Origin of the sequence: Vibrio astriarenae, from assembly GCF_010587385.1 — a bacterium.
Lineage (GTDB): Bacteria > Pseudomonadota > Gammaproteobacteria > Enterobacterales > Vibrionaceae > Vibrio > Vibrio astriarenae.
In genome coordinates this window covers 2,536,886-2,652,228 of the sequence record NZ_CP047475.1, presented here as the reverse complement: position 1 = coordinate 2,652,228, position 115,343 = coordinate 2,536,886, and the positions used below count along the sequence as shown (strand labels likewise).

The following is a 115,343-nucleotide window of genomic DNA, read 5'->3' as shown; positions in this document are numbered from 1 at the left end:
TTGGAGCGCTGAACTGAGCGAGCTGTTTCAAGTATGGATGAGTAACCGAAGTAAGGTTGTCTTGTAACTCAGGCAGCTGTTGCAGCGCTTGGCGTAAGCGAGCCAGATCTCGCGGGCGGGCACTGCGCAGCGCCAGGCGTGCAAGAATACGCTCGATATCACCAATCTGTTTTAAAACCGGTTGTAGATCGGCAAACAGGGCGTTGTCTTTAATTTCAGTAATGGCGTCAAGACGCTGATTGAGAGTATCGAGTGTGCGCATAGGCTGGTGTAGCCAGCGCTTGAGCATACGGCTACCCATTGGAGTGGCGGTGTGGTCGAGCACTTCTGCCAGCGTATTATCTGTACTGCCAGACAGACTTTGTGTGATTTCAAGGTTACGACGTGTTGCGGCATCCATGATCACGCTGTGATCTTGGCGATCGAGCGTGAGTGAGCGAATGTGAGGCAGTGCAGTACGCTGTGTATCTTTAACGTACTGGATAAGACAGCCCGCAGCGCATAAGCCAAGTTCGGCATTCTCAACACCAAAACCGACCAAATCGCGCGTACCAAACTGTTGATTGAGCTGCTGGCGAGCAGTCTCTAACTCAAACTCCCAAACCGGACGACGACGATTACCATTGCGACCTGTCATAATGTTCACAGGCTCAAAGTCTTCAGGGAACAGGAGCTCACGAGGTAAAGTGCGCTGTAGCTCAGCGATCATCGCCTCTTCATTTTCTGGCTCAATCAGCTGGAAGCGACCTGATGTCACATCGAGTGTCGCATAACCAAATTTACCGTTGTGGTGATAGATAGCTGCTATCAGGTTATCAATACGCTCAGAAAGGAGTGCTTCATCAGTGACCGTTCCCGGAGTGACAATGCGAACAACCTTGCGTTCAACCGGCCCTTTGCTGGTGGCTGGGTCGCCAATTTGCTCACAAATCGCCACAGATTCGCCCAGTTGAACCAGTTTTGCCAAATAGCCCTCTACAGCATGAAACGGGACACCCGCCATAGGGATTGGTTCGCCTGCGGATGAACCACGTTTAGTCAGTGAAATATCAAGCAGCTGTGAGGCTCGTTTTGCATCATCATAGAAAAGCTCATAAAAATCCCCCATACGATAAAACAGTAGAATGTCAGGATTCTCAGCCTTCAGTTTTAGATACTGTTGCATCATCGGAGTATGTTTTTGTTGTGCTTTCACTACGCTCGCCTTTGGTTCCAATTTCTAGCCGCTTAGGATACGTTAAACACATACAGGCGAAAAGGTGGAATGGAGTTTTAATTGATGGATAAATTAGCGACCTTGAGTACGCAACTTGGAGAACGTTTGCAAGCAAGCCAAAACATCATGGTAACAGCGGAGTCATGCACTGGTGGCGGTGTCGCAACGGCGATTACCGATATCGCAGGCAGCTCAGCTTGGTTTGATCGTGCTTTTATCACCTACAGCAATGAAGCCAAAGTCGAGATGCTAGGCGTTAAAGAGCAAACGCTAGAAACCTATGGCGCGGTGAGTGAAGAAACGGTGGCAGAGATGGCACAAGGGGCTCTTAATCACTCCAATGGAACGATTTCCGTATCAATTAGTGGTATCGCAGGTCCGAGCGGCGGTAGCCCTGAAAAGCCTGTCGGGATGGTGTGCTTTGGGTTTATTAGCCAGTGTGGCTGGCGCTTAATTGAGACGTGTTATTTCGATGGTGATCGTACTCAAGTTCGCCAGCAAGCGGTGGAGCATGTGTTAACAAGGGTTTATCACTATCTGGATCACACACAAGCCAATCGCTAGAAAAAATTTCTTATACAGGTATGGACACTGTATGAATCAACAGTATAATAACCAGCAAATAAAACGAAGTTAAAAACAACTTTGTCGAACTAATATCGTACTCATCATCGTGGATGAGTTTTTGGAGAAAGAGATGGACGAGAACAAACAGAAAGCGCTCGCCGCTGCGCTAGGTCAGATTGAAAAGCAATTCGGTAAAGGCTCTATTATGCGCCTTGGTGACAACCGCGCAATGGACGTTGAAACGATTTCTACTGGCTCACTGTCTTTGGACATCGCACTTGGTGCTGGTGGCCTTCCAATGGGCCGTATCGTTGAGATCTACGGTCCAGAATCATCAGGTAAAACAACACTGACTCTAGAGCTTATCGCTGCCGCGCAGAAAGTGGGTAAAACGTGTGCGTTCGTTGATGCAGAGCACGCTCTTGACCCTATTTATGCACAAAAGCTAGGCGTTGATATTGATGCGCTGTTGGTTTCTCAACCAGACACGGGCGAGCAAGCGTTAGAAATCTGTGATGCGTTGGCACGCTCTGGTGCAATCGATGTTCTTGTTGTCGACTCTGTTGCAGCACTAACTCCAAAAGCTGAAATCGAAGGTGAGATGGGCGACAGCCACATGGGTCTGCAAGCACGTATGCTTTCTCAAGCGATGCGTAAGCTAACAGGTAACCTAAAGCAGTCTAACTGTATGTGTATCTTCATCAACCAAATCCGTATGAAGATTGGTGTGATGTTTGGTAACCCAGAAACAACCACTGGCGGTAATGCACTGAAATTCTACGCTTCTGTTCGCCTTGATATCCGTCGTACGGGCTCTATCAAAGACGGTGACGAAGTTGTGGGTAACGAAACTCGCATCAAAGTGGTTAAGAACAAGATTGCGGCGCCGTTCAAACAAGCTGAAACGCAAATTCTTTACGGCCAAGGCTTTAACCGCGAAGGTGAGCTTATTGACCTAGGCGTTAAGCACAAGCTGATTGAAAAGGCGGGTGCATGGTACAGCTACAACGGTGACAAAATTGGTCAAGGTAAAGCCAACGCAGGTAAGTTCCTACGTGAGAACCCAGAAGCGGCTCAAACGATTGATGCTAAATTGCGCGAAATGCTGCTAACACCAGCACAACCAGAAGCACCTGAAACGGGTGAAATGCCTCAAGAAGAAGAGCTATAATCGCTCATTCTATTTCACAGAGCCTCGCTTATGCGGGGCTTTTGTTTATCTAAGCAATACATCAATAGTTAATATGTATCAACGTTCAAACCCTCCTGCTTTTTCAGCCAAAGATTCCGCCATTCATCTCTTAAGCAGACGTGACCACGGTGAGTTCGAGCTAGCCCAAAAGCTGAAACTGAAAGGTTACTCAGAGGATGAAATCGCTCAATCGATAGCGTTTTGTATCGAACATCGTTATTTAGATGACCTGCGCTATGCCAAAAGCCAAGTTCGACAACACGTTTATAAAGGCCATGGTGCGCGACGTATCTACCAAGAGCTCAAGCAGAAAAGAGTGGCTGAGCATACGATTGAAATCGCACTGGAAGAAGAGGGCACGGATTGGTTTGAGCTAGCAAAAAGCACCGCAGAGAAGAAGTTCAAAGGCAAAAAAGCTCAAGACCAAAAAGAGTACGCTAAACAGGTGCGTTTTCTTCAATATCGCGGCTTTGACTTTGAGCAGATTCAGTATGCACTGGAAGAACTGTGATCCCCCTAGCATCAAAACCCCGCTTGGGTATACAATAGCCAAAATTTTATCTCGACTATTTTCAGGAAGAGCTGCATGTACATGAGCACAGACGAGGTTCGTAACGCGTTCCTTAAGTTCTTTGAAAGCAAAGGACACCAAATCGTAGACAGTTCATCGTTGGTTCCACACAACGATCCAACCCTGCTATTTACTAATGCAGGTATGAACCAATTTAAAGATTGCTTCTTAGGCGCCGAGAAGCGTGCCTACACTCGAGCAACTACGGCTCAGCGTTGTGTACGTGCGGGTGGTAAACACAACGACCTTGAAAACGTTGGTTTCACAGCTCGTCACCACACGTTCTTCGAAATGCTAGGTAACTTCAGCTTCGGTGATTACTTCAAAGAAGACGCAATTGCGTTTGCTTGGGAATTCCTGACTAAGACGCTGGGTCTGCCAGAAGAAAAGCTACTAGTAACCGTTTACGAAACCGATGACGAAGCATTCGACATCTGGAACAAGAAAGTCGGCGTACCAGCTGACAAGATCGTTCGCATTGGCGATAAAGAAGGCGGCAAGAAGTTCGAGTCTGATAACTTCTGGACGATGGGTGACACAGGTCCTTGTGGTCCATGTACTGAAATCTTCTATGATCACGGTGAGCATATCTGGGGCGGCCGTCCTGGCACTCCTGAAGAAGACGGTGACCGCTTCATCGAGATCTGGAACAACGTATTCATGCAGTTCAACCGTCATGCTGATGGCACGATGGAGCCTCTACCTAAGCCTGCTGTTGATACAGGTATGGGTATCGAACGTATCTCTGCAATCATGCAGGGTGTTCACTCAAACTACGAAATCGATGTATTCCAAAAGCTAATCAAAGCAACGGCTGAGGTTGTAGGTCACGACGATCTATCTAACCAGTCTCTACGCGTGATTGCTGACCACATCCGTTCATGTTCATTCCTGATCGCTGATGGTGTTATGCCGTCAAACGAAGGTCGTGGTTACGTTCTACGTCGTATTATTCGTCGTGCCGTTCGTCACGGTAACAAGCTTGGTGCGAAGGGCGTATTCTTCCATAAGCTCGTTGGTGTTCTTGCTGAAGTAATGGGCTCTGCGGCAGACGAGCTCAAGAAGCAGCAAGCAGTGGTTGAAAAAGTACTGCGTATTGAAGAAGAAAACTTTGGCCGCACACTCGAGCGCGGTATGGTTATTCTTAACGAAGCACTAGATGCACTTGAGGGCAAAGAGCTTGACGGTGAAACAGTCTTCAAGCTTTATGATACGTACGGTTTCCCTGCTGACTTAACTAACGATGTTGCACGTGAGCGTGACTTCACCATCGATGAAGCAGGCTTTGAGAAAGCAATGGAAGAGCAGCGTCAACGCGCTCGTGAAGCGGGCCAATTTGGTACTGACTACAACGCCACCATTAAGTCTGGTGTTGATTCTGAGTTCTGTGGCTACACAGGTACTGAAGGCAAGAGCAGCGTTGCAGAAATCTTCGTTGACGGTGACACGGCTGATTCTCTGTCTGCTGGCGACAAAGCGATCATCATCCTCGGTGAAACGCCATTCTACGCAGAATCAGGCGGTCAGTGTGGTGATGCTGGTGTGCTAAAAACGGAATCTGGTGTGTTCAAAGTAGAAGATACTCAAAAGCTAGGTAATGCAATTGCACACCACGGCGTTCTCGCTGAGGGCGTTCTGGCTAAGGGTGACGAAGTAGAAGCAGTTGTGGATGCAGAGCGTCGCGCAGCGATCTCTCTAAACCACTCAGCAACGCACCTACTGCACGCGGCACTGCGTCAAGTATTGGGTGAGCACGTGACGCAGAAAGGCTCTCTTGTTAAGCCTGAAAACCTACGTTTTGACTTCTCTCACCTAGAAGCGGTAACACCTGCAGAGCTGAAAGAAGTTGAGCGCCTGGTTAACGCACAAGTTCGCCGTAACCATAATATCGAAACGAACGTTATGGACATCGAGTCTGCGAAGCAGAAAGGTGCAATGGCACTGTTCGGTGAGAAGTACGATGACGAAGTTCGTGTTCTCTCGATGGGTGATTTCTCGACTGAGCTATGTGGTGGTATCCACGCGCACAACACAGGTGACATTGGTTTATTTAAGATCACATCTGAGGGTGGTATTGCAGCCGGTATTCGTCGTATCGAAGCGGTAACTGCTGATGCAGCGCTTGATGCAGTTGAAGCTGCGCAAGAGAAGATGGAGCAGAAGCTTGCTGACTCTGCTAAGAAAGCAAAATCACTTGAGAAAGAGATTCAACTACTGAAAGACAAGATGGCTGCGGCTGAAAGCGCGAACATCATGGGTAAAGTAGAAGAGATCAATGGAACCAAAGTCCTTGTAGCGGCGCTTGAGGGCGCGGATAACAAGAACCTACGTACTATGGTTGATGATGCCAAGAACCGCGTCGGTAGCGGCGTTATTTTGATTGCGAACGTTGCGAACGACAAAGTGGGTCTGATCGCAGGTGTGACTAAGGATCTGACTGGCCAAGTAAAGGCTGGCGAGCTGGTTAACATGGTGGCACAACAAGTTGGTGGTAAAGGCGGCGGTCGTCCAGATATGGCTCAAGCGGGTGGTACAGACGTATCAGCACTACCAGAAGCACTTCAATCGGTGCGTGGTTGGTTAGAAGAACGTCTATAACGTACTACTTCAATAAAATTTGATTTAATGACTGTAACCAAGTGGTTTTCTTGGCGTATAATCCGCGCCGATAAACCACTTGGTTTTTTTATTTAACTTTATCAAGTCATTAATGGCTAATTTTTAGGCTATTCTTGATTTGGTACGAATGAGACACACTGTCTCGGGAAGGTGAAGACTGGTGAAAAAATCCCTAATCGTGCAAAAGTTTGGCGGCACTTCAATGGGCTCAATCGAGACTATTCATAAAGTGGCTGAACACATCATTAGAGCTAAAAATGGTGGGAGTCGAGTTGTCGTTGTGGTTTCCGCAATGTCTGGTGAAACAAATCGCTTAATGGGTCTAGCTCAACAAGTGGATTGTGTGCCAAACGCTAGAGAACTCGATGTGTTGCTCTCCGCTGGAGAGCAGGTGTCTATGGCACTATTGGCAATGACGTTAAGTAAACTTGGGCATACCGCACGCTCTTTGACTGGCGGCCAAGCAAACATCATTACTGACGGTCAACATAACGATGCCACGATAAAGCATATTGATACCACAAAGATTGAACAGCTTCTTGATGATGAGCACATTGTCATTGTCGCTGGTTTTCAAGGGATCAATGAGAATGGGGATATAACAACACTCGGTCGAGGGGGGTCAGACACTAGTGCAGTTGCTCTAGCGGGAGCCCTCAAGGCCGATGAATGCCAGATCTTTACTGATGTTGATGGCGTGTATAGCTGTGACCCAAGAGTAGTGAAGTCAGCACAACGTCTCGATGTTGTTGATTTCCCTTCAATGGAAGAAATGGCACGTAAAGGAGCAAAGGTGCTACATTTACCTTCAGTGCAAACGGCGTGGGAAAAACAAGTACCGCTCCGAGTACTGTCGACCTTCGATCTTAATCAGGGCAGCCTGATCAAGGGAGAAGAGTGTCAACAGGCTGTTTGTGGTGTCGCGATTCAGCGAGGGCTTACCTTGGTTTCGGTGAACCCGGAGTCAGTGGAAACGATTCGTAAGCACTGCATGATGTTAGGTGTCTCAGTATGGGATGTCGTCAATGGCGCCTCTTTGCTTATCAAAGAGGACTGTTTAGCTAAGTTGCAACAAGTTTGTGAAGATAAGTTGTTGAGCTATCAATGTGTGAGTCTACTTACGATCGTTGGTACTGCGGCTGAACGACTTAGCGATCATACCGCGCAGTTATTGGCTCTACAGGATATTGATGTAGTTCATGTTTCTATGGCTAAACAGTCAATGAGTTTGGTTATGTTACCAGATTGTATCGACAAAGCTGCAAACATACTGCATGATGCTTACATTACAACGGCGGAAGCCATGGATTTTCATCCGAAGAAGGCGTTTCTGGGGTAATAGGCGGTTTACCCGTCGTCAATTTTTGTTAGATAATTAGGCCTTATAGCTAAAGAGATGACTCAAGGAGCATAGAATGCTAATTTTGACTCGCCGTGTTGGCGAAACACTAATGATCGGTGATGAAGTGACTGTGACTGTTTTGGGTGTTAAGGGTAACCAAGTACGTATTGGTGTTAACGCTCCTAAAGAAGTATCTGTTCACCGTGAAGAGATCTACATGCGAATTCAAGCTGAAAAAGGCAATGGCAACGTTGCACCAAGCAGCTACTAATTAGCACAAGAAAAGTCAGCGATATGCTGGCTTTTTTGTTACTTGTGGCACATAAAAGTATAAATTTTGAATGCTTTGGTTAAATAGCCAACGGTTGTTCGATTTTTTCCAATTTTTGCCAAGAAAATGTTTGACTTATTTTTGGTAAATCGTAATATGTGCCTCCGCAAGACGGTGAGGTGGCCGAGAGGCTGAAGGCGCTCCCCTGCTAAGGGAGTATACGGTTTGTAGCCGTATCGAGGGTTCGAATCCCTCCCTCACCGCCATTCTTGCATTGCTTTCTTTTTAGCAAATTGAAACAAACAGCGCGTCCTTAGCTCAGCTGGATAGAGTACCTGGCTACGAACCAGGCGGTCGGAGGTTCGAATCCTCCAGGACGCGCCATATTCTCTTTATGAGTCTATGACTTGTAGAGAATTGACGGTGAGGTGGCCGAGAGGCTGAAGGCGCTCCCCTGCTAAGGGAGTATACGGTTTGTAGCCGTATCGAGGGTTCGAATCCCTCCCTCACCGCCATTTATTGCAAATGGATATTGACCTTGAGTCAATTTTTTTGTTTCAAAAGAAAGTTTATGTGACATAGTTCACACTGCGCGTCCTTAGCTCAGCTGGATAGAGTACCTGGCTACGAACCAGGCGGTCGGAGGTTCGAATCCTCCAGGACGCGCCACTCTTTAGGTCTTAGACCTTGAATTGAATACTAATGTTCGATTCTAAACATAGCGCGTCCTTAGCTCAGCTGGATAGAGTACCTGGCTACGAACCAGGCGGTCGGAGGTTCGAATCCTCCAGGACGCGCCACTTTTTAGGTCATAGACCTTGAATTGAACTACAATGTTCAATGCTAAAAACTTGCGCGTCCTTAGCTCAGCTGGATAGAGTACCTGGCTACGAACCAGGCGGTCGGAGGTTCGAATCCTCCAGGACGCGCCACTCTTTAGGTCACAGACCTTGGATTGAACACTATGTTCGATACTAAACCTTGCGCGTCCTTAGCTCAGCTGGATAGAGTACCTGGCTACGAACCAGGCGGTCGGAGGTTCGAATCCTCCAGGACGCGCCACTCTTTAGGTCATAGACCTTGGATTGAACACTATGTTCGATACTAAACCTTGCGCGTCCTTAGCTCAGCTGGATAGAGTACCTGGCTACGAACCAGGCGGTCGGAGGTTCGAATCCTCCAGGACGCGCCACTCTTTAGGTCATAGACCTTGGATTGAACATTATGTTCGAGACTAAAACCTTGCGCGTCCTTAGCTCAGCTGGATAGAGTACCTGGCTACGAACCAGGCGGTCGGAGGTTCGAATCCTCCAGGACGCGCCACTTTTCAAAACCTCGCTATATGCGAGGTTTTTTTATGCCTGCAATCTACCCATTAATGCGTCTATACACATAAGATACCCTGATTGTGCCCGACAGAGTTTGTAGTATTTCGGTAGCCACTAGCTGAATACTGTGCCACCCATGCTGTCAGTTTTTGTGACTTCACTCGCAAGTCACGTGTCCATTTTTAGAATCCCACTCGCAGTTTTCGTTTGTGCTTTCCTTTAGCCTGTTTATTAGTTAAACAATCGATGGTGATTGCAGGGTAGCGATATTAAACACCAAGTATGTGAAGTGTTTGAGTTTTGAATGTAACTTTTGCAACGAGAGTTAAACGAATTTGACAAAAAAGCACCAATCGAGATAATGCTAGGTTACTCTTATGGGGCAGGATGCTCGGTAAGAGTGCAGCTGTCAGGATGACAAGAAAGGAAGCAACATGACTACTATTGGAAGCCAATTGATCGATGCCGCTACTCTGATGCTTACAGGGATGGCCGTCGTTTTTGTATTTTTAACCATTCTCGTATACCTAGTGAAGTTGATGTCGAAGCTAGTACCGCAAGAGGTACCACCGCAAGCGACCATTCCCACTACGAACGCCCAAACGAATACTATGCCAGCAGTGAGCCCGAATGTGGTGGCTGCGATTTCTGCCGCGGTTCATCAATACCGCACGGCAACAGCGAAATAGATTTCAAGTTTATATTTAAAAGGAGTTAATGAGCATGTCGAAGCCACTTTCGATTACTGACGTGGTGCTGCGTGATGCCCACCAATCGCTATTTGCGACACGTATGCGCTTAGAAGATATGCTGCCAATCGCAGCAGAGCTTGATAAGGTCGGTTACTGGTCTCTTGAGACCTGGGGTGGAGCAACGTTTGATTCGTGCATTCGTTTCCTCGGGGAAGATCCATGGGAGCGCTTGAGAGCACTGAAACAGGCGATGCCAAACACACCGATGCAGATGCTTCTTCGAGGCCAAAACCTACTTGGCTACCGTCATTATGCTGATGATGTTGTTGAGAAGTTTGTTGAACGAGCGCATGCCAATGGTATGGATGTGTTCCGTATTTTTGATGCAATGAATGACGTACGCAACTTCCAAACAGCAGTAAAAGCAGCCGTTGATGTTGGTGCTCATGCACAAGGCACCCTGTCTTACACGACAAGCCCTGTACACAATGCGGATACTTGGGTCGATCTTGCTAAGCGTTTGGAAGACCTTGGTTGCCACTCTTTATGTATTAAAGATATGTCTGGTCTGCTCAAGCCCTATGAAGCCGAAGAGTTAATCACACGTATCAAAGCCTCTTGTGATGTACCTTTAGCGCTTCACAGCCACGCTACAACAGGCCTTTCAACCGCCACTGCTGTTAAAGCGGTTGAAGCCGGTATTGATATTCTCGATACTGCCATCTCTTCTATGAGCTGCACTTATGGTCATACACCAACGGAAACGGTTGTAGCAATGCTGCAAGGCACCGAGCGTGACACTAACCTAAAACTTGACCAGATTGAGCCTATCGCTAGCTACTTCCGTAAAGTTCGCAAAAAGTATGCGAAGTTTGAGGGACAACTTAAGGGCGTTGATTCTCGTATTCTTATTGCTCAAGTGCCGGGCGGTATGCTAACGAACATGGAAGGTCAGCTTAAAGAGCAAGGCGCGGCTGATCGTATCGATGAGGTACTTGAAGAGATCCCTCGTGTCCGTAAAGACTTGGGTTATATTCCACTGGTGACACCAACCTCGCAAATCGTTGGTACTCAGGCGGTCATTAACGTGCTGACTGGCGAGCGTTATAAGAGCATCACCAAAGAGACTGCCGGTGTCTTGAAAGGTGAATACGGTGCAGCTCCGGCAGAAGTGAATGCGAAACTGCAAGCGAAAGTGCTTGATGGCGCAGAAGCGATCACCTGTCGTCCTGCCGATCTTATCGAAGATGAGCTTGACGTACTCACGACTGATTTGCTTGAGAAAGCAAAACAAGACGGTATTTCACTTGCAGAAGATACTGTTGATGATGTGTTGACTTATGCCCTATTCCCACAAGTAGGCTTGAAGTTCCTTAAGAACCGTCGTAACCCAGATGCGTTTGAACCAGTACCGACTGAAGAAGATGCATTACCGACGGCTGCACCTCAAGCACCAGCACAAGGTAGTATTGAGAGCTACAGCGTTAAAGTGGATGGTCAAGTTTATGATGTTGAAGTCGGCCCTCAAGGGCAACTCACTTCGGTTGCTCCAGCATCTGCACAAACGCCAGTAGCGGCGCCTGCAGCTCAACCTGCGGCAGCAAATGCGGAAGCAGTTCCAGCGCCATTGGCGGGTAATATTTTCAAAGTGAATGTCCAAGCTGGCGCTCAGGTTGCTGAAGGTGATGTACTTTTGATCCTTGAAGCGATGAAGATGGAAACCGAGGTTCGCGCAGCGCGCGGTGGTGTGGTGCAGGATCTGCACGTCAAAGAGGGCGATTCAGTTACTGTTGGCGCACCTTTACTTAGCTTGTCGTAAGGGAGAATCATGGAAGGATTAATGATTCTCTGGTCAAGGACAGGGATTGCCAACTTTGAGTTTGGTCAGCTGTGTATGATCTTGGTGGGTTGTACCTTGCTATTTTTAGCGATACGCAAAGGCTTCGAGCCTTTGTTATTGCTACCGATAGGTTTTGGTGCGGTATTAGCCAACATTCCGAATGCTGGGTTTACTGAACCCGGTGGTTTGCTCTATTACGTCTACTATATCGGTATTGAATCGGGTGTATTCCCACTACTGATCTTTATGGGCGTAGGGGCGATGACGGACTTTGGCGCCTTGATTGCCAACCCGAAAACGCTCTGGTTGGGGGCGGCAGCCCAGTTCGGTATTTTTGCGACTCTGTTTGGCGCGATTTTGCTCAACTATGTGCCGGGTATGGAATTTACCATGCAGGATGCCTCATCGATCGCCATTATTGGTGGTGCAGACGGTCCAACCGCGATCTTCTTGGCAAGTAAACTCTCACCCGATCTGCTCGGTGCAATTGCGGTTGCAGCATACAGCTACATGGCGTTAGTGCCAATCATCCAGCCGCCGATCATGAAGGCTTTGACGAATGAAGAAGAGCGTAAGATTAAGATGGCTCAGCTTCGTCATGTGAGTAAGGGTGAAAAGATCTTATTCCCAATGGCGGTGTTGGTCATGACGATCTTGTTCTTGCCTTCGGCAACACCATTGGTAGGCATGTTCTGTCTGGGTAACTTGATGCGTGAAGCTGGTGTGGTGGATCGCTTATCTAAGACGGCGCAAAATGAGCTTATCAATATCGTGACGATCTTCCTTGGCCTAGGGGTTGGCTCAAAGCTTCAAGCTGAGCAGTTCTTGAACCTTGAAACGCTGGGTATTTTGGCGCTTGGTGCTGTTGCCTTTAGTATTGGTACCGCCGCAGGCGTACTGATGGCGAAGCTGATGAATAAGCTCTCCAAAGAAGATATCAACCCACTGATTGGCGCGGCTGGTGTCTCCGCTGTTCCAATGGCTGCGCGTGTCGTGAACAAGGTGGGCTTAGACTCTAACCCACAAAACTTCCTACTGATGCATGCGATGGGTCCGAATGTTGCTGGTGTATTAGGTTCGGCAGTTGCAGCAGGTATTCTTCTTGCCCTAGTTGGTTAACTTAACCAAGTCACAAGTTAGTGAGATAAGTGACGAAATATCAGTAAATTGTCAAAGTTCGTAAACAGCCCATACAGACGGTTAGATTTACGATATATTTCAAGGGGTGCGATGCACCCCTTTGTTTTGCCTACTCTTTGACAGATTAAACTCGCCAATGACTGAATTCTTCTCTACTTTATTCTCAGAGGTCGCTTTATGGTTCTCTGACTCTGCCCTTTGGGTTCTGTTTATCACCGGATTTTTGAGTGCCACTCTACTCCCGGGTGGTTCTGAAGCTGGGCTTATCGCCACGCTCTCCTTGGATATCTATTCTCCTACTTGGATTATTATGGTTGCGACGATAGGCAATACCCTAGGTGGAATGACAAATTATTTGATTGGACTTTGGATTCCAAATCGAACCGAGTCTGAAAAACATGGTCATAAGGCCATAGGTTATTTAAAAAAATATGGATATTGGTCGCTGCTCTTTAGTTGGCTACCAGTAATAGGCGACCCTCTGTGTCTTGCAGCAGGTTGGCTACGAATGAATTTTTGGTTATCCACACTGTTAGTTTTGATAGGCAAAGCAGTACGCTACTGCGTTCTCACCGCTCTCTTTTACGGTTTTTTCTAAGGGGAAACAATGCGAATTTTTAAGAAACGCGCCATCTTGGCGGGTTTGGTTTTTGCCACTGCGCTCATTGGATGCAGTCAAACAGAGAAGGTAGCAGTACCGACCTCTTCTCTTCCGGGTGGAATGACTCTCGTTGAAGAGTCTCGTCCTTCAAAGGATGGTAATGAGGTAAAAATCCCATACGCAAAGTATCAACTGAGTAATGGTTTAACCGTGATCCTCTCTCCGGATAACTCGGATCCGTTAGTGCATGTCGATGTGACTTATCATGTGGGGTCAGCACGTGAAGAGGTAGGAAAGTCGGGCTTTGCGCACTTTTTTGAGCATATGATGTTTCAAGGTAGTCAGCACGTTGGCGATCAGGAGCACTTCCGAATTGTGACAGAAGCGGGTGGTTCGCTGAATGGCACCACTAATCGCGATAGAACGAATTATTATCAAACGGTTCCGTCTAATCAGCTAGAAAAAATCTTGTGGCTTGAGGCTGACCGAATGGGCTTTTTGCTCGAAGCAGTCTCTCAGCGCAAGTTTGAGATCCAACGTGATACCGTCAAAAATGAACGCGCTCAGAATTATGACAATCGCCCATATGGTTTGATTTGGGAGCGTATGGGTGAAGCGCTATACCCAGAAGGTCACCCGTATTCATGGCAAACCATCGGTTATGTTGAAGATTTAGATCGTGTCGATGTGAATGACTTAAAAGCGTTCTTCCTACGCTGGTATGGCCCAAACAACGCTGTGATTACCATCGGTGGCGATATCGATTCTAAAAAAACACTTGAGTGGGTGAACCAGTATTTTGGCTCGATTCCCCAAGGACCAGCAGTTGAGGCGGCACCGAAGCAACCCGTTACTCTAGAAGAGAGTAAGTTTATAACACTCGAAGATCGCATTCAGCAGCCTATGTTGGTCATCGGTTGGCCGACGCAATACCGTGGGTCTGATCAGCAAGTGAGTCTAGATATGCTCGCGAGTGCTTTGGGAAGCGGAGCCAACAGTGAGCTATACCAAAAGCTGGTTAAGACGCGCAAAGCGGTCGACGCCGGTGCATTTCATGACTGTGCTGAACTGGCGTGTACCTTTTATGTGTATGCAATGGGTGCATCTGGTGAGCAAGGGCAACTTGATGAATTGTATCAAGAGGTCATGCAGGTCATGGCGGACTTTGAACAGCAAGGGGTGGCTCACGAGCGCCTAGAGCAGATTACGGGCCAAGCGGAAGCCAGTGCGGTCTTTGCTTTGCAAAGTGTGCGTGGCAAAGTGACTCAACTCGCCTCAAATGAGACCTTCTATAATCAGCCGGATCGAATTCAAACTGAACTCAATAAAATCCGATCGACGACGAAAGAGGACGTTGATCAGGCTTATCAGCGCTTCATTGCTAATAAGCCTTACGTAGCTTTGAGTGTGGTACCTCGTGGTCAAACGGACAAGGCAGTCAAAGAGGCGACGTTCGTGACCCCACCGCGTTCGCTTCCTGAGTACACGAAAGTCGATGAGAACACGCTTGCCTATCGACAGGTGCAGGATAATTTTGACCGCAGTGTGATGCCTGAAGTGTCGGAAGGGGTCTCAGCGCAATTGCCTGAGCTTTACGACTTCTATTTTGACAATGGCATTGAAGTACTCGGCACGGCGAATACAGAGACGCCAACGACGGCTATCCAGCTATATATCCCGGCGGGCGAGCGACAAGTTACGCGTGGCAAAGAGGGCTTGGCAAGCTTGACTGCGTCATTAGTACAAGAGGGCAGCTTAGAGCGAAGCCTTGAAGAGCTAAAAGCGGAATTAGACAAGTTAGGCAGTTCGATTTCAGTATCATCAGCGAGTTATTCGACGATTGTTTCTATCTCTGCGCTCACCGCTAACTTAGAGCCAACACTCGAAATAGTGAAAGAGGTGTTATTTACTCCAGCTCTGGAGCAAGATGATTTTGATCGTCTCAAGCAGCAGATGATGGAAGGGGTAGTCTACCAGCAGCAAAAGCCAACATGGCTTGCTTCTCAGGCAACAAGACAAGTTCTCTATGGCGATTCTATTTTTGCTCGCTCAAACGATGGCACACTCGCATCGATAGAGAGTCTGACCCTGCAAGACGTCGAGGACTTTTATGCTCGACACTACACCCCTCATGGCACGCAAGCGATTGTCGTTTCAGATTTGAGCTCGCGAGAAGTACGTTCACAACTCAGTTTCTTGAGTGAGTGGCAAGGAGAGGCCGCGCCATTGATTCAGCCAGAGGTACTGCCGAAATTAGGGGAGCAAACCATCTACCTAGTGGATAAGCCCAACGCGCCGCAGAGTATTGTTCGCTTTGTTCGACAGGGCCTGCCATTTGATGCAACCGGAGAGGTTTATCGAACGTCACTGGCTAACTTTAACCTCGCTGGTAACTTTAATAGTCGCTTAAACCAAAACCTGCGTGAAGACAAAGGTTATACCTATGGTGCAAGTGGGTATTTTGCGGCTAACCGTGAAGTGGGTGCTGTAGTATTTAATGCCCAAGTGCGAGCAAACACGACGATTCCTTCTTTGGTGGAAATGCAAAAAGAGATGGCGGAGTACAGTGAAAATGGTATGACAGAGCAAGAGCTTGAGTTCATGCGTTTGGCCGTTGGACAGCAAGATGCACTGAAATATGAAACTCCGTCACAGAAAGCCGGTCTTTTGAGTTCTATCTTAATTTATGGATTGGATGAGGATTACCTCAAGCAGCGAAACGATATCGTCAGCACGATATCCAAGCAGGAGCTCAACGACCTAGCGAAGAAGTGGTTTGATCCACAGGAGTACCAGATTATTGTCGTTGGAGACGCTAATGCGTTGAAGCCACAACTAGAAGCACTAAATATTCCCGTAGTCGAGCTTGAAATAGTCCACTAAAATACCAATATACAAAACAAACATGCCTTCTCTATGCAAGTAGAGAAGGCTCATCCCGATTGATGCCCTACAATTTGATGAATGTAGAGGCTCAAATTCAACAATAAGTGATTGTGTTTTGACTAATTTTGTTGCCCGCTTGGAGCGAATCGCCGAGCACACCCAAGTATTCAATGACTACACTCGAGGTGTCGAGCGCGAGACACTGCGTTATCAGGAAGATGGATCTTTAGCACAAAGCTCTCATCCCTCATCACTCGGTTCAGCCTATTCAAATCAGTGGATCACCACAGACTTTGCAGAATCGTTGTTGGAGTTCATTACTCCTGTCAGTCATTCTGTTGATGACTTAATGGCTCAGCTGAAAGATATTCATCACTTCACGCAAACCAAGCTTAATGGTGAGTCGATGTGGCCAATGTCGATGCCATGTTTCGTGTCTGGTGAAGAGAACATTCAGTTGGCGCAATACGGCTCATCCAACTCTGGCCGCATGAAAACGCTCTACCGTGAAGGCTTGAAGCGCCGCTACGGCAGCTTGATGCAAATTATTTCTGGGGTGCACTTTAACTTCTCGTTCCCAGAGAGCTTTTGGGATGCACTGCTTGGCGAGCAGAGTGAGCAAGAGCGCGAAGCAAGTAAGTCGGATGCCTACTTTGGTGTGATTCGCAACTACTACCGTTTTGGCTGGTTGATCCCTTATTTCTTTGGTGCTTCACCTGCGTTGTGCTCTTCATTTATCCAAGGGCGCGAGACGAATTTACCGTTTGAAAACATCGGTGAAACCCTGTTCTTGCCGAATGCCACGTCACTGCGATTGAGCGATCTAGGTTACACCAACAGTGCACAGAGCGTGCTACGAATTGGCTTTAACAGCTTAGATCAATATTTAGATGGCTTGAACAAAGCGATCAAAACACCATCGGAAGAGTTTGCTGAGATTGGCGTTAAAGTGGATGGAGAATACCGTCAGCTTAACAGTAATGTGCTGCAGATAGAGAATGAACTGTATGCGCCTATTCGTCCTAAACGTGTTGCGCGTAGCGGCGAAAAACCATCTGAAGCTCTTGCTCGAGGTGGCGTTGAGTATATCGAGGTTCGTTCACTGGATGTGAATCCGTTCAGTTCAGTGGGGATTACCGAAGATCAAGTGCGCTTCCTCGACTTGTTCCTGACGTGGGCCGCGTTGACTGACTCTGATCCTATGGATGATTGTGAGCTCACTTGCTGGCGTGAAAACTGGAACAAGGTGATTACCGACGGACGCAAGGTCGGTCTTGAGTTGACGATTGGTTGCCAAGGTGAAGTCTTGACCTTACAAGAGTGGGCACAGCGAGTGTTTGGCGAGCTGCGTCAAATAGCGAAGGTGATGGATGAGGCTCAAGGTGGTCAAGAGTACCAAACAGTCTGTGATACATTGTCGCAGTGGATTGAGCAGCCTGAACTCACCATCTCAGGCCAACTGCTTGAAAGAACAAAGCAGGCGGGTGGTATCGGCGCTGTCGGTAAGGAGCTGGGTCAGGCATTTAAACAGAACCATTTAGCTCACAGCTTCCAGTATTACTCACAACAGCAGATGGAAGCAGAAGTCGAACGCTCGATGAGTGCACAAAAGCAAACAGAAGAGCAAGACACCTTGAGTTTTGATGAGTATCTTGAACAGTACTTTGACTACTTAAAATAAGGTTTGGGATGAAACCAACAACTGCGTGTAAGGGACTACTAGCCACCGTAGCCCTTACTGTTTTAGCAGGGTGTGCGACACCACCGCCTTCGAATCAAAATAATATTTGTGAGATCTTTCGCGAGCATTCCAGTTGGTATAAAGATGCAGTGAAGATGGAAGAGGAGTGGGGCACACCAATCAATGTTGCCATGGCGTTCATGAAGCAAGAGAGTAGCTTTCGCCATGATGCGCGGCCACCAAAGAAGTACATTCTTGGCTTTATTCCATGGGGACGATCCAGCACGGCCTATGGGTATGCTCAAGCGCAAGACCCGGCATGGTCTGATTTTCAATCCGCTACCAAGCATGGTGGTTCAAGAACCAATTATGGCGACTCAATGATGTTTATTGGCTGGTACACCAGTGAGACACGCCGCCAGTTAGGCGTATCACTATGGGATCCATACAACCAATATCTCGCCTATCATGAGGGGCGTGGTGGGTATAAGCGCAAAACCTATCAGTCAAAGCCATGGCTGATTAAAGTCGCTCGTAACGTAGAGCAACAAGCCAAAGATTATGGATGGCAACTCAAACAGTGCCGAGATGAATTAGAGAGAAGTCGCCGCTGGTGGTTTTTCTAAACAAACAGACAACAGATTAGTGAGAGAAACAGGATGCCTTTACTAGATAGTTTTACCGTTGACCATACACGCATGAATGCACCAGCTGTTCGTGTTGCGAAAACCATGCAGACGCCAAAGGGCGATACCATTACCGTCTTTGATTTACGCTTTACAGCGCCAAACAAAGATATTCTTTCAGAGAAGGGTATCCACACACTAGAGCATCTTTACGCTGGCTTTATGCGTGACCATCTTAACGGTGAATCCGTAGAGATCATTGATATTTCACCAATGGGTTGTCGTACAGGCTTCTATATGAGCTTGATTGGTACGCCTTCAGAGTCTGATGTCGCTGCGGCTTGGACGGCTTCAATGCAAGATGTATTGAAAGTGGAAAGCCAAAACAAGATCCCTGAGCTGAATGAGTATCAATGTGGTACCGCTGCAATGCACTCTCTTGACGAAGCAAAAGCAATAGCGACAGCCATTTTGGATGCGGGTATTAGTGTGAATAAAAATGATGAGCTCGCTCTGCCAGAGTCGATGCTACAAGAGCTAAAAGTGAACTAGTCAGTTCTGGGACAGTTCTGGGACAGTTCTGGAACAGTTCTAGATGCAAAAAGGGCGTGTCATGGTCTGATGACACGCCCTTTTTTAGTTAGCCGACTATAGCCTAGGGGCTAGGATGCTTTCTTTTGCGTTTTTTGAGGATGGACTTTTACCAACTTAATTTTGTTCTCATCCACTTCAATTATCTCCATCAGCATACCCGCAACGCGAACACTGACTTGGCTTTCTGGGATATCTTCGAGGTGTTCTAGGATAAGGCCATTGAGGGTTCGGGGGCCATCTGTCGGCAGTGCCCACTTGAGTCCTTTATTAATGTCTCGAATGTTTGCGCTACCCTCGATCATAAAGCTGCCGTCTTGTTGCGGAGTGATCTCATCCGACAGGCTAGGTGCGATTGACGTCGTAAACTCACCAACAATCTCTTCAAGGATATCCTCCAGCGTTATCAAACCGACGATATCGCCATACTCATCTACAATTAGGCCAATTCGCTCTTTGTTGCGTTGGAATTTAAGTAACTGAACATTTAGCGGAGTCGCCTCGGGAATGAAGTAGATTTCATCGGCAGAGCGCAGCAGTGTCTCTTTGTTAAACTCATTCTTTTCTAACATCAAACGATAGGCTTGACGCAGGCTAAGCATACCGACGACTTCATCGATTTGGTCGCGATAAAGCACAATGCGACCGTGCGGTGAGTGGGTGAGCTGACGAACAATAGACTTCCAATCGTCATTAATATCGATACCGGTGATTTCGTTACGTGGGATCATCAGATCGTTCACCGTGACGTGCTCTAAATCTAAGATAGAGACCAGCATATCTTGGTGACGGCGTGGAATCATGCTGCCCGCTTCAGCCACTACAGTCCGAAGCTCTTCTGTGCTTAGGTGGTCCTCTACCGTGTGTGAAGCGTTGAAGCCAAGTAGACGAATAAAACCGTTAGTAATGAAGTTAACCAGTATTACTAGCGGAGAGAGTAGCTTCATCAATAGCGATAGCAAAATACTGCTCGCATAAGAAACACGCTCTGGGTGAATGGCTGCCACGGTTTTTGGAGTGACTTCGGCAAAGACCAAAATAACTAAGGTGAGCACACCGGTGGCGATAGCCACACCCACATCACCGTATAAGCGCAGACCAATGACGGTGGCAATCGCAGAGGCAAGAATGTTGACGAGGTTATTACCAATCAAGATGAGACCGATAAGACGATCGGGGCGGCTAAGGAGCTTCTCAACGCGCTTGGCTCCTTTGTGACCTGACTTAGCCAGGTGCCTAAGACGGTAGCGGTTGAGAGACATCATCCCTGTCTCTGAACCTGAAAAATATCCTGATATAACAATTAGGGCGGCGAGTATGGCAAATAAAATGCCAGTCGATATGTCGGCCAATGTGTTAGGTGTCCTTAATTACGGTTTGGTTAATTTATGTCCAACTATTGTCAGAGTGTCAAGTGTAGATTGTCCTGAACTCTAGGTCAGGATGATCTCTCGTACGAAACGACTGCCGAAGTAGGCCAGTGTTAACAGTGCGGCGCCAGCAAGGGCAAACCAAGTGATTTTCTTGCCACGCCAGCCTTTATGGTAGTGGCCCCAGAGTAAAACGACGTAAACAACCCAAGCGATAAACGAGAGCACGGCTTTGTGGGCTTTGCCTTGAGCAAACATGTCATACACGAAGCCATAGCCAGTCATGAGAGTTAAAGTCAGTAGTACTGTGCCGACAGTAATAATTTTGAACAGCTGGCGCTCAACAAGCATCAATGGTGGCAAGTTTGGGTTGATGGCCAAGGCTTTCTTTTTCTTTAGTTTTTGGTCTAACCAAGCAAGCTGAAGCGCGTAGAGAGCACCAATCGTCAGAGTAGAATAGGCGAATAAGGCTAAAGAAATATGAATAAGCAGGCTTGGGGCATGCTCAAGGTGAGTGATGAAGGAGCCAGGCAAAAATGCCGATGCCAACAGATTGATGATGGCAAAACCATAAGCCACTGGAAGCAAGAACCAGACGCGAATTTTGAGCATTGAGAGGCTTAAAACAAAGGTGACAATAAAGCTAATCAGTGAGGCAACGTTGAGTATTCTCAGGTTCTGACCTGATCCAGCAAATATCAAATCACTCAACAACCAGCCGTGAAGCAATAAAGCAGAAACAGCACTGATCAGTACTGCTTTTGAGCGAATCCCTGTTTGATGAATCAGTCCGGGAATGATGGTTGCGATGGCCGCACCATAAAACAGGGCAGCAGCAAGAGCGATTATTTGGTCCATTATTCTAGAGTATTCTCTTAGCGTCTTGGTTAGAACAGTAAGCTTATTTCTTACTTTAATGTCAGTAGTATAACTCGCATCCCTGTTTGGAGCTATCGGCAATCTTGACCATTAATGGGTGATTTCTTCATCGATCAAGTCGCAAGGGTGTGAAGCCGAGGTTGGCTAAGGTATACTCACGGTAATGATCGCACAAAAGCGAAGAGAGAAAGATGTTTGATAATTTAACGGATCGTTTATCCAAGACGCTGAAAAACCTCAGCGGCAAAGGTCGACTGACCGAAGACAATATTAAGGACACCCTGCGCGAAGTGCGCATGGCGTTGCTTGAAGCAGATGTAGCGCTGCCTGTTGTTCGCGACTTCATCAAGCGAGTAAAAGAGGGCGCAGTCGGTGTAGAGGTTTCTAAATCTCTAACGCCAGGTCAAGAGTTCATCAAGATTGTTCAGCGTGAGCTAGAAGCCGTGATGGGGGAGTCGAATGAGGCTCTAAATCTTGCGGCTCAGCCGCCAGCCGTCATTCTTATGGCTGGTCTACAGGGTGCGGGTAAAACCACCAGTGTGGGCAAGCTGTCTAAGCTTCTTAAAGAGCGTGACAAAAAGAAAGTTTTGGTTGTTTCTGCCGACGTTTACCGTCCTGCGGCAATTAAGCAGCTTGAAACTCTAGCGGGTGACATCGGCGTTGATTTCTTCCCGTCGTCTGCAGACCAAAAGCCTATCGATATTGCCAATGCGGCGATCGACCATGCTAAGAAGAAATTCTACGACGTGCTGCTGGTGGATACCGCAGGTCGTCTCGCCGTTGATGAAGAGATGATGGCGGAGATCAAAGATCTTCACCAAGCGATTAACCCTGTTGAGACACTCTTTGTTGTTGATGCTATGACGGGTCAAGATGCGGCGAATACGGCAAAAGCATTTGGTGACACACTGCCACTAACGGGCGTCATCCTAACTAAAGTTGATGGTGATGCACGCGGTGGTGCTGCGTTATCTGTCCGCCACATTACAGGCAAGCCAATTAAATTCTTGGGTGTTGGTGAAAAAACTGACGCGCTAGAGCCGTTTCATCCAGACCGTATCGCGTCTCGAATTCTCGGCATGGGTGATGTTCTGTCGCTGATCGAAGATCTGCAAAAGAACGTTGACCAAGAGAAAGCGGAAAAACTGGCGAAGAAGTTCAAAGAGAAGAAAGGTTTTGACCTAGAAGACTTCCGTGAGCAACTCGGTCAGATGCAAAACATGGGCGGCATGATGGGCATGATGGATAAACTGCCTGGCATGGGTAATTTGCCTGATAACGTCAAAGACCAAGTTGACGACAAGATGTTTAAGCAGATGGAAGCCATCATCAACTCAATGACGATGAAAGAGCGTCAACGTCCAGAACTTATCAAAGGTTCACGCAAAAAGCGTATTGCAGCGGGTTCCGGTACTCAGGTGCAAGACGTCAACAAACTGCTCAAGCAGTTCACTCAGATGCAGAAAATGATGAAGAAGATGCAGAAGGGTGGCATGAAAGGCATGATGCGCAACATGCAAGGCATGATGGGCGGAATGGGTGGCATGGGCGGAGGCGGCGGCTTCAATCCATTCGGTCGCTAATTCAGCCATTAACCTTTCAGCATATTTATTTTCAAGGTGTTAGCTAGGTCACAAACTAAACATTGGTTTTATGTTGGTGAAAAAATAGCTAAACACCTTGCATTGATCTGGAATAAGAGTAAAATTCCGGAGCTTTATTTTGGCACGAGACCCCATACTGTTTTATTTTGAAGCGGTTCTTGGGGTTAATTTTATTTTTGAAAAAGCAAAGAGGACGACATGGTAACCATTCGTTTGGCACGTCACGGCGCTAAGAAGCGTCCATTCTATCAAATCGTAGTTGCGGACAGCCGTAACGCAGCAACTGGCCGTTTCATCGAGAAAGTTGGTTTCTTCAACCCAACTGCTAAAGGTCAAGAAGAAGGTCTACGTCTAGACCTAGATCGTGTTAACCACTGGGTTGGTCAAGGCGCATCTGTATCTGACCGCGTTGCTAAGCTAGTTAAAGACGCTCAAAAAGCGGCTTAATTGAACAGCTTAAAATCGATGGAAGGCAAAGAAACAATGAGCAAGCAAGACGAAAAAATTGTTGTAGGCAAGTTTGGTGCTACCTATGGCATTCGTGGCTGGCTTAAAGTTTTTTCTTTCACAGATGAATCTGAAAGTATTTTCGATTACAGCCCTTGGTTTATTAAACAGAAGGGTGAGTGGGTCGAGTACAAAGTAGAAAGCTGGAAGCGCCATAACAAAGGTATGGTGGCTAAGCTGGAAGGTCTCGATGTACGTGAAGACGCACATCTCATGACGAACTTTGAAATCGCTATTGACCCAGCGGTACTGCCTGAACTGTCAGAAGATGAATTCTACTGGCGTGAATTGTTCGGTATGCAAGTAGTAACCACAAAAGGTTACGACCTAGGTGTCGTTTCAGACATTCTAGAGACTGGCTCGAATGATGTTTTGGTGGTTAAAGCGAATCTGAAAGATGCTTTCGGACAAAAGGAACGACTAATCCCGTTCCTTGAAGAGCAAGTGATCATTAAAGTTGATCGCGAAGCTCAACGGATCGAAGTTGACTGGGATCCTGGATTCTAACTCTAAGTAATAGGGCGATAGAGCATGTGGGTTGGCGTTATAAGCCTGTTTCCTGAAATGTTCCGCAGTGTTACTGACTATGGAGTAACAGGTCAAGCGGTTAAAAAAGGTCTCTTATCGATTGAGACATGGAATCCTCGCGATTTCACTCACGATAAGCATCGCACTGTTGATGATAGACCTTACGGTGGTGGACCGGGTATGTTGATGATGGTACAGCCTTTGCGCGATGCCATTCATGCAGCAAAACAGGCCGCACCGGGTAAGACGAAAGTCATTTACCTATCACCCCAAGGTCGCAAGCTCGACCAGCAAGGGGTTGAAGAGTTGGCAACAAACGAGAACCTGCTTCTTATTTGTGGTCGCTACGAAGGGGTAGATGAACGCATCATTCAATCTGAGGTTGACGAAGAATGGTCAATCGGTGATTTTGTGATGACGGGTGGTGAGATTCCAGCCATGACGTTGATTGACTCAGTATCAAGGTTTGTACCGGATGTATTGGGTGATTTTGCGTCAGCAGAAGAGGACTCTTTTGCAAATGGTTTACTGGACTGCCCTCACTACACACGTCCTGAAGTGTTAGAAGGACAAGATGTACCAGCGGTACTCAAGTCTGGCAACCATAAGGACATTCGTCGCTGGCGATTAAAGCAGTCGCTAGGCCGTACTTGGCTAAGAAGACCAGAGCTCCTGGAAAACCTAGCTCTGACTGACGAACAGGAACAGCTGTTGGTTGAGTTCATCAAAGAGAATCGTTCTCAGCAAAACAGTTAGTGACCTATTTAAATTAGTATCAGTTTATTCTAGGAATTAAATAAAATGAGTAACATCATCAAAGCTCTTGAGCAAGAGCAAATGAAACAAGACCTACCTACATTCGCACCTGGTGACACTGTAGTAGTTCAAGTTAAAGTTAAAGAAGGTGACCGTGAGCGTCTACAGGCGTTCGAAGGCGTTGTAATCGCTATTCGTAACCGTGGCCTTCACTCAGCATTCACAGTTCGTAAGATCTCGAACGGTGAAGGTGTTGAGCGTACGTTCCAAACTCACTCTCCAATGGTTGATAGCATTGAAGTTAAACGCCGTGGTGCAGTACGTCGTGCCAAGTTGTACTACCTACGTGAGCGTTCTGGTAAGTCAGCTCGTATCAAAGAGAAGCTTGCTAAGAAGTAATGCTATTTATAGCGTTCTCATAAAAACGGAGGCCATTGGCCTCCGTTTTTTTATGCGGTATACAGAATACAGGTTTTCCTACCCTAATACTGATCTTCCGACCATCCATCCGCATCAGACATATCTGGCGCGCCTGGAATGCTGTTCTCTTCATCGGCCCATTCGCCAAAATCAATCATTTGGCACTGCTTACTGCAAAAAGGGCGATGTGGGCTTTGTTCGCCCCATTCCACATCGGCACCGCACTGCGGGCATGGAACGATGGTTATTTTCTTAGTCATGGTGAGCTCTTAGAAGATGGCTTTTGGAAAAAGTGATTAATACAAGTTTAGCTGCAAACGGCTAGTTCGAATGTAATGTCTTGATTGACGGCTTGCCCTGTACGAAAGTCGAGAAACTTAATCGCAAAACGGTTCTTGTGGCCAGAGATCATTGGATAGGCACCGTAGTGAAGAGGGATGTTTAGGCGCAGTATGTTTGCCTCTTCAGCATCGCTCTGGAAAAAGCCATTGTTGGCTTGTTGATTACGGAATTGGCCCGTTTCACGCGTCAGTTTGAGCCACAGGCTTAGCGCGTCTTTGAGTGGTTCAAGGCTACCAAGCCAGCGCTGAACATCCGCCTGCTTTTCATCGACGCTTGAGTGCAGCCAATGGTGAAGTGCAGGTAGATCGAAACAACAAGCGCCACCAGGCAGATTAAAGCGTTGGCGAATCGTGCTTAAGAAGCGGTCCTCTTTTAGGGAGTGACCAAAGCGTTCGGCAGATAACAGACTTGAGTGAACCAAGTCGATATCATTGAGAATCTTCCCTAACATCTCTTGGTTCACACCTTCAATGTTCAGCCAGCTTTTATAGGTGAGACGTTGCTTCTCTAAGTCTTTTGCCAGTTCACTTTTAAGCTGAATCTGATCAAAGATCTCAAGCAGATCAAACAGTGAGCGAAAGAAAAGTAAGTGGTGGTCGCGAATTTCGAAACTCGATGATGAGGTTAACGTGTTGAGCAGGGATTCCACTCGCAAGTAAATGCGTGTTTTCTCATTTAGTGGGTGTTCAAACTTGGTTACGCTCATTCAATCTGCCTTATTAAACCGTGTCTACAACGTTCCTTGTTGACGGTTTTTTCTCAATGCCACAAACCTTGCGTGCAGCGCCTCGATCTGTGGTAATAAACTGTCAGTATGACCATTATTTTTAATGATCTCGTCGGCAATAGCTAGTCTTTCTTGTCGATTTGCCTGAGAGTTGACAATGTTAAGTGCTTGTTCACGCGAGACGTTATCACGCTGCATCGTTCGTGTGATTTGAGTCTCTTCATCAACGTCAATAACCAGCACGCAATCAGTCATGGATTGAAGGCCGCCTTCGACCATTAGCGGGATAACTAACAGCACATAATCAGATTGTGCGAGTTCTACCTGATGCGCCATTTCCGAACGGATCAATGGGTGTAAGGTGTCATTCAACCATTGCTTATCTTGTGGTGATGAGAACACCTTTTCACGTAGCTTACGTCTGTTCAGGCAACCATCGTCTTGCAAAATATCAGCACCAAACTTGCCCACAATCGCATCAAGCCCTTCAGTATTCGGTTCAACCACTTGGCGCGCAATAATATCGGCATCGACGATATCGATGGCGAAGTTTTGATGGAAGAGATCAGCGACGGTGGTCTTTCCACTGGCAATCCCTCCTGTTAATCCAACAACAAACGGCATAAATTTATCCTAAAACGTAACCCCAGTAGACAGACAAGATTTGCTCTCCCCACAGCATCGCCACCCAACCAGCGATAGCAAGATATGGCCCAAATGGGAAGGCTTTCTCAATCCCCTGTTTCTGCAGGCGTAATTGAATGATGCCGAAGATGAGTCCGACAACAGAAGAGAGCAGGATGATCATGGGTAGTGCTTGCCAACCAAGCCATGCGCCAAGAGCGGCAAGTAGTTTGAAATCACCATAGCCCATCCCCTCTTTACCAGTAAGGAGTTTGAAGCCCCAATAGATGCTCCAGAGTGATAGATAGCCTGCCATGGCTCCGATGACGCTGTCTTGCAATGTGACTGGGCTGATCTCAAATAACGCGAGCGCAATACCTCCCCACATCAAGGGTAACGTCAGTTGATCCGGTAGCAGCATGGTATCGAGATCGATAAACGTGGCTGCGATGAGGACGAAGGTAAAAAATAGCAGCGCTACCCCATAGCCACTAAAGCCAAAATGTGTCGCAACTAAATAGCAGAGTATGGCGGTTAAGGTTTCAATCAGTGGGTAGCGAGGGCTTATCTTGCTTTTGCATTTGTGGCAGCGCCCGCGCAGCAAGAGCCAGCTAATCACAGGAATGTTATCAATGATGCGGATAGGGGTTTTGCAGCTCTGGCACGTTGAGTTTGGTTTACTTAGCGTGAGTGTTTCTGTGGGTTTTGGAATCTTGTATTCAGGGAAATACTCGGCGCATTCTCTACGCCAGTCAAGCTCCATCATTTTGGGTAGACGGAAGATCACCACATTTAAAAAGCTGCCAACAATGAGACCAAACACCGTAGCGAAAACCACAAATAACCACGGGTAGTAGATAAACACATCCATAACTGCACTCAAATTTAGAGAAAACCACGAGCTAACCCTTAAACTCGTATCTAGCGTGAGTTGCCAGCGTATGTCGTTGGTGACTCAACTTGGCGTTTATCCTAACACACTCATTAGGTTAAAGATCGGTAAATACATCGCGACCACTAACCCACCAACCACAACGCCGAGAAACACAATAATCAAGGGCTCAAGAATCTTACCGAGGTTGTCGACGGTGTTATCGACTTCAAACTCATAAATGGACGCCACTTTATTTAGCATGCCATCAAGTTTTCCCGATTCTTCACCAATCATCACCATCTGCAATACCATCTCAGGAAAGGCATGTGTGTTACGCATCGCAATATACATAGGCACGCCAGCTGCAGTATCGCGGTACACAGCATCAATGGCATGTTGGTAGTGGGTATTGCCAGATGTTTTTCCGGAGGTCTTGAGGCTTGAGAGGATTGGGATTCCAGCACTAAAACTTGTGGCTAAGGTACGGCTGAATTTGGCGATAGACGCTTTACTGAGTACCTCTCCAATAACGGGGATTTTTAGGCTAAGGCGACTGGTGTGAAGCTTGATGATATCTGACTGTTTGCGAATGAGTCGGCCGATATAGCAAAGTGCACAAAGGGTCACAACGAGCCAAAGGCTGTACGCTTGAATCCAGTGAGAAAGTAAAAGCACTTTTTGTGTAAACCAAGGCAGCTGTGCACCAAAGCCTTTAAACATGGACTCAAATTCTGGAATAACCATAGTCAGCATCAGATAGGAGACACCCATCGCCACCACGAGCACCATGGTTGGATAAATCAGAGCTTTAATGACTTTAGCTCGGAGCTGTTCGCTCTTCTCCCGATAGGTAGCCAAGCGCTCAAAGGCTTCAGCTAAGTTACCGGACTGTTCCCCCGTCGCGACAAGATCAACATATAGCGCATCAAAATGAACACTGGCCGTGCGCATTGCTTTTGACATCGGAGTCCCTGCTTCAACGCCTTTACTCATTTGCGTCAATATCGATTTCATTTCCGCTTTACGATGATTATCAGCCACAAGCTTGAGGACTTGCACGATAGGAACACCAGTGGTGAGCATAGTGGCTAATTGTCGCGTGAGTAGGGTGATGTCTTTGCTGTTCACGCGATGCGTTAGCTTCGTCAGCAGTGAAACACTGCCTCTTTTGATCTTTTTAATACTGACATGCTGTTCCTTGAGCTTATCTCGTACCTCCACTTCATTAAGGGCGAGCATCTGCCCCGAGACTTTTTTCCCGGTACTGTTGATGCCACGCCAACGATAGTTTTTGAGTTGTGTTGCTGAAGATACTGTCATTGTGACGTCCATGCTTATAGGTGAAAGGCGAGAGGTTAAAGGTAAGAGGCTAGAGGTGAAGCACGCGCTGAAGTTCATGTAGGCTAGTGACGCCTTGTTTTAGTTTCTCGATACCAGACTGTTTGAGGGTACTCATACCATTGGCTATGGCAATGGACTCTATTTCATTCACACCGGCTCGTTTGAGTAGTGCATCAACCAATGCTTGATTAAACGCCATGACTTCATAGATACCAATACGTCCTGCGTAACCGGAGTTACACTCATTACAGCCACTGGGTTGAGCTTGGTAAATCCCATGAGTGTCGTGGATGCCAACAGCATTGAGTAGGGAGACGTTTTGATGCGGTTGTTTGCATTGAGGGCAGAGCTTTCTAGCCAAGCGTTGCGCTATTATCAAGCTAAGCGATGAGGCGAGATTATAGGGTTCTATACCCATATTACTAAGGCGGAATATCGACTCCGCAGCTGAGTTAGTGTGCAGGGTTGAAAGCACTAGATGCCCAGTTTGCGCCGCCTTGACGGCGATTTCAGCCGTCTCTTTATCTCGCACCTCTCCAACCATCACGATATCCGGATCTTGACGCAGGAATGATCGCAGTGCCTGAGCAAACCCAAAGCCGATTTTGGGCTGCACCTGTACTTGATTGATCCCCGCAAGGTTAATCTCTACTGGGTCTTCAGCGGTGGAGATATTGACTTCCGGTGTGTTGAGGACCTTGAGGCCAGCATACAGTGAAACGGTTTTGCCACTGCCTGTTGGCCCGGTCATTAAGATCATGCCTTGTGGCTTTTTTAGGGCATCCATATAGCGCTGTTTCTGGGCGGTGTTATACCCTAACTTGTCAATATCTAAACTTGCTACGCTACTATCTAATATCCTCAGGACGATCTTCTCTCCCCATAGTGTCGGTAGACTGGAGACACGCATATCAACAGCGGTATGCGTGTTAAGGCGCAGCTTGATGCGACCGTCTTGTGGTAAGCGCCTCTCAGCGATATCCAGTTTGGCGAGGATTTTTATGCGAGCAGAGAGTCGGCGACTCAATTGTGATGATGGCTGCTGCACTTCGACTAAGAGACCATCACAGCGTAAACGGATCCGATAGCTCTTTTCATAGGGCTCGAAATGAATATCAGAGGCTTTCTTGCGCACAGCGTCGAGCAGAATTTGATTGATGAAGCGGCTCACGGGGGAGTCGTCTTGGCTAAGATCTTCCATGTTATCGAGTTCATCTTCACCAATATCGACGAGATCAACCAGCTCTTCTTGGCTGATCTCTTTGATATTGGATTGCGAGTTTTCCAAAGATGAACCATAAAGTCGCCGGATGGCAGCCTTCAAGGCAAGATGATCGGCCAAAACCATTTCCACTTGCTGCCCCGTAGCAAAACGAAACTCGTCTTCTACTTCATTGTATGTCGGATCTGAAACGGCCAGGGTGAGAGTGTGACCATCGCTGGATATCGGTAAAGTCTGATAGCGGCAAATTAGCTCACGCAGTCCTAATTGTTGGCAAAGTCCAGCGTATGTATAACGAGTAAGCTGGATTTCCGGCAAGCCAAATAGCTGGCTGATGTGCTCGGTGAGCTCACTGGGAGCAAACAGGTGAAGGTCGAGCATCGCCTGAGGTGCGCTGCCACCTTGGCTTTGAATATACTCGAACACCTGCTTTTCCTGCGCCAAGCTGATGAGATTGGCTTGGCGCAAGATTGAGGGTAGGTTAGTTGGCATTAGCTATGTGGACAACTTGATGGTGCAGCTGCCGATAATGAGCCAAGCCCTGTTACACTGCATGACCAACCAGTATTGCTGTCTCGAGATATAACTGCTTTCGCACCAGAAATACTATCAATAGTTAACTCAATACTCTTATTATCACTACCGATAGAAAGTGTTCCACTTTTAATGGATGCATTGCCGACACCAACTTCATTCAAGTCTGAATCGCTTGCTGGAAAGCTACCGTTTTCTTGATAGTATAATTCTGCAGGCGTAATAATTGACTTTAAAGTCGCGACTGAAGAAGCGACTTCACTTTTTGTAACGTAATTTTTGTACGCAGGCACTGCAATAGCTGATAGCACCCCAATAATCGCCACTACGATCATCAACTCAATTAAAGTAAATCCTTTCTGTTTGCTTCGCTTCATCTTCATCTCCATGTTTAAACGCGAAATTGAGGAGAAGAATAAAATTAGCCATTTGCTGAGAGTACCCGGAGCACACAGGCGCGCGAGTGAGGCGAGGAAATTGGATGTAATTGAGAAAACGGGTTGGGAAATGTTTCGAGTGAGTTCAAAAAAACAGGGGTAACCAATAATACTCAATACAGAGGCTGTAATCGTCGGATTAACCAAGAAAATAATCTGTCCCCTAAAAATCAAAAAAGCCGGCAATTATGCCAGCTTCTTCAATCTTTAAGTATTTATGATTACTTAAATCGCATCGAAAGATCCATTGCTTTCAGGTGCTTGGTTAGTGCACCAACCGAGATGTAGTCCACGCCCGTTTCAGCAAACTCACGAATCGTCTCGAGGGTTACATTTCCAGAGTTTTCTAGTGCGGCGCGACCTGCGTTGATGGCTACCGCTTCACGCATCATATCTGTGGTGAAGTTGTCCAGCATGATGATATCTGCTCCAGCATCAATGGCTTCTTGCAGCTCTTCTAGGCTTTCAGTCTCAACTTCAACAGGTTTACCTGGGCTTAGCTCTTTGGCTGTCGTGATCGCTTGAGTGATACCACCGCAAGCAATGATGTGGTTCTCTTTGATCAGGTAAGCATCAAAGACACCGATACGATGGTTGTAGCCGCCGCCGCATGCCACAGCGTATTTTAGAGCGCTGCGTAGGCCCGGAATCGTTTTGCGAGTATCAAGCAAGCGACATCCTGTGCCTTCAAGTTTTTCAGCATACTCGGCAACGGTGGTCGCGCAGCCAGACAGCGTCTGAATAAAGTTCATCGCATTACGCTCACCCGTCAATAGTGCGCGAGCTGGGCCTGTTAGAGTGCAAAGGGTCTGGTTTGGTTCTACCTTATCGCCGTCTTGAACATGCCACTCAATGGAGACTTCACCACCAAGTTGCTTGAATACTTCATCCGCCCAAGCTTGACCACAGAAGATACCGTGTTCACGAGTGATGATCGTCGCGACATTCATGACATCAGCAGGAATCAGATTTGCGGTAATATCGACACTTGCATCCAGCGTACCGCCTAAATCTTCGCGCAGCGTATCAGCGACTGCTCGGGTGATCTCTTGAGGAAGTTGTTGCTTGAGGTAATCAAGACGCTCTTGGCTATTGTGGGTATTTTTCATCGCAAATCTTTTGAGTCTGAGAATATGGGCTGCATGATACGCCTAGCGGGCAAAAAATTCAGCTCAAAAATACCGAAAAATGTTATGGCAGGGTAAACTCAGGTGAAGCCTTATAAAAAATGAGTCAGCAGATGATTGATCACAATGGTTGGTATAGCGCAGCCAGACATGTTCCTTCCCTCCATTTTAATCAACGTGCGGACAGCCAAGACATCTCTTTATTGGTACTGCACAACATTAGCTTGCCACCGGGGCAATTTGGCAGCTCGCATATCGAGCAGTTCTTTACTGGCCAGCTTGATGCGAGTGAGCACCCATTCTTCACTCATATTGCAAATCTTGAGGTGTCTGCCCATTGTCTAATTCGTCGTGACGGAGAGGTGGTGCAGTTTGTCTCCTTCCTTGATAGAGCCTGGCACGCAGGCGCTTCCTCTTTTGCTGGGCGAGACAAATGCAATGATTATTCTATCGGGATCGAGTTAGAGGGGACGGACTATGTAGCCTATACAGACGCTCAATATCAAGCGCTATCAGAGTTAGCTGGTGAGCTGATGCGCCATTATCCACAGATAACGTTGGAAAGAGTAACGGGGCATCAATACATAGCGCCGCTGCGTAAGAGTGATCCGGGCTTGGTATTTGATTGGGGGCGGTTTCGCCGAGAGCTCGGTTAAACGAGCACAGAATACAGGTAGCGACTCATTCACTCCGTATTCTGTAATCTCAAATCTAGAGAGAGTTTGAATACTCTGTTAAAACCTGTTCAACCCACTCTGCAATACGCTCGTCACTCATTTCATACTGTGAGTCCTCATCCAGTGCGAGACCAACAAACTGAGAACCATCTTTAGTCAGTGCTTTGGAGGCTTCAAACTTATACCCTTCGTTTGGCCAGTAGCCGATGATGTTTGCTCCGGTGGTTTTAATCTCGTCGTGCAGTAGGCCCATCGCATCGAGGAACCATTCGCCATAACCTTCTTGATCGCCTAAGCCGAATAACGCGACGGTTTTGTCCTTTAGCGACACGCCACCGATTTGCTCCCATATCGCACTCCAATCTTCTTGGATTTCACCGAAATCCCAAGTGGAAATACCCAGTATAAGCAGATCATAGTCGTTCATTTGCGACAAAGGCGTTTCTTTTACATTGTGCAGTGTAATTAACTCATCGCCGATAATCGCGCGCATCTTCTCCGCCGCCATTTCGGTATAGAAAGTTGTTGAGCCGTAAAACAAACCAATTTTCATTATTTACTTTCGTGTTGTTCTTATCTGACAGCATATAAACATACATTTTTATGGCATTCAAACAGACTCTCGCTTAACCTGTGGCAAAGAGTGAGGTGGCATCACCTAAGTGTCGGAGAAAAAGTGGATAATCAAGACACCACCCAGTTAATGAGTCCAGACCATGGCATCATGGAGCAGTTTCTTGATGCTATGTGGATGGAGCGAGGCCTATCAGAAAATACGCTGGCCTCTTATCGTGCCGATTTGATGAAGTTGTTGCAGTGGATGAAAGAGCACAACTATCGGCTCGATTTTATTAGTTTGTCTGGTCTGCAAGACTATCAAGCCTGGCTAGTGGATCAGGACTATAAGCAGTCGTCGCGTGCGAGGATGATCTCTGCGATTCGTCGTCTGTTTCAGTATTTGCATCGCGAGAAAATTCGTGGCGATGATCCCTCGGCGTTGATAGTGAGCCCCAAACTCCCCACGCGATTACCAAAAGATCTCTCAGAAGAGCAAGTGGATGCACTACTGGATGCGCCGGATCCGAATGATCCATTGGAGCTGCGCGACAAAGCCATGCTGGAGCTGCTCTATGCCACGGGACTTCGCGTGACGGAACTTGTCAGCTTGACCATGGAAAACATTAGCTTGCGTCAAGGTGTGGTGCGAGTTATCGGTAAAGGTGGCAAAGAGCGTTTGGTACCTATGGGAGAAAATGCCGTAGACTGGATTGAAACTTTTATGTCTAAAGGTCGGTCTGAGTTGTTAGGTGAGCAAACCTCCGATGTCGTATTTCCGAGTCGTCGTGCTAGGCAGATGACCCGACAGACCTTTTGGCACCGTATTAAACACTATGCGGTGAGAGCGAATATCGATACCGATAAACTCTCACCACACGTTCTGCGCCATGCCTTTGCTACGCACCTGTTAAACTATGGGGCAGACCTTAGAGTGGTGCAAATGCTGTTAGGTCATAGTGACCTATCAACAACACAAATATACACACACGTAGCGACGGAACGTCTTCGACAGATCCATAGCGAGCACCACCCGCGCGCGTAATTATTATCGAATTAATAGGAAGATACTATGCGTTTTCTACGCCCAGTTTCATTACTCTCTGCTTCTCTGTTTGTTGTCGCTTGTAACGCAGAAGAGAGTGTTTCAGCACCTGCAGTACCTGCCGATAATGCGGCTGTAGCGACAAACTTTGATAAAGCGGCACTGGTTGAAAAGTTCACCCAACTGCGTTTGCAAGTCGTGGATGTGGTTCCATCTGATATTCCTGGCCTAGTGGAAGTGCAAACTGCGAGTGGTGTTTTGTTCAGTTCTCTTGATGGCGAACACTTTATCGCAGGTACTCTGTATGGCTTTGATGCCGAGGGTAATGTGGAAGATATCTTAGCTAAGCGCCAGCAGCCTAAGAATGCCGAGCTGATCAGCCAGTATTCAGACTCAATGATTGAGTTCAAGGCAGACAATGAGAAGCACGTGCTGACGGTGTTTACCGATATTACCTGTGGCTACTGCGTTAAACTGCACAACGACATGGGTGAATACAATAAGCGTGGTATTACCGTGCGTTACTTAGCCTATCCGCGTCAAGGCCCACAAGGCCCTGTAGCAGATCAGATGGCGCAGATCTGGTGTGCTGATGACCAACAAACAGCGATGCATAATGGTAAGGTGAATCGTGAGTTTCCAGAGCAAAACGAAAAATTTGAGCAGTGTTTAGATACGGTACAGCAAAGTTTTGCATTGGGTCGCAAGCTGGGTATTTCTGGCACGCCAGCCTTGTTCACTGAAAGTGGTGAGCTGATCAGTGGTTACATGCCACCGCAAGCCCTAATTAATCACTTAGAACAGAAGTAATTCAAAGAGTAAGAACACAACCTCATGATTGAAATTCAGCGTCGACCAGAAGTCGATATTTCGCGCTTGCCTGAAAGCCTTGATCCTTTATTGCGTCAGCTTTATTTGTCTCGTGGCGTCACGTCTGAGCAGCAGCTCATCAAGACAGCCAAAGGTCTGCACTCTTATCGTCAACTGCATGGTATTGATCGTGCGGTTGAGCTGCTGTTTGAGGCCATTCGCGACAACAAACGCATTATTGTCGTCGGCGATTTCGATGCTGATGGTGCAACCAGTTCGGCACTCTCAGTGCTTGCTTTGCGAATGCTCGGCTCGAGTAACGTGGATTACTTGGTGCCAAACCGGTTTGAAGACGGCTATGGTTTGAGCCCCGAAGTCGTTGATCAGGTCATTGACCTGAACGCTGATGTCATTATGACGGTAGACAACGGTGTGTCGTCCATCGAGGGTGTTCGCTACGCAAAAGAGAAGGGACTCCAAGTGTTGGTGACCGATCATCACTTGCCGGGTCATGTGCTTCCCAATGTTGATGCCATGGTCAACCCCAACCTAGAAGAATGCGCTTTCCCATCGAAAGCGCTGGCCGGCGTTGGTGTTGCCTTTTACTTGATGATGGCGCTGTGTGTGCATATGCGCCAGCAAGGATGGTTTGCCGCGCAAGGTGTTGCAGAGCCAAAACTAATGGAGCTGATCGACTTGGTTGCGCTTGGTACCGTAGCGGATGTGGTGCCGTTGGATGACAACAACCGAATCTTGGTGCATCAAGGCTTACAACGTATTCGAGCAGGTCTTGCAAGACCCGGTATCAAAGCTTTGATAGAAGTGGCAAAGCGTGATGAGTCTCGCTTGGTGGCGACCGATTTCGGTTTTGCACTTGGGCCGCGTATCAATGCTGCCGGGCGATTGGATGATATGTCGTTTGGGGTTGAGCTGCTGATGTGCAATAACATGCAATCAGCGCGTCGAATGGCGAGTGAGTTGGATAGCCTCAATCAAACCCGCAAAGAGATCGAATCAGGCATGAAGCAAGAGGCGATGGCTTTTTGTGAACGGCTGCAATTTGGTGAAGACAGTGAGTTGCCCTACGGTTTGGTTCTATTCCAGCGCGATTGGCACCAAGGGGTCATTGGTATTCTCGCTTCACGTATCAAAGAACAGTTCCATCGCCCAGTGATTGCTTTTGCTGATGGGGGGGAGGGCACGATAAAAGGATCTTGCCGTTCCATTCCCGGTCTGCACATGCGTGATACGCTTGATCGAATCGATACTCAAAACCCTGGTCTTATCCTCAAGTTTGGTGGGCATGCAATGGCTGCCGGATTAACGATTGAAGAGAAAGATTTTGACCAGTTTGCTCGGTTGTTTGATGAGGCAGTGAAGCAAGATTTGGATGAGGCGGCTCTAAAGGGCATTCTACTCTCTGATGGCGAACTTCAACCTGAGCAGTTCTCAATGCATGTTGCAGAACTGATTCGCTCTGGTGGCCCTTGGGGCCAAGCGTTCCCCGAGCCGATGTTTGATGGTGAGTTTAAAGTGCTGCATCAAAAACTTGTCGGTGAAAAGCACTTGAAGTTGATGGTTGAACCTTTGTTCAAAGGCCACCCATCCAATGTCATGCTCGATGCTATCGCCTTTAACATCGATTTGCGTCGTTGGCCGGATGCTTCAGTGAGGAAAGTTAGGCTGGCGTATCGTCTCGATATCAACGAGTTTCGCGGTAATTCCTCGCTACAACTCATGGTTGAGTATCTAGAGCCTCTATCCCCTTAGAGGTAGGCTGTGTGATCGCCAGCACATTTTGCTGGTTCATTTGTATGACAAATCTATTCATTCACTAAATTCGTTTGTATATTCACACATAAGGTTGCTTGTGTGTGAATACTCTCCATATTATTCTCTATTCACATCAATTCCTTTAACACATCCAACCAGTGAATTTTCTAGCCCAGAAAATCCCATTTAATAAATCTTTAATTGGTCTGACCCTTATTTGTGCTTTTCTTTTGTCAGAATGTTAATGCATTGTGCCAAAGGTGGGGTTTCTATGATTTAAATCAACTTTTCGCTAGACAGGTCAGTTTCGTCTATGCTAATTTTTGCGTCAGTTGAAATTGGTAATACCAATTAACCCTGGTAGCAACATAAAGAAGTTGAATAATGGCTTATCAAAGGATTCGACAGCCGAAGCTCTCCGATGTTATTGAGCAAGAACTTGAAAGGCTGATAGTTGAAGGAACGCTAGCACCAGGGCAGCAATTACCCCCAGAGCGTGAACTTGCTAAGCAGTTTGATGTTTCTCGCCCTTCAGTTCGAGAAGCTATCCAACGCTTAGAGGCGAAACAGCTTCTGACCCGCCGACAGGGCGGAGGAACATTTGTGAGTGAATCGATCGGAAAGAGCTTTTCTAACCCTCTGCTCGATTTGCTGGCGAATCACCCAGAAACACAACTGGATTTACTTGAAACACGACACGCAATGGAAGGCATCGCCGCCTACTTTGCGGCATTACGAGGCACTCAGGAAGATTTCCAACGCATTGAACAGTGTCTAGTCGTGATCAAACAAGAGCAGCAGAGTGGGGATGTTCGCGCTGAATCGTCAGCGGTCATGCAATTCTTAATCGCCCTGACAGAAGCTGCCCATAACGTTGTGTTATTGCATGTGGTTCGCAGCCTAGCCCCGCTGCTAGAGCAAAACATATTACAGAATTTAGAACTATTACATCGCCGCAATGAAGTGGTGGAGAAAGTAAGTAAACACCGAGCCAACATCGTGGAAGCGATCGTTTCGGGCCAGCCTGAAAAGGCGCGCGAAATGTCTCATTCACATTTGGCTTATATCGAAGAAACTCTGTTGGATTTGACTCGAGAAGAGACTCGTCGAGAGCGCTCATTGAGAAGAATTCAACGCGGAAGTGAGTCGTAACCCGGCTCATCACCAGTTTAAGTAGATCCAACCAACAAAAGGATAGATCGCCATGTCTGACATGAAGCATGACGTAGATGCACTGGAAACTCAGGATTGGTTACAAGCCCTAGAGTCAGTTGTACGTGAAGAGGGTGTAGAACGTGCTCAGTTCTTGCTAGAAACCGTTCTAGAAAAAGCACGTCTGGATGGCGTTGATATGCCAACAGGCATCAACACAAACTACATCAATACAATTCCAGCAGCCCAAGAGCCAGCCTACCCAGGTGACGTAACTCTTGAGCGTCGTATTCGCTCAATCATTCGCTGGAACGCAATTATGATTGTATTGCGTGCTTCTAAGAAAGACCTAGACCTTGGTGGTCACATGGCTTCTTACCAGTCGGCGGCGGCATTCTACGAAGTTTGTTTCAACCACTTCTTCCGCGCTCCTAATGAGACGGATGGTGGCGATCTAGTTTACTACCAAGGCCACATTTCACCAGGTATCTACGCTCGTGCATTCCTTGAAGGCCGTTTGACTGAAGAGCAGTTAGATAACTTCCGTCAAGAAGTCGATGGCAAAGGTATTCCATCATACCCACACCCTAAACTGATGCCTGAGTTCTGGCAGTTCCCAACAGTATCTATGGGTCTTGGTCCAATTTCTGCGATCTACCAAGCGCGCTTCCTTAAATACCTAGACGGCCGTGGCCTAAAAGACACGTCTGCGCAGCGTGTATACGCGTTCCTAGGTGACGGTGAGATGGATGAGCCAGAATCACGTGGTTCTCTTTCTTTCGCTGCGCGTGAGAAGCTAGACAACCTAACATTCCTAATCAACTGTAACCTACAGCGTCTAGATGGCCCTGTAATGGGTAACGGCAGCATCATCCAAGAACTAGAAGGCCTGTTCAAAGGCGCTGGCTGGAATGTTGTTAAGGTTATCTGGGGTAACAACTGGGATGCACTACTGGCGAAAGACACGTCAGGTAAGCTTCTGCAGCTAATGAACGAAACTATCGATGGCGACTACCAAACGTTTAAATCGAAAGATGGCGCGTATGTACGTGAACACTTCTTTGGTAAGTACCCAGAAACAGCGGCACTTGTTGCTGACATGACTGATGATGAAATCTTCGCGCTTAAACGTGGTGGTCACGACTCTTCTAAGCTATACGCAGCATACAAAAATGCAGCGGAAACCAAAGGCAAGCCAACAGTAATCCTAGCTAAGACGGTTAAAGGTTACGGGATGGGTGAAGCGGCTGAAGGTAAGAACATCGCGCATGGTGTTAAGAAGATGGACATGACTCACGTACAATACCTACGTGATCGTCTAGGCCTGCAAGACATCCTTTCTGATGAGAAAGTGGCTGAGCTACCTTACCTAAAACTAGAAGAAGGTTCTGCTGAGTACGAATACCTGCACGCACGTCGTAACGCGCTGCACGGTTACACGCCTGCTCGTCTTCCAAACTTCACACAAGAGTTCAAAGTTCCTGAGCTAGAAGAGTTCGCTCCTCTACTTGGTGCACAAAAGCGTGAAATCTCAACGACGATGGCATACGTTCGTACGTTGAACATCCTTCTTAAGAACAAGAACATTGGGAAGAACATCGTTCCTATCATCTGTGATGAAGCACGTACGTTCGGTATGGAAGGTCTATTCCGTCAGGTTGGTATCTACAACCCGCACGGTCAAGAATACACTCCAGAAGATAAAGGCATCGTTTCTTACTACAAAGAAGCGACATCTGGTCAAGTTCTTCAAGAAGGTATCAACGAGCTAGGTTCTATGGCTTCATGGGTTGCTGCTGCAACTTCATACAGCACAAACGACCTACCAATGATCCCGTTCTACATCTACTACTCAATGTTCGGTTTCCAACGTATTGGTGACATGGCATGGCTAGCAGGTGACCAACAAGCTCGTGGCTTCCTACTAGGTGCTACAGCTGGTCGTACAACACTAAACGGTGAAGGTCTACAGCACGAAGATGGTCACTCGCACATCCAAGCGAACACTATCCCTAACTGCATCTCTTACGACCCAACATTCGCTTACGAGCTAGCGGTAATCATGCAAGACGGTATCCGTCGCATGTACGGTCCTGAGCAAGAGAACGTTTACTACTACCTAACCGTAATGAACGAAAACTACGCAATGCCAGCAATGCCAGAAGGCGCTGAAGAAGGCATCCGTAAGGGTATCTACAAGCTTGAGTCTCACGAAGGTGCTAAGGGTAAAGTTCAGCTAATGAGCTCTGGTACTATCATGAACGAAGTACGCAAAGCAGCGACTATCCTAAGCGAAGAGTACGGCGTAGCATCTGACGTATTCTCTGTAACGTCTTTCAACGAGCTAACTCGTGACGGTCAAGACGCAGAGCGTTACAACATGCTTCACCCAGAAGCAGAAGCGAAAGTACCTTACATCACGACTGTTCTAGGTAACGAACCAGCAATCGCTGCGACGGACTACATGAAGAACTACGCTGAGCAAGTACGTGCATTCATGCCAACTGAGTCTTACAAAGTACTTGGTACTGATGGCTTCGGTCGTTCAGACAGCCGTGAGAACCTACGTCGTCACTTCGAAGTTAATGCAGGCTACGTAGTTGTTGCAGCTCTTACTGAGCTAGCGAAACGTGGTGATGTTGAGAAGTCAGTCGTTGTTGAAGCGATTGCTAAGTTCAACATTGATACTGAAAAAACTAACCCACAATACGCTTAATACAGCGCTTTAATAGAAGGTAAATAAGCAATGGCAATCGAAATTAATGTACCTGATATCGGTGCGGATGAGGTTGAAGTTACTGAGATTCTTGTAAGCGTTGGCGACAAGGTTGAAGAAGAGCAGTCTCTGATCACTGTTGAAGGCGACAAAGCTTCTATGGAAGTGCCAGCGTCTCAAGCGGGTATCGTAAGAGAGATCAAAGTAGCGGAAGGCGATTCTGTTACTACTGGTTCTCTAATCATGATTTTCGAAGCTGAAGCGGCCGGCGCTCCGGGTGCCGCTGCAGAAGCGGCTCCTGCGGCAGCTCCAGCAGTTGAAGCAGCACCAGTTGCAGCTCCTGCAGCGGCGGCTGAGCTTAAAGAAGTTCACGTACCAGATATCGGCGGTGATGAAGTTGAAGTAACTGAAATCATGGTTGCTATCGGTGATGCAGTGGAAGAAGAGCAATCTCTTCTTACTGTTGAAGGCGACAAAGCTTCAATGGAAGTTCCTGCACCATTCGCTGGTACAGTTAAAGAAATCAAGATCGCTTCTGGTGACTCAGTTTCTACTGGTTCTCTAGTAATGGTATTCGAAGTTACTGGTTCAGCACCTGCAGCAGCTCCTGCTCTAGCGGCGGCAGCACCAGTTGCAGCTGCTCCAGCAGCATCAGCAGAAAAAGAAGTAAACGTTCCTGATATCGGCGGTGACGAAGTAGAAGTTACTGAAGTAATGGTAGCGGTTGGCGATACAGTAGAAGAAGAGCAATCTCTAATTACTGTTGAAGGCGACAAAGCTTCAATGGAAGTTCCTGCACCATTCGCTGGTACAGTTAAAGAAATCAAGATTGCGGCTGGCGACAAAGTGTCAACTGGCTCTCTAATCATGACTTTCGTTGTAGAGGGCGCTGCGCCTGCGCCTGTTGCAGCACCTGCACAAGCAGCAGCTCCAGCGGCGGCTCCTGCTCCTAAAGCAGAAGCACCTGCAGCGGCTCCAGCAGCTGGCGACTTCCAAGAAAACGGTGACTACGCGCACGCTTCTCCAGTTGTTCGTCGTCTTGCTCGCGAATTTGGCGTGAACCTTTCTAAGGTTAAAGGTACTGGTCGTAAGAGCCGTATCCTTAAAGAAGACGTTCAGTCTTACGTTAAAGATGCACTTAAGCGTCTTGAGTCTGGTGCTGCGGCATCTGGCAAAGGCGGCGACGGCTCTGCTCTTGGTCTACTACCTTGGCCAAAAGTTGACTTCAGCAAGTTCGGCGAAACTGAAGTTCAGAAGCTTTCTAAGATCAAGAAGATCTCTGGTGCAAATCTACACCGTAACTGGGTAATGATCCCTCACGTTACACAGTGGGATAACGCAGACATCACTGAGCTAGAAGCATTCCGTAAAGAGCAGAACGCAATCGAAGCGAAGAAAGACACTGGTATGAAGATCACTCCTCTTGTGTTCATCATGAAAGCTGTTGCTAAAGCGCTAGAAGCGTTCCCAGCGTTTAACTCTTCTCTTTCTGAAGATGGCGAAAGCATCATTCTTAAGAAGTACGTAAACGTAGGTATCGCAGTTGATACTCCAAACGGTCTAGTTGTTCCTGTATTCAAAGACGTGAACAAGAAAGGCATCTACGAGCTATCTGAAGAGCTAATGGCTGTGTCTAAGAAGGCACGTGCTGGTAAGCTAACTGCAGCTGACATGCAAGGCGGTTGTTTTACAATCTCTAGCCTTGGTGGCATCGGTGGTACTGCATTTACGCCAATCGTAAATGCGCCAGAAGTGGGTATCCTTGGTGTGTCTAAGTCTGAAATGAAGCCAATTTGGAACGGCAAAGAGTTTGAACCTCGCCTACAGCTTCCACTGTCTCTGTCATACGATCACCGTGTGATTGACGGTGCTGAAGGTGCGCGTTTCATTACGTTCCTAAATAGTGCACTATCAGACATTCGTCGTCTGGTTCTATAGTCGACGAAACTTCGAGAGGCGGCAGATGTCGCCTCTATTAAATTATAAGACGATGATATTTTCCGATTGAATTGTCGTCTGGCTCACAGGCTAAATTGATTTACTTTTCACACCATTAACATCTCTGTAAACTGTTGGTCGGTCTGAAAACGTTGTAAAACGCGAAAGAAAATAATCAATCCTCAATTAGCCTGTTAGGGATAATGACTACAAGAGGTCAAAATGAGCAAAGAAATTAAAGCCCAAGTTGTTGTACTAGGTTCTGGTCCTGCTGGTTATTCAGCGGCATTCCGTTGTGCTGACCTAGGTCTAGAAACTGTTCTAGTTGAGCGTTACAGCACGCTAGGTGGTGTTTGTCTAAATGTGGGTTGTATCCCATCAAAAGCACTTCTTCACGTATCAAAAGTCATTGAAGAAGCGAAAGCAATGGCGGATCACGGCGTTGTATTTGGTGAGCCACAAACAGATATTGAAAAAATCCGTATCTGGAAAGATAAGGTTGTAAACCAGTTGACTGGCGGCCTTGGTGGTATGGCTAAGCAGCGTAAAGTAACAGTAGTTAACGGCTACGGTAAGTTTACTGGCCCTAACTCAATTGTGGTTGAAGGCGAAGAGACAACAACCATCAACTTCGATAATGCGATTGTTGCAGCAGGTTCTCGTCCAATCAAATTGCCATTTATTCCACATGAAGATCCACGTATTTGGGACTCGACAGACGCACTTGAGCTGAAAGAAGTACCTGGAAAACTCCTTATCATGGGTGGTGGTATCATCGGTCTAGAGATGGGTACGGTATACCACTCACTAGGCTCTCAGGTCGATGTCGTTGAGATGTTCGATCAGGTTATTCCTGCAGCGGACAAAGATATCGTTAAGGTTTACACCAAGCGTATCAAAGACAAGTTCAACCTGATGCTAGAAACCAAAGTGACTGCCGTTGAAGCAAAAGAAGACGGTATCTACGTTTCAATGGAAGGCAAGAAGGCGCCAGCTGAAGCAGAGCGCTACGATGCGGTTCTAGTTGCTATCGGCCGTGTACCAAACGGTCTACTGATCGATGGCGAAAAAGCAGGCCTAGAAATTGATGAGCGTGGCTTCATTAACGTTGATAAGCAGATGCGTACTAACGTGCCTCATATCTTCGCTATCGGCGATATCGTTGGTCAGCCAATGCTTGCACACAAAGGTGTGCATGAAGGTCACGTAGCTGCAGAAGTTATCTCTGGTAAGAAGCACTACTTTGACCCTAAAGTTATTCCTTCAATTGCTTACACTGAGCCAGAAGTGGCTTGGGTTGGTAAGACTGAAAAAGAAGCGAAAGCCGAAGGTATTAACTACGAAGTGGCAACATTCCCATGGGCTGCTTCAGGTCGTGCAATTGCCTCTGACTGTGCTGACGGTATGACAAAGCTGATTTTTGACAAAGAGTCTCACCGTGTTATTGGTGGTGCAATCGTTGGTACTAACGGTGGTGAGCTACTGGGTGAAATCGGTTTGGCTATCGAAATGGGTTGTGATGCAGAAGATATCGCTCTGACTATCCACGCTCACCCAACACTGCACGAATCAGTAGGTCTAGCCGCTGAGGTGTTTGAAGGCTCAATTACTGACCTGCCAAACAAGAAAGCAGTGAAGAGAAAGTGATCTCGACTGACATCAATAAGTGGGTCTAGTCCCACTTATTACAGATAAAACAAAGCCGCTTTTTAAGAAGCGGCTTTGTGGTTTTTGCGATGCTAAAAAGGGCCTTTATTGCTGCTCATGCTTGTAAATACAGAGCATATTTAAATAACTGTCTGCAAGTGTATTGAGTTCTCCCGCCTCTTCAATCCGATTACCTTGAATGAAGAGTGAGTATAGGATGCCGTGGAAGAGGGAAGCGATGTGGCTAGGGTCATGCTCATCACAGATCTCATCACGCTCCATCGCCACTTTGAACATGTGCTGCAATAGTTTTAGATTGGTTTGATTGCTGGATAAGAACAGTGGCCACACATCACTACGTGTAGATGCACTCCATTCAAACCAGACTTTCATCCAGCTACAGTCTTCCTGCACCATTTTAATAATAGCGCCAGTAATGCACTTGAGGTTTTCTCTAGCGTGCCTGTCGAGGTCGATACTGTCGGATAGAAAATTAGAGTATTTTCGTTCGACAAATTGCAGTACGTCATCGACTAGGTCTTCTCGAGTAGGGAAGTAGTTGAATACAGTCGCAACAGAAACGTTAGCGATCTCTGCTATGTCAGCATGACCACCACGCCCGATGCCACGACAGGCAAATACTTCCATTGCAATTTCCATTAACTGCTCACGACGTTTTTGTGGCGATAAGCGAGTTCTAGGTCTAGATTTAGGTTTGTCCGTTAAGCCTACATCTTGTTTTTGAGTAGGTGAGTCCATATAAGTTCCTTGCCTAAGTAACGTTGGCGCATTGAATAAAATCGTCTCGGTAGTCGATATGTTCAATGCACGTTTTATAACTAGAGTTGTTGGGAATAAATCCCTAAACGTACTCCATTGATTTTTATAATAATGATCACTAAGTGTACTGATGCATATCCATCGGGTCAATAATAGACAGAGATCGTTGTTTTAAACCTCGTGTCAGTTCAAGTTTTGAGCGTCAAAAAAATGTTGTTTGAGTATGAGTGTTACGACGTGTCTTCACCTATGGGGAAACCGCAGTCAGTGGTAGAATACGACCGATTTTTCAGATAATGAGATGAATATGAAACATAAAGTAGAGATTATGATTTCTGAGCAAGAGGTTCAGGAACGCATTCGCACTCTTGGTAAAGAGATTACGCAGCACTACCAAGGCAGTGAAGATCTTGTTCTTGTTGGCCTATTGCGTGGCTCATTTGTGTTTATGGCGGATCTAGCTCGTGCTATCGATTTGACGCATCAAGTCGATTTTATGACGGCATCGAGCTACGGTAACTCGATGGAAAGCTCTCGTGATGTGAAAATCCTTAAAGATCTGGACGATGACATCAAAGGCAAAGATGTTCTTTTAGTCGAAGACATTATTGATACAGGCAATACTTTGAATAAAGTAAAGGAGATTCTGTCTCTGCGTGAGCCAAAGTCAATTCGTATCTGTACGCTACTGGATAAACCATCACGCCGCGAAGTTGATGTGCCGGTTGATTGGATTGGTTTCTCGATTCCAGATGAGTTCGTCGTGGGTGTGGGTATCGACTACGCGCAGAAGTACCGTCATCTGCCATACATTGGAAAAGTGATTCCGTTGTAAGTGTCTGTGTTTATATCTCGCTTTTAAAGTTAGGTATAGTGCAGATAAAACAAAGCCCACCGTTTGGTGGGCTTTGTTGTTTATTACGTTAAAGCAAACAATTATAGAGCGGCAATGGTTGTTTTTTGCTCTTCTAGCTTAGCTAACGTCTCTTTGTAGCCTTCAAGCTTCTCACGCTCTTTAGCAACAACCGCTTCAGGTGCCTTAGCAACGAAGCCTTCGTTACCTAGTTTACCTTCGATGCGCTTGATTTCGCCGTGAGTTTTCTTGATTTCACCATCTAGACGAGCAAGCTCAGCGTCTTTATCGATTAGACCCGCCATTGGGATCATCAGCTCAGACTTCTCAACCAGTTTAGTTGCACAAGCAGGCGTATCTTCGCCTTCTGCGAGTACTTTAATCTCGTCTAGCTTAGCTAGCGAGCTTAGTACCGTCTTGTTTGCTTCGATACGTGCTGCGTCTTTCTCATCAGCCAGTTTAACCATTACTGATAGACCCTTGCTTGGGGCAATGTCGTATTCAGCACGTAGGTTACGGATAGCTGTGATGAATGTCTTAACCCACTCGATGTCAGCTACGATCTCAGCGTCGAAGTTCTCTTCGTTAAACTGAGGCAGAGCTTGAGTCATTATTGTCTCACCGTCAACGCCATCTACTAGCGGCTTCACGCTCTGCCAGATAGATTCAGTGATGTAAGGCAGTACTGGGTGAGCCAGACGTAGCGTCTTCTCAAGAACCGTGATTAGCGTGTAACGAGTCGCTTGCTGCTGAGCTTCAGTACCCTTCCAAAGAACAGGTTTCGTTAGCTCTAGGTACCAGTCACAGAATTGGTTCCAGATGAATTCGTAAAGCGTATTTGCTGCCATGTCTAGACGGTAGTTGTCTAGGTGAGCGTTAAACTCTTTCGCTGCGATTTCAAATTGAGATTCAATCCACTTGTCAGCTAGAGAGAATTCCATGTTAGCGCGCTCTTCTGCTGATAGAGACATGCCACAATCGTGTTCTTCTGTGTTCATCAATACGTAACGGCTTGCGTTCCATAGCTTATTACAGAAGTTACGGTAACCCTCAAGACGCTTCATATCCCAGTTGATGTCACGGCCAGTTGAAGCCATGGCAGCAAGAGTGAAACGCAGTGCATCAGTACCGTATGGTTCGATACCGTTTTCGAAAGTCTTACGCGTGTTTTTCTCAATCTTCTTCGCTAGTTGAGGCTGCATCATGTTGCCACAACGCTTCTCTACTAGAGACTCAAGGTCGATACCATCAATCATGTCGATTGGGTCAAGTACGTTACCCTTAGACTTAGACATCTTGTCGCCGTTCTCGTCACGGATAAGGCCCGTCACATAAACTGTCTTGAATGGTACTTGTGCTTTACCGTTCTCATCTTTGTTGAAGTGCATGGTCATCATGATCATACGCGCAACCCAGAAGAAGATAATGTCGAAGCCCGTTACAAGAACGTCAGATGGGTGGAACGTCTTCAGGTCTTCAGTTTGCTCTGGCCAGCCTTGCGTGCCGAACGTCCAAAGTGCAGAAGAGAACCATGTATCTAGTACGTCGTCGTCTTGGCGCAGAACAACGACAGGTGCAAGGTTGTTATTTGCACGTACATCTTCTTCTGTGCGACCTACGTATACGTTGCCATCGTTGTCGTACCATGCTGGGATGCGGTGACCCCACCAAAGCTGACGAGAGATACACCAATCTTGAATGTCACGCATCCAAGAGAAGTACATGTTTTCGTATTGCTTAGGAACGAATTGGATTTCGCCATCTTCAACCGCTTTAACTGCAGGCTCAGCAAGAGGTGCAGCACGTACATACCATTGGTCCGTTAGCATTGGTTCAATAACCACGCCGCCACGGTCACCGTAAGGCACAGTTAGGTCGTGATCTTTGATTTCGTCTAGTAGACCTAGCTCTTCGAATTTCGCAACGATTGCCTTACGAGCAGCGAAACGCTCCATGCCTTGGAATTCTTCAGGCAGGTCAGTTGCGTAAACATCACTTGCTTCACCGTTAGTGCAGAACACTTCCGCTTCGTTGCGGATGTTTGCATCAAACGTCAGGATGTTGATCATTGGTAGCTTACAGCGCTTACCAACTTCGTAGTCATTAAAGTCGTGTGCTGGCGTGATTTTTACACAACCTGTACCTTTCTCCATGTCTGCGTGCTCATCACCAACGATTGGGATGCGACGGTCAACAAGAGGAAGTAGGATTTCTTTACCGATCAGATCTTTATAGCGAGGATCTTCTGGGTTAACCGCAACGCCAGTATCACCAAGCATGGTTTCTGGACGCGTTGTTGCCACTACGATGTAGTCTTTGCCTTCAGCTGTCTTAACGCCGTCAGCTAGAGGGTAGCGGAAGTGCCACATATGACCTTTTTTGTCTTTGTTTTCAACTTCAAGGTCAGAGATAGCTGTGTGTAGTTTCGGGTCCCAGTTAACCAGACGCTTACCGCGGTAGATTAGATCTTCTTCGTATAGACGAACGAATACTTCTTGAACTGCGTTAGACAGACCATCATCCATTGTGAAACGCTCACGGTCCCAGTCTACTGATGCACCTAGGCGACGAAGCTGCTTAGTAATTGTGCCACCAGATTCGTTTTTCCATTCCCAGATCTTGTCGATGAAAGCGTCACGACCGTAATCGTGCTTAGTTTTTCCTTCTTCTGCTGCGATTTTGCGCTCAACAACCATTTGAGTCGCGATACCAGCGTGGTCAGTACCAACTTGCCAAAGGGTGTTTTTGCCCTTCATACGTTCTGCACGGATCAGAGTGTCCATGATCGTATCTTGGAACGCGTGCCCCATGTGCAGGCTACCAGTGACGTTCGGTGGTGGGATCATGATGCTGTATGATTCTTTCGTCGTGTCACCGTGTGGCTTAAAGTAGCCTTTCTCTTCCCAAGCTTGGTATAGAGCTTGTTCAATTGAAGTTGGGTTGTATGTCGTTTCCATAGCGCTCTTTTAATTGATACGTTGATGGTTAATGCTTAGTCAATCTTTATAAGTGAGGGATCTTGTTGAAGATCGCCTTATCTATAAGGATTGACCGTTATTGATTCTCGATTGCGATAGTTTGCAGCTGATAGCCAGCTTGACGGTAGATTTTATATCTTTCTCGAGCTTGTTGCTTGGCTTTTTCTTCGCAAGGCACGAAGTCTACCACTTCGTTAAACTTGTTCGCAAAGGTTGTGTTATTTTCAGCCAAATTAATTACCAGTTGTCGATTCCACATGGGCTTAACGCCTTGGTGGCCGATCTCAATGCTGGTGCCATACTTGGGGCCTTCCCCCACTAAGTTGTGGCCAATAAACTCAGAGGGTTCCACTTGCCAAAACGCTTCGGCTAGCGTCTCTGCCTGCTCTTTATTGTTGGCATTGATATAAACCTTAGCACCTTGTTTAGCAAAATGCTGAGCGAGAAAAACCGTATATGAAATCAGCCCCTCGATAGTCGATTGCGGGCTGTTCTCCTGAGCAAGGTAGAAGGTGGCATTTGGCATTAGACGCTCTTTCCCCAAAACGAAAAAAGGGCCTTGCGGCCCTTTCGATAATCAGAATTTTACTCTTCTGTCTCTTGGCCACTGCGGTTAAGCAGGAATTGGACAAGCATAGAGACCGGACGACCGGTTGAACCTTTTGCAGCGCCAGACTTCCAAGCCGTACCTGCAATATCAAGGTGTGCCCAATTGTACTTCTTCGCGAACTTCGATAGGAAGCAGCCTGCCGTGATTGTGCCCGCAGGACGGCCGCCAATGTTTTGCATATCAGCAAATGGGCTACGTAGTTGCTCATGGTACTCATCTGCCATAGGTAGACGCCATGCGCGGTCACTTGCCTGCTCAGAAGCATTCACCAGCTCGTGTGCAAGTGGGTTATGGTTTGAAATCACACCACTGATGTGATGGCCCAGTGCAATCACACACGCACCCGTTAGCGTTGCAACGTCGACAACACAGTCTGGTTCGAAGCGTTCAGAGTAGGTGAGTGCATCACAAAGAACGAGGCGGCCTTCCGCATCGGTGTTGAGCACTTCAACGGTTTGACCTGACATTGTTGTCAGGATATCACCAGGGCGATATGCGTTGCTGCCCGGCATGTTTTCACAACCGGCGAGAACACCAATCACATTGATTGGTAGGTTCAGTTTCGCGAGCGCTTTCATCGCACCGAAGACAGAAGCAGCACCACACATGTCGTACTTCATCTCATCCATACCTTCACCTGGCTTGAGTGAAATACCCCCAGAATCGAAGGTTAGGCCTTTACCGATAAGAACAATCGGTTTGGCTTCAGCATCTGGGTTACCTTTGTATTCCATGATGGACATCATCGACTCATTCTTAGAGCCGCGACCCACTGCTAGGTATGACGTCATACCTAGCTTTTCCATCTCTTGCTCACCGATGATCTTAGTCGTTACCGTGTCGTAGTCGTCTGCTAGACGACGAGCTTGAGAGGCAAGGTAAGCTGGGTTAGCAATGTTTGGTGGCATGTTGCCTAGATCTTTAGACGCTTTTACGCCAGAGGCAATGGCAAGACCGTGTGCAATGGCTTTTTCGCCAAGGTTTAGCTCACGGCGGGTTGGCACGTTAAATACGAGCTTGCGCAGTGGGCGGCGTGTTTCAGGCTTTTGGCTTTTGAATTGGTCGAAAGTGTAAAGACCATCTTTGGTTGCTTCTACTGCTTGGCGCACTTTCCAGTAGGTGTCGCGACCTTTTACGTGCAGCTCCGTTAAGAAACATACGGCTTCCATTGAGCCTGTTTCGTTAAGCGTATTGATGGTCTTTTGAATAATTTCTTTGTATTGACGCTCACCAAGCTCACGCTCTTTGCCACAGCCAACAAGAAGAACACGCTCTGAGAGCACGCCCGGTACTTGATGCAGAAGTAGCATCTGGCCAGGTTTTCCTTCTAGGTCACCGCGGCGTAGTAGTGAACTGATGTAGCCGTCACTGATTTTATCAAGTTGCTCTGCAACTGGAGATAGTCGGCGTGGTTCAAAGACGCCAACGACGATACACGCGCTGCGTTGCTTCTCCGGACTGCCACTTTTTACACTGAACTCCATGCGTACTCCTACATCCTAAAGACAAATAGTGCTAAATGTTAGATAATAGAGATATTCCTCACCAGCGTACTTACTTTTGGCGACGTTGACCTTGTATCTCACAGTTAGACAAAATAGATAAAATTAAAAGGTTCAACGAGAAATTATAGTTATTCGACCAAAAAAACAAGTTTTGTATAGGTAATTTCGGCGTGATAATTGTTCGATATTTGATCCGGGAAACATTGAAGAGCCAATTTGCTATCTTCTTTATCCTTTTTTTAGTGTTTTTGAGCCAAAAATTCATTCGAGTTTTGGCTGATGCCTCTGATGGCGATATTCCTGCACGTATGATTATGTCTATCGTGGGTTTGAACATGCCTGCGATGGGGTTGTTGATGCTACCGCTGAGTTTGTTTATCGGTATTTTGCTGACTTATGGCCGCCTATACGCCGAAAGTGAGATTACCGTGATGAATGCGACGGGTATCGGCAACAAGTTTCTCGTGAGAGCATCACTTTATCTTGCGATCATCACGGGTACTGTCGCGGCATTCAATGCTTTTTACCTGGCTCCTTGGGCGCAAGACAAAGAAGCAAAATTACTTGAGGAGTTTGCCTCAGAAAACAGTGTAGAGCTTCTACAAACGGGTAGCTTTCAGCGTACGCCAGATGGTTCATCGGTGGTCTTTATCGATGATATTAAGGGTAAGCAACTTGATAGCGTGTTCGTTGCCCAGCTGCAGCCGCGTGATTCGCTGCTCCCTAGTGTGATGTTTTCTAAGTCAGGTGTGGTGCAAGAGACCAGTGATGGCCGTCAGGTGATCAAGATGTTTGATGGGACACGCTATGAAGGTCTACCGACGCGCGTCGATTATCGAATTACCAATTTTGAGCAGTACGAAGGGGTGATAGGCCAACGTGAAGTGAAACGCAGAGGGCGTGATTGGGAAGCGTTGCCAACGCTAACTCTAGCCAAAATGGACGACCCGAAAGCGCAAGCAGAGCTGCAGTGGCGTATCTCTCTGGTGGTGTGTATTCCACTGTTGACCATGCTTGTGGTGCCTTTGTCTGCGGTAAACCCTCGCCAAGGGCGTTTTGCTAAAATGGGACCTGCGATTCTGATCTATTTGGCTTACTTCCTTTCGATCAGTGCAACCAAATCTGCCCTTGAAGATGGGACGATCCCTACCTTTATTGGTATGTGGCCAATCAATATTGCCCTGCTGTTTACCGCGATCGGTGCCAACAGTTTAGACAGTATTCAAGTACGCAAATTTAAAGACAAACTCAGACAGAAAAGGATAGCCAAAGCTCGTGTTTAAGTTATTAGACTGGTATATCGGTCGCACCATTATTGCGACGTCTTCTCTAGTTTTAGCGACGTTTGTCGGGCTGTCAGGCATCATTAAGTATGTTGAGCAGCTGCGAAAAGTCGGTCAGGGCAGTTATGACCTTATTCAAGCGCTGTTTTTTGTGTTACTGAGTATCCCTCGTGATGTTGAGATGTTCTTTCCGATGGCAGCACTGCTGGGTGCGCTTATCGGTCTTGGGATGTTGGCATCAAGTTCAGAGCTGGTGGTGATGCAGGCGGCAGGCTTCTCCAAATTGAATATCGGAATGTCGGTCCTCAAGACCGCACTGCCTCTGATGGTAATTGTCATGCTGTTAGGGGAGTGGGGGGCACCGCAGGCGCAAAAAATGGCGCGTGATTTACGTGCGATAGCGACCTCTGGTGGTCAGATACTATCTGTTCGTACCGGTGTATGGGCACGAGATACCAATGATTTTATCTTTATCGCTAAAGTCGATGATGATCGCTTATACGGCGTGAATATTTGGCGTTTTGACCAAGATCGCGAGTTAAAGCAGGTGATCACCAGTGAAGAAGCGATTTTTATTGAAGACAGTGTCTGGCAGATGCAAGGGGCTCATGTCACCAGCTTTGATAGCCAAGGGGCAGAGATTTCTAAGAGCGTGCTCGCGGGGTATCGCTGGCAAACGGCTCTAGAGCCTGACAAGTTGGCCGTTGTGACGGTGAAGCCTGAAGAGCTTTCACTCAGTGGTCTCTGGGATTATGTCACGTTTTTGAAGGCATCTGAGCAAGACTCTTCGCGCTATGAGCTGGCACTGTGGCGCAAGGTGACACAGCCGTTTTCGATTGCGGTTATGATGCTGATGGCTCTGTCGTTTATTTTTGGTCCACTACGCAGCGTGACCATGGGGGCAAGAATCCTCTCTGGTGTGATTGCTGGATTTAGTTTCTACATCTCAAGCGAATTCTTTGGTCCGTTGAGTTTGGTCTACGGTTTCCCTCCAGTACTTGGCGCCGTTGCTCCAAGTTTGGTGTTCTTATCCGTGGCGATTATGCTGCTCAGACGCAAGCTGTAATAAACCCGAAACAACAAAAAAGGAAGGCATTCATTCGCCTTCCTTTTTTCTTTCTAGCACAATGAGTTATTTCAAAATACCCGAGTTGAGGATTTTCACCATGGCTAATGGGTAGTTTGCCTCTAGTGTTTCTCTGCTATCACAGCGCACACCAAGATCTTTCAATACACCATCACCGATACCGTAGACCACTCCGTGAATCTCAATATCTTGACCACGCTCCCAAGCTGACTGGAGGATGGTTGAGTTACCAAGGTTGTATACTTGCTCTGCCACGTTAATCTCACACAGCTTATCGCCCCACTGCTCGCGAGGTAGCTCTTCTAAGTAGGACTTATGAGTGCGGTAGAGATCGCGAATATGCAGCAGCCAGTTGTTGATCAGACCCAGCTGTGGATTATCAATAGCGGCATTCACACCACCACAACCGTAGTGACCACATACGATGATGTGTTTTACTTTCAGGACATCAACCGCATACTGCACCACTGACAAGCAGTTTAAGTCAGTATGAACAACTTGGTTTGCTACATTACGGTGTACGAATAGCTCACCCGAGTAGAGCCCAGTTAATCGCTCTGCGGGTACACGACTGTCTGAGCAACCAATCCATAGAAAACCCGGGCTTTGTCCCTCTTCTAGCTTGGCAAAGTACTCCGGCGTCTCAGCTTTCAATGACTCAGACCACTTTGAGTTATTCTCAAATAACTGTTTAATTTCAGGCATCTTACTTACTCACCCATAACAAAAAATCTACCGCCACTATACCTGATGTTTGATGTGGCTTCCTCATTTAATCGTTTGCGTTTCACTTGTCTGACGTCTTATCAGTTAAGGGATTTACCAGTTATAACCAAGATTATTGACGACCTTACTATCCGTTATTGATGTTTTGTTACAATTAGCGGAATATCCATCACGCGTAGGGGGTGGCGATAACCCTTTGAAAAATGTTGATATAGATGGAGTTACAACGTGTTTGGAAATCGTTTTGATGATATCAACCTAAAAGGTGATCTGTTTGGTGGTGTGACAACGGCAATCATCTCTTTGCCTTTGGCGCTTGCTTTCGGTGTGGCATCGGGAGCAGGAGCGGAAGCCGGTTTATGGGGGGCGATTTTAGTGGGTTTATTTGCCTCCTTGTTTGGTGGTTCAAATACGCTGATTTCAGAGCCGACTGGCCCAATGACCGTGATCATGACGGCGGTGTTAACCAGCATGATGGCAAAGTACCCGGAATCCGGTATGGCGATGACCTTTACTGTCGTCATGATGGCGGGGGCCTTCCAAGTCCTTTTGGGCACACTCAAGCTTGGGAAATACGTCACCTTGATGCCCTACAGTGTGATCTCAGGCTTCATGTCCGGGATTGGCGTGATATTGATTATTCTCCAGCTCTCACCATTGATGGGGCATGCTGCGCCAGCAGGTGGGGTTCTCGGCACACTCAAGGCATTACCGGATATTGTTGAGAATCTTAAATTTAGCGAACTGTTGCTTGGGTTACTGACGTTATCTATCTTATTTCTGTTTCCGAAAAAGTACCGCAAGTATGTCCCGGCACAGCTGGTGGCACTGGTTGCTGTGACGCTCTTGTCGGTCATTCTATTTGATACCGAGTCAATTCGTCGCATTGGAGAGATTCCGGCAGGTTTGCCTTCACTGGTTATTCCCCATATTAACCCTGCTATGTTCACAGAGATGGTTATCGATGCGCTTGTGTTGGGCACGCTGGGCTGTATTGATACCTTGTTGACTGCGGTCATTGGTGACTCCTTGACGCGGAAAGAGCATGACTCCGACAAAGAGCTGCGTGGTCAAGGGCTCGCTAATATGATCTCTGGCTTGTTTGGCGCCCTACCTGGCGCGGGGGCGACGATGGGCACGGTGACCAACATTCAAGTGGGTGCTCGTTCACCACTATCGGGTGTCGCGCGCGCATTGGTCTTAGCGCTTGTGGTACTGGTTGCGGGTGGCTTAACAGAACCTATCCCAATGGCAGTACTCGCAGGTATCGCGGTCTATGTTGGCTTCAATATCTTGGACTGGAGTTTTATTCAGCGTGCTCACAAAGTCAGTTTCCCTGGTATGGCCGTGATGTATGGCGTAATGATGCTCACGGTGTTTGTTGACCTGATTGTGGCGGTTGGTCTTGGTGTCTTTATTTCTAACATCATTATCATTGAGCGCTTGAGTCGTGAACAGGCTCGCCAAGTCAAAGCCATCAGTGATGCAGACGAAGATGATGTGCCATTGACGGACAGTGAACGTCAGTTACTCGACAAAGCGGGCGGCAAGGTGCTGTTTTTCTACCTGTCTGGGCCGATGATCTTCAGTGTTTCAAAGGCAATATCACGACAGCACAGTAGTATCTCCGATTATCAAGCGATGATATTAGATCTGACCGATGTTCCTATGATTGATGTCACCGTTGGGCTTGCCCTAGAGAATGCGATCAAAGATGCGCTCGATGCTGATTGTCAGGTTTATCTGCTCTGCCCTAATGAAGCGACTAAGCAGCAGCTAGAGAAGTTTCACGTCTTGGATTTGGTGCCAGATAGTAATACCTTCAGCTTCCGTTCTCAGGCGCTCAATGCAGCCGTGGAAGGGGTATCTTCTGTGCAAGAAACTGAAACGCTGCAAGTGATCAATTAAGTACACTCTCATCAGATTAAAGCTCATAGTCCGATATGAGCTTTTCATTTCGATTAATATGGAATTATCAATTGTAGTCCCCATAGTTCAGCGCTAGACTACTTGCCATCAAACACTGCTTGTTCAGTGTCACTCTTAAAAACGAAGACGAAAATCACTATGTATGCGTTAGAAATAGAAAACCTACGTAAGACCTACGCAGGTGGCTTTGAGGCCCTTAAAGGTATCAGCCTGAGTGTTGATAAGGGGGACTTTTACGCCCTGCTTGGTCCAAATGGCGCGGGAAAATCAACATCGATCGGAGTCGTTTCATCTCTGATCAATAAAACCTCCGGTAAAGTTAAGGTCTTTGGTCACGATATCGATACCGACCTAGAGTTGGCTAAGCAGCATCTTGGCCTCGTGCCTCAAGAGTTCAACTTCAATCAATTTGAAACGGTTGAACAGATTGTGTTGCAGCAAGCTGGTTACTATGGCGTGTCACGTGAACTTGCTAAAGAGCGTGCGAAAAAATACCTCACTAAGCTCGACTTGTGGGAAAAGCGTGCCGAACGTGCGCGTAATCTATCTGGGGGTATGAAGCGCCGCCTGATGATCGCACGTGCGCTTATGCATGAGCCTAAGCTTTTGATCTTAGATGAACCGACAGCCGGGGTGGATATCGAACTACGTCGCTCAATGTGGGAGTTCTTGAAAGAGATCAACCGCGAGCAAGGCATCACGATTATTTTGACCACCCACTACTTAGAAGAAGCAGAAATGTTGTGTCGTAATATCGGCATTATCAACCGTGGTGAATTGATTGAAAACACCAGCATGAAATCCCTGCTAGGAAAGCTAAAGGTGGAAACCTTTATCTTGGACTTGGAAGAGGGTTCCGTTGAACCGCAATTGACCGGTGTCGCCCGCCAAGCATTTACCAATGGCTCGCTTGAAATTGAGATTGATAAGACGCAGGGCTTGAATGCGATCTTTACTCAATTGACTGAGCAGGGCGTTAAAGTACTGTCTATGCGTAACAAGGCAAACCGATTAGAAGAGCTGTTTGTCACGATTGTGCGTGAGCAATCCCAGCCAGTGAGATAAGGAAAAACATCAGCATGTATCAACTATACTGGACGGCCTTTAAGAGCTTACTGGCTAAAGAGATCAATCGTTTTACACGCATTTGGGTGCAAACCTTAGTACCGCCTGCGATCACTATGACGTTGTACTTCATCATTTTTGGTAGTCTCATTGGTTCGCGTATCGGCGAAATGGGGGGCTTTAGCTATATGGAGTATATTGTGCCGGGTCTGATCATGATGTCGGTGATTACGAACTCCTACTCCAATGTCGCTTCGTCATTTTTCAGTGCAAAGTTCCAAAAGAACATTGAAGAGTTGTTGGTTGCCCCTGTGCCAAACTATGTCATTATTGCTGGTTTTGTGATGGGCGGCGTGACGCGTGGTCTATTGGTAGGGACGATCGTCACGGCCGTATCTCTGCTGTTTGTCGATCTACAGGTGGAGCACTGGGGCATCATTATCGCCACCGTTTTCATGACCTCCGTTGTGTTTTCACTCGGCGGCCTGATTAATGCCGTGTTTGCCAAAACGTTTGACGATATCTCGATTATCCCGACCTTTGTGTTAACGCCACTGACGTACCTTGGTGGTGTGTTCTACTCAATTAGCTTGCTTCCTGAGGTCTGGCAAGGCGTGTCAAAAGTGAACCCAATCGTCTACATGGTTAACGCCTTCCGCTACGGCTTCTTGGGGGTATCAGACGTCGGTATCGTCACTTCATTTGGTGTTCTGAGTATCTTTGTTGTGGTTCTCTACGCGATAGCGCATCACCTTGTGAGCAAAGGCATCGGTCTACGCAGCTAATTTTAAAGTCGATAGATAGCAAAAAGGTCAGCAAATGCTGACCTTTTTCATATTCGTAAAAGAACATGCTGTTTGTGATATTAGTTTGCTTCAGAGTGACTCTCTTCAGTCACTACTTCGTCTTTTTCACTCGCAAGATCAAGGGTTTGATTGTCAATCAAACGAACATTACCAAGGAAAGCTGACATCAAAATGACCGCTTGCTTAGACTCAGGGGTAACGGCTTGCAGTGTGCGAGAGTCGCGAATGAAGATCTCATCTGGGTTCAGACCTGCAGCACGCAGTTGATCGTTCGCATCTTCCACAACAGAGGCGTAATCGTCACGACCGCCACGAATGGCACTGCTGATCCAACGCATCGTGCGCGCCAAAACAGGCGCACGTTGGCGCTCATCAACCGTTAGAAGGTTGTTGCGAGAGCTCATTGCCAGACCATCCATCTCACGCACTGTCGCCACACCAACAATTTTGATGTCCATTGCTAGGTCTTCAACCATTTTGCGGATGACAGCAAGTTGCTGAAAGTCTTTTTTACCGAAGCAGGCAACGTCCGGTTGCACAATGTTGAATAGCTTGGTCACAACGGTTGCAACACCACGGAAATGACCAGGGCGAGACGCACCTTCAAGGATATTAGACAGCCCAGGGACTTCGACCGCAGTGTGTGAATCTAGGCCTTGTGGGTACATCATCTCTGGCGTTGGCGTGAACACCACTTCAACCGCCTCTGCTGAGAGTTTTTCAAGATCCGCTTCCATTGTGCGAGGGTAGTTAGCCAGATCATCGGCACGCTCAAACTGCATCGGGTTCACAAAGATGCTCACGACGACCACATCAGCGTGTTCACGTGCTTTGCGAACAAGGGTCAAGTGACCTTCGTGTAGATTGCCCATTGTTGGGACAAAAGCAACTTTACGACCTTCACGTTTGTAAAGTTTGATCTGCTCACGTAATAAAGCAATATCATCAAAAGACTGCATGCTGTTTCCTCTAAGCTATGGTGTGCGCGGCATCAGGGAAGCTTCCTGCTTCAACCTCTTCGATGTATTTTGCTACGGCTTTGCGCATATCGCCAGTCTCTGCGAGATAGTTCTTTGAGAACTTCGGCATATAATTGGCAGAAATACCGAACATATCGTGCATGACCAAGATCTGGCCATCCGTACCGTTACCCGCACCAATGCCGATGACAGGTACGTCTAGAACCTCTGTAATGCGTGTTGCTAGCTCAGCTGGAACACATTCAAGTAGCACGATTTGAGCGCCTGCTTCTTGCAAAGCAAGGGCGTCACGAACCATACGGTCTGCTTTGTCTTGCTCACGACCTTGAACCTTGTAACCACCAAAAATGTTGACAGACTGTGGAGTAAGACCCAGGTGCGCACAAACAGGTACAGCGCGCTCTGTTAGCATCTTAACGGTATCAACTAACCAGTCACCGCCTTCTAGCTTGACCATATTTGCGCCTGCGCGCATCAGCTGCGCTGCGCTCTCACAAGCTTGCTCAGGCGTTGCGTAGCTCATGAATGGCATATCTGCCATTAGTAGAGTGTTTGGGCTACCAGCGCGTACACAGCGCGTGTGGTAAGCAATATCCTCTATGGTTACTGGTAGCGTGTCATTCTTACCTTGTAGAACCATACCTAAAGAGTCACCGACCAGAAGGACAGGCATCTCTTGGCTTTCGAATAGTTGTGCAAAGCTAGCGTCGTAAGCAGTTGAACTAGCAAATTTACGGCCTTCGTGTTTCCACTTCATAAGGTCGTTGATATTGATTTTTTTCATGATTTTTCCTTAATAGGATTTGGCTATGATTGCCAAACATCGAGCCCGTTTCGGTCAACCTTCTGAATGAGGTCTTGGAGCTCAGTCCCGTCAGGGAGTGTTAAATTTGGTGCGATTTCCGCTAGCGGGTAGAGGACAAATTCTCTCACTTTCATTCCGTAGTGAGGAATCGTCAAGCGCTCGGAATCTATCACCTCATTGCCGAAAAGAATAATGTCTAGGTCGAGGGTTCTCGGCCCCCAGCGCTCTTCTTTACGGACACGCCCTTGTTCTAACTCAATCGCTTGTGTGCAATCGAGTAGGTCAAGTGGCGTTAATTCTGTTTCTATCTCAGCGACAGCATTAATGTAGTCAGGCTGATCTTGCGGTCCCATTGGGGTGCTGCTGTAAAGTTGCGAGCACTTTATCAGGCGAGATTTTGGCAAGCTCTTAAGGGCTTCAATCGCTTGTTGTGCCTGCTCTACAGGGGTAGCCATATTGCTACCGATAGCAATGTATACCGTGCTCATGACTTAGGCTTGCTCTTTTTTGGGCGACGGCGACGGCGGGGGGATTTTGCGCCTCCGTCATCTAAGTCTGCCACCATGGCTTGGCGCATGTTACGGCCAGCATTTTGGAAGGTTGCCCACCACTCTGCAAGCTCTTTTGTTTCGCCTTGCTCAATTTCGCCACGCATCTCTAAGAAGTCAAAGCCCGCACGGAACTTGTTTAGCTCCATCAAACGGAAGGCACGTTTACCCGAACGACGCGGTAGGCGCAGTTGTAGCTGCCAAATTTCACGAATCGTCGCGGTATGACGACGTGGAATCGCAGTGCTGCGTACTTGTTCATCAAGTACAACATTACCCGCTTCCATGATCGCATCGTACTCTGTCATTTTGCGTGACTGCATAAAGTGGTCAGCCAACGCTTTGACTGGATACCACAAAATAGCGGCAAACATAAATGCAGGGTTGATACGCTTACCTTCATCATGACGTTGGTCAGTTGAGTCCAGCGCTAGGTCGAGCATCTGCTCGGCTGGAGATTCATAATCTTCAGTGAAGAACTCTGCCACTCTAGGGAAGAGCTGCTGGAACAGGTTGTACTCACGCATTAAGTGGTACGTCTCTAACCCATAGCCAGATTGCAGCATTTTCAATGACTCTTCATACAGGCGGGCAGCGGGAATATCACGCAGCAGCGGAGCAAGCTCTTCGATTGGCTCTGCGGTATCTTCTTCGATGTCAAAATCAAGCTTTACAGCAAAACGCACAGCTCGCAGCATACGAACCGGGTCTTCGCGGTAGCGAGTTTCGGGATCACCAATCAGGCGAACGAGTCTGTCTTCTAAGTCCTCTATACCACCGGCGTAGTCATGAATACTGTAGTCATCAATGCTGTAGTACATCGCGTTGATACTAAAATCGCGACGTTCTGCATCTTGATCAATGGTGCCGTACACGTTGTCACGTAGTAACAGGCCGGCATCTGACTTTTGCGAGACGTTCTTTGTTGTCTCCTGGTGATGACCACGGAATGTGGCCACCTCAATGATATCGCGACCGAACATAATGTGCGCAAGACGGAAGCGACGACCGATGAGACGACAGTTTCTGAATAGACCTTTGATTTGCTCTGGGGTTGCGTTGGTCGCAATATCGAAGTCTTTGGGTTGACCGCCAAGTAGCAGGTCGCGAACACCACCACCAACAAGGAAGGCTTGAAAGCCCGCTCCATGCAGTCGGTAAAGGACTTTGAGCGCGTTATCACTGATCTGTTTACGAGAAATATTGTGTTGCTCGCGAGCAATAATATTCAGCGACAGCTCTGGATATATCATCGATGTTTGGTCGTTTATGTTCATGAAGTTTCGATATTTTTGTATTCGTTTTAGTGCTGGAGTGTTCCCTTCAGCACGCAATTTGCGGCTAATAATAGCCTAGACGGAGCCATTTGAGAATCTTGGTGTGATTTCTGTCGACTCTGGCAACTGTAAGAGGGACCAATGCCTCACGCCCCATTGGACAATTTCTTCTATCGTCCCATCCTTGAGTGACGGTTCGATGGCAAAGCCTAAACACTGCATCGCTTTAAGCAAGGTGCTCTTGGTGTCTAAAGCATCAATCGCTGGAGCGTGGTTCTGTTTCGAGAGCTTATTGCCATTTTCGTCTAGTGCCAGTGGTAGGTGAAGATAGCGCACAACCGGTTGTTTTAGTTGGTGATACAGCGACATTTGACGACCCGTCGGTTCAATCAAGTCAGCCCCTCGCACCACTTCGGTAACGCCTTGGTCGATATCATCTAACACCACTGCGAGATTATAAGCGTATAAACCGTCTCGACGTTTGATGATGAAGTCTTCTTCTGCTAGCGCTTTAGGCAGTGGTATGTTGCCGTGTTTAAGGTCAATAAACTCAGTGACGGGTTGCTCGATATGAAGACGCACTGAGCAATGGTGCGGATCCGCGAGTTGCAGTGCTCTACAGTGTCCGCTATAGAAACCACCCATCGCTTTAATTTGCTTGCGGGTGCACTGGCAGTAGTATGCTTCACCTGTCGTAAGCCAATGGTCAATTTGCGCTTGATAAAGCTCATGGCGCTGGCTTTGATACACCACATCACCGTCCCAGCCCAGTTGGTAGTTTTCGAGTGTACGTAGAATAGACTCTGCCGCACCTGGTTGCTCCCGAGGTGGGTCAAGGTCTTCAATACGAACTAACCAATGCCCTTGTTGTGACTTAGCTTGAAAATAGCTGCCTAAAGCCGCCATGAGCGAACCAAAGTGTAGTGGCCCTGAAGGAGATGGGGCAAAACGACCAACATAATCTGTCATGGGAATGATTTGTTATCCTAGCGTACAAAAACAACAAAAGGGAGCCTAAGCTCCCTCATGGACGTTGACAAACCAAGGGTTAACCTTGCATTTGACGCTCTTTGATCTCAGCAAGCGTTTTGCAGTCGATACAAAGATCAGCCGTTGGGCGTGCTTCAAGACGGCGGATGCCGATCTCAACGCCACAAGACTCACAGAAACCGAAGTCATCTTCTTCGATCTTGTTTAGCGTCTTCTCAATTTTCTTGATTAGACGACGTTCGCGATCTCGGTTGCGAAGTTCTAGACTGAACTCTTCTTCCTGAGAAGCACGGTCAACGGGATCAGGGAAGTTTGCTGCTTCGTCCTGCATGTGGTGAACAGTACGATCAACTTCGTGACGTAACTGGTCGCGCCAAGCTTTCAAAATTACTTCGAAGTGAGCCATTTGCTCAGGTGACATGTATTCTTCACCTGCTTTCTCTTGGTACGGCTCAACTCCAGCAATAGCTAGGATGCCTAGCGCTTTTTTCTTAGATTCTGGCATACAGCATCTCCTAATAACACCTAGCAACTGTTTCCTACAGTTGTTTTAAGGCGGGTATCTATAGCAGAAAGCGGCAAGTGTGGCAAACGTTCCCTAACAAAGTGTTTATCAATGTGAACATGGCAGCATTTTTACTGCTCACAATTAACAAATTCTATTGCTTTTTGTAACTGAATCGCTTGCGGCGAAAGTTGCGCTTTGTAGCACAGTACTTCTACGCCTGCGGCTTGTGCTTGTTTCAATAATTGATGATATTTCGCGTCTATATGGAGGGCAGCTGAGACTTTTTCAATGCCTGAATGTAAAATAGTGAATAATAACACGGCTCTTTGACCGGAATTTGCGACTTCCATCAGCTCTCGTAGGTGTTTTTGACCACGAGTGGTGACGGCATCGGGAAAAAAGCCTTGTCCATATTTATCCTGAGCAAGCAGGGTGACGCTCTTTACCTCTATGTAACACGAAGGACGCTGGTTGTCTTCGAGCAATATGTCAATTTTACTATTCTCTTGCCCATATTTTACTTCCGTGCGTAATGACTCATAACCTTGCAATTCCTCAATAGTGCCATTGTTGATGGCTTCTACCGCAAGTTGATTAGCACGGACAGTATTAATCGCAATCACATCACCATTTGGCTTTTGCGTGAGCTCCCAGGTGTTGGGATATTTCCTTTTTGGATTGTCGGAGGTGGAAAACCATACCGTATCGCCCTCGTCGGCACACCCGGTCATTGCGCCTGTGTTGGCACAGTGAATGGTGCGTGTTGTTCCATCTTTGAGTGTAATATCCGCGAGAAAGCGTTTATAGCGCTTAATCAGGGTTGCGGATTCAAGTTTAGGTTCAAAATTCATAATCTATTGAGCTTAGTGTGGTTAGGGTCAAGTTGCTTATTGTTTTTCATTCGCTGTTAGCCGCGATGCAATCTTGACGTTAGAATAGTGACAAAGCATTACATCACAGGACTCGTGAGTTGTCACAATTACCCATCAATAACGTTCTTCCACAGCTACTTAGCGCGGTTGAACAACAATCTCAAGTGATCTTAAAAGCGGCGCCAGGTGCCGGTAAGTCAACCCATTTTCCATTGAAACTGCTCGAACAGCATCAGGGGGCGGGTAAGATCATTATGCTTGAACCTCGCCGATTGGCAGCCAAGAGTATTGCTAATTATATTGCCCAGCAAAAAGGGGAGAATGTGGGTGAAAGTGTTGGTTATCGCATCAAGGGGGAGACCAAGAGTAGTTCACACACCAAGCTTGAGATTGTGACTGAGGGTATCTTGACTAGAATGATCCAGTCCGATCCAGAGTTGAGTGATGTCGATGTTTTGCTGTTTGATGAGTTTCATGAGCGTAGCTTACACGCTGATACAGCGTTGGCGTTGAGCTTAGAGATTCAAGCCGCGCTACGTGATGATCTTACGCTGGTGGTGATGTCTGCGACGTTGGATGATGAAGCGTTACGAGCGCTATTGCCTGAAGCAATCTACATTGAGTCACAGGGTCGAGCTTATCCGGTCGAGCACCAATATCGTGCGCTGACACCCAATGAGCGATTGCCTGCAGTGATGAGTGCGCAAATCGAGGGCTTGATGGCAAACCAGAGCGGTTCGCTGTTGGCATTCTTACCAGGTGTTGGCGCCATTAAGCAGGTCGAGAGCTTACTTAACGACTCAGCACGCCTTGGGGTAGATGTCGATATTTATCCTTTGTACGGTGCATTGGACTTTAAACAGCAGCAGTTGGCGATTGCGCCAAGCGCCAAGGGAAGACGAAAAATCGTACTGGCGACCAATATTGCGGAGACCTCATTAACCATTGAGGGAATCCGTATGGTTGTGGACTCCGGACTTGAGCGAGTGGCAAAGTTTGATTTAACCACGGGGATCACTCAGCTTGAGCAGCAGCGTATTGCCCAGTCGTCAGCAGAGCAGCGTAGTGGTCGAGCTGGTCGTCTTGAGCCAGGTGTGTGTGTTCGCCTCTACTCTGAATCTCAACTGATGCAGCAGCCTGTGGTACCAAATCCTGATATTTTACATTCTGATTTAGCTCCTTTAGCGATGGAGCTACTCAATTGGGGAGCTCATGAACCAAGTGAGCTGCAGTGGCTGGACCTTCCTCCTCCCGCGGCCATGAACCAAGCTTTTGGCCTACTGTGTACCTTAGGCTTGATTGATGACGCTCGCCGCCTCACTTCGATGGGAAAACAGGCCTATCAATTGGGTTTAGAGCCTCGCCTTGCTAGTATGTTACTGCAGGCGAAGTCACATGGAGAAAAGTCTTTGATGTCTGCGATTGTCGCTGCCGCGCTCATCGAAGAGGTTGAACGCAATGTGGTGGACCTTGCTCACTCATTACATCGTCTACAAACCGGACGTCATGATAGACAAGCCTTAGTCAAAAAACGCATCGATGTATTAGCACGAAAATTAAGCACTAAGGTGAACATACCTTCAATGACAGATGCTGACATTGGGCTAGCTCTTGCTTTGGGTTATCCGGACAGAGTTGCCCAGCGCCGCTCAGCACAAACCCAAGATTATCGTTTAGCCAACGGACATGGCGCGCAGTTTTATGATGAGTCATTGTTTATTGACCAAGACTATGTTGTTGCGGTGGATGTGATGCGTATCGCTGGCAGAGCCAGCGTTATTCAAGCCGCTTGCTCTGTGGACATCAAGGCTCTAGAGCAGCAGTCTCCAAGCTTGTTTATCTGGCATGAACGTGTCGATTGGAGTGAAGCTAAAGGGCGTTTGGTGGCAGAAAAGCAGCAACTGCTCGGTAACCTGCTTATCGCCAGAGAGTCACTTCCTGAGCCAGATTCCAGTCAAATGTCCCAAGCATTGCTCAGTTATGTGCAGAGAAAAGGACTGGAGGTACTCGATTGGAATGCGCATACCGAGCAGCTTTATCAACGAGTTTTATGTGCGATAGATTGGCTTCCAGAGCAAAATTGGCCATTGATGGAAAAACAATCACTGATTGATGACATTGAGTCGTGGTTATTGCCCTATCTTAACGGGGTGAATAGTGTTAAGCAGTTAAGCCGAGTCAATGTTTCGGAGGCGTTGCTAGCAAGGTTAGGCTGGCCGCTCAATCAACAGCTAGATGAGTGGGTGCCTCAAGCGATTGTTCTGCCAACAGGGCGAGCACAACATTTGCACTATCAACAAGGGAAAGAGCCGATGTTGTCGGTTCGCATGCAGGAGATGTATGGTGAGCCTCAGTCGCCAACCGTGGCACTGGGCAAAATTGCCGTGGTGATAGAGCTGCTTTCACCAGCACATCGACCTTTGCAAGTGACAAAAGATCTCGCGGGTTTCTGGTCCGGTTCGTACCGTGAGGTGCAAAAAGAGATGAAGGGACGCTATCCAAAGCATGTTTGGCCTGATGATCCAGCGCAGCATCAAGCAACAACGAAAACCAAACGTCAGCTTGGACACTAAAGAACAGCATAATGACAGAACAAAAGAAAAAACCGGCGGCGAAAAAGCCTGCCACCAAACGCAAGACGACGGCAAAAAAGCCCACTGCGACGAAAACAGCAGCCAAAAAGAAGCCAGCAGCAAAACGCAAAATGAGTACCAAAAAATCAAAGCGTGGCTGGGTAGGGACTCTTTGGTCACTCACTTGGAAGAGCGGCTTGGCTTTGTTGGCCGTGTTGGTGGTCGTGGGGATTTATCTCGATACGATTGTTCGACAGAAGTTTGATGGCCAGCTGTTTGATCTGCCTACTGTCGTTTATGCGCGTATTTTGACGCTGACTCCAGGACAAGAGATTACCATTCAAGAAGTGCGTAATGAGCTTGATGTGCTGAACTATCGTAAAGTGTCACAGCCCAAATATCCTGGAGAGTATTCATCATCAGCGACTCGAATCGAGTTGATTCGTCGTCCATTTGAATTTACCGATGGCGCAGAGCAAGAGCGTCGTGTGATGCTGCATTTTGGCAGCGGCCAGATTAATCGCATTCAATCGTTGGATCGCAGTGGTGATCTTGGTTATTTGCGCATTGATCCCAAGATGCTCGGCATGTTGGAGAAAAATGTCGGTGAGCAGCGCTTATTCCTCAAGCGGGACCAGTTTCCAGAGATTATGGTGGATGCACTGCTTGTCACCGAAGATCGAAACTTCTATCAACATGATGGTGTGTCACCCGTCGCGATTGCGCGTGCCTTCGTTGTCAATATGAAAGCCGGACGCACGGTACAAGGGGGCAGTACACTTACCCAGCAGTTAGCAAAGAACTTATTCTTGTCCAGTGATCGCACTTTGTGGCGAAAAATTCGTGAAGCTTACATCGCCATTTTACTTGATCACCGCTACAGCAAAGACCGTATTCTGGAGGCATACCTCAATGAAGTCTATTTAGGGCAAAGTGGCGGGCAGGCGATTCACGGCTTTGGTCTTGCTTCTCGCTTGTACTTCGGGCAACCAATTCAAGAGCTGCGTATTGACCAGCTTGCACTGCTAGTGGGAATGGTGAAAGGTCCCTCCTATTACAATCCAGTACGCCACCCAGCCCGCGCCAAAGAGCGCCGCGACTTGGTGCTGCGCTTGATGATGCAAAATGAGTTGTTGACGGCTAGTGAGTTCAATGAAGCGGCAAGTCGTCCATTGGATATTCAAGATAACCCACGCATTGCCAGTCGCCAGCCAGCGTACTTCCAGCAAGTAAACCGTGAACTATCAGAGAAGGTCGGCGATGCATTTCGCTCTGGTATCGGTCTTAAAGTCTTTACCTCACTCGATCCTGTCTCTCAATCGAAACTGGAGAAATCGGTTGCGCAAAAAGTACCAGAGTTGGAGCGAGTGGCAGGCGCGGGGCTGGAAGGAGCAGCCATTGCAGTAGATAGGCAGACGGGTGAAATCCGTGCCATGGTGGGAGGTAAGCGCACCGGTTACGATGGCTTTAACCGCGCCCTAAATGCGAGTCGTCAAATAGGTTCATTAGCCAAGCCCGCCGTGTATCTGACGGCGTTGGCTAAGCCAGATGAATATCAACTAGCCACCACTTTGCAAGACAAACCAATTACATTGCAAGGCAGCCAAGGAAACGTGTGGTCGCCGCGTAACTATGATCGTCAATACCGAGGCGATGTTCCCTTGTATGAGGCGTTGTCAAAGTCACTTAATGTTCCTACAGTACAGTTAGGTATGGCATTAGGTCTGCCAGCGGTGATTGATACCTTTGAAAAGCTAGGCGTAGATAGACAGGAGATCCGCCCTGTCCCAAGCTTGCTGCTTGGCTCGTTTACGTTGACGCCGTATCAAGTGGCGCAAATGTATCAAACGCTTACCAATAGTGGTCGAATTGCGCCGCTTTCTGCATTACGTTCAGTGGTGGATAACGACGGAAAAGTGCTGTTTGACTCGCTGCCTCGAGTATCCAGGGCTGTGCCTGAGCAGGCAGCTTGGCTCACCACTTTTGCCATGAAACAGGGGGTAGCAACGGGCACCGGGCGCTTCTTACAGTCGCAGTTTGCCTGGGCGCAATTGGCGGGTAAAACAGGTACCAGCAATGATACACGTGATAGCTGGTTTGTTGGTGTCGATGGGCGAGAAGTGACTACTGTTTGGCTTGGACGAGATGACAACAAACCGACTAAGCTCACTGGCTCAAGTGGCGCACTGCGAGTGTATGCTCATTATCTGAATGATCGTATCCCACAGCAGCTAGTGTTGCCTTGGCCTCAGCAGATCTCCACCGTCGGCTTCCGTCGTGAGGAGAGCGGCGGTTTAGAGTATGACTGCCGAAGTAATACAACGTTGCCTGTCTGGGACCCTCAAGGGCACTTTCAGAAAGGTTGTGAGTCGCAACCAACGGATTGGTTGAAAAAGCTGTTTACGTGGTAGATTATAAGCTTCATAAACAGCACCTTATAATAAAATACAAGGAACGTTATGCTGCGTCATTTTTGCTTAACATTGACGGCAGTTGCTGCTTTGGTCTCCCCATTCCATGCAGCAGCTAATGAAACGAACGCTACAGTTCAGGATCAAAGTACAGAGAAAAAGCGTCCAACCATCGCATTAGTATTGGCTGGTGGTGGCGCAAAGGGGGCGGCTCACATCGGGGTCATCAAAGCCCTAGAAGAGATGCAAATTCCTGTTGATATCGTCACAGGCACCAGTATGGGCTCATTTGTCGGTGGGCTCTATGCCACAGGTATGTCTGCTGATGAAATCGAAAGCTTTATCTACAGTGTGGAATGGAACAACGGTTATCGTGACCGTGTTTCGCGCACTGAGCGTCGAGTGCGCGATAAAGAGTATGAAGACCGCTACACACTCAATCCAGAGCTGGGTATTGGCTTCGGTGAGTTTCGTTCGCCTCGCGGATTAGTTCAGGGGCAAGGAATGCTGCGTATTTTGCGTGAAACTACGGGGAATGTAGCGCGCCTAGACTCCTTTGATGAGCTCGCCATCCCCTACCGTTCAGTGGCCAGTGATATCGTAGAACTAGAGCCTGTTGTCATCGGCGATGGTTATCTTATTGATGCCATGATGGCGAGTATGTCGGTTCCTGGTGCACTTCCCCCTTATGAAATTGATGGTCGTCTGTTGGTGGATGGCGGTGTCACCAATAATATGCCGGTAGATGTTGCCTATGAAATGGGCGCCGATGTAGTGATCGCTGTTGATATCAGTAGTGATTATAAAGAGCTTGATGAGTTTACCAGCCTGTTTACCGTGGCAGATCAGCTATCTAACTATATGGTGCGCCGCAGCACCAGAGAGCAAAAAGAGTATCTTCGCGAAGGTGATATTTATATGCACCCAGAAGTGGGTGATATGCAAACTACAGAGTTTGAACGTATGCCTTCTGCCTTTGAGAAAGGCTATCAAATCGCCCATGAAAACGCAGATAAACTGGCTAAGTTGTCGGTATCTTCAACTGAGTTCCAACAATATATTGACGAAAAACAGCAGCGACGTAGCGCACTCGATTTTGGTCATGAGCTGACGGTCGATCGCATCGAGCTAGTCAATAACTCCCACTACAATGATGAAGTGATTGAAAATCGCCTCAATATAGAGCAGGGCAAAGCACTGACTTTTGAAGAGCTTGAAAAGAGCGTCGACCGATTGTACGTGCTCGACCGTTTTGAACGTGTTACTTACCAATATGACAAACACGAAGATGAAAATGTCTTGAAGGTCGATGTTGAGGAGAAGCGCTGGGGGCCCAACTACCTGAACTTCCGTTTCTTCTTGGAAGATGATTTTGACACGAGTAGCCAATATGCCATCGGAGCATCTATTAACTTTACTGACCTTAACAGTCACGGTGCAGAGCTTAAAACCAACGTTGAGATGGGCACAGATAAGCTACTCGAAGCGGATTTTTATACCCCGCTCTCGTCAAGTCTAAACTGGTTCTCCACTTCATCGCTGAAATACACCGATGAGCAACGTCATATGCCAGTTGATTTTGAAACTGGAGAGATACCAGAACCAAGCTTAGGCGCGATAGATGACTTTGTTCCAATTACTTATAAACAATTCCAGGCAGAGCTAGCCGTCGGCTTACATACCGAGCTCTGGCGTTTGATTAGGTTAGGTGGTCGCTACACCCGAGGGCAGGCTGAATTCACCACCATCGGCTCTGCGGGCAAGGTGGACTTTGATCGAGTTGGCGCTTTCGTCAATCTGCGTGTCGATACCCTAGATAGTTTTTCATTGCCAACCAAAGGCTATTATCTGAATGTTGAGTACTTATACTCACTGGACAATGTCGAACCTAGTGATGTGGTTGATATTATTGATAAAGTTAGTAATGATCGCGTTCAGGAGTTTTCCGTCGAAGCCAGTGCAGCCCACAGTTTTGACCGTCATACCTTTGTGGGTAAGTTTGACTACGGCATTGTAGAGAACTCGGTTGGTGAGTTTCCTGTTGATCCTAAAGAGCTAGGGGGCTTTTTGAGCCTATCAGGTATCTCACGTAATAGTATGATCGGTAATAACCTACTGTTTGGTAGTGTTGTGTATCGCTACCGTTGGTTTGACAACGACTTTGGTATGTTCAAATCTCCGGTATATCTCGGTGGCTCATTAGAATATGGCGGTGTATGGAATGATACGGACGTTCGCTTTGATGATGCCCCATTGTATGTTGCTGGTTCGGTTTTTGCGGGAATAGACTCCCCAATTGGACCAATAATGTTTGCTTATGGACGAACCGAAGAGAACAACGATTCGGTTTATCTAATTCTCGGGACTTCATTCTAGATAGCGGTGAAAATCTCATCACTTTTGTCTCAACTTGCTATGTTGGTCAAAGTGGTGAGATTTTAATTTATCGTTAAATTTGCTATCTTACGTCCCACAGTTTGGCCTCTCTGGCGCTGTTCATTCTTATCTTTAGAATGACCTCAATTTAGTTAAATAATTGAAAAGGCGAAGGAGTTGCCAATTTTTCCAAGGATGTCCAATCCTATTCTAACTATAAGGATGGACCGCAATGAGAGGAAATAGTCGTGCTTGAAGCCTACCGTAAACACGTCGAAGAGCGTGCTTCTGAAGGAGTTGTACCTAAACCGCTAGACGCGGAGCAAGTTGCTGGACTTGTTGAACTTCTGAAAAATCCCCCACAAGGTGAAGAAGCCTTTATTCTTGATCTTCTAGAGAATCGTATCCCACCAGGTGTTGATGAAGCTGCTTATGTGAAAGCGGGTTTTCTAACCGCAGTCTCGAAAAGTGAGGTTGCCTCACCACTGGTTAGTCGTGAAAAAGCAGCAGAGTTGCTTGGCACGATGCAGGGTGGTTACAACATTGCGCCACTGGTTGAATTTCTTGAAGATGACCTGTTGGCACCCATCGCCGCGAAAGCCCTGTCACACACCCTTTTGATGTTTGATGCCTTCTATGACGTTGAAGAGAAAGCAAAAGCGGGTAACCAGTATGCGAAACAAGTTTTGCAGTCATGGGCAGACGCTGAGTGGTTCACTTCAAAAGAGAAAGTGGCTGAGAAAATTACCGTTAAGGTATTTAAAGTAACTGGCGAAACCAACACGGATGATCTGTCACCGGCACCTGATGCTTGGTCTCGTCCTGATATTCCTGTGCATGCGAAAGCGATGCTGAAGATGGAACGTGATGGTATCAATCCAGATCAGCCAGGCAGTGTTGGCCCAATCAGTCAAATTGAAGATCTACAAAAAGACGGCATTCCTCTGGCGTATGTCGGTGATGTGGTTGGTACGGGTTCATCGCGTAAATCGGCGACTAACTCAGTACTTTGGTTCATGGGCGAAGATATCCCATATGTGCCAAACAAGCGCACAGGTGGTATCTGTCTAGGTGGCAAGATCGCCCCTATCTTCTACAACACCATGGAAGATTCTGGCGCACTGCCAATTGAACTTGACGTACAGAACATGAACATGGGGGATGTGATCGACATCTTCCCATACGAAGGTGTTGTGCGTAAAAACAATGAAGTTATTTCGAACTTTGAGCTGAGCAAGGTATTGCTGGATGAAGTTCGTGCGGGTGGTCGCATTCCATTGATCATCGGTCGCGGCCTAACGAGCCGAGCGCGCACATCGCTTGGTTTGGATGAGACGGATCTATTCGCGAAACCGGTTGATCCTTCAGCATCGGATAAAGGCTATACCCTTGCCCAGAAAATGGTAGGTAAAGCGTGTGGCGTTGAAGGTGTCCGCGCTGGTCAATACTGCGAGCCTAAAATGACGACTGTAGGCTCTCAAGATACGACGGGGCCTATGACGCGTGATGAGCTTAAAGATCTTGCTTGTCTGGGCTTCTCTGCTGACCTTGTCATGCAGTCATTCTGTCATACATCGGCATACCCAAAACCTGTTGACGTGAATACGCACCATACATTGCCTGATTTTATTATGAATCGTGGGGGTGTATCATTGCGCCCAGGTGATGGTGTTATCCACTCATGGCTAAACCGCATGCTGCTACCTGACACGGTCGGTACCGGTGGTGACTCGCATACTCGTTTTCCGCTTGGTATTTCATTCCCAGCAGGCTCTGGTCTGGTTGCATTTGCGGCAGCAACAGGCGTGATGCCACTGGATATGCCTGAATCCATCCTTGTCCGCTTCAAGGGTGAAATGCAGCCTGGTATTACTCTGCGTGACCTGGTACATGCAATTCCATACTACGGTATTCAGCAAGGCCTGCTAACGGTTGAAAAAGCCGGTAAGATCAATGAGTTCTCTGGTCGTGTTCTAGAGATAGAAGGCGTAGAGCATCTCACTGTTGAGCAAGCATTTGAGCTGTCTGATGCCTCAGCTGAGCGCTCTGCAGCAGGTTGTACTGTTAAGCTATCTCAAGAGTCGATTGAAGAGTACTTGAATTCAAATATAGTCATGCTTAAGTGGATGCTATCAGAAGGTTACGGCGATCGTCGTACGATTGAACGCCGCATTTCTGCAATGCAAGAGTGGCTGGCCAATCCCGAGTTGATGGAGGCAGATAGCGATGCAGAATATGCGCACGTTATCGAGATTGACCTTGCTGAAATCAAAGAGCCAATCTTGTGTGCGCCGAATGACCCTGACGATGCGCGTCTGCTGTCAGAAGTTCAGGGCACTAACATTGATGAGGTGTTCATTGGTTCATGTATGACCAACATTGGTCACTTCCGTGCGGCAGGTAAGCTACTCGATAAGTTCTCGGGTCAGCTAGATACACGCTTATGGGTTGCCCCACCAACTAAGATGGACAAAGACCAGCTGACAGAAGAGGGCTACTACGGCATCTTCGGCCGTGCTGGTGTACGTATAGAGACTCCAGGGTGTTCTTTGTGTATGGGTAACCAAGCGCGTGTTGCTGATAAGGCAACCGTTATGTCGACTTCAACGCGTAACTTCCCTAACCGTCTTGGTACAGGCGCTAATGTTTACCTGTCTTCTGCTGAGCTGGCTGCAGTCGGTGCGATTCTTGGTCGAATCCCAACGATGGAAGAGTACCTTGAGTATGCGAAGCAGATAGATGCAACAGCGGCAGATACGTATCGTTACCTCAACTTCCATAAAATGGACCAGTACACGAAGAAAGCAGATGAAGTGATCTTCCAAGAGCCTGCTTAATCCGCAGAGCTTGTATTGAACAGGTAATTGAAAAAGAGAAGGCCGCTAGAGATAGCGGCCTTGTTTTTGATCTGTGTTTCAGCGTTAGGTTAACGAGTCATATTAAAGATTGCAGCCACATTGCGCGCAGTGATCTCAACGTTTTCTGCCGCCTCAGTCAGTGCTGTCGGTAGGTCGACAGAGCGGTTAACTACAGCAAAAACAGAATCAATACCGTGTTCGTGTACCACACCGCAATCTGATGATAGGCAACCAGCAATACCAATCACAGGTAAGTCGTATTGCTTCGCAGTGCGCGCAACACCAATCGGTGTTTTGCCATGAATGGTTTGACTGTCAATACGGCCTTCACCAGTAATCACGAGATCAGCATCCGCAACGACTTGGCTGAGGTTTACTGCATCCATCACGATATTGATACCAGGGCGAAGCTCTGCTCCCAGCAAACCCACTAGTGCGGCACCAAGGCCACCAGCCGCCCCTGCACCCGGCATATCGATAACATCTTTATCAAGCTGGGCTTTCATAATACCTGCATAGTGAGCCAGGTTCATATCCAGCGTTTCAACCATTTCAGGCGTCGCGCCTTTTTGTGGGCCAAACACATGTGAAGCGCCCTTAGGGCCACAAAGTGGATTATCAACATCACAAGCCACTTCAAGGCGAACTTGGGTAAGTCTTGGGTCTAGGTTGCTAAGGTCAATTTTTTGTAGGCGTGATAGCTCACCGCCACCAAAACCCAGCTCTTTTTCATCTTTATCGAGCATACGAATGCCAAGTGCTTGCGCCATGCCCAAGCCACCATCATTGGTTGCGCTGCCCCCAATACCGATAATGATGTGCTCAACACCTTTATCCAAAACCGCTTTAATCAGCTCACCCGTACCGTAAGTGGTGGTTTTAAGAGGGTTACGTTGTTCAGGCTGAGCTAAGTGGAGGCCAGAAGCGGCAGCCATCTCGATAACCGCGGTCTTACCATCGCCTAAAAGACCATAGAAACCTTCAACAATTTGACCTAGAGGGCCAATCACTGGCTGAGGAATGATAGAACCACCTGTTGCATCGACGAGAGACTGCACCGTTCCCTCGCCGCCATCTGCCATTGGCAGTTTGATGTATTCAGCCTCTGGAAGCACTTGCTTAAAGCCGTTCTCAATCGCTTGAGCCACACCCATTGCCGTTAGGCTTTCTTTATAAGAATCTGGAGCAATTACAATTTTCATTTCAATACCTTAAGACTTTAAACAAACAGACCAAACACACCAAACATCATCACAGAGACGAACGCGATCATCAGACCCACTGCCGATTCATATGGGATCAGCTTTAGACGCTCACGAATATCCATATGAACGGCACCACCGGTTGCGTGGAAAAAGCTGCCGTGTGGCATATGGTCAAGAACAGTCGCACCGGAGTGAATCATGGCAGCGCCTGCAAGAGCAGGAACACCTAAGTCCAAAATCGTGGTGCTAAACACACTAGAGGCAACGGCTGTACCAGCTGTCGTGGAGGCCGTTGCTAGCGCCATCATGGCACCAGAGATTGGTGCAAGTAGGTATGACGGCAAACCAGAGGCAGTAAGTAGGTCAATCAAGCCATCTCTCAGCGCTGAGTTTGCGACGATGCCTGCGAGTGTACCTGTGCCAAGCAGCATCACTGCGACCGGAGCCATACGGTTCAGGCCAGACACTGCAAAGTGGTTAGAATCTCTGAAACGTCCCATGATCACAGCACCAAGCAAGCCGCCTAGTGGCAATGCGATGAGAGGATCAACATTAACGCCAGCAATTGGACGCAAAGCGAGTAGCGCAATAGCGACCAGTGGGGCAACAATCGCTGCACCAAAAGAAGGAAGACGACTATGGTCTACAGCAACGACTTCAGACTCCGCTACTTTGGTTCCTCTATTGACCAGACGCTTAGCGATGAAGTAAGCCAGTAGCATGCCACATAAGCCAGGAACAACACCTGCAGCCATAACAGAGGTCAAAGGGACATCAAAAGCATCTGCGGCGGCGATAGCATTTGGATTAGGTGACATGACGTTACCCGCTTTACCGCCGCCGACCATCGCTAAAAGGATGGCCGTTTTCGAGATGTCAGCACGACGAGCAATCGCCAAGGCGATCGGAGATACGGTAATGACTGCGACATCTACAAAAACGCCCACAGCGGTTAAAATCATTGTTGCGAGAGCAAGCGCTAGCAGCGCTCGTGTCTCACCGACTTTTTTGACAATGGTTTCAGCAATCGAAGTGGCTGCACCAGACTCAATCAGGACACCAGCTAGCACACCTGCCGCTAGAATACGTAGGACTGCAGTGACAATACCTTGCGCACCACCAATCATCAGGCCAACAGTGTCGGTCAGTGAGACGCCACCAACGATACCACCGACCAGCGCACCAATAATCATGCCGTACGCTGGTGGAACTTTTTTGAGGATTAGGGCAATCGCCACGACAAGCGCGGATAGAGCACCGAGTGTAGAGACTTCAATCATGTTCTATTTCCAAATGGATAAGCGAATTTTTTCGCAAATATAGAGTGACAGAACGAAAGAGTCTTTAGCGTAAGTGACAAATGTTCATCACCAGACAGGTCGTTTTATTGTGCGCTTGCACAAATTTACTTTGCCCAGTGAAATAAGTTAATCGTAATATACAACTGCATAATGTCATCTATCTTGTTGATATTTAATGATGTTAGTTGCTCAATTTTCTCTAGTCGATACCTTAGGGTATTACGGTGAATATGCAGCTTTTCACAAGTGAGAGCTGAATCGCAATTTTGTAGAAAATAGATCTTGAGGGTCTTAACGAGTAATCCTTTGCTATCTCCCTTTTGCAATGCAAGGTAGGGTTGCTCGAGCTGCTCTCGACGCCATGGTTCGTTGAGTAGACTGCTCATGATGACGGGTAAACGATAGTCCTGATAGAAGAATACCTCTCCTTGTCGGTTGGCGACGCTGTTGAGAGTCAATTGAGCCGTATCGTATGAGCGCGCAAGTCCACTTAAACCGGTAAAGTAATCCCCCAACGCAATCTTGATCTTGAAATTAGCCTCTTTTTTCACTCGGCGTAACAGTTGGTTGATGCGTTTGGTCTCAGTCTCTTTCGACCAACCGTCAGCCGTCAGAGTAATAGGTTTGAGCACCACCACTTCGTTTTGTGAAACCGATAAGATGCCCACTAGATTATCGCGCTCAGGGTATTCCAGCAGGTGTACGAGTTGCTGCAGGTGCTCAAGCGATAGGGGCTTGTTTTTTTCGGGCAAGACTTTTACAACGGCAGCAATGCGAGGTTGGGCGAGATCCAGATCAAGTCTGTCCGCAATCGCATCAAGTTGCATCTCATTAAGTGTCGTTCCTTTGATTAACTGCAATACTAACTCTTCACGGTGACGCTTATTCCACTCTATCTGCGACATTAGAGCAGCTTGCTCCACAATGAGCTCCGCGGTCATTTTTACCAATTCACCAAAATGATGCACATCCTGCGGTTTGCCGGAGATACCAATCACGCCGATGACCTGTGCTTGATATAGGATTGGAAGATTGATTCCAGGTTTGACGCCTTTTAGGTGATCCGCTGTTGCTTCATCGATCTCCACTACGCGGGACTCAGTAATAGCGAGAACAGCCCCCTCGTGCTTTTGGTGCAACCTAGCCTGATCTCCCGAGCCGATAATACGCCCTTTATCATCCATCACATTAATGGAGTGAGGGATGATTTTCATCGTACGTTCAACTATTTGTCGGGCAATCATTTCGTTTAACTGCATCTTTACCCCAATTTAGATTCTCATGCTACCGAGGACAATAGTCTGCCGGTCGCCCGGAAATATCAAGAAAATGGTATAATGGGCGACTTTTTCTGCTGGCGATGAGCCTCACAAAGGTAGAGTGATGGATTTTGAATTTAAAAAGAACACCTTATTAGGTACATACACAGTTTACTGCAGCATGGGGCATGAGGCGGTGGCTCAATGGGTTGAATCCGAATTAGGCACGCAAATAGCGAGAGTTGATAAGCACTTGGAACTATTAGCTCAAGCACGTAATAACCCATTCAACGAGATCAATGTATTGGGGCAGGGGTATAACTTATCTGTTTATGACAATGAAGTCACCGTCACAGCACATACGGTGCAAGATGATAGCAGTGACTGGCATGATGAAGAGTTAGGGAGTTTTTCCGACGAGACAGAAGCCGTCTGTGGTTTAGATGATTTTGAGTCGCTGTTGATTCAATGGCGAGAGTTTGTCGGTTAGATGCACTGAAATGGGGAAATGTTAAAACTTTGCTTCATTTTCGTGAGTGCACTGCACTGTTTTGGTGCGTAGTTCGTCAGTGACAAATTACTTCTCATCATAAGTTGTTGAAATTAAAGGTTTAAAAAAGTTGGCACGTAGATTGGATTAGTGGAATCAAACCAGAGATGAATGTTTTCGGAGAGGAAGCGATGAAACTAATCAATGCGATTGTAAAACCATTTAAATTGGACGATGTGCGCGAAGCACTCGCTGACGTAGGTATCGAAGGGATGACGGTATCTGAAGTGAAGGGTTTCGGGCGTCAAAAAGGTCACACAGAGCTATACCGTGGTGCAGAGTACCAAGTGGACTTCTTGCCTAAAGTGAAGCTAGAGATTGCAACACAGGCAGAGAATGTTGACCGTGTTATAGAAGCAATCACTAAAGCGGCACACACCGGTAAAATCGGTGACGGTAAAATTTTCGTTTACGACCTAAGTCAAGCCGTGCGTATCCGTACCGGTGAGATGGACACAGAAGCACTATAAGAATTCAAAGGATTGGAGAACAATTATGGAACTTTCAGTAACAGTATCTGAACTACGTTACGCACTAGATACCTTTTTCTTCCTCATTTCGGGTGCGTTAGTGATGTGGATGGCAGCAGGCTTTGCCATGCTTGAGGCCGGTCTTGTTCGCTCAAAGAACACGACAGAAATCTTAACCAAGAACGTTTGTCTTTACGCTATCGCTTGTACTATGTACTTGGTGGTCGGCTATCACATTATGTATGTCGATAATGGCGAAGGCGGTTGGTTGCCATCATTTGGTGCGCTAATCGGCACTCAAGGTGAAGGTGCAGACCATTCATTAGAGTCTGACTTCTTCTTCCAAGTTGTATTCGTTGCTACAGCAATGTCAGTGGTGTCTGGCGCGGTAGCTGAACGTATGAAACTTTGGTCTTTCCTCATCTTCGCAGTGGTACTAACAGGCTTTATCTACCCAATGGAAGGCTACTGGACTTGGGGTGGCGGTTTCCTAGCAGAGGCAGGCTTCAGTGACTTTGCTGGCTCAGGTATTGTACACATGGCGGGTGCAGCAGCAGCACTATCTGGCGTACTACTGCTAGGTGCTCGTAAAGGTAAATACGGCAAAAACGGTGAAATCTACCCGATTCCTGGTTCAAACATGCCTCTAGCAACATTGGGTACATTTATCCTGTGGTTTGGTTGGTTCGGCTTCAACGGCGGTTCTCAACTAATGGTATCTGATTTCGAGAACGCGACAGCAGTAGGTCAAATCTTCTTGAACACCAATGCAGCAGCGGCAGCAGGTGCAATTGCAGCGCTACTTGTTTGTAAAACGACTTGGGGCAAAGCTGACCTAACAATGATTCTTAACGGTGCGCTAGCAGGTCTTGTTGCTATCACAGCTGACCCACTATCTCCATCGCCATTGGCTGCGGTAAGTGTGGGTGCGGTATCAGGTGCGCTAGTGGTATTCAGTATCATCGGTCTAGATAAACTTAAGATTGACGATCCAGTAGGTGCTATCTCTGTTCACGGTGTGTGTGGTTTCTTTGGCCTGATGGTTGTTCCATTAAGTAACGGTGACGCAACGTTCGGTGCTCAGCTTCTAGGTGCAGTTGTTATCTTCGGTTGGGTATTCGCAGCAAGTCTAGCGGTATGGGGCGTACTAAAAGCAACAATCGGTATCCGTGTAACGGAAGAAGAAGAGTTGGAAGGTATGGACATGCACGACTGTGGTGTTGGTGCTTACCCAGAGTTTGTTACGGTTAAGTAACTCGATATAACTAAAACTTCTAAAGCTCGCCATAAACTGGCGGGCTTTTTTTTGTTTTTGATCATTGCAAAACAAAGTTTACTAAATATAATAACGAAACTGATAAACATTATCATTAACAATTAATCGGCGCATTTTCGCCGTCATGAAATAAACGGACGACAGACAATGAAAAAACTGCTTACTCTCTCTGCACTAGCATGTGCTTCAATCGCACCTTCAGTGATGGCTGCAGGTGAGGTGAATGTTTACTCTTACCGCCAACCATTCTTGGTTGAGCCAATGTTCAATGAGTTTACGAAAGAGACTGGCATCAAAGTCAATGTTATGTTCGCGAAACAAGGTATTGCTGAGAAACTGGCTCAAGAGGGTGAATACAGCCCAGCAGACGTACTGCTTACGACTGACATCAGCCGTTTGGCAGAACTGACAGACCGAGGTCTAGTTCAAGTCGTTGAAAGTGACGTGATTGAAGGTAATGTTCCTGCACAATACCGTGATAACGAAAATGAGTGGTTTGCACTGACTCTACGTACTCGTAACGTGTACTCGTCACGCGATCGCGTAGGTAAACTTGGCGCAGAATTTAATTATGCAGACCTAGCGAACCCAGAGTTCAAAGGTAAAATCTGTACTCGTCAAGGTAAGCACCCTTACAATGTATCACTGGTTTCTTCGATGATTGCACACCACGGTGAAGCGGAAGCGAAAGCGTGGCTTGAGGGCGTAAAAGCCAACCTAGCACGTAAGCCTCAAGGCAATGACCGTGCACAAGTAAAAGCTATCCGTGAAGGCCTATGTGATGTCTCTCTGGGCAACAGCTACTACCTAGGTAAGATGGTTAATGATGCTGAGCAAAAAGCCTGGGCAGACGCGGTATACATCAACTTCCCGAACCAAGAGACAGAGGGTACTCATGTAAACGTTTCTGGTATGGCCATGGCGAAATACTCTCCTAACCGTGACAACGCTCTGAAATTAATGGAGTTCCTAACTGCCGATAAAGCACAACAGCTTTACGCAGAAGTGAACTACGAGTACCCAGTGAAAGAAGGTGTGAAGCGTTCTGAGCTCGTCGAGTCTTGGGGGGACTTCAAAGCAGATAGCATCTCTTTGGATGAAATTGCCTCTTACCATTCAGCGGCAATTCGTCTTCTAGACGAAGTGAAGTTTGACCTTTAATGTCATCTAGGGGTATAACTGTACCCCTAATTTTATAAAGGTCTATGAGAGTCATTCTCACTAGCATCACATTCTCATACTAGTTGATGAAACAAAGTAATTATTTATGGAAAACCAGCAGCTTTGCCCTCGCATTGCTGCTGGTTTTGCCTATTTTAGCCATTTTTTATACCGCCGTTAGCGAAACAGACGACATCTTTGGTCATCTTATGTCTACGGTGATGCCAACCTATATCTCCAATACGCTGCTTTTGGTGGCGGGCGTGATGTTTTTGTCATTGGTTTTCGGCATCCCTTCCGCTTGGCTTATGGCGATGTGTCGTGTTCCGGGGGAAAAAGTGCTGCAGTGGGCGCTGGTTTTGCCGCTGGCAATGCCTGGATACATCGTTGGTTACATTTTTACTGACTGGTTTGATTTTGCCGGCCCCGTTCAGATATTCCTGCGTGATATCACTGGGTGGGGACCAGGCGAGTATTGGTTTCCCGACATTCGCACGCTAGGCGGTGCGACTTGGGTTCTATCACTGGTACTTTATCCTTACGTCTATCTTCTCGCTCGCGCTGCTTTCATGGAGCAGAATGTCTCTTTGCTTCAATCTGCTCGCCTTTTGAAGTGCTCTCCTTGGGAAAGCTTTGTACGAATTTCGTTGCCGTTGGCAAGGCCGTCGATTGCGGTGGGCTTGTCACTTGTCGCCATGGAAACCATCGGTGATTTCGGCGCGGTGAACTACTTCTCCGTCAGTACTCTTACTACCGCTGTTTACGATACATGGCTTGGCTACTCAAGCTTGTCAGCAGCCGCTAAGATCTCTGCAGTAATGCTGGTCTTTGTGCTTGTCCTGCTCAGTGCAGAGCGCTACAGTCGCAGGCGTCAAAAGCTATTTCAAACCACATTTAGTAGCCATGAAGACTTTCGCTATGAGCTTAGAGGCTGGAAAAAATGGCTTGCGGTTGCATGGTGTTGGGGCTTGGTATTGATTGCGTTTATTCTTCCTCTCGGGCAACTTGTGAAGTATGCGTATATCTACTTTGATCAGAGTTGGACAACGGAATTTAAGCAGTATGCCTTCAACAGTTTGTATGTTTCTGTGGTGGCAGCAGTCATTGCAACTGCGATTGCAATCATTGTGAACTTTAATCATCGCCTCAAAGCGAGCAAGTCGAATTTGGCGGCCATTCGTTTTTCTTCAATGGGCTATGCGGTACCTGGTACTGTACTGGCCATCGGTATTCTAGTGCCTGTGATCGCGATGGATCATATGGTGAATGACTTTGCGCGGTGGATGGAGTGGGGCAGACCCGGCTTAATCTTCTCTGGCTCAATGTTTGCCATTATTTTTGCTCTAGTTGTGCGCTTTTCGGCGGTCGCGATTGGTAGTGTTGAGAGCAGCTTAAATAAAGTGTCACCATCTCTAGATATGGCATCACGCACCATGGGCTGTAACTCTAATTTTATGCTGTGGCGTGTGCATCTGCCTTTGATTCGCCGCGGTGCATTGATTGCTGGGCTATTGGTGTTTATTGAGTCGATGAAAGAGTTGAATGCAGCGATTCTGCTGCGTCCGTTTAACTTTGAAACACTGGCGACGTATGTGTATAACTTCGCCTCAGATGAACACCTAGAGCTTGCGGCTTTACCAGCTATTTTGCTCGTGGTGGTGGGGCTTATCCCACTTGTTGTTGTCAATCGCTCACTAGAGCATACCCATTAACACTTTGGAGTCGATGCTATGAGCTGTGCATTATCGGTTAATCAATTAACGTGTCAGTATGATGACCAAACGGTTCTAGAGAACCTCTCTCTGTTGGTTGACCATGGTGAAATTGTTTGTCTTTTGGGCGCAAGTGGCTGTGGTAAAACCACGCTACTAAAAGCCATTGCTGGATTGATTCCCCTGTCAGCAGGGCAAATGAGCCTAAACTGTATGACCATTGATGATGGTGAGAACTGGGTACCACCCGAGCAGCGCAACATAGGCATGATCTTTCAAGACTATGCGCTATTTCCACATCTTACCGTGGCGCAAAACATCGCTTTTGGTTTGCGTGAACTCACCAAGTCACAACAGGCCGAAAAGGTTGCGGAGATGCTGGAGTTGGTACACCTGACTCCGTTTGGTGATCGCTACCCGCACCAACTTTCTGGCGGTCAGCAACAGCGTGTTGCTATTGCGCGCGCTTTAGCCTACAAGCCCGATTTGTTGCTACTCGATGAGCCGTTTTCTAATATCGATACTCAGGTTCGCCATGAGTTGATTGGTGAAATTCGTCGCTTGTTTAAAAAGCAGGGTGTGACGGCCATTTTTGTGACTCACTCCCGCGAAGAGGCCTTTGCGTTTGCGGATAAAATGGCAGTAATGAACCAAGGGGTTATTGAGCAATATGGCACGGCATCCGAGCTGTATTTCGAGCCTTCAAGTAAGTTTGTTGCTGACTTCTTAGGTGGTGGTAGCTACTTACCCGCAGAGCGCTTGGCAGATGATGTGTTTGCTACTCGCCTAGGCAATATAGAAGCAAAAGCGCAGGATGACATTACAGTAGGTGCTCGCTGTGAGTTGTTATTGCGTCCACAGCATGTGGTGATTACGCCTTCAGAAGAGAGCCAAATAGAGGTTATTGAGCAGCAGTTCATGGGAGATCACTGCCGCTATGTGATTGATATTGATGGTCATCGTTTGCTCGCTACATCGCCACAACCACTGGTTCGTGGCCAGTCGGTATCGGTTGAGGTCGATATGCAAGGCATCTTGGCTTACCACGCCAAATAGGCCCATATATAAAAAGGCCCAGCCGAATGGCTGGGCAAGTGTGTCCTTCACCTATAGGAGTATGACAGGATAAGTACTTCTAACTCATAGAGCTAGAAAGTCCTTAAATTGTTGAAGGACACATTCGGCAGTTTCTTTATCTTGCATTTCCGCAAAAATTCGCAGTAGTGGTTCTGTGCCCGAGAAGCGAGCAATCACCCACCCACCGTTTTTAAAGTACACCTTAGCACCATCGTCATAGCTGACTTTCTCTATTTCAAAAGCAAAGTCAGGCAGTGCTTTCTCTACATAGATCTTGTCAAAAATGCGCTGTTTTTCACTTGGCTTAAACTGACAGTCACCTTCAGCCATATAGGCGTAGCCATACTTTGAGTAGATTTCATTTAGCAGTTCAGAGAGCTTCTTGTGTGTCACTGAGAGCATTTCCACCAAAAGGCTTGAGGCAAAAACACCATCTTTCCCCTTGATGTGGCCTCTAATTGTCAGACCTCCGGAGCTTTCTCCCCCAATCAGAGAATTATCCTCCTCCATCTTCGAGCTAATATGTTTGAAACCAACCGGTACTTCAAAACACTGTTCGCCGTGATCTTCTGCAATCTTATCGAGAAGGTGGGTGGTCGCGAGATTGCGCACCACTGAACCTGTCCAGCCTTTATATTCCAGTAGGTAGTAGTACAGCAGCATCAACACTTCATTAGGGTGAATAAAGTTCCCTTTCTCATCGATAATACCCAAGCGGTCAGCATCCCCATCGGTGCCGATCCCTAAGTCGTAACCTTCACTGGCCACCAGGTGTTTAAGACGATAAAGGGTGGCGGCACTAGGAGACGGCATTAGGCCACCAAAATCAGGATTTTTGCCATCGTTGATCACGTCGACATCGCAGCGCCCATTGATCAAAACGGTTTGCAGCGCATTTTTTGCCACCCCAAACATAGGGTCGATAAGCACTTTGAGGTTGGCTTTTTTGATCGATTCAATATCAATGAACTCGATAATAGAGTCGACAAACTCATTCATTGGGTTGATCACTTCAATCAGCTGTTGCTCAATCGCGATCTCAAATTCTATTGTTCGTACATCGGCCTTCGTCAGATAGGCGATTTGAGCTTCAACTTTTTGAGTGATGATTTCATCGGCGTCACGGCCGCCTTCAATAAAGATTTTGATGCCGTTGTAATCTGCTGGGTTGTGAGAGGCGGTAATACATGCTGAGTAGGCACAGTTCATCTGCTTCGCCTTAAACATCACCACTGGAGTAGGCACAAATTTATCGATGAAGCTGACTTTGATTTGGTTAGCCGCAAGAACTTGAGCAAACCACTTTCCGGCTTTATCTGAGAGAAAACGGCGGTCGTAACCCACGACAAAACCGCGTTCAACCACCTTTTCATTGGTTAAAATATTGGCAACAGCTTGTGCGACGAGTTCGACATTGTCGCGGGTGAATTCTTCGCCGATAAACGCGCGCCAGCCACCAGTTCCAAATTGAATCATGATTCTATTCCTTATATCGAGAGCGACATCTTCGATGTCGCTCATAGGGTCGTTAGCCTAGAGTGACAACAACATGGTTGGTGCTGCCAGGTGCATAAATGGGTACAGCGCCGTTGATAGCGTCACCATTGACCTCTATCGACGCCACTCCTTTGCTCACCCCCTTCGGATTAAGCACTTTGATTTCATACGTGGCACCTCGCCATTGACGGGTGATACTGAACTCTGGCCACTCTGTCGGAATACATGGGTCGATGGTGAGGCCATCAAAACCAGTACGTACACCAAGGATAAAGTTGGTGACCGCGTAGTAGGCCCAGCCTGACGTGCCCGTTAACCATGGGTGGTTAGCGCGTCCGTGGTCTTGATGGTCACGTCCCATTACAAATTGCACATAGGAGTAGGGTTCAGCAATGCGCTTTTCAATCATGTCATTTTGGTTATACGGGTTGAGCGCATCATAGAATTTCATTGCACGATCGCCGCGTCCCAATTTTGCTTCAGCAACCCATGCCCAAGGGTTAGGGTGAGAGAAGATAGCTCCGTTCTCTTTTACCCCTTGGTAAACTCGAGTAACAAAACCAATGTCGTCATTTGGCGTTGCAAACGATGGGGCGTTCAGATGCAATCCGTATTCAGAGAACAGGTTTTCATCCACCGCATCCATCGCTTTTTCGCCACGCTGTTGTGACACCGCACCAGAAAGGACGGCCAATGTATTGGACTCAAGATGAACTCTTCCCTCTGTTTGTTGGGCGGTACCGATCTTGTCACCGTCTTTGGTTAAACCGCGGATATACCACTGCCCTTCGTCATCCCAAAGATGGGTTTCACATGCTTCTCGAACGCCTTCGGCCATGGCACGATACTTTTCAGCATCGTCTTGCTCACCACGATACTCAGCAAGCTCAATGAAGGATTCTAGCGCCCAGTAATGAAGGAAAGAAACCATGGCTGACTCACCACCGCCCAGGTTGAGGCAGTCATTCCAGTCGGCGCGAAGCCCTTTACAGATGCCGGTTTGACCAACATATTCGGCAGAGAAGTCGAGTGCGGCCTTCATGTGTTCATAGACGCTTGCTTCACCCCCATCGGCATAAGGAATGACTTGATCAATAAAGCTCTCTTCGCCCGTCTCTTTGATAAAATTACAGATAGTTGGAACGAGCCACAGGTGATCATCAGAACAGGTGTCTTTGATGCCGTGGATCTTATCTTCGTCGGATGGGGTAGGTACAACCGTTGGCGATTTTGAGGGGGCGACATCGGCTTTTTCTGGATCGAACCAGTCAGGATCAAATAGGTGTAAACCATAGCCCGCCTTCACTTGACCACGTAAGAGGTCGACGAGGCGTTTACGTGTCATCTCTGGGTTAGAGTGAGGGACCGAGATCGCATCTTGTGCAGTATCTCGATAGCCAAGTCCGGTTCTTCCGCCCACTTCAATGAAAGAAGCAAAGCGCGACCACACCACACAGGTTTCAGCTTGATAGAGGGTCCATGTATTGATCATGGTATCTAGGCCTTGGTTTGGTGAGGAGACTTGGAACTTGTTACAGCGCTCATCCCAGTGGGCCTTAATTTGAGCAAATGCAGCATCAACATTCGCAATGTCTTGGAACTTCTCTCGCAGTCTTGCGCCGTTGCCTTTACCAATGCCAAGAATATAAGCAAAGCGCACCTCTTCACCCGGTTGCAACGTGAACTGTTTGTGCAAAGAGCCACAGTGGTTGTAACAGGTCTGGGCTGTGTTTGAGCAACGCCCTTGCTCAACAGCAATAGGATTGGCCTCGTCGCGATAAAGCCCCAAGAAGTTATCTCGTTGACCGTCGTAAGAGTCAGGAGAGAAAGTTGACGCTAGATAGTAGAAGCCCTCAAATTCATCGGTGTTGTAGTAAAGGTCGTACTCAATCACCCCATCGTTGTACTCAGTACCAGCAGAGTAGAGTGACATTTGGTGGTTTTGATTATCTGACTGGATATGGCTGAAAGAAAACTCTACAAATGAGAAAGCACTGATGGTGCGTGGGGTGTCAGAGGTGTTTTTGATCACCACGTCCCACACTTCGGCGTCTTCACCTTTGGGAACAAACAGAGTTTTGGTGGCGTGAATACCGTTGTAGTCACACTGAAACTTTGAGTAAGAAAGACCATGGCGAACCTCATAGGATGCCTCATCAAGGCTTTTTGCTACCGGCTGCCACGAAATTGACCAGTAATCACCGCTGTGATCATCGCGCAGATAGACATAGTGACCCGGGCGGTCAAATGAGGCATTGGGTCTAAACTTAGTGACACGGTTGTACTCTGGTGAGTTGTAGAACGAATAGCCGCCAGCATTATGTGAGATAACCGTACAAAACTTTTCGGTGCCGAGGTAGTTTGTCCATGGGGCAGGGACATCTGGTCTGGTGATGACGTACTCTCGGTTTTGGTTGTCGAAATAGCCGTATTTCATTGTCATTTCCTTGTTCGTGTGCTGCTCAGGCAGCGATAAATCTGCAAATTAGCGTGGGCAAGCTAGGCTTGCCATTAGTGTTTGTGTCAGTGAGCCCAGGGTGGCCTATAGGCAATATTTTGTTGTTCCAGCCTTGGGAGGTGTCCTTTAAGTCTGGCGAGGTAATTGGACCAATTGCGTTGCTGGTTGCTACTCCACATCACCTCTGCTAGCGCGGTAATGCGCGGAAACAGCATGTAGTCGAGTCGCTCTTGATTCGGTACAATTTCGCACCAAATCGCAGCTTGGATACCCTGTACGCGCTTATGGATAGGGTCTCGCTCATCAATACTGGCTAGCGGTTGATAGTGATAGGCGTGCTCAAGTGAAATGGCGTTCGCCCAGTCGACACCGGGTTCATTCGTGCATTCTGATTGCGCCATATCGAGGTAGGTGTATTGCGCTGGCTGCAAAATGACATCAAAGCCTTGTTTGGCGCAGTCAATGGCCGCTTGCTCACTGAGCCAGGAGTAAATAACCGTGTCTTTACTCACCTTGTTACCATGCTGAGCTTCTTCCCAGCCAACCATACGCTTACCAAGGTTTTTGAGCTTCTGTTCAGCGTAACGAAGAAGGTGACCTTGAAGCTCAAGAGGAGATTGGTAACCCTGTTCAGCCATCATTTGTTGGCAGGCAGGGCTATCGGTCCAAACGCCTTTAGGCACCTCATCAGCGCCAATATGAACCCACTTTGCAGGGAATAGCTCTGCGATTTCAGTGAGTACAATATCAAGGAACTCATAGGTCCCAGCGAGCGCGGGAGAAAGCACATTATCGGTGTAGCTCTGTACACTGCGATATTGAGAGAAATCATTACCATCCACTAACATCTCTGGAAGAGAACGAATCGCCGCTCGACAGTGCCCCGGAATATCGATTTCAGGGATAACGGTAATGCCACGTTGCTGCGCATAGTGGATGACATCCTTTATCTCTTCTTGGGTGTAATAGCCGCCATAAGTCTGTGCCGCGTGGCTGAACTGTGGAGCAATGGGTAATGTCGGTCCCCGCCAAGCACCAATATCGGTGAGTTGCGGCAACGCTTTGATTTCAATACGCCAAGCTTCATCGTCGGTTAGATGCCAGTGAAAGGTGTTGATTTTGTAGTGGGCCAGTTGATTGATGAGTCGCTTGACACTCTCTAGCGAGTGAAAATGGCGAGCACAATCGAGCATAAAGCCGCGGTAGTTAAAGCGTGGCTGGTCTTGAATGGTCAATAGCGGCAAACGACATTCACCGTTGGAGCGTATTGTGAAAAGCTGCAGTAAAGTCGCGCTAGCGTTATGAAAGCCAGCTCGATCATTGGCTTCAACGCGGCAGCCAAGCTCGGTAATGGTAATTTTATAGCACTCGCTTTCCAGAACCGGGTTGAGCAGAAAATCGACACTTGGATTAGCATCAGATGGCACTCGATTTAAGCTCAAACCGAGCAGTTGCAGCGCTTCGGTTTGCAGCCAGTTCAGGGCGTTATCTGCTTGCGGGTGACTAGAGATAAGGTTGAAAGTTCGTCCAAGTTCCAAATAGCCCTGAGTCTCAGTTTGCTTTAATGGCTTAGGAATCAGAGCGATGCACTCCTCGTTTACGTCGTCAATCGATGGTGTGTGAGTTATCGGTTCAAGCAAAACAAAAGGCGTCAGCGTAACCGGCAGTGTCTCGTTTGATTCCTTGATATCAATGGAAGCGTCTTTCAATCCATCGGTCAGGTAGCGCAGCGGGAAAGTCACGACGTCAAATTCAAAGTACATGCTCGTGTTTGCCTGCAACAGAGGAGAGTGAGGGGTGTACTGGCAATAACTTCCAACCTGAGAAAAGTCCCCTTCTTTGACGCTGCTCGGGGTAATGAAACGATCAAAAATGAAGTTGAAGCGCTTAATGGTAATGGTATCGTCACTCAGGTTGTGCAAGGTCACAGCCAAACGACTGAGATTCTCTTGTTGCGATACAACATTAAAGTCTACTCGATAGCTCATAACTCACCTCAATATAGGTTATGTTCAGGGCGACCCGCGAGCATGATTGCTCCCTCAATCGCGTCGAATTGAGGTTCAACAATCCACTGCTGAATCGGCGGCGAAAGCCAAGGTAAGATACGCTGTGCAATACTGCCCATTAGGCAGATGCGAGTCGCCCCTTTGGTAATTAAGGCATTGAGGAACATCTCGATATCTTGTGCGGTTTGTTGAAGGAGGCGAACCGCTAAAGTGTCTCGCTGCTCTGCAAAGTAAAACACTCTTGGACAGAATTGGCCGTAGTCACGAGGCAGAGCTGTTTTAGACCAAGCAACGATGGCATCGATATCGTTGTTAAACTCACTCATCACTTCTTGGCCGAGCGGGCTATCAGGAACAACGCCATCTTGAATCAGTAGCACTTGCTGAATGAGATGCAGCCCCATTACCGCACCACTCCCTTGGTCTGAGATGGGGAATTCTCGCCCCCCAACCACATGCTGTTCACCATTAAGTAGCAAAAGGCCACAAGACCCAGTGCCGGCAATCATGATGGCGCCATCGTCACCATTGTGTGCGCCTAGACAAGCGCCGTAGGCATCAGTGTTGAGAGTGATTGATTTAAATGGGTGTGTTAGGCACTTGAATGCTTGCCAAGCATCACGCTGCTCGGCACCAGCTAAAGCGAGGCCCACATGCATGTAGCGATAATCATCTATGGTCAAGCTGGCTTGAATCGCCGCTTGTGTAATGGCCTCAATGACTGAGCCCATTGCCGACTCCACCCCTAATAGAATATTGGCACTACCGGTTTTTGCTTCTCCAAGTAGGCGACCTTGATTGTCACGAATGCGCGCGCGACATGAGGTCCCCCCCCCATCAATACCGACATAATATTCAATCATTTATCTGCTCCTACCGAGAGTATGCTTTGGGCAGTAATCGCCAATAGGAACCAGCCTGCATGAGGAATCCACTGTTCACCCCAACGCCAGTTCTGCAGCATGTCGTCTTTTTGATTTTCAGGGTTAAAAGCGATGTCGCGCTCATTTTCGAAGCCAGCGGTAATGCCATTACAGATACCGCCACGAGCATTACTAAAACCCAATTGCGGTAAATAGTTGGGGTTGTTTTGACCGTGCCCATCGAGCATGCACATGTTGTAAGGGTTAGAGCCTAAGACCCAATCGATGGCACGTTGTGCATATTCATTGAGCGCTTCACGAACTTGTACTGAATCAATGGTGTCTTGAACGAGCCAAGCCATGGATGCAAGTGAGGCTAGACGAGCATTTTCACCCTGCCACCAGTAGCCTGACTCATTGTTGTGAGCGATAAAGAACGCCTCTCTTTTTTCTTCATCTACGCCTTTGACATATTGGCGAGGATAGCCAAATGGGTTGGCGACCTTATGAGTGATGTCTAGTTCAAATTGACATGCTTGCTCAATGACCGTTTGCACTTGAGCAGCTAACTGAGTGTCTGATTCAATGGTGAGAAATTCATTGAGAGCAATGACGGGTAGCCCAGCATCGGACGCGTGATAGTAAGGGCGAGAGCCATCTTCATTGGCAGACCAGTAATTTTGGATGTGTTGATCGGAGACTTGACGTTCAACCAAGGCGCTTGCCCATGAGCGAGCTTCATTAAGATAGAAGTCGATATCGGTTGATTTGTAGAGCTCGACACTAGCAAGCAAGGCACAATATTCATCGATGATGTTCTCCTCACCATCATCTAGGTAATCAAGGTTATGAGTTTTAAGATGGTGATAGCCTTGCTCCGCCGCAATGAGGTAGTCGTTACTGGTGTAATCTCCCGTTTCACCGAGTTGATATACAAGAGCGAGTGACGCAATACTCATACCTGCACCTTGGCGAAATGCCGCTTGATAATCGGAAGATTTGTGTCCCAATTGAGTCGCGTAGGCACAGATTTCTCGCTGCTCAGGGTCTTTGCTCCATTTATCAAAAACGGTCATATAGAAAAAGCCATCGGGGTGTTGCATACGATAGAGAAAATCGACGCCATACAGCGCTTCATCAAACAGCCGTGTGCGACTGAATTTTGCAAACTCTGCTTTGTCTTTCAGCAAGCTTGCCGCTTTTAACATGTTCCAAGCCACCATCGGGGTTTGCTGTGGATTGAGATAGTTCGCGTAGGATAAGTGGCTGAGGTATTTGCTCACATCACCCGATGCGTCATACCAACCACCATGAACATCGACTTTCTCATCAGAGCCGTAGAGCTTTGCCTTCGTGTCTTGTCGCTCAAACTCTCCAGAGCAGCGTTGAGATTTGAAGTAGTGAAGAACATCGGAAAATGTGCGCTGAAAAAGCAAGTCTTCGCCGATGGTAAATCGCTCAGATTGTGCATCGTGGGCACGTAAGTAATATTCACCTGTCTGACCAAAGTGCGAGAAGTCGACTGTTGCAAATTCACCTTGGTGCCAATGGTCACAACATCCTGAATGAGTCACCGCTAGCTGCAGCTGCACTTGGTTTGTCTGCGCACAGACAAGGTCGAGTGAGGTAATCGGCTCAGCGCTTTCTAGCATGACGACCCCAAGTTTAGGACTAGCCGGGGTGTAGCCGATGTGGTTTATCAATAGTTTCATTTACCCTCTCCGAGGCATTTGAAAAGGGGAGGGGTGAACCTCCCATATCGTTCTAGTTTTCGTATAGGTAACAACGCACAAAGTGGTTATCAGAGAGTTGAGTTACGCTAGGTAGTTTCTCTTTGCATCGTTCACTCGCATGAGTGCAGCGACCAGCGAAAGGGCAGCCTGCTGACTCTGGAGTCCAAAGAGGAATCTCTCCTTTGTTGCCTTCGAGTTTGTGGTGAATCGATTTACTAGGATCAGGCACTGCTGAGACCAGAAGCTTGGTGTAAGGGTGTTGTGGATCGTGAATGATCTCCTCAGTATCGCCCCACTCCACCATGTGTCCGACATACATAACCGCAAGATCTTCGGCGATGTAGCGCGCAGTTGCGATATCGTGGGTGATGTAGAGAAGCGACATTTTCTTTTCAAACTTCATCTCTTCCATCAGGTTGAGGACACCGGCACGTATTGAAACATCGAGCATCGAAGTTGGCTCATCAGCCAGTACAACCTCAGCGCCCACCGCAATGTTTCTAGCAAGGTTCACACGCTGACGCTGTCCCCCAGAAAGTTGGTGAGGGTACTTCGCCGCCGTCTCTTTTGGCGGAATCAGGCCAACTTGCTCGAGCAGGTCGTACACGCGCTCTTCGAGCTCTTTCTTGTTGCCTGACGTGATTTTTTTATGAATCAACAGAGGGCGGGCAATATGGTGGAAAATGGTGTGGGTTGGGTTGAGAGAGCCAAACGGGTCTTGCCACACCATCTGTACGCCTTCTCGGTAAGTCATCATGTCCGATTTAGACTCAATGCCTTGAATGTCACGTCCTTTGTATTCAATCGCTCCGCCAGAAGGGGCATACATTTTGGCGATCATTTTGGCAGTGGTTGATTTGCCAGAGCCTGACTCCCCCACAACCGATAGGCCGCGACTTTTGTACATTTTGAACGACACGTCATTAATCGCACGCATCATAGGTTGGTTGAGTGCATTACTGTTGATTGGAAAGTCTTTGATCAGGTTTTTACCCTCAATCAACAGTTCGCCAAATTGTGTACTCATAGTATTCTCCAAAATCTTTAATTACTGCTAGAGGGCTAAACCTGGGCCTGTGCAATCGGCTCACCATAAAGATGGCAGTTTGATAAGCGGCCTGGCTCAATTTGACGTAGGTTGGTTGGCACACGGGAACAAGCTTCGTGCACACGATCACAGCGCGCTTGGAAACGGCAGCCTTGTGGCACCTCCAGCAGGTTAAGAGGGTTACCTGGAATACCCGTTAGTTTGGTTTTTGGCCCAGTGAGTGGAGGGAATGAGCTGCCTAGACCTTTGGTGTAAGGGTGGTATGGGCTCTCTAGAATCTGTTTTGAAGGAGCAACTTCAATCAGTTCACCCGAGTACATAATTCCGATGCGATCAGAGAACTCCACCATCAAAGACAAGTCGTGAGTGATGAAGAGAATCGAGAAGCCGAACTCTTCTTTTAGTGCGTAGATTTTTTGCAGAATTTCACGCTGAACAACGACATCGAGCGCCGTTGTCGGCTCATCCATGATGATCATTTTCGGATTCAGCGCCAGAGCAATGGCAATCACTAAACGCTGACGCATACCACCGGAAAATTGGTGAGGGTAGTCGTTCAATCGGCTTGGGTGGATATCAACAATCTCCAAAAGACCTTCAGCGCGACGCTTGGCTTGTTCGCGAGTCATATTGGTGTGTCGCATGATGACATCGCAGAACTGTTCTTCCATGGTCAATACAGGGTTGAGAGCGTTCATTGCACTTTGAAACACCATGGACATTTCACTCCAGCGAAATGCTTGCATGCGCTCATCGCTGTACTTGAGTATGTCTTCACCATTGAAGATTACTTGGCCACCGGTAATGAAAGCAGGCGGCTTATGCAGACGCATCAGCGAGAAGGCGACCGTTGATTTACCGCAGCCAGATTCACCAGCGAGGCCAAACACCTCACCTGGAGCGATATCAAAGCTCACGTTATTACACGCGCGCACATCGCCGGCATCAGTAATGTAATCTACGCAGAGGTTACGGATAGAAATAAGAGGTGCAGTCATGATTATTTATCTCCGCTCCAAAGTGCATTTTGTGGTGCCATCTCTGGCTCACGGTCTTCTTTGTCTTGTTTAGCCAGCTTTTTCCAGCGCTTCATACCTTTGTGAGAGCGAAGCTGAGGGTTAGCGATCTCATCAACGGCGAAGTTGAGAAGAGCAAGACCAGTAACGAGTAATGTTAGGGCGATACATGGAGCGAGTAGCTCCCACCAAGCGCCAATCAACATCGAAGAGGAGGTCTGTACGTTGTACAGCATGATGCCCCAGCTGATGGTGTTCGGATCGCCAAGTCCCAAGAATGAAAGAGTGGCTTCCATCATGATGGCGTACATCACTGAGCCGATGAAACTTGCCCCTACGATAGAGATAAGGTTTGGCAGAATCTCGACGAAAATGATGCGCCAAGAGGATTCCCCTAGTACTTCCGCCGCTTTAACAAACTCCTTCTCACGTAGAGCAAGTGTTTGTGAGCGTATCACCCTCGCCCCCCAAGCCCAGGACATAAAACCGATCACCAGGGTAATGGTTAGTGGGCCTGCTTCACCAATGAAGGCGGCCACGACAAACAGTAGCGGGTATTGTGGTATCACCAGCATAATGTTCATTGCTGCGGTCAGCACATCGTCGACCCGTCCACCAAAGTAACCCGCAGACACCCCAATCACTGTCGCGAGAATACAGACAGTGATACCAGCGCCAAAGCCCACAGCAAGCGATACACGAGCGCCATGTGCGACTTGTGACCAGACATCACGTCCCATTCGGGTTGTGCCTAACACATGCTCTGCATCTTTTGACATCGCAAGCGTACGACGATCGGTGGCTAGGTTCTCAGAGATCCAACCTGTCGGGTTGTTCTGCGCCGCTTTTACCACGAAACCTGGGTACTCATGCGGCTTGCCCGTGCGCTTGTCGGGAGCGTGTTGAGTCAGTAGTGGAGCAAAAGCTGCAATGAATAGGAAGGCTGCAAGAATGATGACCCCAGTCAGAGCCATTGGGTTGCGCCAGATGAGTTTTGCAAATTCTTTCATGATTATTTACCACCCTTACGTAGACGAGGGTCGAGTACCACATAAAGCATGTCGGCAACGAGGTTAAAGAACAGCATGAATAGCGTCATGATTAGAAGCTGTCCTTGGAGAACTTGGTAGTCACGAGCGTTGATCGCGTTGAACAAGACAGAGCCAAGACCTGGATAGTTGAAGATGATCTCGATAATGAGCTGACCACCAATGGCCATACCTAGAGACATTGATAGTGCTGTGACACTTGGCAGTAGGGCGTTGCGTGCGGCGTAGTGGAAAACCACGCGGTTTTCACTCAAGCCTTTCCCTTTGGCCATCGTGATGTAGTCTTCAGCCAATAGGTTGATCATATTGTTGCGCATGTTCACCAGGAAGCCACCAATCTGCACAACTGAGGCACAAAATAGAGGTAAAACAGCGTGATAAGCGACGTCTTTTATAAGTTCCCAGCTTGTCCAATCAGGGATCGTACCTGCGGTATAGGCATAACCAGTCGGGAACCATTTTAGGCCGATTGCAAAGGTAAACAGTGCGAGCATTGCGATGACTACTTGCGGTACGGCTTGAAGAATCAGCATACCTGGCGTCACAAACGCATCGTATTTGCTACCGCGTTTCCAAGCGGCAAAAATGCCAAGAATCGAACCAATGGAGAAAGAGAGCACAACAGCGGTACCCGCGAGGAAGAGAGACCAACCAAAAGCGCTGCCAAGGAGTGCATTCACTGAAAGCGGGTAGAACTGAATCGAGGTTCCTAGCTCCCAGGTCAGAATATTTTTCATGTAGGTGAGGTATTGAACCAGTAAACCGCCATCAACGAAGCCAAGTAGCTCTTTCATTGCTGCGATACGCTCTGGTGTCACCTGCACCGTGGTATGAGCAAACATCATGGTGACGGGATCACCCGGCATTGCTCGTGGAATAATAAAGTTTAAAGTTGCTGCAACAAGCAGCGCAATTAAATAGAACGTTAGACGTCTTAAAAAGTAACCCATAACTCACACCTTACTCACCCAGATAATTCCTGTTTCTGGATTCAGGTCGCTCCTAGCGAAATTTTGAGCGAACAAACCCCTGACGCTAAGCGCCATACAAAAAATAGTTAGAAGAGGTTTTAAAGGCGGCGCACGAGGGTACGCCGCAAGAAAAGAACGTTACTTAACTGGTTTTAGGTCCAGTACGTGTAGCAGACGCTCAGGGATACCAGCCCAAATGTTTGGACGGCCTTTTGGATTTTCTTCGTTCCACCAACCAGTGAAGCGCGTTGTGTTGTATTGGTACATGTAAGCACCAGACAGCACAGGGATAGTCACTTGGTCCGCTGCAATGATCTTCTGGATGCCGTGGGCGATCTCTAGCTGTTCATCTCGGTTAGCGGTCTTGTAGAAGCTATCAAGTAGGCCATCTAGCTGATCGTTTTTGTAGAAGTGCATCGCGAAGCGAGGCATACCATCACCAGATTGCAGTGTTGAGTTGTAGCCACTGTTCCAGTAGGTGTATGGATCCGCACCATGGAAGTAGTTGGTATACGCAACATCATAAGAGCCTTCAAGCATCGACTGGTTGTATACAGAGAAATCAGGCGTACGTGCTCGAGCACGAATACCCACTTCTTGTAGCTGTTCTACGGCAAGCTGCACAGTGTTATTAAAATCCGTCCAGCCATTCGGTGATTGAATCAGTAGCTCAAATTTCTTACCTGATGGTGTTTCAACAAAACCATCTTTATTGGTGTCCTTAAAGCCAGCCTGAGCAAGCAGTGCCTTTGCACCATCAGCATCGTAGCTGTTGAATTTCTGGTACTTCTTATGCGTAGCTTCATCAGACCAAGCCTCAAATGCGTAGCCTAAACCTGATGCAAAGTCGTTCACCGTACCACCACCATAGAATGCGATATCAATGATAGTCTGACGGTCAAGCGCCATAGAGAATGCGCGGCGGAAGTCGACATTGTTTAGTGCTTCTTGCTTCGCAGGATCTGGGTTTTTGTAGTTCACAACAAAGGCTTGAGTGCCCGCTGGTGGATACCAGTACTGATGGTTCGGGCTTGCAGCTGCATAGGTGCGGTCAATGTCTGGAACAAATGAAGATGTCCAGTCCATTTCACTATTTACCACCTTGCCAAGGAACTGATCGTTGTTAGCGATTTGTGGAACGCGCAGACAATCAACCTCTAGATTGTCGTTGTCCCAGTAGTTCGGGTTACGACATTGGATATAAAGTTGCGGTGTAAAGGTATCAACGACCGTAAATGGACCAGAGCCGACAGGGTTTTCGTTGGTGAAGGTTGCTGGATCATCAATCTTGCTCCAGACGTGCTCTGGAACGACAGGCACTTTAGCAATCTCGTAAGGAACATTTGAGTTTGCTTCGGTAAGTTTAAAGCGAACCTGGTAGTCGTTCAATTTCTCAACACTGGTTACCCAAGAGTTGATGCCGCTCTGATCAAGCTCTGGCTTGGCTTTTACTAGCTCGAAAGAGAAAATCACGTCATCCGCGTTAAAGGCTTCGCCGTCAGACCACTTTACACCCTTACGGATGTCAAACGTTACTGTCATTAGGTCGTCTGACATCGTGTAGTTTTCTGCTAAACGGAAGACAGGCTTGTTTCCGTGCATCTCATTAAAAACAACAAGCGGTTCGTACATGAAGTCCGTTGTCGTATGCAGGTTAGTTGCCCCTAGGTAAGGGTTAAAGTTACGTACAAAAGTCGTGAACTCTTTAGGGTGGACTGTCAGCTCGCTGCGCTCTGCCGCTGTTGCAACAGAAGCAAAGCCTGTGGTTGCAGTTGCGATGACCGCGGTAGCCAGTGCAGTTTTTTTAATATTGGTAAGCATAGCTGTTCCTTACTATTTGCTTTAGTTTCACTATGTGGAATATAGAGAAGCACTCAATGTGAGCCTTTCTCACTAAGACCTACCTCGATGAGGGGTAACAATGCGTTTGATTTCAAGGTTACGTCGAGTGGCCTGTAGGCCTTAGGTAAGGTAAGAAAACACCCTTTGCGCAGAATAGGCAATTCCAATTCTCGTTAAAACCGTTAAAACGTTAAAGTGCAACGTCAATTACGTTTATATTGTGTTGGTTGCTGTTTTTTTAAGCGTAGGTTGCCTTGAGATATCACTCGCATTTTATAGTCTTGATTTCTTATAATGTAAGTGAATACTTACCTATAGATATTTGTAGATTAAAGCTTGGAGAGAAATTAATACAAATGGCGATCTTGGTCACTCAAGCGTGAGTATCATAATTTTAGATGTAAAATTGATAGTGCCGTTTTGTTGTGATTCACCTCTCAAATGAATCAATTAAATACATTTGGAGGGGGTGTTTACCTTAGATATGTTCAAATTTACCCGCGTTTATCGCCGATTAGAACCTTTGAAGTCATCTTATTTTAACCGAGAAATAAACTGGATCGGCGAGCAAAGAAAGGCTCCGTTAGGAGCCTTGAAAGGGAAGGTTTTTGCTGAGGTTTAACTCGCAATGAGATGTTGCAACTTGTCTCTTAGCGCGATGATGTGTTGTCTCTGAGGTGTTTCACTCGCGCAGTATTCAAGGATGTAATCGAGGGAGTTGAGAACGGTTCGCCAGCGCGGTGTTTTGGGTAACGTTTCGATACGTAAGTATTTATCCAAAGTACGTGTTTGCAGTGTGCTTCGGTCAAGATAAACACGCCACAGGCCACTTTCCTCTGCAAAGGTGAACTTGGTCTGGCCCGTAGCACTTTCCCAGTAATCAAGGCCATTAGTCATCGCGTCAACCAGGACCTCACGCATAATATCTTGTTTAGACTGGTTGCTTTTCATCGCCCTTGCTGCAAGCTCGGTGAACTCGCCCCCTAAGCCCTGCAGTTGCTGAAGCTTCTCTTTATCTCCCTCAAAGGCATAGCTGGTTAAGGCTTCAACCGCGGACTCTAGATTGTAGATACGGTTGGCATTCACGCCCCCTCCAACATTGAAAATATACATACTTCGCAGCCCAGAGCCCTCTGGTAGTGTCAGGACATCACTGGATATCGACTGGCGAGTATCCTCTACAAAAATGTCGATATCGCCACAGAAGCGCTCTTGGTCAATGTTGAGATATTTCGGTGCAATGAAGTCTTCGGCGTTAGAGCGGAGAAGTTGCTCATGACTGCGCTTGAACAAGCGTGAGGCCGCTTCATTGGCAAACTTAACTTTCAGGTCATCTTTAATGCACAGTATGGCTTCAGGTGCACATTCAAGCTGCTCAAGCAGTCGCCCCTGTGTCTCTAATAGATTCGCTTCTGCGACCAATCGAAGCTTTAACTCCTGTTGCAACCGATCATTTTGTTGCCTGCGCTCTTCCGCTTTGCTTGCTTGAAGATGAGCCACGATCCGAGCTGCCAACTCTGGTTTGTTGAAGGGTTTTGACAAGAAATCGTTCGCACCAACGTCAAAGCCTTTCAGTTTGTCTTCGGTTTGATTCAACGCTGTTAGCATAATGATAGGCAGTTGGGCATGGTCATAGCTCTTACGTAGCTCAGTACATACCTCATAACCATTCAGTTCAGGCATCATAATATCGAGAAGCAACAGATCAGGTTGATGCTGCTCAACCATGGTAAGTGCTTGCTTACCGTCTGTTGCAGTGATGACCTGATAGCCCTCTAGGCGTAAGAAGCTATCGAGCACTCGCACGTTGACCGGTTCATCATCAGCAATAAGGATGACCGGGCTATCATCATTGACAGAGAGAGTAGGCGTTTGTTGTTCAAGTTCGATAATGGTCGGTGCATCGAAATGGGGTTGAGCAGGCTGTTGTATCGACTGTTCAATTTGCGCAGTATCGGCCTTTGGTAGTGTAAAACTCATGGTTGTGCCAACCATAGGTTGGCTACTCACAAACAGCGCACCACGCATAAGTTCTACCAGTTGGCGACTAATTGAGAGTCCAAGTCCCGCTCCCTGGCGATAGTGGGTGGAGTCTTTGCCAGCTTGAGTCAGTGGTTCAAAAATATGCTCAAGTTGCTCGCTTGGAATGCCTTGACCTGTATCCACTACTTGAACTCGAATATTGTCATCGACTTCGCTGGCGGAAATGACGATCTTGCCTTCGCTGGTGTATTTGATGGCATTGCCTACCAGATTGTACAGCACTTGCTCCAAGCGCTGCGGGTCTGCATCAATCCATAGATTCTCATCGACTTGATTGATAATGCGGATAGACTTATTTCCGAGTAGATGGTTAGACAGCTCAAGAACCAAACGTGTTGCGCTGGCAAGATTAACGGCAGAGGTTTCAATATCCAAGGTGCCATAGCGCATCTTGTGATAATCGAGTAGGTCATCAACGAGGTTTGATAGGCGTTGCCCACTGCTGACGATAATATCTAACTGATAGCGATGGTCAGCAGAGATAGGGCCGTTGGCTCCCGAGATCAGTGCTTCTGCAATTCCCACCATGCCGTGCAGTGGTGTGCGCAGCTCATGCGATGTGGTCGCGAGAAATTCATCTTTGAGTTTGTTGGCCAGTTGCAGGTCTTCATTCTGTTTTTTGATGATCGAGAGGTTCTCTTCCAACTCCTCGTTTTGGCTTTTGATCAGCAGTATCTTCTCGCGTATCGAACGTCGCATACGCTCGAAACTGACGGCAAGTCGGCCGATTTCATCCTTACGTTCGGTATTTTGCATCGCCTCATCTAAATCACCTGCTGAGGCTTTTTCAGCAGCCCAAGTCAACTTTAGGAGTGGGGAGGTGATGAAGTTTGATAGGTAGTGGGAGGCAATGACCACCAGTAAGATGGCGATTAACATGACGATAATGAACACTTTTTCGAGTTGTTGAACCCCAGCAAAGGCCTCACTTTCTGCTAGTTCAACCACGATAGCCCAATGAGTTTCGTCGATATTCACTGGCGTATAGGCCGCTAACATATCCTGGTTGAGGGCGTTTTGGTAACTGCCTACGCTAGTGAGGCCCTCTAATGCATAGGAGATGACCTGCAAGCTGGTTTGAATGTCGTCTTGTGAGTACCCCATAGTGCGGCTGAGGTAATCCTCACCGACAATCAGTGTCTTAACCCCTTTCTCATTACTTTGATTGGCCATCAATTTGGTAATCGCGTTGTTGGGAAGGCGGAATAGGGCATAGCTGTGCAGATAGCCTTGTTGAACGATTGGAGCGCCAAACCAAGCATACAACTTACCGTCTTGCTCAGAAAAATCGGAGACCACGACGGGGGTAAAGTCCTCATTGGTTTTGCGTTGTTCTGTGACCAATTCACGCAGGTGGGCGAAGGTTTGTCCTAGGTTCTCGTCTTTGTAGCGGCCAGTTAAAAGGTTCGTACCATAGTCGCTGTTTTTATGGATTGAATAGGTGACATTACCCTCTCTATCGACGAGCAAAATGTCGTCGAAATCTGAGCGCTTTTGCAGTTCTAGGTAGGCCCAATGATAGCGCTTGTGTAGCAAGCGATATCGCTCGCTGCCATTGAAGATGGGCGAATCTGGCAATATTGACGTTTTTATCTGATCGCCAGAGCTAGGAATATAGCGCTGCTGAGCATAGCTTTGCGCCTCTTCAATGGTGAGTCCGAGGTTTTGAAACGCATTCACTAAACCATAGAATCGACCGCCACTGGCATAAGCAAGCTCTGATCGCACAAAGCCCATCACTTCAGACTCTTTAGCCTCAAAGTAGTTGAGCACTTGCTGTTTTTTTGTGTCTCGAATTGAGACGAGATGAGAGGTGCTTTGTTCGCGCAGATCACTGGTGTGGGACTGCAGGAAAAAAAGTGCGATCCCTGTGAGTGGAATGATACTCAAAGTAAGGAATGCGATCATTAAGGTGCTTTGTAATCGCTTAAATTTTTGTTTCTTATACAACCCAAACATAGAAATTAACCTTATTTATTAATTGCTTGAGCTGGTATTGATTGTGATTGTATTTTTCTGTCTTGGGGGAGAAAAACGTTAGTCATAATACCTAGCCATCAGTCTCGTGAGTCAAAGTTGTCTCTAGTCTCAGGGGAAATGACACTGTTTTTATGAGATTGCTCGAACTCTTTACGCGACTATTTTGACAAAACTAACGAGTTTTTTTTCTTTGGCAAGTAAGTTGTTGGCAAAGCGTGTGGAATGGCGCAGTTTTGATTAACTGCGCTTATGGAACTTGAAAAGTAAATGGATTTAGCGATTAGCTGTGCGCTTGATAAATTGCGAACTTATTGGTCTTGGCTAACGTCTCACAATGGCCGAAAGCTTGCTCGATGATTGGGATGTACTTTAAGAAGCTATTCGCTACGACATACATCTGTCCTGACTTATTGAGATGTTTTGGTGCTTGCGCTAGCAGAGTTTCGGTTGCGCTATAACTGGTGTCTAGACCAGAGTGGAATGGTGGATTGGTCACCAAGAAATCGAGTTTCTCGTCAATATCGCTATACACATCTGAGGCAAATACTTCGCCCTGTAGGTTGTTTGCCGCTAATGTCGCTTGAGATGAGGCAATAGCAAGTGCACTGATGTCGCACATAGACAGCTTGATGCTTGGGTTTAGTCTTGCCATCACCGCTCCCAAAACACCAGCGCCACAACCGAAATCGAGTACATGGCCACTTAGTGCAGGTAGGTTATCTAACAGCAGGCGGCTACCAATATCAAACTCACCATGGCTAAAGACGCCCGGTAGACTGCGAATCGTGAGTGGCTGCTCTTGATAGGTCACTTGATACTCTTTAAACCAGCTGGCTATCTCGAACGGTGCAGGTTGCTCAGAGCATAGCCCCCAATAGAAAGAGCAGCGGCGAGCTGAGTCATATTTAGTAATACGTCCGTACGGCTTGAACATTTTTTCAATGCTCTTCACGCCAGAGCGGTTTTCACCCACCACCACAATCTCGGTGTCTTTACCCAGTTTTGCCAGCAGCATCGTTAATAGGTACTCGGCTTCGGCTTTTGCTTTGGGCCAGTACAACAAGATCAAGTCTGCTGGTGTATCCAGTGTAAACTCAGCGGCAAACTGGCTTTGAATGGTGTCGTATTGTTTAATTTGACGGTAGTAGCCGTAGTGCGTGGTAAAAACAGACACGGATTCACAATGCTGCTGTAGCTCGACAGGAAAAAGATCTTCAATTTCACCTGCGACGAGTACATGTTTACCAGAAAAATACTCGAGTTGACGTTGAGCCACTTGGCTTGGAGCAATGTAAGCAGACATAGCATACCTATCAAAATAAAAAGACGACTGATTGTCTCACAACCCGCCGCCTGCTTGAAGTCACGAAAGAGAAATCGCCCTAATCGGGCTCTGATTAACTACTTATGTGCTATCTAATGGTGATCTTGGTAATCCAAAAAGCTCTTAAACTCTTCTTCGTACAGGTTGAACAGAGTAATAGTAATAGCAAAGATCAGCGGGCCGTAGATAAGACCAATCAGACCAAACAGATGAATACCACCGAGCAGTGAGAAGAAGATCATTAAGGTATTCATTCCAGCGCTACCTTGCATCAGCAGTGGGCGCAGGATGTTATCGATTGATCCCACAATTGCGATACTCCAAATAGCCAAGAAAACACCCCAAGTGATATCACCAGTGAGGAATAGATAGGCGGTAGCAGGAATCCAAATCAGCGCTGTCCCCACCACGGGAATGAATGAAGCAAAGCCCATCATGGTACCCCAGAATAGTCCGGGGAATCCTGCGAGCCACATACCAATACCACCCGCAAAACCTTGAGCAATCGCCGTTAAGAAAGAGCCCATGACGGCGGATTTAGATACCTGCTCAATTTCTTCCAACAGCTTATCTTCTTGGCTGCGGGAAAAGGGCAAAATATGACGCATGGCAGTGATGATTTTGTCGTGGTCGCGCAGCAAGAAGAACAGCACAAATAGCATCAAGAAGAAGTTCATCAAGAAATTGGTGGCATCACCGAGGATCTTGGCACTGACCGCGACTAAGTTGGTGCCCAGAGTAGAGGCAAGCTGTGCGGCTTTTTCTGCGATCTGTTTTGGATCGATATCGTCAAACGGCAAATAGCTATTCACAAAGGCCAAGCCTTTAACTACCCAAGGGTGATTAAACAGCTCTTGGATACCGCCACTCGTCACCCACTGATACGCATTTTGCGAGAAACTTGAACCTTGTTGGACGATGGCTGCAAAGACGAAAAGCAGTGGAATGACAATAATGAAGGTCAAAACGGTGCAAGAGAGAAACGCCGCGAAGTTTGGTGCCTTTGGCAGTTTCTTCTCAATCCATTCGTGAATAGGGAACATGAGTAGAGAAATAATGAATGCCATCACAATCGAGTTAATGTAAGGCGCTACGAGTAAATAACAGGCAAATGCAGCCGCGAGCAGGGCGACGATTAAAACTCGATGACTCGAGGTAATTTTCACTTTATCTTGCATACAAATAGTTCCAACTGAGTTTGCACGAATGACAATTCGGCTTGTTTAGATACATAATGGATGTAAAACAGAGGGTTATCAATGTATGGGTTGTTGTAATCAGGAAGAAAACAGTTGTGGGAGTAACAAAAGCAGATCAATTCCGTGGTTTAGGTTAACTCTGGCGGTGCTGGCAGTTTTGGTGGTGATGAACTGGCAGTGAGGTGTTGAACTTTGCTTTACACATAAAAGAGGCCAGCATCTATGAGCTGGCCTAGAGAGTTAAGTCTTAAATGAGAGACTATTTCTCTTGCGCTAGAATCGCGAAACAGTGGTCTGCTGCATCCAGTGTTGCTTCGATCTCTTTGCCAGAGTGAGCCAGTGAGGTAAAGCTTGCTTCAAAAGCAGAAGGTGCTAAGTAAACGCCATGCTCTAGCATGAGGTGGAAGAAGCGCTTGAAGCGGTCGATATCACACTTAGTCACGTCTTCGTAGCAAGTGATCTGCTCTTGCTCGGTAAAGAAGAAGCCAAACATACCACCGACTTGGTTTACTTGTAGTGGAATGCCGTGCTTGTCTGCTAACGTCTTAAAGCCGTCAGCCAGTTGCTTGGTTTTCTTTGCTAGACGCTCTTCATTGCCTTCTTCGCGCAGGAGGTTAAGTGCAGCCAAACCTGCCGCCATTGCGACTGGGTTACCCGAAAGGGTACCTGCTTGGTAAACAGGCCCCGTTGGTGCGATGTACTGCATCACATCTTTGCGACCACCAAAAGCACCGACTGGCATACCGCCACCAATGACTTTACCTAGTGTCGTTAGGTCAGGCTTGATGTTGTAGTGTGCTTGAGCGCCACCAAGTGCGACGCGGAAGCCGGTCATCACTTCATCAAAAATAAGTAGTGCGCCTTCTTGGTCACAGATTTCACGCAGTCCTTCATGGAAGCCTGCTACCGGTGGAATACAGTTCATGTTGCCCGCCACTGGCTCAACAATGATACAAGCAATCTCACCTTTGTTCGCCGCAAATAGCTCACGAACAGAGTCTAAGTCATTGAAGGTTGCTGTGAGTGTGTACTTTGCAAAGTCAGCAGGTACACCCGGTGAGCTAGGTTGGCCTAGTGTCAAAGCACCTGAGCCTGCTTTTACAAGAAGGCTATCGGCATGACCGTGGTAGCAGCCCTCAAATTTCATGATTTTGTCGCGACCAGTGAAACCACGGGCAAGACGAATCGCGCTCATTGTCGCTTCAGTACCAGAGCTCACCATACGAACTTGCTCCATTGATGGAACCAGCTCGCTCACAAGTTCAGCCATCTCAATCTCTGTCGCGGTCGGTGCGCCGAAGCTCAGACCGCGCTGCGCTGCATTGATCACAGCATCGCGGATAGTCGTGTGGTTGTGGCCGAGGATCATTGGACCCCAAGAGCCCACATAGTCGATGTACGCTTTGCCGTCAGCATCAAAGATCAACGGGCCATCGGCACGCTCGATAAAGATCGGTGAGCCACCCACACCATTGAAAGCACGTACCGGTGAGTTCACGCCACCAGGAATGGTTTGTTGAGCTTTTTCGTACAGCTCTGCTGATTTGGTCATTCGACTATCCTCTTCTGATTACTTGGACCAAGTTAGCGCGCATTGTATACCCAATCAGGGTTTGTTTGCGAATTTCTCTCCGCAAATATCGATACCATAAGCACAAGTTTTCTATCGATGAATATTAATAGATAGACTCATCTGAGCAGAATACTTGAATGGAACAGTCAGGTATTAGATAATCGCGAAAAATACAATAGTTGGGTTTCACCTCTGCACTTTGAGTGAGTTATCGCAAATTCATTCTGGTGAGTGTGAGAAAATCATGAAACCTGCTCTACGGGAGAGTAGTTGTGAGCGAAGTAAAAATTCCATTGTCGTTTTCTGAAGCGGCAGCGACACGAGTGAAAACTCTGATTGCAGAAGAAGAAAACCCAGAACTGAAGCTGCGTGTGTACATCACAGGTGGCGGTTGTAGTGGTTTTCAGTACGGCTTTACGTTTGATGAAGCCGTAAACGAGGGCGATACCACGATTGAAAACTGTGGCGTGACCTTGGTGGTTGACCCAATGAGTCTGCAGTATCTTGTTGGTGGCGTGGTGGATTATACGGAAGGTCTAGAAGGTAGTCGCTTCTTTGTAGATAACCCAAATGCTACAACAACCTGTGGTTGTGGCGCATCGTTTAGTGTTTAATTAGCTCAATTAAAACAATTAGATGCAGCAGTTGGTGTGAACCAACTGCACCATACTTGCGTATAGAAGGAATCGATAAAAAAGTCGCCATATAAGCGGTTAAACACGCAAGAAAAACAAAAGGATTTGGTATGTCAAAGCTCCCCTCTGTTGGCTTGGGGCGTCTGGGTGCGCAGTTTACTCAGCGACCTTGGATTATCTCTGCACTTCTTCTTATTCTTCTTACTTTGTGGCTTGCTATGGGGCCAGCTCAGGCTGATTCACCACCCGGCAACAACAAAGACCAAGCTGTACCTTTAGCCAAAGTCGTTTTTGAGTCCTTCCGAGCAGAAGATACCTTTAAAAGTATCGACCTTTATGGACGTACCGCCCCCAATAAATCAGCCAATATTGGCGCAGAACACCCAGGGAAAATCGCTTCACTGGCGGTCAAAAAAGGCGACCAAGTTGAGAAAGGGCAGGTCATTGCGCAAATTGACAAAGGCGACCTCGATATTCAAATGGCCCGCGCCAGTGCCATGCTCAAGGTGCGCGAGAAAGAGTACAACGCGGCTCAATCGCTGAAAAACAAAGGCCTGCAAGGCGAAGTGGCTTTTGCTTCCGCGCAAGCCTCTTTAGCGGAGGCTAAGGCTATGGTCAGTGCTGTCCACTTGTCTTTGCGCAACACGCAGGTGTTGGCCCCCTTTAAAGGCATTGTTGATAACCTGCATATCGAGTTAGGCGATTATGTGGCGGTGGGCGACCCTATTGCGCACTTAATTGATCTAGAAAAGGTGGTGATCGAAGCGGATGTCAGTGAGCGTCATGTTCAAGACTTAGATCTTGGTCAGCAGGCGCAGATCCGATTTATTGATGGCAATCAAGCCACTGGCAAGGTGCGATATATCTCTCGCGTATCCTCACAAACCACCAATACATTCCCAATCGAGATTGAAATAGAGAACCCGCAACAAAGAATTCCAGCGGGGATCAGCTCAGAAGTCGAGCTTGCCTTAAGAGAGACTCAAGCAGTTAAGGTGACGCCTGCTATGTTGGCTCTAGATGAGAGTGGCAACTTGGGGGTAAAAACCTTAATTGATGATCGAGTGAAGTTTGTGCCTATCCAACTGGTCAAAGCCGAACAAGACGGTGTTTGGCTTTCAGGCTTGGGTAAACAGGTGAATATCATCACTACAGGTCAAGGTTTCGTGCGCGATGGCGATCAAGTGATTGCTACCCAAGCCAATTAGTAGGAGGCATTATGCTGTCAATTATCGACGCTGCGTTGTCTCGCTCTCGCACCATGCTGACTCTACTGGTGCTTATTTTAATTGCAGGCACGCTCACGTATATCACGATTCCAAAAGAATCGAGCCCAGATATTACCATTCCGATCATCTACGTATCGGTAGGGCATCAGGGGATCTCTCCCGATGATGCAGAGCGACTGCTCGTTCGACCAATTGAGCAAGAGCTGCGATCGATTGAAGGGGTGAAAGAGATGACCTCTACGGCGGCAGAGGGACATGCCTCTGTGATGTTGGAGTTTAGTGTCGGCGTTGACCTAGCCAAAGCGATGGCAGATGTACGAGATGCCGTTGACCAAGCAAAGCCGAAGCTGCCTTCAGACAGTGATGAGCCGACAGTCAATGAGGTTACGTTAGCTTCTGAAGAGCCAGTATTGTCGGTAGTGCTCTACGGCACTGTGCCGGAGCGAACCATAGTGCAAATTGCTCGGCAATTACGCGACAAACTAGAGAGTTATCGTCAAATTCTAGAAGTCGATATCGCAGGTGATCGTGAAGATATTGTAGAGATCATTGTCGACCCACTTCTAATGGAGAGCTATGGCCTAGATCAAGGTGATATCTATAATCTTATTGCTCTAAATAACCGAGTGGTCGCCGCAGGCTTTGTTGATACTGGTTATGGCCGCTTTTCTGTCAAAGTCCCTTCTGTTTTTTCTTCACTCAAGGATGTTCTTGAATTACCGGTCAAAGTTGATGGTAAGCAGGTCATTACGTTTGGTGATGTCGCTACCGTGCGCCGTGCGTTTCGTGATCCAGAGTCCTTTGCCCGCATGGACGGTAAATCAGCGGTCGTAATAGATGTGAAAAAGCGCGCGGGAGAAAACATCATAGAAACCGTTGAGCTGGTTAAAGCGGTGATGGCAGGGGCGCAGGAGCGCGAAGATTGGCCGAGTAACTTGCTGGTTAAGTATACGGGCGATCAGTCGGAAGATGTTGAAATGATGCTTAATGATCTGCAGAACAACATCCTCTCAGCTGTGATTCTGGTGGTGATTGTCATCATAGCTATTCTGGGCGTGAGAACGGCATTGCTGGTGGGTATTTCCATACCAGGCTCTTTCCTCACTGGGTTATTGGTGTTGTCGGTGTTTGGCTTAACCGTCAATATTATTGTGCTTTTCGCTCTGATCATGGCGGTGGGTATGCTGGTGGACGGAGCGATCGTCGTCACTGAGTTTGCTGATCGTCGAATGCAGGAAGGCACACCAAGAAAGCAAGCTTATCGTGATGCGGCGAGAAGAATGGCATGGCCTATCACGGCCTCTACAGCCACTACGTTGGCTGCGTTTGCTCCATTGCTATTTTGGCCAGATGTGACAGGCGAGTTCATGAAGTATCTCCCTCTGACCTTGATAGCAACCTTGTCGGCATCGCTGATTATGGCCATGCTGTTTGTGCCTGTATTAGGCGGATTGATTGGTAAGCCACAACAGGTGAGCGATGCAAATAGGGAGAAAATGGTCGCTTTGCATGAAGGGGATTTTTCTAAAGCGACAGGTATCACTAAGCTCTATTACCACACTCTAGCCATTGCTATCCATCACCCACTAAAGATCTTATTGGCGGCAATACTGATGGCGGTGGGTGTGGGTTTTGCCTATAACAAAGCGGGTTTAGGGGCAGAGTTTTTCCCAGAGGTCGACCCGCCTTTCTTTACCGTTAAGGTTCGCTCTTACGGTGACCTCTCTATTTATGAAAAAGACACCATCATGACGGACATTGAGCAAGTGGTGCTTGGGCATGATGAGTTTGAAAGTGTCTACACTCGCACTGGCGGTGACGATGAGATAGGCCAGATCCAGATTACACCTGTCGATTGGCAATATCGACGTTCTGTTAAGGCGATCATTGAAGAGTTAGAGGAAACAACGGCAAGCTTTTCTGGTGTAGAAATCGAGTTTAAGTTTCCAGATGCAGGGCCGCCCGTTGAGCATGATCTGGTGATTGAGATGACCTCAAGTGACAATTCAGTGCTCGATGGTGCAGCGAAACAGGTGAGAGCGTGGGCGGATGCCTACAGCGCGTTTACAAATATCAGTGACACGTCCAGCAAACCCGGTATTGATTGGCAAATTGATATCAAGCGAGATGATGCTGCGCGTTTTGCCGCTGATGCAACGTTGGTGGGTAATACGGTTCAGTTCGTCACCAATGGTTTGAAAATTGGTGAGTACTTGCCAGATGACGCCGATGAAGAAGTGGACATATTGGTGCGTTACCCTGAAGAGAAGCGCGATATTGGCCGTTTTGATGAGCTCAGAGTGAAAACGCCCGCAGGGCTAGTGCCAATCACCAACTTTGCTCAAATTACGCCGGATCATAAACAGGACACCATTACTCGTATTGATGGTGAGCGTGTTATCAATGTGCAAGCAGACATGCGGGAAGGGTTTAACCTGGCGCTTGAGCTTCCCAAGATTCAACAGGCGATTGCGCAGCTCCCATTGCCAGAAGGTGTAGAGTTTAAGATACGTGGTCAAAATGAAGAGCAGGAAAATTCATCAGCGTTTCTACAAAATGCCTTTATCGTGGCGCTAGCGGTCATGGCGCTGATACTGATCACGCAGTTCAATAGTTTCTATCAAGCTTTTCTTATTCTCAGCGCCGTGTTGTTCTCGACTGTTGGGGTCTTTGCTGGTCTATTGATCTTCCAAAAACCGTTTGGCGTTATTATGTCAGGTATTGGGGTGATCGCGCTGGCAGGGATTGTCGTTAACAACAATATCGTACTGATTGATACCTATAATCAACTGCTCAAACGTGGTTTAGACAAGCATGAAGCGATACTTCGCACGGGTGTCCAGCGTTTACGTCCGGTGATGTTAACGACGGTCACTACCATTTTGGGTTTGCTGCCAATGGTGTTGGAAATGAACATTGACTTAGTGAATCAGAAAATTGAATTTGGTGCGCCAAGCACTCAATGGTGGTCACAGTTAGCGACAGCAGTCGCCGGGGGCTTAGCTTTTGCCACTGTTTTGACTCTGGTACTTACGCCCTGTCTTTTGATGATAGGACGTAAGCACGAGATAGATAAAACGGAAGTAAGCGAATAGTATTTAGCGCAGTGAGTCGCTGCTAATTGGTGTAAAGAAGCTCACTGTAGCGCTCTAACTTTGCCAGCTTGATCTCTGCATTCGCGATAAAGGTCGTTTTCGCACTGCCAGAGAGCGACTTAGACTGCGGTAGTTTGACCGTTCTTGGGTTCTTGTGTACACCATTTACTAGGAACTCATAGTGAAGGTGTGGACCTGTCACTCTGCCTGTCCCGCCTAGCGTCCCGATGGTCTGCCCTTGCTTGACGCGTTGGCCTGTTTTGACTTTACGCTTTTGTAGGTGGAGATATTTGGTCATGTAGGTGTTGCTATGGCGAATAAAGACATAGTTGCCGTTAAACTTGTTGTAGCCAGACTTTTCAACGACCCCATCGCCCGCAGCCCAAATAGGTGTGCCGACGGGCGCTGCGTAGTCGGTGCCTCTATGAGCTCTGACTTGCCCGGTTACTGGGTGGCGCCGAGTGGGATTGAAGTTAGAGGTCACACGACGAAAATCGAGGGGTGAACGTAAGAAAGCCTTCTTCATCGCTCGACCATTTTGATCGAAATAGTTGCCCGTTTTTTCATCGAGGATCGCAGTAAAGGTATCTCCTTGGTTTTTGAAGGTCGCCGCGATGATCTTACCTCTACCAATCACTTCACCTTCCACTACTTGCTCTTGATATAGGAGTTGGAAATGGTCGTCTTTGCGAATGTCCAATGCAAAGTCGATGTCCCAACCAAAAATTCCCGCGAGCTCCATAATTTGATTAGCCGTTAACCCAGCAGAGCGTCCGGCATTCCAGAAGTTAGATGAGATACTCGCTTCAGCGTAGTTGTATTGATAAATGACGTCTTTCGTCGCCAGTTGAGACTCAAATCCTTGAGCGGTTTTGGTGATGACAAAAGTTTCAAAGGCGCTTTGTGGTCGGCGCAATTCAATCAGCTCCCCTTCGACATCAAACCCAAACTCGAGAACATCACCAGGCTTGAGGCGAGAAAGTTGCTTCTCGATCTCTTTATTCGTTGACGTTAGCTGGTAAAGCTGACGAGAAGACAAACCCAAACGCTGGAACAGTATCGCGGCACTCTCGCCACTGCCAACCGTATGGCTTTGCCAATTGAGTCCAACACTGTCGGGAAGGGTGATGCTGGGAGAGAGCTGGCGAGGCTTAACCGTCAGAGCGTAAGGCTTACCAATTTCATAGTTGTTGGTTTCGTCGATGAGCGTATGCGGCTCTGGTAGAAAGAACAGAGCAAAGGTAATCAAGGCCGATGCAAAGCCGATAAGCAGACGATGAAGCCAAGGTAGGCGTTGGAAAATAGACAACATGATGCGTGTGATTGTCGCTCAATGAGTTTTTTTGTTGTAACTACAGTCTAACTGGTTTCAAAAGTAGCTGCTATTCAAGTACACTGTCTGATTATTAAATTTTGCCAAATCTGTGGGAGTGAACAAGAATGGCGAGCATTGAAGCTGCACTAGCCGAGATTAAGCGCGGTGTTGACGAACTGATTCCAGAAGAAGAACTGATTGCAAAACTGAAAGAGGGTCGTCCTCTTCGTATCAAACTGGGGGCCGATCCAACGGCGCCGGACATCCACCTAGGCCACACGGTTATCTTGAACAAGCTACGCGCGTTCCAAGAGCTAGGCCATGACGTGACGTTCCTAATTGGTGACTTCACGGGGATGGTTGGTGATCCAACAGGTAAAAACACGACTCGTCCACCACTCACGCGTGAAGACGTGCTACGTAATGCTGAAACGTATAAAGAGCAGGTATTTAAGATCCTAGATCCTGCGAAAACGAAAATCGCATTCAACTCTGAGTGGCTATCGGAGCTTGGCGCTGAAGGCATGATTCGCCTTGCTGCAAGTCAAACGGTTGCACGTATGCTTGAGCGTGATGACTTTAAAAAGCGTTACGGTAACAACCAGCCAATCGCTATCCATGAGTTTATGTACCCACTCCTACAAGGTTATGACTCAGTTGCAATGGAAACGGATGTTGAGCTGGGTGGTACGGACCAGAAGTTCAACCTGCTAATGGGTCGTGAGCTGCAAAAAGCCAACGGCCAGAAGCCACAGGTCGTACTGACTATGCCACTATTGGTTGGCCTTGACGGCGTTAAGAAAATGTCGAAATCAGCGCACAACTACATTGGTGTGAGCGAAGCACCAAGCGAGATGTTCGGTAAGATCATGTCGATCTCTGATGACCTAATGTGGAGCTACTACGAGCTGCTATCATTCCGTCCTCTAGAAGAGATCGCTCAGTTCAAGGCGGGCGTTGAAGCAGGTAAAAACCCACGCGACGTAAAAGTATTACTCGCTAAAGAGATCATCGCTCGCTTCCACTCTGAAGCGGATGCGGATGCGGCAGAGCAAGAGTTTGTAAACCGTTTTGCTAAGAACCAGATCCCAGACGAAATGCCTGAGTTTGATTTTGAAGCGGGTCTGCCAGTGAGCAACATCCTAAAAGAAGCAGGTCTATGTGCCTCTACTTCTGAAGCGATGCGTATGGTGAAGCAGGGTGCTGCAAAGATTGACGGCGAGAAGGTTGCTGATGCCAAGTTTGCACCAGAAGCAGGTACTTATGTGATGCAGGTGGGTAAGCGTAAGTTTGCCCGTATCACGATTAAGTAAGCGAACGAACAACAAATTATGAATAGATGGGTCAAGATGGAAACATTTTGACCCATTTTTTTGTGAGCTATCACTGATTTGTCATATTAATTCATTCGATGACTTGCTATACTCCCGCCCACTGCAATTGTTGCAGTCACTTTGGAGATAACTATGAACAATACCGACCATCCTCCTAGTATGAAGGGAGAAGAATAGCCCGCTTCGGTATTGGCGATCTCTGTCTCTACCATTGCGGTAGAGAGTCCACTTTTCTAACACACTTTCAAAAGTTTCCTCTCGTATTTTTCTCCTGTTTATCTAGTTAAAGAGATACGCTTTGTCACGCCTAAAATTTGTCTAGGCCTAGGTCTAGGTATAGGCACTTTGCGTTTGTCTTTGATGGTCGTTACCTGTTGCCAATCGGGAGATTCGCCATGACGGTAATGAGCAATACTATTTTGGAGCAAGCGCCACGCTATTCTCGTGAAGAGATCGGGGCGGCAAGGAATGCATTTTTACAGTACAACCAAGACAAACAGGTTGAACTGTTGACTGTGATGCCAATGGAAG

The 115,343-nt window shown here is 47.4% G+C and carries 90 protein-coding genes and 9 tRNA genes (2 of these 99 running past the window's edge); 57 read left to right on the top strand and 42 right to left on the bottom strand.

Annotated features, from left to right (window positions below):
• Nucleotides 1-1,195, bottom strand: partial view of a DNA mismatch repair protein MutS gene (gene mutS, locus GT360_RS12320; RefSeq protein WP_164649157.1) — the beginning only. The gene continues 1,373 nt to the left of window position 1, outside the view; only the first 1,195 of its 2,568 coding nucleotides appear in the window; the start codon lies at nt 1,193-1,195; its stop codon lies beyond the left edge, outside the window.
• An 84-nt stretch (nt 1,196-1,279) separates the two neighbouring features.
• Here mutS and pncC point away from each other — a divergent pair, with 84 nt between their 5' ends.
• The 23 genes from pncC to luxS all read left to right on the top strand — a co-directional run bounded on the left by pncC (nt 1,280) and on the right by luxS (nt 19,124).
• On the top strand, nt 1,280-1,780 hold the full coding sequence (gene pncC, locus GT360_RS12315) for a nicotinamide-nucleotide amidase (protein ID WP_164649156.1): 501 nt from the start codon (nt 1,280-1,282) through the stop codon (nt 1,778-1,780).
• 133 nt (nt 1,781-1,913) lie between these two features.
• Nucleotides 1,914-2,954, top strand: coding sequence for a recombinase RecA (gene recA / locus GT360_RS12310; protein WP_164649155.1), 1,041 nt, complete (start codon nt 1,914-1,916; stop codon nt 2,952-2,954).
• A gap of 73 nt (nt 2,955-3,027) precedes the next feature.
• Nucleotides 3,028-3,486, top strand: a complete 459-nt coding sequence (gene recX, locus GT360_RS12305; RefSeq protein ID WP_164649154.1) for a recombination regulator RecX — start codon at nt 3,028-3,030, stop codon at nt 3,484-3,486.
• Between the two features lie 75 nt (nt 3,487-3,561).
• Complete coding sequence (gene alaS, locus GT360_RS12300; protein WP_164649153.1) at nt 3,562-6,144, top strand: alanine--tRNA ligase; 2,583 nt, start codon at nt 3,562-3,564, stop codon at nt 6,142-6,144.
• A 181-nt stretch (nt 6,145-6,325) separates the two neighbouring features.
• On the top strand, nt 6,326-7,504 hold the full coding sequence (locus tag GT360_RS12295) for an aspartate kinase (RefSeq protein ID WP_164649152.1): 1,179 nt from the start codon (nt 6,326-6,328) through the stop codon (nt 7,502-7,504).
• A gap of 76 nt (nt 7,505-7,580) precedes the next feature.
• Nucleotides 7,581-7,778, top strand: coding sequence for a carbon storage regulator CsrA (csrA, locus tag GT360_RS12290; RefSeq protein WP_164649151.1), 198 nt, complete (start codon nt 7,581-7,583; stop codon nt 7,776-7,778).
• Between the two features lie 173 nt (nt 7,779-7,951).
• Nucleotides 7,952-8,044 (top strand) — tRNA-Ser (locus GT360_RS12285).
• A 41-nt stretch (nt 8,045-8,085) separates the two neighbouring features.
• Nucleotides 8,086-8,162 (top strand) — tRNA-Arg (locus GT360_RS12280).
• A 38-nt stretch (nt 8,163-8,200) separates the two neighbouring features.
• A tRNA-Ser gene (locus tag GT360_RS12275) sits at nt 8,201-8,293 on the top strand.
• 77 nt (nt 8,294-8,370) lie between these two features.
• Nucleotides 8,371-8,447, top strand: a tRNA-Arg gene (locus tag GT360_RS12270).
• Between the two features lie 54 nt (nt 8,448-8,501).
• Nucleotides 8,502-8,578 (top strand) — tRNA-Arg (locus tag GT360_RS12265).
• 55 nt (nt 8,579-8,633) lie between these two features.
• Nucleotides 8,634-8,710 (top strand) — tRNA-Arg (locus GT360_RS12260).
• A 53-nt stretch (nt 8,711-8,763) separates the two neighbouring features.
• Nucleotides 8,764-8,840 (top strand) — tRNA-Arg (locus tag GT360_RS12255).
• Nucleotides 8,841-8,893: 53 nt separating this feature from the next.
• A tRNA-Arg gene (locus GT360_RS12250) sits at nt 8,894-8,970 on the top strand.
• 54 nt (nt 8,971-9,024) lie between these two features.
• A tRNA-Arg gene (locus tag GT360_RS12245) sits at nt 9,025-9,101 on the top strand.
• A 439-nt stretch (nt 9,102-9,540) separates the two neighbouring features.
• Nucleotides 9,541-9,795: an oxaloacetate decarboxylase subunit gamma gene (locus GT360_RS12240; RefSeq protein ID WP_164649150.1), complete on the top strand. Its 255-nt coding sequence runs from the start codon at nt 9,541-9,543 to the stop codon at nt 9,793-9,795.
• Between the two features lie 34 nt (nt 9,796-9,829).
• Nucleotides 9,830-11,617 carry a sodium-extruding oxaloacetate decarboxylase subunit alpha gene (gene oadA / locus GT360_RS12235; RefSeq protein WP_164649149.1) on the top strand — a complete coding sequence of 596 codons (1,788 nt, stop codon included), beginning with the start codon at nt 9,830-9,832 and terminating at the stop codon, nt 11,615-11,617.
• Nucleotides 11,618-11,626: 9 nt separating this feature from the next.
• Entirely contained in the window at nt 11,627-12,757 is a 1,131-nt protein-coding gene (locus GT360_RS12230) for a sodium ion-translocating decarboxylase subunit beta (RefSeq protein ID WP_164649148.1), read from the top strand.
• Between the two features lie 157 nt (nt 12,758-12,914).
• Nucleotides 12,915-13,376 carry a YqaA family protein gene (locus GT360_RS12225; RefSeq protein WP_164649147.1) on the top strand — a complete coding sequence of 154 codons (462 nt, stop codon included), beginning with the start codon at nt 12,915-12,917 and terminating at the stop codon, nt 13,374-13,376.
• Between the two features lie 9 nt (nt 13,377-13,385).
• Nucleotides 13,386-16,262: a M16 family metallopeptidase gene (locus GT360_RS12220; protein ID WP_164649146.1), complete on the top strand. Its 2,877-nt coding sequence runs from the start codon at nt 13,386-13,388 to the stop codon at nt 16,260-16,262.
• A 118-nt stretch (nt 16,263-16,380) separates the two neighbouring features.
• Nucleotides 16,381-17,946, top strand: coding sequence for a glutamate--cysteine ligase (gene gshA, locus GT360_RS12215; RefSeq protein WP_164649145.1), 1,566 nt, complete (start codon nt 16,381-16,383; stop codon nt 17,944-17,946).
• An 8-nt stretch (nt 17,947-17,954) separates the two neighbouring features.
• Entirely contained in the window at nt 17,955-18,572 is a 618-nt protein-coding gene (locus GT360_RS12210; RefSeq protein ID WP_164649144.1) for a transglycosylase SLT domain-containing protein, read from the top strand.
• Nucleotides 18,573-18,605: 33 nt separating this feature from the next.
• Nucleotides 18,606-19,124: an S-ribosylhomocysteine lyase gene (luxS, locus tag GT360_RS12205; RefSeq protein ID WP_164649143.1), complete on the top strand. Its 519-nt coding sequence runs from the start codon at nt 18,606-18,608 to the stop codon at nt 19,122-19,124.
• A 110-nt stretch (nt 19,125-19,234) separates the two neighbouring features.
• On the opposite strand, the gene GT360_RS12200 is transcribed toward luxS, so the two are convergent.
• On the bottom strand, nt 19,235-20,515 hold the full coding sequence (locus GT360_RS12200) for an HlyC/CorC family transporter (RefSeq protein WP_164649142.1): 1,281 nt from the start codon (nt 20,513-20,515) through the stop codon (nt 19,235-19,237).
• Nucleotides 20,516-20,596: 81 nt separating this feature from the next.
• A complete protein-coding gene (locus GT360_RS12195) occupies nt 20,597-21,391 on the bottom strand; it encodes a cytochrome C assembly family protein (protein WP_164649141.1) in 795 nt (264 codons plus the stop codon).
• 212 nt (nt 21,392-21,603) lie between these two features.
• On the opposite strand from GT360_RS12195, the gene ffh reads away from it, so the two are divergent.
• The 5 genes from ffh (at nt 21,604) to rplS (ending at nt 25,206) form a co-directional block, all read left to right on the top strand.
• Entirely contained in the window at nt 21,604-22,995 is a 1,392-nt protein-coding gene (gene ffh / locus GT360_RS12190) for a signal recognition particle protein (RefSeq protein WP_164649140.1), read from the top strand.
• Between the two features lie 219 nt (nt 22,996-23,214).
• Nucleotides 23,215-23,463 carry a 30S ribosomal protein S16 gene (gene rpsP / locus GT360_RS12185; RefSeq protein WP_005379962.1) on the top strand — a complete coding sequence of 83 codons (249 nt, stop codon included), beginning with the start codon at nt 23,215-23,217 and terminating at the stop codon, nt 23,461-23,463.
• Between the two features lie 36 nt (nt 23,464-23,499).
• On the top strand, nt 23,500-24,030 hold the full coding sequence (rimM, locus tag GT360_RS12180; protein WP_164649139.1) for a ribosome maturation factor RimM: 531 nt from the start codon (nt 23,500-23,502) through the stop codon (nt 24,028-24,030).
• 24 nt (nt 24,031-24,054) lie between these two features.
• Nucleotides 24,055-24,807 carry a tRNA (guanosine(37)-N1)-methyltransferase TrmD gene (gene trmD, locus GT360_RS12175; RefSeq protein ID WP_164649138.1) on the top strand — a complete coding sequence of 251 codons (753 nt, stop codon included), beginning with the start codon at nt 24,055-24,057 and terminating at the stop codon, nt 24,805-24,807.
• A gap of 45 nt (nt 24,808-24,852) precedes the next feature.
• Nucleotides 24,853-25,206 carry a 50S ribosomal protein L19 gene (rplS, locus tag GT360_RS12170; RefSeq protein ID WP_164649137.1) on the top strand — a complete coding sequence of 118 codons (354 nt, stop codon included), beginning with the start codon at nt 24,853-24,855 and terminating at the stop codon, nt 25,204-25,206.
• 83 nt (nt 25,207-25,289) lie between these two features.
• On the opposite strand, the gene yacG is transcribed toward rplS, so the two are convergent.
• The 8 genes from yacG to nadC all read right to left on the bottom strand — a co-directional run bounded on the left by yacG (nt 25,290) and on the right by nadC (nt 32,437).
• A complete protein-coding gene (gene yacG / locus GT360_RS12165; RefSeq protein ID WP_164649136.1) occupies nt 25,290-25,487 on the bottom strand; it encodes a DNA gyrase inhibitor YacG in 198 nt (65 codons plus the stop codon).
• Between the two features lie 47 nt (nt 25,488-25,534).
• The gene (gene zapD, locus GT360_RS12160) at nt 25,535-26,275 is read right to left on the bottom strand and encodes a cell division protein ZapD (RefSeq protein ID WP_164649135.1); all 741 of its coding nucleotides are present in this window, start codon (nt 26,273-26,275) and stop codon (nt 25,535-25,537) included.
• Between the two features lie 24 nt (nt 26,276-26,299).
• Nucleotides 26,300-26,920 carry a dephospho-CoA kinase gene (gene coaE, locus GT360_RS12155; RefSeq protein WP_164649134.1) on the bottom strand — a complete coding sequence of 207 codons (621 nt, stop codon included), beginning with the start codon at nt 26,918-26,920 and terminating at the stop codon, nt 26,300-26,302.
• Nucleotides 26,921-26,924: 4 nt separating this feature from the next.
• A complete protein-coding gene (locus tag GT360_RS12150; protein ID WP_164649133.1) occupies nt 26,925-27,791 on the bottom strand; it encodes a prepilin peptidase in 867 nt (288 codons plus the stop codon).
• A gap of 96 nt (nt 27,792-27,887) precedes the next feature.
• Nucleotides 27,888-29,114: a type II secretion system F family protein gene (locus GT360_RS12145; RefSeq protein WP_164649132.1), complete on the bottom strand. Its 1,227-nt coding sequence runs from the start codon at nt 29,112-29,114 to the stop codon at nt 27,888-27,890.
• A gap of 49 nt (nt 29,115-29,163) precedes the next feature.
• A complete protein-coding gene (pilB, locus tag GT360_RS12140; protein WP_164649131.1) occupies nt 29,164-30,849 on the bottom strand; it encodes a type IV-A pilus assembly ATPase PilB in 1,686 nt (561 codons plus the stop codon).
• Entirely contained in the window at nt 30,849-31,280 is a 432-nt protein-coding gene (locus tag GT360_RS12135) for a pilin (RefSeq protein WP_164649651.1), read from the bottom strand. The genes pilB and GT360_RS12135 overlap by 1 nt, the downstream gene beginning before the upstream one ends.
• A 269-nt stretch (nt 31,281-31,549) precedes the next feature.
• Nucleotides 31,550-32,437 (bottom strand): carboxylating nicotinate-nucleotide diphosphorylase, encoded by an 888-nt coding sequence (gene nadC / locus GT360_RS12130; protein WP_164649130.1) that lies wholly within the window; start codon nt 32,435-32,437, stop codon nt 31,550-31,552.
• A gap of 131 nt (nt 32,438-32,568) precedes the next feature.
• On the opposite strand from nadC, the gene ampD reads away from it, so the two are divergent.
• Nucleotides 32,569-33,111, top strand: a complete 543-nt coding sequence (gene ampD, locus GT360_RS12125) for a 1,6-anhydro-N-acetylmuramyl-L-alanine amidase AmpD (protein WP_164649129.1) — start codon at nt 32,569-32,571, stop codon at nt 33,109-33,111.
• 55 nt (nt 33,112-33,166) lie between these two features.
• Here the strand turns inward: ampD and fldB are convergent, their stop codons facing one another.
• A complete protein-coding gene (gene fldB, locus GT360_RS12120; RefSeq protein WP_164649128.1) occupies nt 33,167-33,685 on the bottom strand; it encodes a flavodoxin FldB in 519 nt (172 codons plus the stop codon).
• 150 nt (nt 33,686-33,835) lie between these two features.
• Here fldB and xerD point away from each other — a divergent pair, with 150 nt between their 5' ends.
• The 7 genes from xerD (at nt 33,836) to lpdA (ending at nt 44,768) form a co-directional block, all read left to right on the top strand.
• Entirely contained in the window at nt 33,836-34,732 is an 897-nt protein-coding gene (gene xerD / locus GT360_RS12115) for a site-specific tyrosine recombinase XerD (protein ID WP_164649650.1), read from the top strand.
• Between the two features lie 27 nt (nt 34,733-34,759).
• The gene (locus tag GT360_RS12110) at nt 34,760-35,542 is read left to right on the top strand and encodes a thioredoxin fold domain-containing protein (protein WP_164649127.1); all 783 of its coding nucleotides are present in this window, start codon (nt 34,760-34,762) and stop codon (nt 35,540-35,542) included.
• Between the two features lie 24 nt (nt 35,543-35,566).
• A complete protein-coding gene (gene recJ, locus GT360_RS12105; RefSeq protein WP_164649126.1) occupies nt 35,567-37,312 on the top strand; it encodes a single-stranded-DNA-specific exonuclease RecJ in 1,746 nt (581 codons plus the stop codon).
• Nucleotides 37,313-37,699: 387 nt separating this feature from the next.
• Nucleotides 37,700-38,467: a pyruvate dehydrogenase complex transcriptional repressor PdhR gene (gene pdhR, locus GT360_RS12100; RefSeq protein ID WP_164649125.1), complete on the top strand. Its 768-nt coding sequence runs from the start codon at nt 37,700-37,702 to the stop codon at nt 38,465-38,467.
• Nucleotides 38,468-38,519: 52 nt separating this feature from the next.
• Nucleotides 38,520-41,183, top strand: coding sequence for a pyruvate dehydrogenase (acetyl-transferring), homodimeric type (gene aceE / locus GT360_RS12095; protein WP_164649124.1), 2,664 nt, complete (start codon nt 38,520-38,522; stop codon nt 41,181-41,183).
• Nucleotides 41,184-41,213: 30 nt separating this feature from the next.
• A complete protein-coding gene (aceF, locus tag GT360_RS12090) occupies nt 41,214-43,121 on the top strand; it encodes a pyruvate dehydrogenase complex dihydrolipoyllysine-residue acetyltransferase (protein ID WP_164649123.1) in 1,908 nt (635 codons plus the stop codon).
• A 222-nt stretch (nt 43,122-43,343) separates the two neighbouring features.
• Nucleotides 43,344-44,768: a dihydrolipoyl dehydrogenase gene (lpdA, locus tag GT360_RS12085; RefSeq protein ID WP_164649122.1), complete on the top strand. Its 1,425-nt coding sequence runs from the start codon at nt 43,344-43,346 to the stop codon at nt 44,766-44,768.
• A 105-nt stretch (nt 44,769-44,873) separates the two neighbouring features.
• On the opposite strand, the gene GT360_RS12080 is transcribed toward lpdA, so the two are convergent.
• On the bottom strand, nt 44,874-45,527 hold the full coding sequence (locus GT360_RS12080; protein ID WP_164649121.1) for a LuxR/HapR/OpaR family quorum-sensing transcriptional regulator: 654 nt from the start codon (nt 45,525-45,527) through the stop codon (nt 44,874-44,876).
• A gap of 328 nt (nt 45,528-45,855) precedes the next feature.
• Between GT360_RS12080 and hpt the strand changes: the two genes are divergently transcribed.
• Entirely contained in the window at nt 45,856-46,383 is a 528-nt protein-coding gene (hpt, locus tag GT360_RS12075; RefSeq protein ID WP_164649120.1) for a hypoxanthine phosphoribosyltransferase, read from the top strand.
• A gap of 101 nt (nt 46,384-46,484) precedes the next feature.
• Here the strand turns inward: hpt and GT360_RS12070 are convergent, their stop codons facing one another.
• The 3 genes from GT360_RS12070 to pepA form a co-directional block, all read right to left on the bottom strand.
• The gene (locus GT360_RS12070; RefSeq protein WP_164649119.1) at nt 46,485-49,358 is read right to left on the bottom strand and encodes a valine--tRNA ligase; all 2,874 of its coding nucleotides are present in this window, start codon (nt 49,356-49,358) and stop codon (nt 46,485-46,487) included.
• A gap of 97 nt (nt 49,359-49,455) precedes the next feature.
• Nucleotides 49,456-49,905: a DNA polymerase III subunit chi gene (locus GT360_RS12065; protein ID WP_164649118.1), complete on the bottom strand. Its 450-nt coding sequence runs from the start codon at nt 49,903-49,905 to the stop codon at nt 49,456-49,458.
• A 59-nt stretch (nt 49,906-49,964) separates the two neighbouring features.
• The gene (gene pepA, locus GT360_RS12060) at nt 49,965-51,473 is read right to left on the bottom strand and encodes a leucyl aminopeptidase (protein ID WP_164649117.1); all 1,509 of its coding nucleotides are present in this window, start codon (nt 51,471-51,473) and stop codon (nt 49,965-49,967) included.
• 191 nt (nt 51,474-51,664) lie between these two features.
• Here pepA and lptF point away from each other — a divergent pair, with 191 nt between their 5' ends.
• Nucleotides 51,665-52,777, top strand: a complete 1,113-nt coding sequence (gene lptF / locus GT360_RS12055) for an LPS export ABC transporter permease LptF (protein WP_164649116.1) — start codon at nt 51,665-51,667, stop codon at nt 52,775-52,777.
• Nucleotides 52,770-53,843 (top strand): LPS export ABC transporter permease LptG, encoded by a 1,074-nt coding sequence (lptG, locus tag GT360_RS12050; protein ID WP_164649115.1) that lies wholly within the window; start codon nt 52,770-52,772, stop codon nt 53,841-53,843. The genes lptF and lptG overlap by 8 nt, the downstream gene beginning before the upstream one ends.
• A 66-nt stretch (nt 53,844-53,909) precedes the next feature.
• Here the strand turns inward: lptG and can are convergent, their stop codons facing one another.
• Nucleotides 53,910-54,569, bottom strand: a complete 660-nt coding sequence (gene can / locus GT360_RS12045; protein WP_164649114.1) for a carbonate dehydratase — start codon at nt 54,567-54,569, stop codon at nt 53,910-53,912.
• Nucleotides 54,570-54,818: 249 nt separating this feature from the next.
• Between can and GT360_RS12040 the strand changes: the two genes are divergently transcribed.
• From GT360_RS12040 to GT360_RS12030, 3 genes are all read left to right on the top strand, one after another.
• The gene (locus tag GT360_RS12040; protein WP_164649113.1) at nt 54,819-56,498 is read left to right on the top strand and encodes a SulP family inorganic anion transporter; all 1,680 of its coding nucleotides are present in this window, start codon (nt 54,819-54,821) and stop codon (nt 56,496-56,498) included.
• A gap of 159 nt (nt 56,499-56,657) precedes the next feature.
• A complete protein-coding gene (locus GT360_RS12035) occupies nt 56,658-57,584 on the top strand; it encodes an ABC transporter ATP-binding protein (RefSeq protein WP_164649112.1) in 927 nt (308 codons plus the stop codon).
• 14 nt (nt 57,585-57,598) lie between these two features.
• Nucleotides 57,599-58,369 (top strand): ABC transporter permease, encoded by a 771-nt coding sequence (locus GT360_RS12030; protein ID WP_164649111.1) that lies wholly within the window; start codon nt 57,599-57,601, stop codon nt 58,367-58,369.
• An 80-nt stretch (nt 58,370-58,449) separates the two neighbouring features.
• On the opposite strand, the gene panC is transcribed toward GT360_RS12030, so the two are convergent.
• The 7 genes from panC to sfsA form a co-directional block, all read right to left on the bottom strand.
• Nucleotides 58,450-59,349: a pantoate--beta-alanine ligase gene (panC, locus tag GT360_RS12025; protein ID WP_164649110.1), complete on the bottom strand. Its 900-nt coding sequence runs from the start codon at nt 59,347-59,349 to the stop codon at nt 58,450-58,452.
• A 10-nt stretch (nt 59,350-59,359) separates the two neighbouring features.
• Nucleotides 59,360-60,154 carry a 3-methyl-2-oxobutanoate hydroxymethyltransferase gene (panB, locus tag GT360_RS12020; protein ID WP_164649109.1) on the bottom strand — a complete coding sequence of 265 codons (795 nt, stop codon included), beginning with the start codon at nt 60,152-60,154 and terminating at the stop codon, nt 59,360-59,362.
• A gap of 23 nt (nt 60,155-60,177) precedes the next feature.
• On the bottom strand, nt 60,178-60,663 hold the full coding sequence (gene folK, locus GT360_RS12015; protein WP_164649108.1) for a 2-amino-4-hydroxy-6-hydroxymethyldihydropteridine diphosphokinase: 486 nt from the start codon (nt 60,661-60,663) through the stop codon (nt 60,178-60,180).
• Nucleotides 60,660-62,000 (bottom strand): polynucleotide adenylyltransferase PcnB, encoded by a 1,341-nt coding sequence (pcnB, locus tag GT360_RS12010; protein ID WP_164649107.1) that lies wholly within the window; start codon nt 61,998-62,000, stop codon nt 60,660-60,662. The genes folK and pcnB overlap by 4 nt, the downstream gene beginning before the upstream one ends.
• Before the next feature lie 75 nt (nt 62,001-62,075).
• On the bottom strand, nt 62,076-62,969 hold the full coding sequence (gluQRS, locus tag GT360_RS12005) for a tRNA glutamyl-Q(34) synthetase GluQRS (RefSeq protein ID WP_164649106.1): 894 nt from the start codon (nt 62,967-62,969) through the stop codon (nt 62,076-62,078).
• A 79-nt stretch (nt 62,970-63,048) separates the two neighbouring features.
• Entirely contained in the window at nt 63,049-63,495 is a 447-nt protein-coding gene (gene dksA, locus GT360_RS12000) for an RNA polymerase-binding protein DksA (protein WP_164649105.1), read from the bottom strand.
• 131 nt (nt 63,496-63,626) lie between these two features.
• A complete protein-coding gene (sfsA, locus tag GT360_RS11995; protein ID WP_164649104.1) occupies nt 63,627-64,349 on the bottom strand; it encodes a DNA/RNA nuclease SfsA in 723 nt (240 codons plus the stop codon).
• Nucleotides 64,350-64,468: 119 nt separating this feature from the next.
• Between sfsA and hrpB the strand changes: the two genes are divergently transcribed.
• The 4 genes from hrpB (at nt 64,469) to acnB (ending at nt 74,567) form a co-directional block, all read left to right on the top strand.
• Complete coding sequence (gene hrpB / locus GT360_RS11990) at nt 64,469-66,943, top strand: ATP-dependent helicase HrpB (RefSeq protein WP_164649103.1); 2,475 nt, start codon at nt 64,469-64,471, stop codon at nt 66,941-66,943.
• A gap of 11 nt (nt 66,944-66,954) precedes the next feature.
• Complete coding sequence (mrcB, locus tag GT360_RS11985; protein ID WP_164649102.1) at nt 66,955-69,354, top strand: penicillin-binding protein 1B; 2,400 nt, start codon at nt 66,955-66,957, stop codon at nt 69,352-69,354.
• A 48-nt stretch (nt 69,355-69,402) separates the two neighbouring features.
• On the top strand, nt 69,403-71,730 hold the full coding sequence (locus tag GT360_RS11980; protein WP_164649101.1) for a patatin-like phospholipase family protein: 2,328 nt from the start codon (nt 69,403-69,405) through the stop codon (nt 71,728-71,730).
• Between the two features lie 248 nt (nt 71,731-71,978).
• Complete coding sequence (gene acnB, locus GT360_RS11975) at nt 71,979-74,567, top strand: bifunctional aconitate hydratase 2/2-methylisocitrate dehydratase (RefSeq protein ID WP_164649100.1); 2,589 nt, start codon at nt 71,979-71,981, stop codon at nt 74,565-74,567.
• Between the two features lie 89 nt (nt 74,568-74,656).
• Here acnB and GT360_RS11970 read toward each other — a convergent pair whose 3' ends face one another.
• The 3 genes from GT360_RS11970 to GT360_RS11960 form a co-directional block, all read right to left on the bottom strand.
• On the bottom strand, nt 74,657-75,790 hold the full coding sequence (locus GT360_RS11970) for a glycerate kinase (protein WP_164649099.1): 1,134 nt from the start codon (nt 75,788-75,790) through the stop codon (nt 74,657-74,659).
• 17 nt (nt 75,791-75,807) lie between these two features.
• Nucleotides 75,808-77,073, bottom strand: a complete 1,266-nt coding sequence (locus GT360_RS11965; RefSeq protein WP_164649098.1) for a GntP family permease — start codon at nt 77,071-77,073, stop codon at nt 75,808-75,810.
• A 125-nt stretch (nt 77,074-77,198) separates the two neighbouring features.
• Nucleotides 77,199-78,353 carry a sugar diacid recognition domain-containing protein gene (locus tag GT360_RS11960; protein WP_164649097.1) on the bottom strand — a complete coding sequence of 385 codons (1,155 nt, stop codon included), beginning with the start codon at nt 78,351-78,353 and terminating at the stop codon, nt 77,199-77,201.
• Nucleotides 78,354-78,477: 124 nt separating this feature from the next.
• On the opposite strand from GT360_RS11960, the gene GT360_RS11955 reads away from it, so the two are divergent.
• The 6 genes from GT360_RS11955 (at nt 78,478) to GT360_RS11930 (ending at nt 84,578) form a co-directional block, all read left to right on the top strand.
• Nucleotides 78,478-78,843 (top strand): YacL family protein, encoded by a 366-nt coding sequence (locus tag GT360_RS11955; protein WP_164649096.1) that lies wholly within the window; start codon nt 78,478-78,480, stop codon nt 78,841-78,843.
• A gap of 191 nt (nt 78,844-79,034) precedes the next feature.
• Nucleotides 79,035-79,373 (top strand): P-II family nitrogen regulator, encoded by a 339-nt coding sequence (locus GT360_RS11950; protein ID WP_164649095.1) that lies wholly within the window; start codon nt 79,035-79,037, stop codon nt 79,371-79,373.
• Between the two features lie 25 nt (nt 79,374-79,398).
• Complete coding sequence (locus tag GT360_RS11945) at nt 79,399-80,628, top strand: ammonium transporter (RefSeq protein WP_164649094.1); 1,230 nt, start codon at nt 79,399-79,401, stop codon at nt 80,626-80,628.
• 168 nt (nt 80,629-80,796) lie between these two features.
• Nucleotides 80,797-81,810 (top strand): Fe(3+) ABC transporter substrate-binding protein, encoded by a 1,014-nt coding sequence (locus tag GT360_RS11940; protein WP_164649093.1) that lies wholly within the window; start codon nt 80,797-80,799, stop codon nt 81,808-81,810.
• Between the two features lie 86 nt (nt 81,811-81,896).
• Nucleotides 81,897-83,522, top strand: a complete 1,626-nt coding sequence (locus GT360_RS11935; RefSeq protein ID WP_164649092.1) for an ABC transporter permease — start codon at nt 81,897-81,899, stop codon at nt 83,520-83,522.
• An 18-nt stretch (nt 83,523-83,540) separates the two neighbouring features.
• The gene (locus GT360_RS11930) at nt 83,541-84,578 is read left to right on the top strand and encodes an ABC transporter ATP-binding protein (protein ID WP_164649091.1); all 1,038 of its coding nucleotides are present in this window, start codon (nt 83,541-83,543) and stop codon (nt 84,576-84,578) included.
• Between the two features lie 84 nt (nt 84,579-84,662).
• Here GT360_RS11930 and GT360_RS11925 read toward each other — a convergent pair whose 3' ends face one another.
• From GT360_RS11925 to hemL, 14 genes are all read right to left on the bottom strand, one after another.
• On the bottom strand, nt 84,663-86,075 hold the full coding sequence (locus tag GT360_RS11925; RefSeq protein WP_164649090.1) for a phosphoglucomutase/phosphomannomutase family protein: 1,413 nt from the start codon (nt 86,073-86,075) through the stop codon (nt 84,663-84,665).
• A gap of 52 nt (nt 86,076-86,127) precedes the next feature.
• Nucleotides 86,128-88,533 (bottom strand): glycoside hydrolase family 94 protein, encoded by a 2,406-nt coding sequence (locus GT360_RS11920; RefSeq protein ID WP_164649089.1) that lies wholly within the window; start codon nt 88,531-88,533, stop codon nt 86,128-86,130.
• 86 nt (nt 88,534-88,619) lie between these two features.
• Entirely contained in the window at nt 88,620-90,542 is a 1,923-nt protein-coding gene (locus GT360_RS11915; RefSeq protein ID WP_164649088.1) for a beta-N-acetylhexosaminidase, read from the bottom strand.
• Nucleotides 90,543-90,550: 8 nt separating this feature from the next.
• A complete protein-coding gene (locus GT360_RS11910; RefSeq protein ID WP_164649087.1) occupies nt 90,551-91,426 on the bottom strand; it encodes a glucosamine kinase nucleotide-binding domain-containing protein in 876 nt (291 codons plus the stop codon).
• Nucleotides 91,423-93,138, bottom strand: a complete 1,716-nt coding sequence (locus GT360_RS11905) for a glycoside hydrolase family 9 protein (protein ID WP_164649086.1) — start codon at nt 93,136-93,138, stop codon at nt 91,423-91,425. Before GT360_RS11905 ends, GT360_RS11910 begins: the two co-directional genes overlap by 4 nt.
• Nucleotides 93,139-93,190: 52 nt before the next feature.
• Nucleotides 93,191-94,186 carry an ABC transporter ATP-binding protein gene (locus GT360_RS11900; RefSeq protein WP_164649085.1) on the bottom strand — a complete coding sequence of 332 codons (996 nt, stop codon included), beginning with the start codon at nt 94,184-94,186 and terminating at the stop codon, nt 93,191-93,193.
• Nucleotides 94,187-94,221: 35 nt separating this feature from the next.
• On the bottom strand, nt 94,222-95,205 hold the full coding sequence (locus GT360_RS11895) for an ABC transporter ATP-binding protein (protein ID WP_164649084.1): 984 nt from the start codon (nt 95,203-95,205) through the stop codon (nt 94,222-94,224).
• 2 nt (nt 95,206-95,207) lie between these two features.
• Nucleotides 95,208-96,233 carry an ABC transporter permease gene (locus tag GT360_RS11890; protein WP_164649083.1) on the bottom strand — a complete coding sequence of 342 codons (1,026 nt, stop codon included), beginning with the start codon at nt 96,231-96,233 and terminating at the stop codon, nt 95,208-95,210.
• A 2-nt stretch (nt 96,234-96,235) separates the two neighbouring features.
• On the bottom strand, nt 96,236-97,222 hold the full coding sequence (locus GT360_RS11885) for an ABC transporter permease (protein WP_164649082.1): 987 nt from the start codon (nt 97,220-97,222) through the stop codon (nt 96,236-96,238).
• Nucleotides 97,223-97,381: 159 nt separating this feature from the next.
• Nucleotides 97,382-99,064, bottom strand: coding sequence for an ABC transporter substrate-binding protein (locus GT360_RS11880; protein WP_164649081.1), 1,683 nt, complete (start codon nt 99,062-99,064; stop codon nt 97,382-97,384).
• Nucleotides 99,065-99,703: 639 nt separating this feature from the next.
• Nucleotides 99,704-103,087 carry a response regulator gene (locus GT360_RS11875; RefSeq protein WP_164649080.1) on the bottom strand — a complete coding sequence of 1,128 codons (3,384 nt, stop codon included), beginning with the start codon at nt 103,085-103,087 and terminating at the stop codon, nt 99,704-99,706.
• Between the two features lie 301 nt (nt 103,088-103,388).
• The gene (gene rsmC / locus GT360_RS11870) at nt 103,389-104,411 is read right to left on the bottom strand and encodes a 16S rRNA (guanine(1207)-N(2))-methyltransferase RsmC (protein WP_164649079.1); all 1,023 of its coding nucleotides are present in this window, start codon (nt 104,409-104,411) and stop codon (nt 103,389-103,391) included.
• Between the two features lie 113 nt (nt 104,412-104,524).
• Complete coding sequence (locus GT360_RS11865) at nt 104,525-105,610, bottom strand: AI-2E family transporter (RefSeq protein WP_164649078.1); 1,086 nt, start codon at nt 105,608-105,610, stop codon at nt 104,525-104,527.
• Between the two features lie 280 nt (nt 105,611-105,890).
• Entirely contained in the window at nt 105,891-107,183 is a 1,293-nt protein-coding gene (gene hemL / locus GT360_RS11860; protein WP_164649077.1) for a glutamate-1-semialdehyde 2,1-aminomutase, read from the bottom strand.
• A gap of 293 nt (nt 107,184-107,476) precedes the next feature.
• On the opposite strand from hemL, the gene erpA reads away from it, so the two are divergent.
• The 3 genes from erpA (at nt 107,477) to GT360_RS11845 (ending at nt 112,163) form a co-directional block, all read left to right on the top strand.
• Nucleotides 107,477-107,818 (top strand): iron-sulfur cluster insertion protein ErpA, encoded by a 342-nt coding sequence (gene erpA / locus GT360_RS11855; RefSeq protein ID WP_164649076.1) that lies wholly within the window; start codon nt 107,477-107,479, stop codon nt 107,816-107,818.
• Nucleotides 107,819-107,949: 131 nt separating this feature from the next.
• The gene (locus GT360_RS11850; RefSeq protein WP_164649075.1) at nt 107,950-109,047 is read left to right on the top strand and encodes an efflux RND transporter periplasmic adaptor subunit; all 1,098 of its coding nucleotides are present in this window, start codon (nt 107,950-107,952) and stop codon (nt 109,045-109,047) included.
• A gap of 11 nt (nt 109,048-109,058) precedes the next feature.
• Nucleotides 109,059-112,163 carry an efflux RND transporter permease subunit gene (locus tag GT360_RS11845; protein WP_164649074.1) on the top strand — a complete coding sequence of 1,035 codons (3,105 nt, stop codon included), beginning with the start codon at nt 109,059-109,061 and terminating at the stop codon, nt 112,161-112,163.
• A 22-nt stretch (nt 112,164-112,185) separates the two neighbouring features.
• Here GT360_RS11845 and GT360_RS11840 read toward each other — a convergent pair whose 3' ends face one another.
• Nucleotides 112,186-113,475 (bottom strand): peptidoglycan DD-metalloendopeptidase family protein, encoded by a 1,290-nt coding sequence (locus GT360_RS11840; RefSeq protein WP_164649073.1) that lies wholly within the window; start codon nt 113,473-113,475, stop codon nt 112,186-112,188.
• A gap of 128 nt (nt 113,476-113,603) precedes the next feature.
• Here GT360_RS11840 and tyrS point away from each other — a divergent pair, with 128 nt between their 5' ends.
• Nucleotides 113,604-114,791, top strand: coding sequence for a tyrosine--tRNA ligase (gene tyrS, locus GT360_RS11835; RefSeq protein WP_164649072.1), 1,188 nt, complete (start codon nt 113,604-113,606; stop codon nt 114,789-114,791).
• A gap of 416 nt (nt 114,792-115,207) precedes the next feature.
• A protein-coding gene (locus tag GT360_RS11830; RefSeq protein ID WP_164649071.1) for a magnesium transporter crosses the window boundary here: on the top strand, nt 115,208-115,343 show its start. 710 nt of this gene lie beyond the right edge of the window; 136 of the gene's 846 nt are visible here — the first part of the coding sequence; it begins with the start codon at nt 115,208-115,210; its stop codon lies beyond the right edge, outside the window.

Bases quoted from the DNA above. Each gene is read 5' to 3' on its own strand.
- mrcB (WP_164649102.1), top strand. From the start codon at position 66,955: ATGACAGAACAAAAGAAAAAACCGGCGGCGAAAAAGCCTGCCACCAAA.
- GT360_RS12195 (WP_164649141.1), bottom strand. From the start codon at position 21,391: ATGGACCAAATAATCGCTCTTGCTGCTGCCCTGTTTTATGGTGCGGCC.
- tyrS (WP_164649072.1), top strand. From the start codon at position 113,604: ATGGCGAGCATTGAAGCTGCACTAGCCGAGATTAAGCGCGGTGTTGAC.
- luxS (WP_164649143.1), top strand. From the start codon at position 18,606: ATGCCTTTACTAGATAGTTTTACCGTTGACCATACACGCATGAATGCA.
- yacG (WP_164649136.1), bottom strand. From the start codon at position 25,487: ATGACTAAGAAAATAACCATCGTTCCATGCCCGCAGTGCGGTGCCGAT.
- ampD (WP_164649129.1), top strand. From the start codon at position 32,569: ATGATTGATCACAATGGTTGGTATAGCGCAGCCAGACATGTTCCTTCC.
- coaE (WP_164649134.1), bottom strand. From the start codon at position 26,920: ATGCCGTTTGTTGTTGGATTAACAGGAGGGATTGCCAGTGGAAAGACC.
- pilB (WP_164649131.1), bottom strand. From the start codon at position 30,849: ATGCCAACTAACCTACCCTCAATCTTGCGCCAAGCCAATCTCATCAGC.
- GT360_RS12210 (WP_164649144.1), top strand. From the start codon at position 17,955: ATGAAACCAACAACTGCGTGTAAGGGACTACTAGCCACCGTAGCCCTT.
- GT360_RS11930 (WP_164649091.1), top strand. From the start codon at position 83,541: ATGAGCTGTGCATTATCGGTTAATCAATTAACGTGTCAGTATGATGAC.
- recA (WP_164649155.1), top strand. From the start codon at position 1,914: ATGGACGAGAACAAACAGAAAGCGCTCGCCGCTGCGCTAGGTCAGATT.
- GT360_RS11850 (WP_164649075.1), top strand. From the start codon at position 107,950: ATGTCAAAGCTCCCCTCTGTTGGCTTGGGGCGTCTGGGTGCGCAGTTT.
- panC (WP_164649110.1), bottom strand. From the start codon at position 59,349: ATGCAGTCTTTTGATGATATTGCTTTATTACGTGAGCAGATCAAACTT.
- GT360_RS12150 (WP_164649133.1), bottom strand. From the start codon at position 27,791: ATGGATGTGTTTATCTACTACCCGTGGTTATTTGTGGTTTTCGCTACG.
- GT360_RS11840 (WP_164649073.1), bottom strand. From the start codon at position 113,475: ATGTTGTCTATTTTCCAACGCCTACCTTGGCTTCATCGTCTGCTTATC.
- csrA (WP_164649151.1), top strand. From the start codon at position 7,581: ATGCTAATTTTGACTCGCCGTGTTGGCGAAACACTAATGATCGGTGAT.
- nadC (WP_164649130.1), bottom strand. From the start codon at position 32,437: ATGAAAAATACCCACAATAGCCAAGAGCGTCTTGATTACCTCAAGCAA.
- GT360_RS12030 (WP_164649111.1), top strand. From the start codon at position 57,599: ATGTATCAACTATACTGGACGGCCTTTAAGAGCTTACTGGCTAAAGAG.
- GT360_RS11875 (WP_164649080.1), bottom strand. From the start codon at position 103,087: ATGTTTGGGTTGTATAAGAAACAAAAATTTAAGCGATTACAAAGCACC.
- sfsA (WP_164649104.1), bottom strand. From the start codon at position 64,349: ATGAATTTTGAACCTAAACTTGAATCCGCAACCCTGATTAAGCGCTAT.
- rpsP (WP_005379962.1), top strand. From the start codon at position 23,215: ATGGTAACCATTCGTTTGGCACGTCACGGCGCTAAGAAGCGTCCATTC.
- pepA (WP_164649117.1), bottom strand. From the start codon at position 51,473: ATGGAGTTCAGTGTAAAAAGTGGCAGTCCGGAGAAGCAACGCAGCGCG.
- GT360_RS11865 (WP_164649078.1), bottom strand. From the start codon at position 105,610: ATGCAAGATAAAGTGAAAATTACCTCGAGTCATCGAGTTTTAATCGTC.
- GT360_RS12080 (WP_164649121.1), bottom strand. From the start codon at position 45,527: ATGGACTCACCTACTCAAAAACAAGATGTAGGCTTAACGGACAAACCT.
- GT360_RS12110 (WP_164649127.1), top strand. From the start codon at position 34,760: ATGCGTTTTCTACGCCCAGTTTCATTACTCTCTGCTTCTCTGTTTGTT.
- GT360_RS11965 (WP_164649098.1), bottom strand. From the start codon at position 77,073: ATGATTGAAGTCTCTACACTCGGTGCTCTATCCGCGCTTGTCGTGGCG.
- GT360_RS11940 (WP_164649093.1), top strand. From the start codon at position 80,797: ATGAAAAAACTGCTTACTCTCTCTGCACTAGCATGTGCTTCAATCGCA.
- ffh (WP_164649140.1), top strand. From the start codon at position 21,604: ATGTTTGATAATTTAACGGATCGTTTATCCAAGACGCTGAAAAACCTC.
- GT360_RS11895 (WP_164649084.1), bottom strand. From the start codon at position 95,205: ATGACTGCACCTCTTATTTCTATCCGTAACCTCTGCGTAGATTACATT.
- GT360_RS11935 (WP_164649092.1), top strand. From the start codon at position 81,897: ATGAAACAAAGTAATTATTTATGGAAAACCAGCAGCTTTGCCCTCGCA.
- rimM (WP_164649139.1), top strand. From the start codon at position 23,500: ATGAGCAAGCAAGACGAAAAAATTGTTGTAGGCAAGTTTGGTGCTACC.
- xerD (WP_164649650.1), top strand. From the start codon at position 33,836: ATGAGTCCAGACCATGGCATCATGGAGCAGTTTCTTGATGCTATGTGG.
- GT360_RS12135 (WP_164649651.1), bottom strand. From the start codon at position 31,280: ATGGAGATGAAGATGAAGCGAAGCAAACAGAAAGGATTTACTTTAATT.
- GT360_RS11955 (WP_164649096.1), top strand. From the start codon at position 78,478: ATGGATTTTGAATTTAAAAAGAACACCTTATTAGGTACATACACAGTT.
- GT360_RS11900 (WP_164649085.1), bottom strand. From the start codon at position 94,186: ATGAGTACACAATTTGGCGAACTGTTGATTGAGGGTAAAAACCTGATC.
- gluQRS (WP_164649106.1), bottom strand. From the start codon at position 62,969: ATGACAGATTATGTTGGTCGTTTTGCCCCATCTCCTTCAGGGCCACTA.
- hpt (WP_164649120.1), top strand. From the start codon at position 45,856: ATGAAACATAAAGTAGAGATTATGATTTCTGAGCAAGAGGTTCAGGAA.
- GT360_RS11960 (WP_164649097.1), bottom strand. From the start codon at position 78,353: ATGCAGTTAAACGAAATGATTGCCCGACAAATAGTTGAACGTACGATG.
- GT360_RS11945 (WP_164649094.1), top strand. From the start codon at position 79,399: ATGGAACTTTCAGTAACAGTATCTGAACTACGTTACGCACTAGATACC.
- trmD (WP_164649138.1), top strand. From the start codon at position 24,055: ATGTGGGTTGGCGTTATAAGCCTGTTTCCTGAAATGTTCCGCAGTGTT.
- dksA (WP_164649105.1), bottom strand. From the start codon at position 63,495: ATGCCAGAATCTAAGAAAAAAGCGCTAGGCATCCTAGCTATTGCTGGA.
- GT360_RS11950 (WP_164649095.1), top strand. From the start codon at position 79,035: ATGAAACTAATCAATGCGATTGTAAAACCATTTAAATTGGACGATGTG.
- GT360_RS11890 (WP_164649083.1), bottom strand. From the start codon at position 96,233: ATGAAAGAATTTGCAAAACTCATCTGGCGCAACCCAATGGCTCTGACT.
- GT360_RS12240 (WP_164649150.1), top strand. From the start codon at position 9,541: ATGACTACTATTGGAAGCCAATTGATCGATGCCGCTACTCTGATGCTT.
- pncC (WP_164649156.1), top strand. From the start codon at position 1,280: ATGGATAAATTAGCGACCTTGAGTACGCAACTTGGAGAACGTTTGCAA.
- GT360_RS11915 (WP_164649088.1), bottom strand. From the start codon at position 90,542: ATGAGCTATCGAGTAGACTTTAATGTTGTATCGCAACAAGAGAATCTC.
- lpdA (WP_164649122.1), top strand. From the start codon at position 43,344: ATGAGCAAAGAAATTAAAGCCCAAGTTGTTGTACTAGGTTCTGGTCCT.
- GT360_RS12065 (WP_164649118.1), bottom strand. From the start codon at position 49,905: ATGCCAAATGCCACCTTCTACCTTGCTCAGGAGAACAGCCCGCAATCG.
- GT360_RS11885 (WP_164649082.1), bottom strand. From the start codon at position 97,222: ATGGGTTACTTTTTAAGACGTCTAACGTTCTATTTAATTGCGCTGCTT.
- GT360_RS12230 (WP_164649148.1), top strand. From the start codon at position 11,627: ATGGAAGGATTAATGATTCTCTGGTCAAGGACAGGGATTGCCAACTTT.
- rplS (WP_164649137.1), top strand. From the start codon at position 24,853: ATGAGTAACATCATCAAAGCTCTTGAGCAAGAGCAAATGAAACAAGAC.
- zapD (WP_164649135.1), bottom strand. From the start codon at position 26,275: ATGAGCGTAACCAAGTTTGAACACCCACTAAATGAGAAAACACGCATT.
- GT360_RS12070 (WP_164649119.1), bottom strand. From the start codon at position 49,358: ATGGAAACGACATACAACCCAACTTCAATTGAACAAGCTCTATACCAA.
- GT360_RS12145 (WP_164649132.1), bottom strand. From the start codon at position 29,114: ATGACAGTATCTTCAGCAACACAACTCAAAAACTATCGTTGGCGTGGC.
- GT360_RS12035 (WP_164649112.1), top strand. From the start codon at position 56,658: ATGTATGCGTTAGAAATAGAAAACCTACGTAAGACCTACGCAGGTGGC.
- GT360_RS11970 (WP_164649099.1), bottom strand. From the start codon at position 75,790: ATGAAAATTGTAATTGCTCCAGATTCTTATAAAGAAAGCCTAACGGCA.
- GT360_RS12220 (WP_164649146.1), top strand. From the start codon at position 13,386: ATGCGAATTTTTAAGAAACGCGCCATCTTGGCGGGTTTGGTTTTTGCC.
- recJ (WP_164649126.1), top strand. From the start codon at position 35,567: ATGATTGAAATTCAGCGTCGACCAGAAGTCGATATTTCGCGCTTGCCT.
- GT360_RS11920 (WP_164649089.1), bottom strand. From the start codon at position 88,533: ATGAAATACGGCTATTTCGACAACCAAAACCGAGAGTACGTCATCACC.
- alaS (WP_164649153.1), top strand. From the start codon at position 3,562: ATGTACATGAGCACAGACGAGGTTCGTAACGCGTTCCTTAAGTTCTTT.
- GT360_RS11910 (WP_164649087.1), bottom strand. From the start codon at position 91,426: ATGATTGAATATTATGTCGGTATTGATGGGGGGGGGACCTCATGTCGC.
- fldB (WP_164649128.1), bottom strand. From the start codon at position 33,685: ATGAAAATTGGTTTGTTTTACGGCTCAACAACTTTCTATACCGAAATG.
- GT360_RS11845 (WP_164649074.1), top strand. From the start codon at position 109,059: ATGCTGTCAATTATCGACGCTGCGTTGTCTCGCTCTCGCACCATGCTG.
- GT360_RS12225 (WP_164649147.1), top strand. From the start codon at position 12,915: ATGACTGAATTCTTCTCTACTTTATTCTCAGAGGTCGCTTTATGGTTC.
- folK (WP_164649108.1), bottom strand. From the start codon at position 60,663: ATGAGCACGGTATACATTGCTATCGGTAGCAATATGGCTACCCCTGTA.
- GT360_RS11980 (WP_164649101.1), top strand. From the start codon at position 69,403: ATGCTGCGTCATTTTTGCTTAACATTGACGGCAGTTGCTGCTTTGGTC.
- GT360_RS11880 (WP_164649081.1), bottom strand. From the start codon at position 99,064: ATGCTTACCAATATTAAAAAAACTGCACTGGCTACCGCGGTCATCGCA.
- pdhR (WP_164649125.1), top strand. From the start codon at position 37,700: ATGGCTTATCAAAGGATTCGACAGCCGAAGCTCTCCGATGTTATTGAG.
- GT360_RS11905 (WP_164649086.1), bottom strand. From the start codon at position 93,138: ATGAAACTATTGATAAACCACATCGGCTACACCCCGGCTAGTCCTAAA.
- aceE (WP_164649124.1), top strand. From the start codon at position 38,520: ATGTCTGACATGAAGCATGACGTAGATGCACTGGAAACTCAGGATTGG.
- pcnB (WP_164649107.1), bottom strand. From the start codon at position 62,000: ATGAACATAAACGACCAAACATCGATGATATATCCAGAGCTGTCGCTG.
- panB (WP_164649109.1), bottom strand. From the start codon at position 60,154: ATGAAAAAAATCAATATCAACGACCTTATGAAGTGGAAACACGAAGGC.
- oadA (WP_164649149.1), top strand. From the start codon at position 9,830: ATGTCGAAGCCACTTTCGATTACTGACGTGGTGCTGCGTGATGCCCAC.
- recX (WP_164649154.1), top strand. From the start codon at position 3,028: ATGTATCAACGTTCAAACCCTCCTGCTTTTTCAGCCAAAGATTCCGCC.
- rsmC (WP_164649079.1), bottom strand. From the start codon at position 104,411: ATGTCTGCTTACATTGCTCCAAGCCAAGTGGCTCAACGTCAACTCGAG.
- aceF (WP_164649123.1), top strand. From the start codon at position 41,214: ATGGCAATCGAAATTAATGTACCTGATATCGGTGCGGATGAGGTTGAA.
- hemL (WP_164649077.1), bottom strand. From the start codon at position 107,183: ATGACCAAATCAGCAGAGCTGTACGAAAAAGCTCAACAAACCATTCCT.
- GT360_RS11925 (WP_164649090.1), bottom strand. From the start codon at position 86,075: ATGATTCAATTTGGAACTGGTGGCTGGCGCGCGTTTATCGGCGAAGAA.
- can (WP_164649114.1), bottom strand. From the start codon at position 54,569: ATGCCTGAAATTAAACAGTTATTTGAGAATAACTCAAAGTGGTCTGAG.